Origin of the sequence: Nitrosomonas sp. Nm51 (genome assembly GCF_900111165.1) — a bacterium.
GTDB lineage: Bacteria > Pseudomonadota > Gammaproteobacteria > Burkholderiales > Nitrosomonadaceae > Nitrosomonas.
Map to the genome: position 1 here is coordinate 1 of NZ_FOGH01000007.1, position 95,413 is coordinate 95,413.

The 95,413-nt window shown below is 49.8% G+C and carries 63 protein-coding genes, 2 tRNA genes and 2 pseudogenes; 46 read left to right on the plus strand and 21 right to left on the minus strand.

Annotated features, from left to right (window positions below):
- Positions 1 to 135: pseudogene (locus BMY60_RS16160) on the plus strand (IS630 family transposase); the annotation flags it as partial.
- A 365-nt stretch (positions 136 to 500) separates the two neighbouring features.
- Here BMY60_RS16160 and BMY60_RS04220 read toward each other — a convergent pair.
- The 3 genes from BMY60_RS04220 to gltX form a co-directional block, all read right to left on the minus strand.
- Positions 501 to 576 (minus strand) — tRNA-Glu (locus BMY60_RS04220).
- Between the two features lie 33 nt (positions 577 to 609).
- Positions 610 to 685 (minus strand) — tRNA-Ala (locus BMY60_RS04225).
- A 47-nt stretch (positions 686 to 732) separates the two neighbouring features.
- A complete protein-coding gene (gene gltX / locus BMY60_RS04230; protein WP_090331498.1) occupies positions 733 to 2,136 on the minus strand; it encodes a glutamate--tRNA ligase in 1,404 nt (467 codons plus the stop codon).
- 147 nt (positions 2,137 to 2,283) lie between these two features.
- On the opposite strand from gltX, the gene BMY60_RS04235 reads away from it, so the two are divergent.
- From BMY60_RS04235 to BMY60_RS04250, 4 genes are all read left to right on the plus strand, one after another.
- Positions 2,284 to 3,132, plus strand: a complete 849-nt coding sequence (locus BMY60_RS04235; protein ID WP_256250681.1) for a S1 family peptidase — start codon at positions 2,284 to 2,286, stop codon at positions 3,130 to 3,132.
- A gap of 211 nt (positions 3,133 to 3,343) precedes the next feature.
- Positions 3,344 to 7,942, plus strand: coding sequence for a glutamate synthase large subunit (gltB, locus tag BMY60_RS04240; RefSeq protein ID WP_090331500.1), 4,599 nt, complete (start codon positions 3,344 to 3,346; stop codon positions 7,940 to 7,942).
- Between the two features lie 51 nt (positions 7,943 to 7,993).
- Positions 7,994 to 9,478, plus strand: coding sequence for a glutamate synthase subunit beta (locus BMY60_RS04245; RefSeq protein WP_090331503.1), 1,485 nt, complete (start codon positions 7,994 to 7,996; stop codon positions 9,476 to 9,478).
- Between the two features lie 108 nt (positions 9,479 to 9,586).
- Positions 9,587 to 10,168 carry an Hsp20/alpha crystallin family protein gene (locus BMY60_RS04250; protein ID WP_090331504.1) on the plus strand — a complete coding sequence of 194 codons (582 nt, stop codon included), beginning with the start codon at positions 9,587 to 9,589 and terminating at the stop codon, positions 10,166 to 10,168.
- A gap of 100 nt (positions 10,169 to 10,268) precedes the next feature.
- Here the strand turns inward: BMY60_RS04250 and BMY60_RS04255 are convergent, their stop codons facing one another.
- Positions 10,269 to 10,703, minus strand: coding sequence for a universal stress protein (locus tag BMY60_RS04255; RefSeq protein ID WP_177166576.1), 435 nt, complete (start codon positions 10,701 to 10,703; stop codon positions 10,269 to 10,271).
- Positions 10,704 to 11,099: 396 nt separating this feature from the next.
- Between BMY60_RS04255 and BMY60_RS04260 the strand changes: the two genes are divergently transcribed.
- Together BMY60_RS04260 and BMY60_RS04265 are read left to right on the plus strand one after the other, a co-directional pair.
- A complete protein-coding gene (locus BMY60_RS04260) occupies positions 11,100 to 11,771 on the plus strand; it encodes a response regulator transcription factor (RefSeq protein WP_090331508.1) in 672 nt (223 codons plus the stop codon).
- A gap of 362 nt (positions 11,772 to 12,133) precedes the next feature.
- Positions 12,134 to 12,790, plus strand: a complete 657-nt coding sequence (locus BMY60_RS04265; RefSeq protein ID WP_090331619.1) for a response regulator transcription factor — start codon at positions 12,134 to 12,136, stop codon at positions 12,788 to 12,790.
- Between the two features lie 36 nt (positions 12,791 to 12,826).
- Here BMY60_RS04265 and BMY60_RS04270 read toward each other — a convergent pair whose 3' ends face one another.
- The 5 genes from BMY60_RS04270 to BMY60_RS04290 are packed head-to-tail and all read right to left on the minus strand — an operon-like array spanning position 12,827 to position 16,576.
- Entirely contained in the window at positions 12,827 to 13,756 is a 930-nt protein-coding gene (locus tag BMY60_RS04270) for a metal ABC transporter permease (protein ID WP_090331510.1), read from the minus strand.
- 7 nt (positions 13,757 to 13,763) lie between these two features.
- Positions 13,764 to 14,549, minus strand: a complete 786-nt coding sequence (locus tag BMY60_RS04275; RefSeq protein WP_090331512.1) for a metal ABC transporter ATP-binding protein — start codon at positions 14,547 to 14,549, stop codon at positions 13,764 to 13,766.
- Positions 14,550 to 14,557: 8 nt separating this feature from the next.
- Positions 14,558 to 15,526: a metal ABC transporter substrate-binding protein gene (locus tag BMY60_RS04280; RefSeq protein WP_090331514.1), complete on the minus strand. Its 969-nt coding sequence runs from the start codon at positions 15,524 to 15,526 to the stop codon at positions 14,558 to 14,560.
- A gap of 9 nt (positions 15,527 to 15,535) precedes the next feature.
- Positions 15,536 to 16,069 (minus strand): urease accessory protein UreE, encoded by a 534-nt coding sequence (gene ureE / locus BMY60_RS04285; protein WP_090331516.1) that lies wholly within the window; start codon positions 16,067 to 16,069, stop codon positions 15,536 to 15,538.
- Positions 16,070 to 16,126: 57 nt separating this feature from the next.
- The gene (locus tag BMY60_RS04290; protein WP_090331518.1) at positions 16,127 to 16,576 is read right to left on the minus strand and encodes a universal stress protein; all 450 of its coding nucleotides are present in this window, start codon (positions 16,574 to 16,576) and stop codon (positions 16,127 to 16,129) included.
- Positions 16,577 to 17,599: 1,023 nt separating this feature from the next.
- Here BMY60_RS04290 and BMY60_RS04300 point away from each other — a divergent pair.
- From BMY60_RS04300 to BMY60_RS04350, 10 genes are all read left to right on the plus strand, one after another.
- Positions 17,600 to 19,075, plus strand: a complete 1,476-nt coding sequence (locus BMY60_RS04300) for a hypothetical protein (RefSeq protein WP_256250682.1) — start codon at positions 17,600 to 17,602, stop codon at positions 19,073 to 19,075.
- 160 nt (positions 19,076 to 19,235) lie between these two features.
- Positions 19,236 to 20,219 carry an urease accessory protein UreD gene (locus BMY60_RS04305; protein ID WP_090331522.1) on the plus strand — a complete coding sequence of 328 codons (984 nt, stop codon included), beginning with the start codon at positions 19,236 to 19,238 and terminating at the stop codon, positions 20,217 to 20,219.
- Positions 20,220 to 20,300: 81 nt separating this feature from the next.
- On the plus strand, positions 20,301 to 20,603 hold the full coding sequence (ureA, locus tag BMY60_RS04310) for an urease subunit gamma (protein WP_090331524.1): 303 nt from the start codon (positions 20,301 to 20,303) through the stop codon (positions 20,601 to 20,603).
- Positions 20,604 to 20,623: 20 nt separating this feature from the next.
- Positions 20,624 to 20,953: an urease subunit beta gene (locus BMY60_RS04315; RefSeq protein ID WP_090331526.1), complete on the plus strand. Its 330-nt coding sequence runs from the start codon at positions 20,624 to 20,626 to the stop codon at positions 20,951 to 20,953.
- 35 nt (positions 20,954 to 20,988) lie between these two features.
- Positions 20,989 to 22,695 (plus strand): urease subunit alpha, encoded by a 1,707-nt coding sequence (gene ureC, locus BMY60_RS04320; RefSeq protein ID WP_090331528.1) that lies wholly within the window; start codon positions 20,989 to 20,991, stop codon positions 22,693 to 22,695.
- 299 nt (positions 22,696 to 22,994) lie between these two features.
- The gene (locus tag BMY60_RS04330; RefSeq protein WP_090331531.1) at positions 22,995 to 23,684 is read left to right on the plus strand and encodes an urease accessory protein UreF; all 690 of its coding nucleotides are present in this window, start codon (positions 22,995 to 22,997) and stop codon (positions 23,682 to 23,684) included.
- A 26-nt stretch (positions 23,685 to 23,710) separates the two neighbouring features.
- Complete coding sequence (gene ureG, locus BMY60_RS04335; RefSeq protein ID WP_090331533.1) at positions 23,711 to 24,340, plus strand: urease accessory protein UreG; 630 nt, start codon at positions 23,711 to 23,713, stop codon at positions 24,338 to 24,340.
- 116 nt (positions 24,341 to 24,456) lie between these two features.
- Positions 24,457 to 25,440, plus strand: coding sequence for an urea transporter (gene yut, locus BMY60_RS04340; protein ID WP_090331535.1), 984 nt, complete (start codon positions 24,457 to 24,459; stop codon positions 25,438 to 25,440).
- Positions 25,441 to 25,463: 23 nt separating this feature from the next.
- Positions 25,464 to 26,225, plus strand: a complete 762-nt coding sequence (locus BMY60_RS04345) for a carbonic anhydrase (protein WP_090331537.1) — start codon at positions 25,464 to 25,466, stop codon at positions 26,223 to 26,225.
- A 65-nt stretch (positions 26,226 to 26,290) separates the two neighbouring features.
- On the plus strand, positions 26,291 to 29,005 hold the full coding sequence (locus BMY60_RS04350; RefSeq protein WP_218141618.1) for a TonB-dependent receptor domain-containing protein: 2,715 nt from the start codon (positions 26,291 to 26,293) through the stop codon (positions 29,003 to 29,005).
- A 234-nt stretch (positions 29,006 to 29,239) separates the two neighbouring features.
- Here the strand turns inward: BMY60_RS04350 and BMY60_RS04355 are convergent, their stop codons facing one another.
- Entirely contained in the window at positions 29,240 to 29,749 is a 510-nt protein-coding gene (locus tag BMY60_RS04355; RefSeq protein ID WP_090331539.1) for a PH domain-containing protein, read from the minus strand.
- Between the two features lie 352 nt (positions 29,750 to 30,101).
- Between BMY60_RS04355 and BMY60_RS04360 the strand changes: the two genes are divergently transcribed.
- Positions 30,102 to 31,091 (plus strand): hypothetical protein, encoded by a 990-nt coding sequence (locus BMY60_RS04360; RefSeq protein ID WP_090331542.1) that lies wholly within the window; start codon positions 30,102 to 30,104, stop codon positions 31,089 to 31,091.
- 53 nt (positions 31,092 to 31,144) lie between these two features.
- The gene (locus tag BMY60_RS04365) at positions 31,145 to 33,019 is read left to right on the plus strand and encodes a hypothetical protein (protein WP_090331544.1); all 1,875 of its coding nucleotides are present in this window, start codon (positions 31,145 to 31,147) and stop codon (positions 33,017 to 33,019) included.
- A 58-nt stretch (positions 33,020 to 33,077) separates the two neighbouring features.
- Here BMY60_RS04365 and BMY60_RS04370 read toward each other — a convergent pair whose 3' ends face one another.
- Together BMY60_RS04370 and BMY60_RS04375 are read right to left on the minus strand one after the other, a co-directional pair.
- On the minus strand, positions 33,078 to 34,115 hold the full coding sequence (locus tag BMY60_RS04370; RefSeq protein WP_090331546.1) for a methyltransferase: 1,038 nt from the start codon (positions 34,113 to 34,115) through the stop codon (positions 33,078 to 33,080).
- Between the two features lie 134 nt (positions 34,116 to 34,249).
- Positions 34,250 to 34,750 (minus strand): SRPBCC family protein, encoded by a 501-nt coding sequence (locus BMY60_RS04375; protein WP_090331548.1) that lies wholly within the window; start codon positions 34,748 to 34,750, stop codon positions 34,250 to 34,252.
- 353 nt (positions 34,751 to 35,103) lie between these two features.
- Between BMY60_RS04375 and BMY60_RS04380 the strand changes: the two genes are divergently transcribed.
- The 9 genes from BMY60_RS04380 to BMY60_RS04425 all read left to right on the plus strand — a co-directional run bounded on the left by BMY60_RS04380 (position 35,104) and on the right by BMY60_RS04425 (position 59,896).
- Positions 35,104 to 36,180, plus strand: a complete 1,077-nt coding sequence (locus tag BMY60_RS04380; protein ID WP_090331550.1) for an ADP-ribosylglycohydrolase family protein — start codon at positions 35,104 to 35,106, stop codon at positions 36,178 to 36,180.
- Between the two features lie 176 nt (positions 36,181 to 36,356).
- Positions 36,357 to 37,028: a class II aldolase/adducin family protein gene (locus BMY60_RS04385; RefSeq protein ID WP_090331552.1), complete on the plus strand. Its 672-nt coding sequence runs from the start codon at positions 36,357 to 36,359 to the stop codon at positions 37,026 to 37,028.
- 99 nt (positions 37,029 to 37,127) lie between these two features.
- On the plus strand, positions 37,128 to 38,237 hold the full coding sequence (mtnA, locus tag BMY60_RS04390; protein ID WP_256250683.1) for an S-methyl-5-thioribose-1-phosphate isomerase: 1,110 nt from the start codon (positions 37,128 to 37,130) through the stop codon (positions 38,235 to 38,237).
- Positions 38,234 to 41,143, plus strand: a complete 2,910-nt coding sequence (locus tag BMY60_RS04395; protein WP_090331554.1) for a sensor domain-containing protein — start codon at positions 38,234 to 38,236, stop codon at positions 41,141 to 41,143. Before mtnA ends, BMY60_RS04395 begins: the two co-directional genes overlap by 4 nt.
- An 844-nt stretch (positions 41,144 to 41,987) precedes the next feature.
- Positions 41,988 to 42,782, plus strand: a complete 795-nt coding sequence (locus BMY60_RS04405; RefSeq protein WP_090331557.1) for a hypothetical protein — start codon at positions 41,988 to 41,990, stop codon at positions 42,780 to 42,782.
- Between the two features lie 688 nt (positions 42,783 to 43,470).
- Complete coding sequence (locus BMY60_RS04410) at positions 43,471 to 48,039, plus strand: Ig-like domain-containing protein (protein ID WP_090331559.1); 4,569 nt, start codon at positions 43,471 to 43,473, stop codon at positions 48,037 to 48,039.
- A 41-nt stretch (positions 48,040 to 48,080) separates the two neighbouring features.
- Positions 48,081 to 48,734, plus strand: coding sequence for a PEP-CTERM sorting domain-containing protein (locus tag BMY60_RS04415; protein ID WP_143057350.1), 654 nt, complete (start codon positions 48,081 to 48,083; stop codon positions 48,732 to 48,734).
- Positions 48,735 to 48,858: 124 nt separating this feature from the next.
- Positions 48,859 to 58,440, plus strand: a complete 9,582-nt coding sequence (locus BMY60_RS04420; RefSeq protein ID WP_090331563.1) for a Calx-beta domain-containing protein — start codon at positions 48,859 to 48,861, stop codon at positions 58,438 to 58,440.
- 169 nt (positions 58,441 to 58,609) lie between these two features.
- Positions 58,610 to 59,896, plus strand: coding sequence for a hypothetical protein (locus BMY60_RS04425; protein ID WP_143057351.1), 1,287 nt, complete (start codon positions 58,610 to 58,612; stop codon positions 59,894 to 59,896).
- A 111-nt stretch (positions 59,897 to 60,007) separates the two neighbouring features.
- Here the strand turns inward: BMY60_RS04425 and BMY60_RS04430 are convergent, their stop codons facing one another.
- The 4 genes from BMY60_RS04430 to purL form a co-directional block, all read right to left on the minus strand.
- Positions 60,008 to 61,090: a PD40 domain-containing protein gene (locus BMY60_RS04430; protein ID WP_090331566.1), complete on the minus strand. Its 1,083-nt coding sequence runs from the start codon at positions 61,088 to 61,090 to the stop codon at positions 60,008 to 60,010.
- A 78-nt stretch (positions 61,091 to 61,168) separates the two neighbouring features.
- Complete coding sequence (locus tag BMY60_RS04435; RefSeq protein ID WP_177166577.1) at positions 61,169 to 63,148, minus strand: M1 family metallopeptidase; 1,980 nt, start codon at positions 63,146 to 63,148, stop codon at positions 61,169 to 61,171.
- A gap of 211 nt (positions 63,149 to 63,359) precedes the next feature.
- Positions 63,360 to 64,589 carry a ChaN family lipoprotein gene (locus tag BMY60_RS04440; RefSeq protein ID WP_090331623.1) on the minus strand — a complete coding sequence of 410 codons (1,230 nt, stop codon included), beginning with the start codon at positions 64,587 to 64,589 and terminating at the stop codon, positions 63,360 to 63,362.
- Between the two features lie 66 nt (positions 64,590 to 64,655).
- Positions 64,656 to 68,687: a phosphoribosylformylglycinamidine synthase gene (gene purL / locus BMY60_RS04445; RefSeq protein WP_090331570.1), complete on the minus strand. Its 4,032-nt coding sequence runs from the start codon at positions 68,685 to 68,687 to the stop codon at positions 64,656 to 64,658.
- A gap of 74 nt (positions 68,688 to 68,761) precedes the next feature.
- Here purL and BMY60_RS04450 point away from each other — a divergent pair, with 74 nt between their 5' ends.
- Positions 68,762 to 70,282, plus strand: a complete 1,521-nt coding sequence (locus BMY60_RS04450) for an NAD(P)H-hydrate dehydratase (protein ID WP_371264187.1) — start codon at positions 68,762 to 68,764, stop codon at positions 70,280 to 70,282.
- Between the two features lie 162 nt (positions 70,283 to 70,444).
- On the opposite strand, the gene BMY60_RS04455 is transcribed toward BMY60_RS04450, so the two are convergent.
- Positions 70,445 to 71,194 (minus strand): DUF4114 domain-containing protein, encoded by a 750-nt coding sequence (locus tag BMY60_RS04455; RefSeq protein WP_177166578.1) that lies wholly within the window; start codon positions 71,192 to 71,194, stop codon positions 70,445 to 70,447.
- Positions 71,195 to 72,012: 818 nt separating this feature from the next.
- Between BMY60_RS04455 and BMY60_RS04460 the strand changes: the two genes are divergently transcribed.
- From BMY60_RS04460 to BMY60_RS04485, 6 genes are all read left to right on the plus strand, one after another.
- Positions 72,013 to 73,017: a hypothetical protein gene (locus tag BMY60_RS04460; protein WP_090331576.1), complete on the plus strand. Its 1,005-nt coding sequence runs from the start codon at positions 72,013 to 72,015 to the stop codon at positions 73,015 to 73,017.
- A 134-nt stretch (positions 73,018 to 73,151) separates the two neighbouring features.
- Positions 73,152 to 74,081, plus strand: a complete 930-nt coding sequence (gene glyQ / locus BMY60_RS04465; protein WP_090331578.1) for a glycine--tRNA ligase subunit alpha — start codon at positions 73,152 to 73,154, stop codon at positions 74,079 to 74,081.
- Between the two features lie 5 nt (positions 74,082 to 74,086).
- A complete protein-coding gene (gene glyS, locus BMY60_RS04470; protein ID WP_256250684.1) occupies positions 74,087 to 76,216 on the plus strand; it encodes a glycine--tRNA ligase subunit beta in 2,130 nt (709 codons plus the stop codon).
- Position 76,217: 1 nt separating this feature from the next.
- On the plus strand, positions 76,218 to 76,757 hold the full coding sequence (gmhB, locus tag BMY60_RS04475) for a D-glycero-beta-D-manno-heptose 1,7-bisphosphate 7-phosphatase (protein ID WP_090331582.1): 540 nt from the start codon (positions 76,218 to 76,220) through the stop codon (positions 76,755 to 76,757).
- 2 nt (positions 76,758 to 76,759) lie between these two features.
- Positions 76,760 to 77,518, plus strand: coding sequence for a lysophospholipid acyltransferase family protein (locus BMY60_RS04480; RefSeq protein WP_090331627.1), 759 nt, complete (start codon positions 76,760 to 76,762; stop codon positions 77,516 to 77,518).
- Positions 77,519 to 77,520: 2 nt separating this feature from the next.
- Complete coding sequence (locus BMY60_RS04485) at positions 77,521 to 78,207, plus strand: M48 family metallopeptidase (protein WP_090331584.1); 687 nt, start codon at positions 77,521 to 77,523, stop codon at positions 78,205 to 78,207.
- Positions 78,208 to 78,373: 166 nt separating this feature from the next.
- Here BMY60_RS04485 and BMY60_RS04490 read toward each other — a convergent pair whose 3' ends face one another.
- Positions 78,374 to 79,735: a bifunctional diguanylate cyclase/phosphodiesterase gene (locus tag BMY60_RS04490; RefSeq protein ID WP_177166579.1), complete on the minus strand. Its 1,362-nt coding sequence runs from the start codon at positions 79,733 to 79,735 to the stop codon at positions 78,374 to 78,376.
- Positions 79,677 to 81,011 carry a cyclic di-GMP phosphodiesterase gene (locus BMY60_RS04495; RefSeq protein WP_090331588.1) on the minus strand — a complete coding sequence of 445 codons (1,335 nt, stop codon included), beginning with the start codon at positions 81,009 to 81,011 and terminating at the stop codon, positions 79,677 to 79,679. The genes BMY60_RS04490 and BMY60_RS04495 overlap by 59 nt, the downstream gene beginning before the upstream one ends.
- Positions 81,012 to 81,914: 903 nt before the next feature.
- Here BMY60_RS04495 and BMY60_RS04505 point away from each other — a divergent pair.
- The 10 genes from BMY60_RS04505 to BMY60_RS04555 all read left to right on the plus strand — a co-directional run bounded on the left by BMY60_RS04505 (position 81,915) and on the right by BMY60_RS04555 (position 94,084).
- On the plus strand, positions 81,915 to 82,898 hold the full coding sequence (locus tag BMY60_RS04505; protein ID WP_090331593.1) for an AAA family ATPase: 984 nt from the start codon (positions 81,915 to 81,917) through the stop codon (positions 82,896 to 82,898).
- Positions 82,895 to 83,809, plus strand: a complete 915-nt coding sequence (locus tag BMY60_RS04510) for a DUF58 domain-containing protein (RefSeq protein WP_090331595.1) — start codon at positions 82,895 to 82,897, stop codon at positions 83,807 to 83,809. The genes BMY60_RS04505 and BMY60_RS04510 overlap by 4 nt, the downstream gene beginning before the upstream one ends.
- Complete coding sequence (locus BMY60_RS04515) at positions 83,806 to 84,261, plus strand: DUF4381 domain-containing protein (protein ID WP_090331596.1); 456 nt, start codon at positions 83,806 to 83,808, stop codon at positions 84,259 to 84,261. Before BMY60_RS04510 ends, BMY60_RS04515 begins: the two co-directional genes overlap by 4 nt.
- A gap of 3 nt (positions 84,262 to 84,264) precedes the next feature.
- The gene (locus BMY60_RS04520) at positions 84,265 to 85,257 is read left to right on the plus strand and encodes a vWA domain-containing protein (protein ID WP_090331597.1); all 993 of its coding nucleotides are present in this window, start codon (positions 84,265 to 84,267) and stop codon (positions 85,255 to 85,257) included.
- Positions 85,258 to 85,274: 17 nt separating this feature from the next.
- The gene (locus tag BMY60_RS04525) at positions 85,275 to 87,071 is read left to right on the plus strand and encodes a VWA domain-containing protein (RefSeq protein WP_177166580.1); all 1,797 of its coding nucleotides are present in this window, start codon (positions 85,275 to 85,277) and stop codon (positions 87,069 to 87,071) included.
- Complete coding sequence (locus BMY60_RS04530) at positions 87,068 to 88,828, plus strand: BatD family protein (RefSeq protein WP_090331601.1); 1,761 nt, start codon at positions 87,068 to 87,070, stop codon at positions 88,826 to 88,828. The genes BMY60_RS04525 and BMY60_RS04530 overlap by 4 nt, the downstream gene beginning before the upstream one ends.
- A 160-nt stretch (positions 88,829 to 88,988) precedes the next feature.
- Positions 88,989 to 89,453: a hypothetical protein gene (locus tag BMY60_RS04535; RefSeq protein ID WP_090331603.1), complete on the plus strand. Its 465-nt coding sequence runs from the start codon at positions 88,989 to 88,991 to the stop codon at positions 89,451 to 89,453.
- Positions 89,454 to 89,773: 320 nt separating this feature from the next.
- Positions 89,774 to 90,061: a type I restriction enzyme subunit R domain-containing protein gene (locus BMY60_RS04545; RefSeq protein ID WP_090331607.1), complete on the plus strand. Its 288-nt coding sequence runs from the start codon at positions 89,774 to 89,776 to the stop codon at positions 90,059 to 90,061.
- 80 nt (positions 90,062 to 90,141) lie between these two features.
- Positions 90,142 to 90,957 carry a Hachiman antiphage defense system protein HamA gene (locus tag BMY60_RS04550; protein ID WP_090331609.1) on the plus strand — a complete coding sequence of 272 codons (816 nt, stop codon included), beginning with the start codon at positions 90,142 to 90,144 and terminating at the stop codon, positions 90,955 to 90,957.
- Entirely contained in the window at positions 90,947 to 94,084 is a 3,138-nt protein-coding gene (locus BMY60_RS04555) for a DEAD/DEAH box helicase (RefSeq protein ID WP_090331611.1), read from the plus strand. Before BMY60_RS04550 ends, BMY60_RS04555 begins: the two co-directional genes overlap by 11 nt.
- A gap of 20 nt (positions 94,085 to 94,104) precedes the next feature.
- On the opposite strand, the gene BMY60_RS16165 is transcribed toward BMY60_RS04555, so the two are convergent.
- Positions 94,105 to 94,233: a hypothetical protein gene (locus BMY60_RS16165; RefSeq protein WP_256250685.1), complete on the minus strand. Its 129-nt coding sequence runs from the start codon at positions 94,231 to 94,233 to the stop codon at positions 94,105 to 94,107.
- 41 nt (positions 94,234 to 94,274) lie between these two features.
- A pseudogene (locus BMY60_RS04565) lies at positions 94,275 to 94,496 on the minus strand (transposase domain-containing protein); the annotation flags it as partial.
- Between the two features lie 170 nt (positions 94,497 to 94,666).
- On the opposite strand from BMY60_RS04565, the gene istA reads away from it, so the two are divergent.
- The coding region (istA, locus tag BMY60_RS04575) for an IS21 family transposase (RefSeq protein ID WP_143057353.1) at positions 94,667 to 95,413 on the plus strand (747 nt) is incomplete at its 3' end.

Genomic DNA, 95,413 nt, shown 5'->3' on the forward strand with positions numbered 1-95,413 from the left:
GCGCGGACGTTTTTGAGGCATATTCGTGTTTCCTCCAAGGCCGAATTGCGGGAACGGATACTTAAAGGAATCGAGGAAATTAATTCTACTCCTGTTGTTTACCGCTGGAAGAAATTCAATCTCGAAATCGTTTAATTTGTAAATAATTTAATGAATCGAAATACTAGCTTCTTGATCGGGTTGTCGATGCAGAATCGCCGCTAGTGGCTAAAGCACTCGAAAAACGACAGACCTACAAAGTCAGAAGCTTATCATCGAGGAAAAAATTAACAATTGCGGTCGTCCAATCAGACACTATGACGAAATGTATCGAACCTCGTTACAATTCCTTCAAGAACCCCATAAAATCTGGTCCTTAGGAAGATTTGAAGACAAGCGAGCGGTGCTAAAACTGACCTTTTCCGACCGTCTGATTTATGTCCGAAATCAAGGATATCGAACCCATGATTTATCATTGCCTTTCAAGATGTTAGGCAACGATTTTGACCGGAATATAAGAATGGCGTCCCCAAGGGGATTCGAACCCCTGTTACCGCCGTGAAAGGGCGATGTCCTAGGCCTCTAGACGATGGGGACCTAGTGAATATTAGCGCTAGCTTTTAAAGAAACTGGTGGAGATAAGCGGGATCGAACCGCTGACCTCTTGCATGCCATGCAAGCGCTCTCCCAGCTGAGCTATACCCCCTGATCAAAGGAACAAGGATTATACTGAGGCGCGCTATCAAAGTAAAGTCATTCCGAATCCAGAAACTTATCCATCTGGGCGGTCATGCGCGCGAGTGTTTCATCGCGCCCCAGCAGTTCAAGCACGGCGTCGATGGATGGTGTATGCACTTCTCCGGTAACCATCACGCGCAGCGGCATGGCGACTTTCGGAAACTTGACGCCTTGTGCTTTTACGGTGTCCTTGATTGCCTGATGAATTGATTCCCTGTCCCAGTTTTCCAGCTGAATCAGCTTCTTCAATAGATCCGACAATACCGTTCTGCTTTCCAGGGTGTAAAATTGCTGCCGCAATTCTTCGGCAGGTTCAAGTGGCCGGAAAAAGAACACGGCGGCGTCTGCCAGTTCTTCTACGGTGTTGACTCTTTCTTTCAGCAGATCAACCACTTTTGTCAAGTCCGGGCCTTGATCCAGATTGCAATCGTCTCTTGACAGAAAAGGTCTGGCCAGCTCGGTCAGACGGCTGTTGTCGGTTTTTTTCAAGTATTGCTGATTGAGCCAGTGCAGTTTTTCGGGGTTGAATTTGGCCGGGGAACGGTTGATTGATCCTAAATCAAACCATTCAACCAGCTGCTCCCGGTTGAAAATTTCTTCGTCGCCGTGAGACCATCCCAGCCTTGCCAGATAGTTGACCAAAGCTTCCGGCAAATAACCGTCTTCACGGTATTGCGTTACCGACACCGCACCGTGCCGCTTGGACAGCCGTTCGCCGTTTGCACCCAGTATCATGGGTACATGCGCGTAATCCGGTAACGGTGCGTTAAGCGCCTTCAGAATATTGATTTGCCGGGGTGTGTTATTGACATGGTCGTCACCCCGGATCACGTGCGTGATATTCATATCCAGATCGTCCAGTACCACGCTGAAATTATAGGTGGGAATGCCGTCGCTTCTGATCAGCACCAGATCGTCCAGTTCCTGATTGGCAACGGTGATTTTGCCTTTAATCAGGTCGCTAAACGTCACGTAACCCGACGGCGGGTTTTTAAAACGGATAACCGGCTTGATGTCTGCAGGCGGCGTTAGTTTGGAATCGCGCCAGCGTCCGTCGTATCTGGGTTTCAAACCGGCTGCAAGCTGCTGCTGGCGCATTGCTTCCAATTCTTCCTTGCTGGCATAACAATAATACGCCTGATCATTCTCCAGTAATTGCTGTGCAACCTCCTGATACCGTTGCAGACGTTCCATCTGATAAAACGGCCCTTCGTCATAGTCCAGGCCTAGCCAGTCCATGCCGTCGTGAATGGCTTGAATCGACGCCTTGGTTGAACGTTCAAGGTCGGTATCCTCTATGCGCAGCACAAACTGGCCGCCGTGTTTGCGTGCGTAAGCCCATGAAAACAGCGCAGTGCGCGCGCCACCGATATGAAGATAACCGGTCGGGCTGGGTGCGAATCGGGTTCGTACGGTCATAAGTCAATTAGCAATTCAGTAATAATGTGATAATGTGCCGCGATACTGTTATTTGTCTTGAGGTCATCCATAACGCATCTTGCAATCTGGATAGTACAGTTTCAGGCACCATTCGTTAGTAGTTATTTGATTCTCGGATTTTGTGTAATGACTGAAATACAGTCCTTTTTAATTATGATTAAATTATCGTTGATCTTTTTTTTCCGGCAACTGTTAATGCACGGTAACCGGAGAACATTGTGCATTCTTGTCGCGTTCAGCCTGTGCATTTTATCATCTGTTGGCAACACGCAATTGGAAGAAACCATCACCAGAATCAAACCCGCCATTGTCGGCATCGGAACGTATCAAAAAATGAATTCTCCCCCCATCACTTTTAGGGGTACAGGTTTTGTTGTTGGCGATGGCCTGCACGTTGTCACCAATGCGCATGTGATCCCCGAAGCGCTGGACTTGGAGAAAATGGAAAAACATGTTGTCATTACCGGACAGGACAATAAACCCGAGCTCCGGGATGCTGCCATTGTTTCCTTAGACAGAGCGCATGATATCGCTTTGCTGAAAATCAGCGGCGCTGCCATGCCTGTGATGCGGTTCGGCGAATCGGAGACCGTCAGAGAAGGAAAAAAAATGGCTTATACCGGTTTTCCAATAGGGATGGTGCTCGGTTTTTATCCTGTTACGCATCAGGCAATTATCTCCTCCATTACGCCAATTATCAGGCCTGCGCACAACACAGCACAGCTGGATGCAAAATTGATCAGACAACTGCAATCCCCTTTCCTGGTGTTTCAGCTCGACGGCGTTGCCTATCCGGGTAACAGCGGCAGTCCGTTGTACGATCCAGACACCGGATTGGTTTATGGCATTATCAATATGGTGTACGTCAAAGGCAGCAAAGAAGCTGCGTTATCCGCGCCCAGCGGGATCAGCTATGCAATACCCGGAAAATATATTGCGGATTTACTTAAACGGTCCAATGTTCCGGTTCAATAAAAGTCCGTACAATCGTTGATAATCCGGAGGAAGACAATATCGGCTAAACATCTGAATACCGAATGCTGTGCATGGCCTGCATAACTATGCGAGGCGCAGTCAACCAGGGGTGTCGTCAAAAAATGTCCATTGCTGTGAAAAAAGCGGATAATGTTTACACATAGAAGTTGACGCGGCACAGTGTGATTCACAAAATAGAAGGGATGCGAATATGACACTCTCCAGTATTCCTTGTAAACAGGGCCTATATGAGCCCGTTTTTGAACATGACGGCTGCGGTATTGGTTTTGTCGTCAATATCAAAGGTAAAGCGTCTCATCAAATCGTTGAGCAGGCATTGACGGTTTTGCAAAACCTTGATCATCGCGGCGCTTGTGGTTGTGAAGAAAATACCGGCGACGGGGCCGGTGTTCTGCTGCAGATTCCGCATGCACATCTGCAGCGGGCCTGCGAAGGACTCGGTTTTCAGCTGCCCGGACCGGGGCAGTACGGTGTCGGCATGGTTTTTTTGCCGCCTGACAGAGAGCAGCGCCACCACTGTGAAAAACGGCTGGAAGCTATCGTGCGCCAGCAAGGGCTGTTGCTACTCGGCTGGCGCAGCGTGCCCACCGACAACTTTCATCTGGGTGCTGCCGCCAGGTCATGCGAACCGTTCATACGCCAGATTTTCATAGGCCGGCATGCCGGACTGCAAGACGACCGGACGTTTGAACGCAGGCTTTACGTAATCCGCCGCCTGGCCGAGAACACAATCCGTTACGGGAATATTGACGGCGGACATTATTTTTACCTGCCTAGCCTGTCCAGCCGTACAATCGTCTATAAAGGCATGTTAACCCCGCGGCAGGTCGTCACTTTTTATCCTGATTTATCCGATGCCGCTGTCGAATCGGCGCTGGGCCTGGTGCATTCGCGCTTCAGCACCAATACATTTCCGAGCTGGGAGCGCGCACACCCGTACCGCAGCATGATTCATAACGGTGAATTTAACACGCTGCGCGGCAACGAAAACTGGATGCGCGCCCGCGAGGCCATGCTGAATTCCGAAATGTTCGGTAATGACCTGTCCAGACTGTTTCCGGTGATTCAGCAGGATGGCAGTGATTCGGCCAAGTTCGATAATTGTCTTGAGTTTCTTGTATTGAGCGGTTATGCCTTGCCGCACGCGATGATGATGATGATTCCGGAACCGTGGGAGAATCATCCCGGCATGCGTGCGGAAAAGCGCGCCTTTTATGCGTATCACAGCTGCCTGATGGAGCCATGGGACGGCCCGGCATCCATCGCCTTTACCGATGGAATCGGTGTGGGCGCCATGCTCGACCGCAACGGTCTGCGGCCGTCACGGTACTACGTTACTACTGACGACCTGGTCATTATGGCGTCCGAAGTGGGTGTGCTCGATGTGCCGCCGGAAAGGATTCTGGAAAAGCGGCGGCTGCAACCGGGCCGCATGTTCTGGGTCGATACGCAGGAGCAGCGGATTGTCAGCGACGACGAATTGAAACTGAAAATCGCCACGGCGCAACCCTACCGCAAATGGCTGGACGAGAATCTGCTGCATATCGACGATTTGCCAACTAATGCCGGACAAACGCTCCTGAACGATCATCGTGCGACGTTGCAGCGGCAACTGGCTTTTGGTTACAGTTTTGAAGATTTGCGCCTGATCATTGGCCCGATGGCAACAAACGGCGTTTCGCCTATTGGTTCAATGGGGACGGATACGCCGCTGGCCGTGCTGTCCGATCGACCCCAGCTGTTGTACAACTATTTTAAACAGCTTTTTGCCCAGGTCACCAACCCGCCTATCGATCCGATTCGTGAGGCATTGATTACCGCTACCACGCTTACCCTGGGTTGCGAAGGTGATTTACTGCGGCCGGGGGCGGAAAATTGCCGCAGGCTCAGGCTCCAGACGCCAATCCTGAAAAATGCGGATGTGGAAAAATTACGCCAGCTCAACCGGCCAGGAATGATCAGCGCAACCCTGCCAATCCGATTCAGGGCGGCCGGCGGCAAGGAGGCGCTAGAGCATGCCCTGGACACACTGTTTGACGCTGCAGACCGGGCTATTGCCGACGGCGCAACCATTCTGATTCTGTCAGACAGGCAAATTGACAGTGATTATGCACCGATCCCGGCTTTGCTGGCTTCCGCAGCGCTGCACCATCATTTGATCCGTGCGGGAGCGCGCACACGGGTCGGCCTGGTGCTTGAATCCGGCGAGCCGCGTGAAGTGCATCATTTCTGCCTGTTACTGGGCTATGGTGTACAGGCGATCAATCCCTACATGGCGTATGAATCCCTAAACGATATGATTCTAGAGGACATGCTGCCCGGCATTCAGTATCGCGAGGCGGTAAAACAATACAATCAGGCTGCAGTGAAAGGTATTGTAAAAGTGATGTCAAAAATGGGTATTTCGACTGTTCAGTCCTATTGCGGCGCACAGATTTTTGAGGCAGTCGGGCTGAACCGGGAATTCGTTGACCGGTATTTTACCTGGACAGTTTCGCGTGTTGGCGGTATCGGTCTGGCCGAAATTGCCCGGGAAGCGGTGCGACAGCATGCAAGAGCTTTTCCGAAACCGGCTGCAGACCGCTTTACGCTGGATGTTTACGGCCAGTACCAGTACCGCAAGGATGGTGAACTGCATCTGTTCAATCCCAAAACCATACACCTGCTGCAAAAAGCTTGCCGCAACGGTGATTATGCAACGTTCAAAGCATACAGCGCGCTTATCGATGATCAGTCGCAACGGCTGGCAACATTGCGCGGCCTGCTGGAACTAAAATATGCCGACAGTCCAATTCCAGTCGAAGCGGTGGAACCGGTGGAAAGTATTGTCAGGCGCTTTAAAAGCGGGGCGATGTCTTACGGCTCTATCAGTCAGGAAGCACATGAGGCGCTGGCCATTGCAATGAATCGCATCGGTGGCAAAAGCAATACCGGAGAAGGCGGAGAAGATCCGGCCCGTTATATTCCCGATGCGAACGGCGATTCACGTAACAGCGCCATTAAGCAGGTTGCTTCGGCGCGTTTCGGCGTTACCAGCTATTACCTGACCCAGGCTAAGGAATTGCAGATCAAGATGGCCCAGGGCGCCAAGCCCGGCGAAGGCGGCGAACTGCCGGGCCGCAAGGCGTATCCGTGGATTGCAAGGGTGCGGTACTCGACGCCGGGTGTCGGGTTGATCTCGCCGCCGCCGCATCATGATATCTATTCGATTGAAGATCTGGCGCAGCTGATTCACGACCTGAAAAACGCCAACCATCACGCCCGCATCAGCGTCAAGCTGGTATCGGAAGCAGGTGTCGGCACCATTGCCGCCGGCGTGGCCAAAGGGCATGCGGACGTGGTATTGATCAGCGGACATGACGGCGGCACCGGTGCTTCACCGCTGACCAGCATCAAACACGCCGGCTTGCCGTGGGAACTCGGGCTGGCGGAAACACATCAGACATTATTATTGAATAACCTGCGCAGCCGTATTGCGGTGGAAGCCGATGGTCAGTTAAAAACCGGGCGCGATGTGGTGATCGCCGCGTTACTGGGCGCTGAAGAATTCGGTTTTGCCACCACCGCTCTGGTCGCTATGGGATGTATTATGATGCGGGTCTGTCATCTGGATACTTGCCCGGTCGGCGTGGCAACGCAGAATCCTGCATTACGCAGGAATTTTACCGGCAGCCCGGATCATGCCGTCAATTTTATGCGTTTCATCGCCCAGGAAATGCGTGAATTAATGGCGCAAATGGGTTTTCGCACGGTCAATGAAATGATCGGCTGTACCGATCGACTGAAAGCCAGGCAGGCGATTGATCATTGGAAGGCTAAGGGGCTGGATCTTTCGCAGATACTGTATCAACCGCAGGTTGGGCCTGAGGTGGGGCGTTACTGCCAGATACCGCAGGACCATGGACTCGAAAACGCGCTCGATAATCTGGCGCTGCTGGATCTGGCTGAGCCGGCATTGGAACGATGTGAAAAGGTTAAGGCCGGTCTGGCCATCCGCAATACCAACCGTGTGGTCGGCACCATGCTGGGCAGCGAAATCACACGGCGATTTGGCCCGGACGGCTTGCCGGAAGACACGATCCATTTTCGTTTTCAAGGTTCCGCCGGCCAGAGTTTTGGCGCATTTATACCGCCGGGCCTGACGCTGGAGCTGGAAGGGGACGCCAACGACTATGTTGGCAAGGGGCTGTCCGGCGGCAAACTGATTCTGTACCCGCCGCAACAATCAACGTTTGTACCAGAGCAAAATATCATAGTCGGTAATGTGGCGTTTTACGGCGCTACGGGCGGAGAAGCCTACATTCGCGGTACGGCAGGCGAACGGTTTTGCGTACGCAACAGTGGCGCGCATGTCGTCATTGAAGGGGTCGGTGATCACGGTTGCGAATATATGACCAATGGCCGTGTGGTTGTGCTCGGTTCTACCGGGCGTAACTTCGCTGCTGGCATGTCGGGTGGAATCGCGTACGTTTATGACGAACACGATGCATTCTGCAGTCTGTGCAATCCCGAAACGGTTGCGCTGGAGGCGCTGGACGGCGAAGATATTGACACAGTCAAACGCATGATCGCTCAGCATGCCGCTGCGACCCGCAGTGAACACGCAGAAAAAATTCTGGCGGCGTGGAATGCCAAGGTGCACAAATTTATCAAGGTCATGCCGAAAGACTACCGGCGTATGCTGGACGCGATTGAACGCGCAGAAAATGAAGGAATGACTGGAGAAAAAGCGGTTATGGCGGCCTTTGAGGAGAACAGGAATGATCTGGCGCGTATCAGCGGAAATTAGCATGCGCCGAAACTACGCCAATGCTGCTCAACGGCAGGAGGTGACAGTAACATGGGCAAACCAACCGGATTTATAGAATATCAGCGCGAGCTGCCTGAAAGCCGCTCGCCACTGGAACGGGTGCGCGACTGGCGCGAATTTCATACACATCTTTCAGCGCAGAAACTCAAAACACAGGCCGGCCGCTGCATGGACTGCGGTGTGCCGTTTTGCCATACAGGCACCCTGATCAGCGGTATGGCTTCCGGCTGTCCGATCAACAATTTGATTCCGGAATGGAATGATCTGGTATATCGCGGCTTATGGAAACAGGCGCTGGAGCGCCTGCATAAAACAAATAATTTTCCTGAATTTACCGGCCGTGTGTGCCCAGCCCCCTGCGAGGGTTCATGTGTGCTGGGCATCATCGATCCGCCGGTTGCCATCAAAACTATCGAACAGGCGATTGCTGACAAAGGTTTTGAAGAAGGCTGGATAGTCCCGGAGCCCCCGCCGCAACGCAGCGGAAAGAAAGTGGCTGTTGTCGGCTCAGGCCCGGCAGGGCTGGCATGCGCTGCACAGTTGAACCGCGCCGGTCATCAGGTAACGGTTTATGAACGTGCCGACCGCGTCGGTGGATTGCTCATGTACGGTATTCCCAATATGAAACTCGACAAGGCGATTGTGCAAAGACGCGTCGATCTATTGGCCCGTGAAGGCGTGCTTTTTGTGACCAACACCGACATTGGCAAAGGACTTGCGGCTACCGCACTGCGGGAAAAATTTGATGCTGTCGTGCTTTGCTGTGGTGCGACCCGGCCGCGCGACCTGCCCATCGAAGGACGCAATCTCGAAGGCGTTCACTTCGCAATCGAATTTCTGCATGCCAATACCAGGCATTTGCTGGACAATAATTTCAGCAGCAATACGGTAATTTCGGCTAAAGACAAACATGTGATTGTTATCGGCGGCGGCGATACAGGCACCGACTGTGTTGGAACGGCGATGCGCCACCAATGTAAAAGCCTTGCCCAGTTTGAAATCATGGCGCGGCCGCCGGGTGCGCGGCAGCCAGATAATCCCTGGCCTGAATGGCCGAAGGTCTACAAGCTTGACTACGGGCAGGAAGAAGCTGCAGCCCGTTTTGGAGACGATCCGCGTGCGTATTTGATAATGACCGAGCAGTTTTCTGGAAATGACAATGGCCATGTCAGAGCCCTGCATACTGTCAATGTCGAATGGATTCAGGACGGGAATGGCCGTTTTTCGCCCAAAAAAATTCCGGGAAGCGATAGAGAATGGCCGGCCGATCTGGTGTTGTTAGCGATGGGGTTCCTTGGCCCGGAGGATGTCATTCTCGACCAGCTGGCTGTTGAGCGCGATGGGCGTTCTAACGCGAAAGCTGAGGAAGGAAAATATGCGACCAATATCGCCGGTGTTTTCGCTGCCGGTGATATGCGCCGGGGCCAGAGCCTGGTTGTCTGGGCGATTCATGAAGGACGTGGTGCGGCACGTGAATGCGACCGCTATCTGATGGGAACGACCGCACTGCCCTGAAATTGTTTGCCGGGTACCGCCATATTGAAAAAAAATCCGGAATCCCTATTTTCCAATAGAGAGTCTTAAAGATGCGTTTAATCAATGTGATTAAGAGGAGGATTTGACATGGATTTACATAAACTTTATCCCTGGAACTGGTTCAAGCATGAAGAACCTGAAGAAGCTAAACATGAGGCTATTCAGGTTAAACCGGACAACCAGTCATTATCGCCGGTTTCGCAAGTCAACAATCTGAATCAGCTGCACAGGGAAATTGATCGCTTGTTTGATGATGCCTTTCGTGGTTTTGGTTTGCCTGACCGTTCGCGATCAGAATTTCTGAACCGGCTTTTTTCAGATGATTTGACGCCGGCTTTCAGAGCCAGTATTAATATCGCCAGCGATGATAAGCAATATACCATTACGCTTGAAGCGCCCGGATTGTCGCAGGATGACCTGTCGATTGAATTAAAAGACCGGGTGTTGGTAATCAAAGGAACCAAACAGGACGAGCAGGAAGATAAAGACAGGCATTACTACCGCAAAGAATGCCGTTATGGTGCATTTGAGCGCGTGCTTGCGGTACCGGATGATGCGAATACCGACGGTATTCAGGCCAGCATGGATAAAGGGCTACTGACTATTAACGTCCCGCGCACGGAAACCGGCAAATCGGACGTTAAGAAAATTTCTATCAAAAGCGCATAGCACATGGCGACACCCCCTAAGCGATTGATTGAAAAATTACCGGCCAGCCATCGTACTTTGACAGGTGTCGATGGTTGGCCGGTTACAGAGGAATAATAAACTATTGACGCCTCAGATTTTGAGGCGGACGCACCAGTAATATTGATGCATCAACATGCGTGATAAGCTGTTCTGCAACAGAGCCTAAAAAGAATCGCTTCAGTCCCCTGCGATTGGCCGTTCCGACCACAACCAGATCGGCATCCCGGTCTGCAACCGCATCGGCAATGGTTTCAATAATGCCAATTAAGCCGAAACCGGATTTAGAGACCAGCAGCTGCGTTTTTACATTTGATATGGTGACAGCGGATCTGGCCTGATCAATAATATCCTGGCCCTTTTTTTTGTCGCCTTCCAGGTCGCCGCCCATGGTGAGGACGATTGCATGAACGATACATAGTTCCGCATTGTATGTTTTTGCTATATTCTCTGCTTCAACCAGAGCCTGTTGAGCGGTTTCGCTGCCATCAACTGCAACAACAATCTTGTTATACACGGAAAACTCCTTGGCCTGTTGCTCCATATAGGATGCAAGTTATGTGCTCATAATACTTAAAAAGCTGTGTGGTGTCATGTCTTAATGTTTCCATACACTGGTAAGCTCACTGGAACCGGCAATAACACATGACGGCACTCCTCGGCATAGCGAAAACCATGGCATAGATTGCCGAATCTGGCTTCTCGCCTGAAAATGAGTGTATTATTAGCAATGAACGCGTTGCGGCCTGGTGTTATCTTTTTTCATTGAATGGCGATATTTCACAGATAGATATGTATGTATGAGCAACAATGGGACAAGCATGGAATATATGCAATAGCGTGTGCGTACAAGACTAATTCCCTTAAGTGTAGAGCAGCACAGTGTCGTGTCAGTTAATACGAATGCTTTAGTATGTCTGGTCCAAAAACACAAATAATGCTGGTAGACGATCATGCCATGATGCGCCATGGCATCACATTGCTTGTCAACATGGAGCCCGATATGGAGGTGTGCGCTGAGGCTGGTGATGGTACCGAGGCCTTGACCCTGCTTAAAAAAAATGGACGAGTGGATATTGTTTTGCTTGATATAACACTCAAGACCGTTCCAGGTTTCGAGGTCATTAAGAGCATGCACCTTCTGCTGCCTGCATTACCTGTACTCTTTGTCTCCATGCATGATGAAGATGCGTATGCTGAACGGGCCTTACAGGTTGGCGGGCGCGGTTATGTTTCAAAACAGGAACCGGGTGCAGTGCTGATAACCGCGATACGTGAGGTGTTAAAAGGCAATATTTATCTGAGTAAAAAAATGCATGCCAAACTGCTGAGGAAAATTTCAGCCGGATATTCGGAACCCGAGCAGTTGATTAACACGCTAACCCTCAGTGAATTTGAAGTTTTTCATTTGATTGGAACTGGACATAGCAGCCAGGAAATCGCCAGATTACTCAACCGGAGTGTTAAGACAATTGAAACACATCGCTTTAATATTCGCACTAAATTGAATCTGAAAGATGGTGCTGATTTGATACGTTACGCGACGCAGTGGAATCTGGACGAACTCAGAAAATCAATGTCTTGACAATATAAGATGCCGTCATTGAATTCGGTGCATCTATCCGATATACGCATTTTTGTGTCAGAAAACTAAGTGCGTAATTGTCATCCCGTCAGCTTCTTTTGTTGTTCATCCGAAAAATCAAAGAATGTATTTTACTGCTGAAATAATCACGCCATTCTTTACTGTACAGCAGATAAAAACACCATACAATCGCGTACAATTGAATCACTTTATCATGCAAATTAAACGCACATAAAACAGCAATGTGATTTGACAAATTTCTGGATGCAGGGTTCGTTGTCCGGGTCAGGCATGCAGATTTCTGACGACTGAGTACTAAGCTTCGCCTCTAATATATAATAGATTGATAACGAATGATTAATATGCCAACTTCAAAAGCACAGGTTATGCTGGTGGATGGTCATGCTATGATGCGGCAAAGTATCGCGATACTTGTCAATCTTGAGTCAGATATGGAAGTATGCGCCGAAGCTAAAGATGGTCGTGAAGCGGTAGCAGCATTGAATCATAACAGTCATGTCGATATCGTGCTGTTAGCCGTAACATTCAGGACAATTTCTGGGTTTGAAATCATAAAGGATATACAGTCCCTGAATCCCGTGTTGCCCGTACTTTTTGTTTCCATGAACGACGAAGAAATTTATGCTGAACGGGCCTTGCAGGCAGGTGCCCGTGGTTATGTCATGAAGCAGGAATCCGGCGAGGTGCTGATCAGCGCCATTCGTGAAGTACTCGGTGGCAATATTTTTCTCAGCAAGAAGATGTACACCAAACTACTGAATAAAGTAACAATTAAACGTTATGATACAGAACAGCTGATCAATACGCTAACCCCGTGTGAATTTGAAGTAATGAATCTGATCGGGGAAGGGTGCAGCAGCCAGAAAATTGCCCAGCTGCTTGGCCGCAGCGTTAAAACAATCGAGACGCATCGTTTTAATATTCGAATTAAATTGAATTTAAAAGACAGAACCGACTTGATACGTTATGCCACGCGCTGGGTCAGCGGACAACAATAGAACCCTTAGCCTGTTTTCGGCTTGTTTTCGGGTTATTCAATGCGTATCAATTTTTTTGGTATTTTCTGCATGGTCATGATTGTGAAGCTTGCTGTCAAGCGGATGTGAATGAATCAGATTGCCATGCCGGTGAAAATTGGCCTGCAAGGCGATTTTTTCCCGGATATGTCTGATTAAAACAGCAAAACAAAATATCATGGCGCCAAACAATACAATCGTTGCACCCGAGGAAACATTAAAAAAATAGCTCAAAAACATACCGCCGGCTCCGATCATAACGCCTATTGCGACAGAAAATAGCTGCATCATACTGAACCGGTCTGTCAGCATGCGTGCTGTCATTGCCGGCATAATTAAAGCAGCCGCGATCATCGTTACACCAACAATGTTCATTGCAACAATGACGGATAATGTGAGCAACAAGGAAAAAAGTAATTGCAGCGCCCCGGTTCTAATGCCGAAAACCTGCGCTGCTTCCTGATCAAATGTGGCAAAAAGCAGCGGCCTGTATGAAAAGAATATGATGATTATTGTAGCCGCAGTAACCAGTCCGATAATCATCAAATCGTTGTCTGTTATTCCCAGAATATTGCCGAATAATGCTGCCTCGAGGCTTTTGTTTAGATTGCGCTGCTGGCTGATGATCGCCACGCCGAGCGCAAAAATGGCGGTAGTAACAATACCGATAGCTGCATCTGATTTGATCTTTCTGTTTTTTGTCAGCTGGTTGATCATTAATGCCGCAAACAGACCCATAACGCCGGCGCCAATATAAAAATTGAAATTGAGTACGAAGCCGACCACCGCGCCGCCAAACGCGGCGTGAGACAAGCCGTGGCCGACGTAACTCATGCCGCGCAGCACAACATGCACCCCAACCAATCCACATAAAGCGCCAACCAAAACAGCAGCTATCAGGCCATGCCGGAAAAATTCGTAATACAACGGTTCGAGAAAAAGTTGCATTGATGCGTTACATTGTGTGATTGAATTTTAGTGGCGTGCTGTTGGCGATTAGATGATAGTCTCCGTGCTTGATGATGATAATGTCGCTGCCATAGGTTTTGGTGAGAATATCGTTGGTAAAAATATCACGCGGCCGGCCTTCCGCGACGATACCGTTGTTAAAACAAATCACCCGGGGCAAATGAGAGGCAACTGCATTTAAATCATGCGTTGTCAATATGATGGTCATGCCTTGGTTGCTGATATCGCCCAGCAGATGGAGAACTTCATGCTGCGTTTTGATATCCACACCGGAAGTTGGTTCATCAAGTACTAAAAGCTTAGGGTTATTGATCAAAGCGCGCGCTAGAAACGCGCGCTGGCGTTGTCCGCCGGACGTATGCGCAATATGCTGGCGCAGGCAGTTATAAATTCCCAGTTTCGCGGCCAGGTCCTCAACACGCGCACGCTCCGCTTTGCTTTGCCATGGCAACAAGCGCCTGCCGGGATAGAGCCCCATCATAATGACATCTTCCACGGTAACCGGAAAGCTCCAGTCAACGCTTTCCAGTTGTGGAATATAACCGATTTTTTTGTTACGGACTTGTTCGACCGGTTGGCCATTCAATAAGACCCGGCCACAAAATACCGTTTGCGCGCCCAGAATCGTTTTAAGCAAGGTTGTTTTTCCGCATCCGGTTGGACCGACTATACCGACAAACTGACCCGATTCTATTTGAAGCGATAAACGCGTAAAAACGACATTATTCTCATAACTCGTTGTGACATTGATCAATTGAATGGCAGGGGGCATCCTGCAGATTAATCAAGCAGGTTACCGGCATCTACATGACTTGCGCAGGCGCTGTCGCCGCCTAACGCCTCAGTCATGATTTCGATGTTGTTGACCATCATGCCGATAAATGAATGGTTGGGTTTTTCCGGTAATTCATCGTCCGACAGTTCGTCTACAAACCTGGCGCCCGATTCACGGGCGATCTGTTCCATAATTTTGCTGGGAAAAACCTCTGACCCGAAAATTGCCGGAATTTTTTCACGTTTGATCTGTTCGATGATATGCACAATATCGCGTGGGCCGGGTTCGGTGAAACTTGCAGGCTGTATTGCCGCGATAACTTCCATTCCGTAGCGGGGCGCGAAATAGGCGAACGAATCATGATAGGTCACCAGCTTGCGGCTGTTTTTTGGAATGGTGTTGACACACGCAAAGATAGCCTGGTCAAGCTGTGTCAACTTGGCTATGTAGGTTGATGCATTTGCTGCATAAATATCGGCATGCCGGGGATCATGTTCAGCCAAGCGGTCACGGATGATCTCCACATATCGTATTGTCAGCGCAATATTCGGCCAAAGGTGGGGATTGGGGTTGCCATGTTCTTTGGGAAAACTGAAATCATACTGCCATTCTTCCTCGGGCAGCGTTTCGTTCGCCAGGCGTATAATCGGTGTACCGGGTTTTTTTACTTTTTCGGCCAGTTTAATTGTTGGCACTTCGAGACTCATGCCGTTAACGAAAATAATATCTGCATGCGCCAACGTTTTTGCATCAGTCGGTACAGGTTCAAATGTATGCGAATCCATTCCATTTGGAACAATGCCGGAAACTGTAACCAGTGGACCGCCAATATTTTCTACAATATTGGTTATCGGCGGTACGGTCGTCGCAATACGCAGTATCTTTTCAGTTTTTTCAGCATGCGCCAGGCTTGAAGTCAGTACGAGTGCCGCAAAAAATATAAATATTGTGTCCGCTAACGACAGCTTTTTCATGTGAATATATTAGTGTTTTTCAGTTGCGCGGTGTATCTTCTGCCGCGCGGGGATCGGCGCCAGCGGTTCGTGTGTATGACTATGACTGTGGCCATGATGATGTTCGCCGTGATGGTGGTGGCCCGAACTGTAAGCGCCGGATTCCGGTTCGAATTGTGCTGATTCTTCAACGACTGTCGCACCGAGGCCTTCCAGCATTTCTTTCAGCACACTATCCTGATAGATTCGCAAAAATCCATCCGCCACCTGGGTGACGGTATGCCGATTACCAAGATGAAAAGCGCAGCGCAGCAGGTCAAGCGCACAATTACATGTGATGCGATACGTGGGCTCCTCGGCGGATATGATTTCAACAACCTTGCCATCCTCACTGCTGAGCAGGTCGTGATTATTTAAAACCGTGCCCCGTTGCGTAAAAATGGCCACTTCCTCGCCCGAATCCAGTGTGGTTCGCAAGCGGCTGTTCACACGTAACTCATAAGGCAGGACCAGGCGCGCATAGACTGAATCAGCGTGCGAAACTTTCGTATTTAATATGAGCATTGTTATTCCTTATTCGATTCCTTAAATACGTTTATTTACGTTTACTTGCTCTTGCTGTCATTCTGCTGTTTTGGGAATGACCAGAACCGGAACTGTCGCCATTCTAAGAACTTTCTGAACGGTGCTGCCGATAAATAAACTGCCCAGCGCACCTCTGCCCTGACCGGTCATAACAATCATATCAATCGCATCGTCTTTTGCATATGTGCAAATTTCAGATGCAACATCTTCGTCACATACTACGACATCAGTTTTTATGTTTGTACCGGTAAAAAATTGATTGGCAATGGATTCGAGTTTTTCTTTTGTTTGTTCCAGAACCTTCTCCCGGTACTCCTGAATAACGCCCGGGTCCGGCATTTGTTTCAACAGATCGGGCGGGACATCACCCATTTGCAGAATACTTAAAAGTGTAATCTGATTTTCCTTCATTTTTGCTGCATAGGTCAGGGCAGCAAACGACACATCGGAGAAATCTGTAGTAACCAATACCTTTTTAGATTCCATCTCAGGCAAACCTCTTCAATTAATTGAAAATGCAGATCGTTCAAACATCGTTGCTCGCTGTTATCGTTGTTCGGGATTTCTGACGGCAGCGATGTTTAATGCAAAACGCCCCCCACGCCGGTTACCCGTAATTTCTTTTGTCACTAGACCGCAGTCATTCAAGTTACCGGCAAGCAGATCATTGCTACGATGGTCTGCTGCCAAGAAGGCTATTGAGGGCCGTTCTCAATTAGTGGACTGTTTTTGCCGGTATCCATTTTCCATTTGGGGTCTCGGCAAGCCGGAGTACGCATGGTGTATAGCCGATCCAGCTCTGCACAAACAAACGATCCCGGCGTCATCTCAGGAGCAACCGAAGCAATTCACTCATCGGGAACACCCCTAGTAGACTTCAACTCGCATAAAACTGTCAATACTTTCTGAACACACACATGCAGCCGGAAAATCAGATTTTTGATCTTTCGAGTTTCCGGTATGCGGATATTTCAACTTAACTATCTGTAGTTGGCAATCACCGGCGCAAATTTCTAATGGTTTTTCTTAGATAAAAATAAAAATTCCCCTGATAAAAAAATAAAAGTCCCCCCGAGTTGAAAACAAAACATTCCCTATTGGTAGAAGATCGCCAGCCAGCTTACTATCTATCAGGGTTGCGATCTGTATCCGTTTTCCGGAGAAATTTGCAAAAAATATATAAACGCGGGGTGTTAACAATCAATGAATTATTTCCGGTGTCCCTGAAATTATTCACTCGCGCTGGTGTGACGTCTGTTTCGTTTTATGAAACGGGTAACTGAACTGAAATGATGTATGATACGAAAATCGAAATGAAGAAATGCGCAAAGCTCAACTGCTCCTTTTGCTTGATCAAATCCGCAATCCAGGCAGAAAAACAATCGATTTAAAATTGATGAATGCTTCAAAGCTTTAAAAGTTTTTCCGGCAGAATTTAGCATTCTGTTTTTATTAAAATAATAAATAGGCCGCATGTCATTTGTCGTCAAAAAAGTGGGAGATACGTGAATGAAGTTTTATTTCGCAAGGATGCATTGTAGGCCCGGCATCATCACAGGCAGGCCAGAAAGCGGGCCTTTGTATCGTTACCCAAACGATAAACCGTGGAAATTTCTGCTGTGTTTGTTTTTTGCAATAACCATGGCGCTGGCCGGCACAATTATTGCGGCCGATGCACGCGCGGACTTTCTTGATGGCGGCGAACTCGAAGCCAGTCCAGGTCATGATGAAACAGGCGGTGTCGGCAATAGGGAAGAACTGGACTGGTGGCTCCGGGGCAATAACTTCCAGGCCAACCATGCCAAAATCGGCGATGTAAAAGTCGGGTTTGATAAATTCAAATTTCGAATGGAGTATGATGAGTATCGATGGTTAACCATCGGCGCAGGTTACCGGGGTTCAGGTGTATGGGCGCAGAATGAGCAGAACAATTACCGGGACCGCTACAGCAATGACAATGCCCGTATCTATGTAAATGGACAGATTCATCGGTTTATCAAGTTTGAGTTTAATACCGAATGCTTCTGGTGTAACAACACGGCTAAAGGCGATGATCCAAAAATTCTTTTCACAGTGCTGGATGCCGTCGGCAAGTTCGAATATAACCGCTATTTCAATGTCTGGGGTGGCCGCATGCTGGTTCCGACAGAGCGTGGAGAACTGAGCGGCCCTTACTTTCAGGCAACGCACGATCCGTTTAAAACTCCATTCTTTCCGAGTGATTTCAGTACTAATTTTGGCGCGGGTGGAGCTGGACGGTACGGCCGTGATGACGGCGGAACATTCTGGGGAAGTTTTGAACCCGGTTTTCTCCCCGGTACATTGAGCTATGCGGGCGGTGTTTTCAGGGGGCTGTCATCAAAAAATGACCTGGGGCCCAATCAGGGCGACGATGTAAAGTGGGCCGGCCGTGTCACCTATAATTTTTTAAATCCCGAAAATAATCCTGGCTACTATACCAGCAGCACGTATTACGGAACCGCCGGCGATATACTCGCTGTGGCATTTGGTTTTGCATACCAGAAAAATGGTGCCGGATCCCTTGCAAGCCGCAGCGATTTTCTCGGTCTGGTAACCGATGTTCTGTTTGAAAAGGTATTGCCGGAAAACCTTGGCGTATTCACCGTCAACGGCGAATATAAACATTTCTATGCGGATTACGACAGCAGGGCGTTTGCAGATCCGGATTGTTTTTGTATTTTTGACGGACAATCCTGGACGGTAACCGGACTGTATTTGTTTCCCACTAAAATAGGAATCGGCCAGTTCCAGCCGTACGGCAGATATACCAGCGTGCAGCCGGATAACAGCAGCAACCGGGAAGAAGTTGAAGGCGGCGTGAACTATATTATTGATGGTTTTAATGCCCGTATTTCGGCGTACTATCAATACGGCGACTTATTTACGAAAGGCTTGAATTATGCGCCTGACGCTTTTGGAGAAAAAGTCAATGTATTTAAATTGTCGTTTCAGATACAGATTTAACAGACTGTTGAAATACGGTTTCAAGTTAGACCGGAGGCAAAGTTTACGTAAGATAGTAAACAGATCACACTCATCTTGCTTAAAAACAGGGATGGGAGAAATTTCATCCGGTTTTTTTGGACAGAAACTGACTTGACTGAAACAAAAAACACATAAAAAAATGTCTATTCTTCCCTATACACAAAAAAATGCAAAAGCAGATGCCTCAATTTCATCAATAGGAAATATCAACAATCGTAAGAAGCTGCCAGGAACCAGTCAGTCGGAACCGGCGGTTCAGACGCAAAATGAATCTGCATTGCCGGCTTCAGAGATAAAACCGGATGCGAGCATTTCACTGACGTTCGATAAACAAGCAGGGAAGTGCCGCCTGGCGTCGCGCCGGCATTTTGGGCAGTTGTATGTGCAAAAACCTTTTTATCCTGAAGGGCCGGACGTGTGTCATGTAGTGCTGGTTCATCCGCCCGGAGGGGTGGTCGGAGGCGACAGGCTGGAAATTGCCAGCCATGTCGGCGCAGATGCCAGTGTGCAAATAACGACACCGGGCGCGGCAAAGTGGTATAAGTCCAACGGCCGTATCTCTTTTCAGAACGTGGCGATTGACGTAAAAACCGGTGCAACGATGGAATGGTTGCCGCAGGAGACGATATTTTTTGACGACGCGCAAGTAGAGCTTGCTCAAAGCATCAATCTGGAAAAGGATTCAATCTATATCGGTTGTGAGATTTTTTGCCTTGGCCGCACCGCTTTTGGCGAATCGTTCAATTCCGGGCGAATCAGGCAGAAAGTAACCATTCAACGCGAAAATCAATTAATCTGGTATGAGCAGCTCAATCTGCATGGTGGCAGCAAGGCGATGCGCAGTCCGCTCATTATGGCAGATAAAACGGTTTGCGCGACACTGCTGGCTGCGAGCAATTCGTTACACGCCGGCGATTTAATTAACGCACTGCGCAGTCAGGCGGCCGACATCGATAACGGCGACGGGATGCTGGGTGTCTCGCAGGTAAAATCAGTGATCGTGGCGCGTTATCTGGGCAACTCAAGTGAAGTTGCGCGTGCGGTGATGTTAAAACTCTGGGATGTGCTGCGGCCTGCGTTACTGGGGCGCGCAGCACAAGTCCCGCGCATGTGGAATACATAGTAAAACGATAGCGGCAGGTGGGTAATCACAGTATTTGTTACAGGAAAGCTTTTTTAATTATTTGTTACTGAGGAGAAAACCATGGATCTAACCCCAAGAGAAAAAGATAAACTTCAGATATTTACTGCAGGATTGCTTGCAGAAAGACGCAAGGCGCGCGGGGTCAAGCTCAATTATCCCGAAGCGATCGCACTGATTACCTGTTCGGTGCTGGAAGGCGCGCGCGATGGGCGCACAGTCGCCGAACTCATGTCGGAGGGTGCGCGCGTTTTAACCCGCGCGGACGTCATGGAGGGCGTTCCTGAAATGATTCACGACATTCAGGTTGAAGCAACTTTCCCGGATGGTACTAAACTGGTCACCGTTCACAACCCGATTGCTTAATATTCTAAGGAGATACACGCATGATTCCAGGAGAGACAATCATTGAAGCGGGTAACATTCAATTAAACGTTGGCCGCAAAACAAAAACAATCAAGGTGCGCAATGCCGGGGACAGGCCGGTGCAGGTCGGGTCACATTTCCATTTTTATGAAGTCAATTCAGCACTCAGTTTCGAACGAGAAGAAGCATATGGTATGCGGCTTAATATTATGGCAGGTACGGCAATTCGTTTTGAGCCGGGTCAGGAGCGTACGGTTGAGCTGGTCAACCTTGCCGGAAGCAAAATAGTGTATGGCTTTAACCAGAAAGTGATGGGGTCATTGACTCAGAAAGGTCATAGACTTGCATAATCATAGCCAGTTTTTTTATTCGAAGGAGATTAAACATGAGTTTTGAAATTTCTCGACAGGCTTATGCAGAAATGATGGGGCCGACAACTGGTGACCGCATCCGCCTGGCCGATACCGAATTATTCATTGAAATTGAAAACGATTTCACTACATACGGTGAAGAGGTCAAATTTGGTGGCGGCAAGGTCATTCGTGACGGCATGGGACAGTCACAACGTGCTCATGAGAATGTCATGGATACCGTAATCACGAATGCGACAATTATAGATTATTGGGGAATTATCAAAGCCGATATCGGCATTAAAAACGGAAAAATAGCGAATATTGGCAAAGCAGGTAACCCCGATATCCAGTCAGGGGTAACTATGGCGATAGGGGCTGCTACCGAAGCAATTGCGGGTGAAGGCATGATTGTTACGGCTGGTGCTTTAGATGTCCACATACATTTCATCTGCCCGCAACAAGAAGAAGACGCCATGATGAACGGAATTACCACCATGCTGGGTGGCGGCACCGGACCTGCGGCAGGGACGAACGCAACCACCTGTACGCCTGGGCCATGGCATATTCAATCCATGCTGCGCGCTTCTGACGGCATGGTCATGAATACCGGTTTCTTCGGAAAAGGCAATGTCAGCGTACCGAAGCCAAACGAAGAACAGGTGCTTGCCGGCGCATGCGGATTAAAGTTGCATGAGGACTGGGGTACGACTTACGGCGCAATTGATAATTGCCTGTCTGTCGCCGATAAAATGGACGTGCAGGTCGCCATTCATACCGATACGATTAATGAGGGCGGTTATCTCGAAAATACGATTAGCGCTTTCAAAGATAGAACGATTCATACTTTCCATACCGAAGGCGCGGGTGGCGGACACGCGCCGGACATTATGAAAGTGGTGGAACTTGAAAATGTATTGCCGTCATCGACCAATCCGACACGCCCTTATACCCGCAATACACTGGATGAGCATCTGGATATGCTGATGGTATGCCACCATTTGCATGCAAATATTCCTGAAGACGTGGCATTTGCCGAGTCGCGGATTCGTAAGGAAACAATCGCGGCAGAGGATATTTTGCATGATATCGGCGCCATTTCCATGATGGCCTCCGATTCTCAAGCCATGGGACGTATCGGTGAAGTTGTTACACGCACCTGGCAAACCGCGCACAAAATGAAAGTACAGCGCGGTGCACTCAAGGAAGATTCAGCAAGAAATGATAATTTCAGAGTCAAACGGTATATTGCCAAATACACGATCAACCCGGCGATATGCCATGGTATTTCGCATGCGGTAGGGTCGATTGAAGTCGGCAAATATGCTGACCTTGTTATCTGGAGACCCGCACATTTCGGTGTCAAGCCTTCAGTGATTCTGAAGGGCGGTATGATTGCAGCCGCGCTCATGGGTGATCCAAACGCATCAATTCCAACGCCGCAGCCTGTGCATTACCGGTATATGTTTGGCGCCTATGGGTCTGCGCTTAAAAACACCTGCTATACCTTTGTTTCAGAAGCTTCCCTGGCAGCAGGCCTGGTTGAACAGCTAAAGGCCGACAAGCCGCTGATAGCTGTCAAAAATACGCGCGGTTTGCGCAAGAAAGATATGATTCATAACGATGCGACACCTAAAATGGAAATTGATCCAGAAACATATGAAGTACGCGCTGACGGGGAGCTATTGACGTGCGAACCGGCGGAAACGCTGCCGATGGCGCAGCGTTACTTTTTATTCTAAAACAATTCCACGATGTTTTTCGGTAAAAGAAGGATTTCCAACTCTTTCTTTTACTGGATTCTGATTCGTGGCAATAGTTTTATTTTATCCGGGATTCTGGATAAATAAGTTTGAAGGAACAGATACCAAATGCGTTGCGAAGCCAAAAACAGGCGCCAGGCAGCAACGCATGCCATTGTTCACATACCGGGGAACTACAGGTAATCACGCAAATTGTGGCTGGTTGCTGGTTAGAAATTTCAAACCCGGCAATGACTGTTTGATAATCATCCAAACGCATATTAATACGTAAACAAAAAATGATAGGTGAAAGACAACCCGCTGAATTGCTCAGTTTGATGCACCTGGCAAGCCCATCGTTGCCGATTGGCGCTTATACTTACTCACAAGGACTGGAAGCGGCGATAGAGACCGGTCAAATCGCAAACGAAGAATCTGCGCGCGCCTGGATTAAAGAATCTTTATCCGTCGTTGCTGATTTTGAAGCGCCTGTTTTCTGGCGTCTGTTGCACGCATTTGCAAACAAGAATGAAGCGGCGGTTTCACACTGGACGCAATTGTTTCTTGCAGCCCGCGACACGCAAGAATTCCGGGCTGAGACTATACAGATGGGGTATTCACTTAGCAGGCTGGTATTTGATTTGAACATTGCAGACGAATCACTGCAATCAATGATGGCGCGGCAGACGGAAGTTCCCCTGCCGACAGCGTTTGCCTGTGCGGCTGTGGCATTGAAGCTGTCACATGAAGCCGCTCTATTAGGCCTGTTATTTTCGATCGTAGAAAATCAGGTGCTCGTATGCGTTAAATCCATACCGCTTGGGCAAGTTTCAGGCCAACGCCTGCTGTTGTCGCTGCATTCGGAAATAGAAATGGCGGCTGAGCAGGTAAAGCGGCTCGAGGATGATGCGCTTTCCAACTGGGCGCCCGGTTTGTCGATATTGTCGATGATGCACGAAGTACAATACAGTCGAATTTATCGGTCCTGAAACAATAATCTGGAATATTGAATAGCATGGAAAATAAATCTAATCCGCTCCGTGTCGGTATCGGTGGACCGGTTGGTTCCGGCAAAACCGCACTATGCGAGATATTAAGCAAGAAAATGCGCGGCAACTATGAAATGGCGGTTATTACAAACGATATTTATACCAAGGAAGATCTTGAGATCCTGCTGCGCGCAGAAGCGCTGCCCGCGGAACGGTTGATTGGCGTTGAAACCGGTGGCTGTCCGCATACTGCAATCAGAGAGGATGCGTCGATTAATCTCGAAGCAATCTCCCGTATCACCCGGGAGATTCCCAACCTGGATCTGGTGCTGGTTGAATCTGGCGGCGATAACCTGGCGTCTACGTTCAGTCCTGAATTATCTGATCTGACCATTTATGTCATTGACGTTGCCGCTGGAGAAAAAATACCCAGAAAGGGTGGGCCAGGCATTACACGTTCCGCACTGCTGGTTATAAATAAAATTGATCTTGCCCCGTATGTTGGCGCGGATCTGGATGTAATGGCGCGCGATGCCAAGCGGATGCGCGGTGACCGGCCATTCGTTTTTACCAATATGCGTACCGGCCAGGGTGTACAGGAAATTATTGATTTTATTGTCAAGCAGGGTCTTTTGGAAGAGGTAAAAGCACATTAATTTCCAGTGCGCTGCTGTTGAAAAATCCTTATCAATAGTGGCTTTAAACGCAGATTCCTGGGTATTGGCTTTGGTTCAAAAAATTTTTAGTCGAGAAATAATCCGGAGATAAAAAAATGCAATGGGCAGTGAAAGTAGACATGGCTTTGCCACGTCCAATCCGAGTAATATTACGGGGTGTGGGTCAAGTGTTTTTTTGTGGCAACGCTGTTACAGGCCTGGTTTTTTTAGTTGCGCTTTACATCGGTGGCATAACTGCAGGACTGGCGGCCACTGTTGGCGTGGTAACCAGTACCGTTACGGCATATTTGCTCGGCTTCTCGGAAGATGATATTGACGCCGGACTTTATGGATTTAATGGCACCCTGGTCGGCCCATGCTTGTTTTTGTTCCTTGAAAATACGCCTTTGTTATGGGTATACGTCGTATTTGCTTCCATTTTATCAAGCGTAGTTCTCGCGGCTTTGATCAGAATTCTGACACCCTACAAAATACCGGCCTCGACATCGCCTTTCGTTCTGACCTGCTGGATGTTCATGGTTGCAATCTACTCATTTGACAGCCTCTCGCCCAGCGCTGTTCTGCCGCCACCAGGCGTGCCCGAAGCGATTGCAAGCACTGATTTGCCTGTCACGGCCTGGCTTGCGTCCATGACGGATGAAACGGCTGAGCTCTGGTATGTGGCGCTGACCAAAGGAGTTGCAGAGGTCATGTTTGCGGACAATGTGCTGGTTGGTATTTTATTTTTGACCGGTATCGCGATCACGTCTTGGCGTGGCGCTTTTATGGCGCTTTGCGGAACATTTGTAGGGGTGCTGGTGCCCGTATTACTCGGGGCGGGTCAAAGCTTGATAGAAATGGGATTATACGCGTTTAATCCGGTGCTGACCATGATGGCGATTGGCTGGGTTTTTCTCAAACCTTCAGCAGGAACAGCTGTTCTGGCTTTGCTGGCCGGTATTCTGACTGTCATTTGCCAAGCGGGCCTGGCTAACTTTTTGGCGCCAATCGGTTTGCCCACGTTGACTTTTCCATTCGTACTGACGATGTGGATGTTTTTGTTCGCTGCATCTGTATCAAAACACTGGTCATCGGAATAATTCATAAAGTATCAGGAATTCAAATGCAAAGAAAAAATCTGAATGTTGAAAAGCAACAAAAAGCGCGGCAAAGGCGCTGGCTACTTAAAATGACAACGGCATCCCTGCTTGGCATGGGCCTGCCGGTTTCGGGGACAGTAAACGCAATATCCGGCATGGTTAAAATGCCGCCTATACCCGAGAATGTATTAAGTCCGGAAGCAGCCCTCGAGCGTCTAATGAAAGGAAATGAACGCTATGTAACAAATCGCTCAACACCCTTGAATTTTAAAGATGAGCGTTTGGATTTAGTTAGAGGGCAAAATCCCTTTGCGTGTATTCTGAGTTGCTCGGACTCCCGGGTGAGTCCGGAATTCTGTTTTGATGAACAGCGTGGGGACTTGTTTGTTGCCCGTGTTGCCGGTAACTATATTACAACAGATTTTATTGCCACCCTTGAATACGCTGCAGCAATTTTGCATGTTCCGTTGATCATGGTTCTGGGTCATGAAAACTGCGGAGCCATCAAAGCGGCGATTGATGCAACCGATAATTACGAACAGTTTCCAGGGCATATACAGACAATTGCTACAGCATTAACGCCGGCGGTCAGATCTGTACGCAAAACTCCGGATTATGTCGCCAATGACCGATATTTTGACATTGTTAAAAAAAATGTTGTTCTTAATGTTGAAGAATTAAGGAAACAGCCGCCGATTCTAAGCCGGATGGTCGATGATAAAAAACTTAAGATCGTCGGTGGTGTTTATCATTTAAAAACCGGTAAGGTTGAATTGATTTCCTAACCTGTAAATTTATGGCCGGAAAATCAGTGCGTATTGGCAATTATTTACCAACTGCAGGAGTATAAGTGTCTACCCGTTACGTTTTTACAAAGCATTTTGTGCTTTTGTCGCTAACTGGGCTGGTTTTGCTGGGTGTTTTCGTTACGCTGTCATCCACTGCCCTTTTGCAAATTTCTTTCAATACTTATTTCAACAGGGACTGGAACGAGGGATTTCTGCATCCATTAACGGGATGGGATCATATTGTCGTCATGGTGGCTGTCGGTATCTGGGCGGCGCAGCTACGCGGTCAGGCACTGTGGATACTGCCGGTTGTATTTGTCAGTGTCATGAGTCTTGGCGGCCTGGCCGGTGCGGCCAGCTATATTATTCCGGGCGCGGAAGCGATGATTCTTTTATCGTGCTTCACGATCAGTGCATTGATCGTGCGTGGAATACGATTCAGTGCACCAGTCAATGTGATCATTATTTCACTGTTTGCTTTTTTTCACGGCTACGTCCACGGACAGGAAATCTCCGCATCCGCCAGTCTGGCCTCATACACAGCCGGTTTTGTGTCCGCCACGTTATTGTTACATGGTGCAGGCATTCTGATTTCATGGTTGACCGTACTGGCGATTACTTTTTTTATCAGCACCAGTATTAATGCCCAGGAAAAAGGCCTGTCCGCTTATGCAGATACCGCAAAACCCGGTTCACAAATCAACAAACTGGCGCATGCCGTACTGGAGGAAGTACGCGTTACCGGACGCGCGGATGAACTGACCGGCATCGCCGACAGCGCTTCACAAGGCAAGGTGGGGCAGGATCAGATCAGATACCGGCCGATGATCCGTCCCGGTGAAGTGCTCGAAACGGTGCCCGGTCTGATTGCAACGCAACACAGCGGCGAAGGCAAGGCAAATCAGTTTTTTTTGCGTGGTTTCAATCTGGATCACGGTACCGATTTTCTGACCCGGATTGAAGGCGTGCCGGTCAATCAACTATCCCATTCGCATGGTCAGGGGTGGACCGACACCAATTTTTTGATTCCCGAGCTTATTGAATCGATTGATTTCAGGAAAGGGAACTATTTTGCCGACACGGGCGATTTTTCCAGCGCCGGATCGGCCAATATCCGCTATTTCAACCGTTTGCCCGAGAACCTGTTCAGATTCACCGGCGGCAGTTTTGACTACTACCGGGGGCTGGCGGCCGGGTCGCATCGACTATTGAAAGGCGATGTCTTGTATGCCGGAGAAATCGTGCACAATGACGGCCCCTGGACCGTCGGAAACAACTATCTGAAATTCAACGGTCTGCTTCGATACAGCCGCGAATACGGCAATCACAGCTGGCGTATCACAGCCATGGCGACGCAATCCGACTGGCGGGCGACCGATCAGATTCCAAGACGCGCGCTTAACCAGGGTTCCGTCGGCCGGTTCGATGCGCTGGATCCGACCGATGGCGGAAACAGCCAGCGCTATGGTCTGACAGGTGAATGGCGCATGCAGGGGGAAAACAGCATCACGTCCGTCATGGCGTATGGTATTTATTCCAAGTTGAATCTGTATTCAAACTTTTCTTTTTTTCTGGATGACAATGAGACGACCAATCCGGCAGGCTGCGCCAGGCTGCGCGGATTGCTGCCTGGAAACCGGGTTTCTTCCGGGTTGTTTCGAACCTGTGGCGATCAATTCGGACAGCCGGATGACCGTTGGACGACCGGCTTTGCTGGCAGTCACACGCTGTTTCACAAGATTGGCGCATTCGATGCCGAAACGACGCTGGGCATACAGGTACGTAACGATAACATTCAAAATGCCCTGACAAAAACCCATGCGCAAAAAACGGTCGGCATTACTCGTCAGGATACCGTCTGGGTTACCAGTGTCAGTCCCTATCTTGAAAACAAAATCCACTGGCAGAAATGGTTGCGTACCAGTCTGGGCGTGCGCTTCGACGGTTTTCGTTTTGCAGTCAACAATAGCAATATCCAGAAAAACAATGGCACGCGTTACGATGGTCTGGTCAGTCCGAAATTAAGCATCGTATTTGGCCCCTGGGCGGATACCGAGCTGTATCTAAACGGCGGCCTCGGTTTTCACAGCAACGACGCACGCGGAATCAATACCCGGATCGATCCGGCAAGCGGTGACGCCGTCAGCCGCGCCGATCCGCTTGCGCGCACATACAGTGCTGAAACAGGCATCCGTTCAACCTGGGTACAGGGATTGCAAAGCACGCTGACTGTCTGGTGGATGGATCTCGAGTCCGAACTGGTTTTTGTGGGGGACGCAGGCACTACCGAAGCAAGCCGGCCGAGCCGGCGCTACGGACTCGAATTCGCCAACTATTATCAGCCGGTGCACTGGCTGACATTTGACGCCGATTTCAGTTTTTCGCGTGCGCATTTTCGCGGCGCACTGGCCGGTGAGGGCGATCATGTTCCCAACGCCGTGGAAACGGTCATTGCAGCAGGCGCAACATTTCACGATGTGTTTGGCGGGTTCTATGGCGGACCCCGGTTGCGCTACCTTGGGCCGCGCGCGCTGAATGAAGACAATACCAGACGGTCAGACAGTACAATATTGCTGTCAGCGATGCTGGGGTATGAGATCAGCAAGTCACTGCGCATCCAGGCCGAAGTATTCAACATTCTGAACCGCAAGGATGATGCAATCACGTATTTTTATACGTCACGCCTGCCGGGAGAGTCCATCGCGGGTATGGATGACTTTCACTTTCATCCCGTCGAGCCGGTGAGCTTCCGGGTGGGGTTTGTCATCAATTATTAGCCGGTGAAAGCCATAAGGAGCCGCGAATAAATAAGTGTTACAGTTATTTATGAACGACTCCTAAGGAAATTGCCGCAGATTTATTCCGATGTTCGGCAAAATATTTCTTCTTGAATACCGGCCATTTCCGGATGCCATGCTGAAACCAGCGGCGAAGACCGATGGTGGTGCGGCCGTTTTCAGCTAGAGATCAAGGGCTGCGGCATTGTGAAAAACCCGTCCGGATTTTTGCGTTTATGGTTGCGCGTCACGATTGGTTGATTTTTTTGCTTTTTTCTTTCTGGTGCTGGTGTTGGACTGTTTGGCGGCGGCATGCGGCCGGTTTTGTCTGCCGGTATCTGGCTGTGCTTTACCGCCCAGTCTCCTGATAAATGCCTGTTTGTCGGCAGGTGAGACAAGAATTGCTTTGTCCGTGCCGTATTTTATTTCCAGACGGTCTAATGACAGTGCCGGGCTGGCGCCTGCACTCCGGGTTTCCTGTACAGAAATAATCGATTGAATCGGAATAATCCATGAAAACGGCCCGCTCATTATTTTAAGATTTTCGTCATCGACGATATACCGTGTGGATAACAGTATCCATAATGGAAAACCCGCGCCGGCTATCAACGTGACAGCCGCCAGAATGGCATTGAACGTGCCGCCGACTTCCAGCATCACAGATGCGCCCATCAGACATGCAATTATTGAGAACGCCAGCAGGAATAATAACGATCTGTCAATTTTGGATTTAAACGCGCTCATAAAAAAATAGAAAATCGGTGTTTGCAGTATTTACATTGGGAAGTGTCGCCATGTGTTGTAGCAAATTACGCATAACACATGGCGATACCGCCTGGGAAAAAGATAACGCCACGCTGCGCCATCGGCTGACATTATTATGTCACATCTGAAATTGCGAGAGATGTATTTGTTGATAATACTGTACTCAATTTTGCTTGCAGTTTGTTGTAAATGCTGGTTACATAGCAATTGTCAGCTGTGCAATTCTCCAACTGAAGAGGATAGCTGTTTTATTATAGAAGCACTTACATTCACTGCTAGCCGTTGAAGCTTCCTGGTCTGCCGGCCGGGCATTTAATCTGGAGGTGAAATCATGCAACCCATTGGCGCTAATGCGCAGCTTCTTTCCAATGATGTGCTGGCAAAATGGCTGATTGAAGATTTTCCGTTTCGCATACAGCTTTCATCCATTTTTCCGTTTCTTTCCGTTTCAGGTCATTCGCTGCGTTATGCCACAACGGGCCCCTTGATTCCGGGTGCGGCCATCGGTCAGAACGACACGATACCGGAAGATACCAAACAGCCGGCCGATCCAAATCGCGTGCACCGGTTTGCCGAAATCGCCACCCATTTCCGGGTGAGTTATAAAGCACAGGATATTTTTTCATCCAATGTGAATGATCAGGTTGCCGTTCAAATGGCGCTTGCTGTCAGAGAATTGCTATACAGGTTCTGGATACTGTTTGAACGGGGCGATACGTCAACAAATCCGGAAGAATTTGACGGATTGCTGCGGCTGGTCAATCCTGACAACACAATTGACCTGCAGGGACGTGCGCTTACACTCGAAGATCTGGACAGTGCCAAGGAATTGGTGCGCGCCAATGACGGGCGCTGTATTGTGATATTCACAAGCAGCATTGGCAAGCGCGCCATCAATGCATCCCATTACGTGAGGGGACTCAGGCCCGCCAGTGAAGAAATGGAATTTACCTGCCCGGATGGCACGACAAAATTTGAGCATGTGCTTAAATTCGACGGCGCACCAGTGTATATCAATGATCTGAATCAGATTTTTGAATGCAGTCATAACCAGGTTGGCGCTGCTATACCACCGGAGAGAGTCCTTGCGCTCAATGGTACGGAACCGCCGCTGGCAACAAATATCTGGTTCTTTTCGCTGGGACCGGGCAGCCTGCATGGGATAAAGCCTGAAAAAGCACAAAGCATCATTACGCGTTCAACGATTCTGGCCGACGCTTCCACACTGGTCTATCATTTAGCGATGCCTGTCGGCATCGCACTGGGCAGTTCAGCCGCACTGTCTGTAATCAGACATGCAACCATTCCGGGTTGCAGGTAGCTCTGTCGGCGGCTGAAAAAGCAATTCACGGTTACAACGTAAAATGAATCGTTATGACTAAAAACAGAGATGAACGGCACCGTTCCGGAACGGACGTCGACACGCCGCATTCTTTGGAGAACCCCCTGGATATTTCTCCTGAGGCACGGGAATTGCTGCAAACGGCAAACACCCCGCTGGAATTCAGGAAAGAAGTTCAGGTAACTGAATGGCCCGTCACAGCACATGCGATGGAAAAAGAGCATTGGACCATTTTTCCCGGAACGCAAGAAACGTCAATTGATTCGGCAACATTAGAAACCCCAGCAGAACCCGAATGGCAGGAATCTGACGAATTTCCGCATGATGCCTGGCCGTTGCCGGAAGCTGACCGCATGGACGAAACAGAATGGGAATCACCGTCCGGTGATGTTCATGTTGCAACATCGGAAATCAGTTATCTGTCAGACATAACGCTGAATATGACCGGTGTTGCGCACATGACGTCAGGCTTGCAAAATCTGGCCGGCATCCCGATCGGCGGCCTGGTCAGCGCCAGCTATTCGGCATTCTGGCTGCCGCCTGGTAATGGCATGCTATATACCGATATCGATGATTACGGCAGAACGGTTGTACGCAACAAATGTGAAATGACTGTTTTCTTTCAAATCGAAATCCTGAAAGACGGTAAAGTCCATCTGCCGAGGACCCGGTTCAGTGATTTCAGACCGGAACTGAAGCTCTTTAAAGGCGCCAGTCTTCGCATGCATATATCGGCAAGAAGCATTAAAGGCTTGCCGGGAAAACTGATCATCGAATGGCAACGAAATGGCAGGCCCGTCAAATTCGTCAATATCAAGAAACCCGGTCAGCAGGCTCAAGAAAAGGATCAATTCGAAGTCACCGCGAAAGATAAAGAAGACCTGGAAGCGAAGATCAAAAAAATAGAGAAAGAAGGCTGGGTATTTCTGGTACCGCCACCGCAACCGTTGCCCAAACATCCCGCGACAATTCAGGAAATGCTTGTCGGTACTATCAAGCTTATTCCCGACAACGACCCACAGAACCCCTGCGAAGACAGCGACAGGCTGAGCGTAATCTGGAGCGCAGCCGAAAAATCCGGCAGTTTTTCCCACAAAGGCCCTCGTTCCTTTTATGCCGGAAGCAATTTGATACAGATAGCGGAGAAGCCCAGGGATTACACGCGCGAAGGAACGCGGTATAAAATTTTTGATCTGGAGCTTTACTGGGCTGTCAAAAATCTACTCAATTGCTGCAAGACCTCGCATCCCTATGCGGTGATCCAATTTGCCTGGGCCAGGGCGCTGATTAAGCAACAAGGCAAATTCAGAAAACAAGTGCTCGGTCATGACTGGACGCTGGACATTCTGGATTCGGAAAAAAGCCTGGCCCGCAACGGAAACGCATACGACCCCAGGTTTACCAACAATCCCCGGAATACGCGGCCGCAAACAAAACCCGACATCAGGCCCGGTAAAACACCCGGTTCCAAGCCGGCCATTGTGCAACAGGACTCTCCGGGTATTTCCTTCAGTCATTTCTTTGGCGAAAGGGGCGACGACAATAAATTCATTCCAGGGCTTTCAGGCAGGGGCGGATGCGTCATTATAGATTTTATCGCGTTTCTCGTTTGCGACAATCCGGCATTCCAGCAGGGCAACCCTGCCGAAAACTATAAACGCGCCAAAGTTGAGAAAAGGATACAGTACAGGATTGTTTACAGCTTCAAAGGAAATGCCCAGGCGCCGAATGTCGTCCCGCAAATCATTCGCGTAAAGGAGATCAAGTGTAAAACGTTTGGATATTATTTGAAAAAATCCAGAGTACTGCGACAAGCGTACAGCAGACCACCGGAAAGCCTGCTGGAAGAAGATGAAAAATACAAAAAAGAAAACGAAAAGGTTACGTTCAAAGGCTGTTTTGGTTGATAAGGTGCACTAGCGCCTGTTATTTGACGATCCGATATCGCCCATTCTATTCGGTGCGCTAAGGTCTAACCCCAGTAACGATACTGTGATAGCCAAACGCTTTATGAATCTGAATGTCTTGAAAACCGATTTCATCCAGCATCGTTGTCAATTCTCCGCCGGAATATTGTTTTCCCTCTGTCCAACCCATCATAACCATGCTGAAGGCGGCCGCAGTAAACGGGCCGGTTTTATCGTCATCATAGAGCATTTCATGAATCACAATCCTTCCGCCGGGCTCAAGGCTGGTGAAGCTTTTAGCCGTTAAAAAGTGGCACTTATCGGGCATCCAGTCATGGTACATGTTTGAGAAGAAATGAAGGTCAGCTGCCGGCCAGTGATCCTGCCAGATGTTGGCCGCATGCGTTTTGACGCGATCCTGTACGCCAAACCGGACAATATACTCTTCCGCCACTTCGCAGACCGGTGAAAAATCCAGCAGCAACGCTTGCTTCAGATTCGGCAGTTTCAATACCGCGCCGATCGAATGCGCGCCGGACCCTCCCCCGATATCGAGCATAACGCGGTGTCCGGAAAAATCCAGCAGCGTCGGCCAAACCAGCGCCGACGTGATGCTGATACTGTGCATACCCGCTGTAAACCGGCGCAACAACGCCGCCTGTTCTTCATGCGTTTTAAAAATATCGCCACCGCCGTATGCCTGGGGAGCGTCGGCGAGAACGGCTTTTTCCAGACCCGCAATCGTGGAAACCTGATAATTATCAATCATCATGTCCCAAAAAAACCCGAAGTAATTCGGACTTTCCTCAAGCAGATACGTTTCGGTAACCGGTGTCAGGCTGTAACGTTCTTTATTCAGTGACAGAAAACCCAGCGAAGTTGCTGTTGTCAGGATCGCTTCGGCCGGACGTTGTTTAAGATTAAGCGTTTCGCAGATTTCCGGCAATGTGCGCGCTTTTTCAGCAAGAGTAGAAAAAATTTTGAGACGATGCGCCAGAAGCAGCGCCGGATAACCGTATATTGCAAAAACCACATCCCACAGTGGCCGATCATCCACCCCAGGTAATTGAAGACCGGAAGTTTTTTCTTGCGCCATCACTTTTCCTTTTTACTGATACATCTGATAATTAAGAGACCTGTTACCGATAGCATGCAAAGCCCCCTCACAACACATAACCTTGTCTGTTTATCGATTTATGCCACTGATAGAATCTCAATTAAAATTAATTTTTAACCGGATTTTAGTTTCTCGATCTCAACCAGCCGTTTGATATTCTGAACCGTTCTGCCAACGCCATCCTTGATGGTCGCGCGTATCAGCCCTTCCAATGGGCGCATAATCGCCAGCAATTCAAGCAGCTCAAATGTAAACGTCAACTTTGTTGCATTCTCAGTATCTATAGCTTGCAATTCATAGGAGCAACGGTATGGATCGGATACGCCGACAAATGTTAACCGTTCACCTGCGGCAAATTCGGATATTTTAAAGCGGGATTCTGAGCGGTGCCCCTGGTCGACACGTACTTGCCGTCCGATTGTGCCCGGTTGTACGGGACCGGGTGTAATTTGTTCGAGTTCCTTGACTTCGGGCGACCATTTAGGATAATTCTGAAATAGATTTTCCCCTATATATTGAAACAGTTCGCCGGTCGAGCACTTCACAACGACGGATGCGCTGCCAATGACAGGTTCAGTTGAACCCAGATTCAGCATGGAACCTAAATTGAACATTTTAACTTATCCTTTTTTCGGGATATTATCCGGCTTCACAATGAAAATTCAATGTATTTATTAATACCATCTGCTTTTGCGGAATACATGCGTATCCGCCATACCCGCCATGGCTGTTTTTTACCGGCATGTGCTTAAACAATAACCGAAACGCGCATGTACTTCAACCGGGGGCATTTTAATCTATTTGCACTGCCGTTTAAGCGGCACAAGTAAAAGTGGATACACGTACGTGTGACATGCGGGTGCATTACCTGTAATATCAGCCGGTTCCTGGATTGTTAAGTTAAATCACAGATGAATGGCGGTATCGGATACGTTGCTGTTCATACATAAAATATCGGAGTCAGTTCATGCCGGACGAGAATTTTATGGATCGGGCCAAAGGCGCGGTCATGGGTGCATTTATCGGTGACGCGCTGGCCTTGGGGCCGCACTGGTACTATAGCCTCGATGCGCTTCACCGGGATTACGGTAATTGGATCGGCGGCTATACGGATCCCAGGCCCGGGCGTTATCATGACGGCATGAAAGCCGGTCAGCTGTCACAGGCCGGCTTTATCCTGCATCTGATGATTCACTCGCTCATTAAATGCAACGGCTATGACAAGGCCGATTTTTGTCAACGCATGGATGAAACGCTGTTTCCGCTACTGGATGGCACGCCTGTGAGTGGCCCTGGGAAATATACCAGTCAGTCGATCCGTGAAGTCTGGCGGCAACGTACACAGCAGAATCTGCCCTGGGAACAGACCGGCAGTCATGCGGACACCACGGAAGCCATAGAGCGCACGCTTGCCATAGCCGTACGCTATGCGCTTCAGCCCGGGCAGCTTGCCGCGGCTGTTACCGAAAACACCCTGCTTACGCAGTCCGATGAAACCGTTGTATCGATGACCGTTGCATACGGTGCAGTGCTGGCTTTATTGATCCAGGGACACATGCTGGATGCAGAATTGTCGGGCAAGCTGATGACACTGGTTAAAAACGGCGAATTGCCCTTTCATGTGGTAACGCGTGATAATCTGCAGAATCCGCAGCCCGGCGATCCCGATCCACCCCGTGCCGGCCGTTTTGCGTCACCGGATGCGCTGCTTACGCCTTCCTATATGGCAATGGCGGCGGCGGACCCCGAAATTCGCATCGAACCGGCATGGAAGGTTTCTATCGTTTACGGCATGCCCTGCGCCATCTATCACCAGTTGCCGGCTGCCTATTATCTTGCGGCCCGTTTCCATGACGATTTCGAATCTGCCGTGCTGCACGCGGTTAACGGCGGCGGACAAAACCAGGCACGCGCCATTCTGACCGGTGCGCTGACAGGCGCCCAGACCGGCTTATCCAATATTCCCAAGCGCTTCGTTCATGAACTGGAGCAATCGGCCATTTTGTTGAAACTGGCCACCGATCTGGCCGCGGATATCGCGTAATGTTATTTGTGCCGATGCCATATTAAAATTACCTGTTTGAAAACGTTGAATCTTTTGTCTGATACAATAACTGCCGTCTGCTTTCCCGAATCAGACGATGTTGCCGGTACAGCCAAAAGTGAAAAACCACATGCCCCGTATTGACCGGTCATACATAAGACAGTATCTGACGCGACATGAAAGACAATACAGAAATAAAACAATATTACCCTATCTGTGAGGAAATCATTACGGCCGCACGGCGTCTGCATCAAAAAAACATGCTTGCAGCAGCCGATGGCAATATCTCCTGCCGTGTGACCGGAAATAAAGTATTAATCACGCCCTCGGGTGTGTCTAAAGCGTTCATGACGCCCGAAGAAATGGCGCTGGTCAGCCTGGATAACAAAACCTTGCAGGGAAAACCTTCATCAGAAAAAATAATGCACCTGGAAGTTTACAGGCTGTGCCCAGAGGCAAAAGCGGTTGTCCACGCGCACCCGCCTACCGCAATTGCCTGGACTGTCGCCCGGCCTGAGTTGGCTTTTTTGCCATCACACGCCGTTAGCGAAGTTATTCTCGCTTGCGGCGATATTCCCTTTGTTCCATATGCGCGTCCCGGAACACAGGCCATGGGCGATAATTTGAAACAGTTTCTGCCGCAGCACAGGGCGCTGATTTTATCGCGGCACGGTGCGCTGACCTGGGGAGAAAGCCTTGATGAAGCCTGGATGGGAATGGAACGCATTGAGCACTCCTCGGAAATATTATGGAAAGCGCATGTACTGGGAGGATTGACTTTTCTGCCTGACGAAGAAGTGCTGGCGCTTAAAGCCATACGGCAGCGTATCGGCGACCGGTTGCTGTAACTGTATTGCCTAGGAAAAGACAATATCTATGATGAATACGATGGCGATTACAATCGTTTAAGACAAATATTTTTTGTCGTTACCGGGAGAATCAGAGACGTGACACAACTGGAGTCGTTAGCGCTTCGTTTTACCCATACGCCACAACAAACCGCATTATGGATTCTGGACCAGACCTTGCTGCCGTTAAAGGAAGAATGGGTACGCCTGACAACGGTCGGCGAAACCATTGAAGCCATCAAAACACTGAAAGTCCGCGGCGCGCCTTTGATTGGTGTGGCGGCCGCGCTCAGCCTGGGGCAGTCGGCAATCAAAGGAACAAGTCTGAGTCAACTGGAAGAAGAAGCCAATGCGCTGTATGCAGCCCGTCCGACGGCAGTGAATCTGATGCTGTGCATGAACCGGATGACCGCCGGCATTCAATCAAAACAAACCCCCGAAGCGCTGTTGACTATTGCGGTTGAATTATTCAATGAAGATGCCGGGCTCTGCGAGAATATCGCCGCAAACGGCGCTGGATTAATTCAAAATGGCGACAGCGTACTTACGCATTGCAACACCGGCGGTCTGGCAACGGCAGGCATTGGCACCGCACTCGGTGTTATCAGGAAATGCCGTCAACAGGGCAAGCAGATACATGTATACGTGGATGAAACGCGACCGTTGCTGCAGGGCGCCCGATTAACCACATGGGAATTAAAAAAACTGGATATTCCATACACGTTAATAACCGACAGCACGGCCGGGTACCTGATGCAACTGGGCAAGGCGCAAAAAATCATCGTCGGCTGCGACCGGATCGCGGCAAACGGCGACGTTGCAAATAAAATCGGCACCTATGCACTGGCCGTTCTGGCGCAATACCACAATATACCCTTTTATGTTGCCGGTCCCTATACCACCATGGACGTGCACTGCGCGCACGGCAGTCAAATTCCGGTCGAACAACGCAAGGCGGATGAAGTATCCGGCGTTTCGGGTGTGTTCGGTCAAATATCATGGGCCGCCGAGGATTCGCAAGTTTTCAATCCAGCATTCGATGTAACGCCGGCAAAGCTGGTGTCCCGCTGGATACTTGATTGCGGAGTCTTTAGCAAAACGGACTTTCAACAGGGCAGGGTTAAGCAATATATGCAGCAACTGGCGGAAAATTCATTCTGCATTGAATCAAACGTAAAATTTGTCCAGCAATCCCGGAAAGTTAAATGAAAAACAAAGATCCGGAAAAATCACCGGCGGCCACATTCGAATCCGGCCAAGAGTCTGCGCCAAAGGCAACCCAAACGATACCCATTGACCTGATTTCCGGAATGGAAACAATTCTGGACCAGAACAACACCTATATATTTATCAAGGATACTGCGGGGCGCTATATTTTTGTGAACCGGGCTGTGAAGGAACTTTTCAATAAGCCGCTCGAGGAGATCATCGGCTATGATGACAGTCAGTTTTTCGACCTGGGACTTTCAAATGAATTGATGCTGAATGACCGCCATGTTATGGAACACGGCGAAACCATAGAACGAGAAGAAAAGAATATCGTCAAATCGACCGGTGAAGAAAAAATTTACTGGACGGTCAAAAAACCCGTGCGCAATGAACAAAGGCGGATTGTTGGCATGTGCGGCATCTCTACTGACATCACCGCACGAAAACGCGCTGAAATTGCACTGTGCAAACTGAACAAAAGACTCGATTTTCTTCTATCTTCATCGCCTGCAATCATCTATACATGCAAAGCCTCCCCACCCTATACGCCGACATTCATCAGCGATAATCTCACCAAAATTCTTGGCTATACAGTGGAGGAATTTCTCGATACGCCGGATTTCTGGGCGGAACACATTCATCCGCAAGACCGCGACCGCGTGCAGGCCGATTTACATTATATGTTTACCAACGGTAAACATATTCATGAATACCGGTTTCAGCACCACAACGGCGACTGGCTGTGGATGAGAGGTGAACTGTACACGGTAACATGCCCGGAAGGCGATACTGTGGAGTTGATCGGTTACTTCATCGAAATCACCGACCGCAAAGAAAAAGAACATGCACTGACCGAATCCCACCATTTGCTTAAAACGGTTATCGATACCGCACCGGTACGCATTTTCTGGAAGGATACTGAATCCCGGTTTCTGGGCTGCAATCGCGCTTTTGCCGATGATGCCGGAGAAACCGGCCCTGAGAAAATTATTGGCAAAAAAGACTGCCAGTTGAACTGGAAAGCGCAGGCCAAGCGCAATTACGAAGATGATCAAAAGGTTATCAATACCGGCATTGCCAGGCTTGACTGTGAAGAATCGCGGACCGCGCCTGATGGAAAGACTATCTGGTTGCGAACATCCAAAGCGCCGTTGCGCAATGTTAACAACGAAATAATCGGTGTGCTCGGCATTTATCAGGATATTACCAAACAAAAAGAAAACGAAGATTACATGATGCTTGCCACTACCATCTATCAATTAAGTAGTGAAGCCATCATGGTAACCGATGAAAATAACAGGATCATGGCGATCAATCCCGCTTTCACGCGCATAACCGGCTATGCGTTGGCCGATGTGGCCGGTAAAGATCCCAGAATCTTTCAATCCGGGAAGCAAAGCAAATCTTTTTACAGGAAAATGTGGCAGAAACTCCTGCAGGAAGATCATTGGCAGGGTGAAATATGGGACCGCCATAAAAACGGAAATATTCATGCGAAATGGTTAAATATCAGCGTTATCCGTAATGCCGATAACAGCATATATTGTTATGTGGCGCAGTTTTCGGATATTACCGAGAAAAAGCGGCAGGATGAACTGCTCTATAAACAGGCAAACTACGACCCGCTCACCGGTTTGCCTAATCGGAACTTGTTCAAGGATCAGCTTAACAGAGAAATCAGAAAATCGCATCGCAATGGACGGACGCTGGCATTATTGTTTCTCGATCTGGATCGTTTCAAGGATATCAATGACACACTCGGTCATGATAAAGGAGACAAGCTGCTCGAGGAGGTTGCCCTGCGTCTTCTGTCCTGCGTGCGTAAAACAGACACCGTTGCGCGCATGGGCGGCGATGAGTTTGCCATTATCCTGCCGGAGATAGATAAAAAAGCACGCATTGAAACGATTGCCGGGAATATTATTCACAAACTGAGCACGCCGTTTAAACTTGAGAAGAAGCATGCCGGTCATGATATTTCAACCAGTATCGGCATTGTGGTCTATCCAGACGACGGCACCGACATGAAGTCCTTAATGAAGCACGCGGATCAGGCGATGTATGCGGCAAAATTGGCGGGGCGCAACCGTTTTAACTACTTTACAAGCGCCATGCAGCAGGCCGCGTATGAAAAAATGGTGCTCACGCATGATTTGCGGCAGGCGTTGGACCGTAATGAATTGCAAGTCTATTACCAGCCCATACTTGACCTGAAAAACGGCCTGATTTGTAAAGCGGAGGCGTTGTTGCGCTGGATTCATCCGCAGCGCGGCATGATCGGCCCGCAAATCTTTATTCCTCTGGCAGAGGAAAGCGGGCTGATCAAGCAAATCGGGGAAATGGTATTTAATAAAACAATCGCCAGTATCAAACAATGGCAAAGCCGGTTTGGCTATCTTCTGCAAGTCAGCATCAATATGTCTTCCACGCAACTGAGCCTGTTGAAAAAGAATCAATGGTCGGATTATCTGGCCCGGCAGGGATTGCCGGGCCATTGTATTAACGTTGAGATTACAGAAGGCCTGCTGTTAAAAGACACGCCTGTTGTAAAGCGGCGGTTAATGGAGTTTCTTGACGCTGGAATAGAAGTGTCCATCGACGATTTCGGCACCGGCTTTTCCTCGCTTTCCTATCTCAAAAAATTCGATATTGACTACCTCAAAATAGACCAGTCCTTCACGAAGCATTTAACCGACAACGACACCGACCATGCCCTGGTTGACGCCATTGTTGTAATGGCGCACAAACTGGATATCAAGACGATAGCGGAAGGGGTGGAAACGGAAACGCAGCGGGATATGCTCGTTGCTATCGGCTGCGATTATGAACAAGGCTTCCGGTATTCGCCCGCCGTTACTGCGGAAGCACTTGCCGGGTTGCTTCAACAACAGCAGGATCAGGCATGAAAAATTATGAATGTTGCCGAACATGTCGCACCGCGCAGCCAATCGTGTCTGTGTCGGAATTTTTTACATTTTATTGTGAACGTAAAAACGGTGCCGGACGTGGCTGTTCCTGTATTTACTTGAGGGTGTTAACAACTAACGAGTGTTGCTGCCGGTGTTAGAGCATGCGTCCTGCGTACAGTGTCACACTCATCTGCTTCATCTGCCGCATTTACTTCGAAGAAATCCCGTCAAAACAAAGGTAAAACCGGATCTTTATCCAAAATAAACAAGTACGTTACACCTGTTTTAACCGCCTGTTAGTAATGTCGGAATATTTAACACTTCAAATGTGTCTGTAAATTCTTTCGTATCGCGTAAAAAGAATTATACATATTAGTCAATAAATTATATTTTATGGCATGGAAATTGCATGATATTTTTGTTAACAATGGTCCGAAACTTGAACTTGCATAGAGGCGTTGCTTTATGAATGGCATACAAAAAACAGTCGAATGGTTTTTGGATTCATATTGCTATTGCTCGCTAGCGCCACCTGGGCCAAGCCTGTTAACGTAATTACGCGCATCGGTATTCATTTCCACTCCGTGCCAATTGTGGCTTTTAAAGCCAGGCTTGAAAAAGCATTGAGCGGCGTAATACCGGTTTTCCGGAGTCAGAAGTCTTTAAACGGCTGTATCAATGCAGCCCGTTTTTGCACAAGGCAGGAAAAATACGTAAGAAATCCTGGTTAACATTAATGGCAACACCATAACGATAAACAGATTGATTCAAGCGCCTCGGGTTTCGCACGCAACCGCACGTACAACAAATTCAAAAACATTTTGTCAGGAAGGAGCATGCAGTGGCGCATATCGAGACCGATTTAAATGATTATGTTGAATCGCTCTATCGAACAAAGAATTTCGAACAGGCTTTTGTCGTTTTTGAAACTTACGCGCTTAAATTTGGGCTGAGCGGCGTATTTTATATTTACGTTCCCCGTTTTCCCATGGATTCTGGCTCGGCAAGCAAACCGGCATTGCATGTTTCACAACACCTGAGTCCGGCGTGTATTAGTCACCTGCTTGACACCGGCTTTGGTCAGCCTGATCCATCGTTTAATTCGTCATTGAACGATGCAATGGATGCTATGGAATGGCAAATAAAAAATTGTGAAGATTGCGGGAGAACAACGAATCGCATTGCTGCGAGTGAATCAAAACATGGCAATGCCGCCAGCGGCATTGCCATGCGGCTCATGTCCAGCGAAAAGGGGGTTGCCATGGCCGGTTTCGTTCGCTGTCATTCCGGGCTGGACGGTGCGCTTAACACGCTTAACAATAAAATCGTCGACAAACTGGTCCTCAGCGCAAAGCTGTTTCACAGCATGGTCATATCAAATCTATGCCATATCGGCCATGTTCTCAGACCTGTGCTCAGCGTGCTCAATGATACCGAAAGATGTTTTCTTCAGAAGCTCGCGCAAGGCAAGTCTCTGACCCAGATATCGCACGAACTCGGCAAAAGCGAAAAATATCTTGACCGCGTGATGTTGAGAATACGGCAGAAACTGTCGGGTGTAAGCGCGGACGAACCACCAAAAATCAACCGCAATCAGGTGTTATATTACGCCGGGTTGCTTAATTTCTTCGACTGATACTCTTTCAATTTGATATTGCCGTGTTCAGTGAGCTTGTCAGTGACCATGGAAAGGCGTGTCTTGCAGGTAATAGCATTCTATTTCCAAAAGGCATAACGCAGTCCATGGGCGTTGACAAGCTCACCCACAGGGCGTTACCGTGGTGTCCTGCAACCGCGTTGCAGTACTTGAAAAGGGAACAGCCCTTCCCTGTGTACTGCGCCTTGTTGCATAACACCACGGTAGCGCTGTACCCGGCAATATCAAGTTGAAAGAGTACTGGTTTTTACAGAGATCGGTAATAAATCCAGGCAAGCCCTTTCCCACTTTTCCCGCTTTTTCCCGCCGCATCATTTGATGTTGCCCCGCCATTGCTGGTAACCATGCTGTTGGCACAGCAAATCATAGAAAACCGGTTCAAACCGGCTGTCATTTGAAATTCACCAGCCGACGCGCTGTGCGCTGTGTCGACTTATCCATTTGCTGCGTTACACGATAAACCGGCCAACCGGAAATACTAACCTGTTATCCCATCTCTGACAAGATAGTAAATTCCATCTTACCAAACGCACTTATTTGGATTTAAATGTCCCCCAAACTCAATCGATTGCAATGGTTGGTCTCAATTACATAATAAGTGAGTGAGAACACCCCCTAGTGCTTCAGAACTTTTTATTTTGTTAACAAAAAATATAAGGATCGTCAGATGCTGCAACACAAACCCAATACTGAAAATGCACAAAAACTGTTAATTATCGACGCAGACGTTTTGGATGCTGAAATACTGCTCAAAGACCGCAAACCGGGTTATCAGGTTATCCGGCTCGATCCAGCATCGGAACCCGTCACGCAGCTGACCGATGCCATTCATCAACATGCGCCGGTGCAGGAAATCGTTCTGGTCGCGCACGCCATCCCCGGACAGATCCATTTTTCCGGCGGTTTAATCGGTTCGACGCAGCTTGAACGGCACCAACAGCAGCTGCAGGCATGGCGCAAGTCATTGTCACATGACGCCAAACTTTGTGTGTATGCGTGCGAGCTGGCGGCTGGTGAGGAAGGAACTAACTTTATCAATTTATTGAGCGATCTTACTGGTGCTGAAGTTGCTGCGTCGAGTTTGCCGGTAGGCAAAACAGAAACATCCTGGAATTGGGATTTGGATTGTTTGACCAAATTTTTTGAAGTTCCAATTCCATTCAGCAGGAATTCCGTTGAAACGTATCGGTATACGCTTGCACCCGAGATCAGCATTGCCGGAACAAGCGCTATTGAGGACGGCTTCCTAGAATTTGTCGTGACATTATCGGAAGCATCTTTAGGTGAAGTCCGAATACCTTACCGGACACTGGAAGACGCTGGTACAGCGCTGGGAAACTTCAACGATTTCGATGAAGTTACTAACACACTGGTGATTCCGGCAGGGCAAACGAGTGGGACGATTTTTATCAATACGAGAGCCGACAATTTTGATGAGGCTGACGAAAGCGTCATTCTTGAATTGTTCGATCCGGAAAATGCAGTGTTTCCGAATGGTGCGGGGAATTTGCGCGCAACCGGCGTGATTTTGGACAATGACGGCAGCGGTAACGACCGTGCGTTATTCGTCAGTCAGGTGAAGATGGTCGAAGGAGATAACGGCTCACAGCAGGCTGTCTTTGATGTGCAATTATCCGAGCCTTCAAGCAACGCAATTACGCTGAATTATACGACTTCTGACGGTTCGGCGCTGGCCGGGCAGGATTATCAGGCGCAAACAGGCAGCGTGACATTCAATCCCGGTGAAACGCTGAAAAGCGTGGCGGTGCCGATCATTGGCGACACGATTGCGGAAGCCAATGAATTTTTTAATCTGGTGGTCACGCCAACGGTAGCAATTGCCAATGGTGTGGATGGCGCGGTAGGCACGGCAATCATCCAGGACGATGACACCAGCACAACAATGCCGGAGATCAGCATTGCCGGAACAAGCGCTATTGAGGACGGCTTCCTAGAATTTGTCGTGACATTATCGGAAGCATCTTTAGGTGAAGTCCGAATACCTTACCGGACACTGGAAGACGCTGGTACAGCGCTGGGAAACTTCAACGATTTCGATGAAGTTACTAACACACTGGTGATTCCGGCAGGGCAAACGAGTGGGACGATTTTTATCAATACGAGAGCTGATAATTTTGATGAAGCGGACGAGAGTGTAGTGCTTGAGCTGTTCGAGCCCGTAAATGGGGTGTTCCCTGACGGCGTTGAAACATTGCAGGCTACCGGCATCATTTTGGATAACGATGGAACCGGTAACAACTTGGGTCTATTCGTCGGCAATGCCCAAATCGTCGAAGGTGAAAATAACTTCACGCGAGAAGTCGCTGTTCCGATTCATCTTTCCCGACCTTCTGATCAAACCCTGACATTCCAATACCAGACTGCGGACGATACAGCCATAGCCGGTTCGGACTATACCGCCCAGTCGGGTACGGTGACTTTCCTGCCGGGCGAAACATTGACTGCGGTGCATATCCCTGTGATTGGTGATGATATTACAGAAAATAGTGAAACATTCACTTTGACTGTTACACCGACAGCAGCGATTGCGAATGGTTCGGATGGGGGGACGGGGACGGTAACTATCATTGACGGCAACGAGTCTGGCCCAAATAATCCGCCGGTAGCGCAAGACGATGCGTTTGCAACAGACGAAGACACCAGTGTGTCCGGTAATGTGCTGGTTGACAACGGCAACGGCGCGGATTCCGATCCGGATGGCGACACGCTCAGCGTCAGCAGCACCGGTGTGATTGCCACCGCGCTGGGCGCAAGTGTGACGGTCAACGCGGATGGCACATTTGATTATGATCCGAACGGCCAGTTTGAGTCGCTGGACGACACGGAATCGACTACAGACTCATTTGCTTACACCTTGTCCGATGGCAATGGCGGCACCGACACGGCAACGGTTTCAATAACGATCAACGGCGTAAATGATGCGCCGGTCGCACAGCCCGACAGCGTCAGCACCGATGAGGACACAATCCTGAACGGCAACGTCCTGAACGATAACGGCAATGGCGCGGACAGTGATGTTGAAGGTGACGTATTATCGGTGACCGCTGAAAACATCACAACTGCGGCAGGTGCACTGGTGACCCTGAATGCAGACGGTACGTTCAGTTATGACCCGAACGGTCAGTTTGAAGCCCTGAATGACGGAAAGTCTGCTGTCGATTCGTTTACATACACACTGTCCGATGGCGACCTGACCGACACTGAAACCGTTACGGTAACGGTCAATGGCATCACCGATGTGCCGGTGAATAATCCACCGGTAGCGCAGGACGATACGTTTGCAACAGACGAAGATACCAATGTGGCGGGTAATCTGCTGGCCGACAACGGCAGCGGTGCGGATTCCGATCCGGATGGCGACACGCTCAGCGTCAGCAGCACCGGCGTGATTGCCACCGCGCTGAGCGCAAGTGTGACGGTCAACGCGGACGGCACATTTGATTATGATCCGAACGGCCAGTTTGAGTCGCTGGACGACACGGAATCGACTACAGACTCATTTGCTTACACCTTGTCCGATGGCAATGGCGGCACCGACACGGCAACGGTTTCAATAACGATCAACGGCGTAAATGATGCGCCGGTGGCACAGGCCGACAGCGTCAGTACCGATGAGGATACAGTACTAAACGGCAACGTCCTGAACGATAACGGCAATGGTGCGGACAGTGATATTGAAGGTGACGCGTTATCGGTAACCGCTGAAAACATCACGACTGCGGCAGGCGCGCTGGTGGCGCTAAATGCAGACGGTACATTCAGTTATGATCCGAACGGTCAATTTGAAGCCCTGAACAACGGAGAGTTTGCCACCGATTCGTTTACATACACGCTGTCTGACGGTGATTTGACCGACACTGAAACCGTTACGGTAACGGTCAATGGCGTCCCGGCGGAGAATAATCCGCCGGTCGCGCAAGACGATGCGTTTGCAACAGACGAAGATAGCAATGTGGCGGGTAATCTGCTGGCCGACAACGGCAGCGGTGCGGATTCCGATCCGGATGGCGACACACTGAGTGTCAGCAGCGCCGGTGTGATTGCCACCGCGTTGGGCGCAAGTGTGACGGTCAACGCGGACGGTACATTTGACTATGATCCAAACGGCCAGTTTGAGACGCTGGACGACACGGAATCGGCTACGGATACATTTGATTACACCTTGTCCGACGGCAATGGCGGCACGGACGCAGCGACGGTCTCGATAACGGTGAATGGTGTGAATGATGCGCCGGTGGCACAGGCCGACAGCGTCAGTACCGATGAGGATACAGTACTAAACGGCAACGTCCTGAACGATAACGGCAATGGTGCGGACAGTGATATTGAAGGTGACGCGTTATCGGTAACCGCTGAAAACATCACGACTGCGGCAGGCGCGCTGGTGGTGCTAAATGCAGACGGTACATTCAGTTATGATCCGAACGGTCTGTTTGAAGCCCTGAATGACGGGGAGTCTGCCATCGATTCGTTTGCATACACGCTGTCCGATGGTGATTTGACCGATATGGCAACTGTTGAGGTTGAGGTAAAAGGTGTTGATGATATTGAACCACCAGTTGTTGTTACAATCGGCGATGCGCCACTGCGCGTTTCCCGATCCAATCCGGATGTGTGGAAAGATGCCTGGACAGTTGAGGCGGTCAGCATTAGCCATAAAGCCGATCTTGAGGATATTGCGGAGATCTGGAGCGGTGTAACGCTGAATGGCCGCAACGCCGGTGTGTTGAACGGTGGCGATCTCTTTGGCGGCGATCTGGGTGTCAGCGGCCAGTCGCTGGTTTCCAGCACCATACGCCAGGAAATCGACGGGACGGAAGCGCTGCGGTTCGACCTGGATCAGGCGGCAATCAGAGTCACTATCGATTTGTCCCGTCTTGACGGCAGTACCGCGAACGGTCATTTCGATGCAGGTAGACTGCAGCTGCTGGATAGCGCCGGTGCAGTCGTGGACGAACTGGTTTTCAGTGCCGATGCAGCTTCGCATGAAAAACAGATTGCCCTGGATTACAGCGCCGGTTTTTCTTCGGTTGTGCTGACTGCAGGCAGTTACAATGGCGCTGATTTCGTTTTCGGCGGCCTGTCCGATGCAGCCGGGCAGTATCTGAGCGGCCCGCAGGATTTGGGCAACGGCACCTGGAATGCCAGCGACTATCTGGTGGATGCCGTCGAATTTGAATTCGGCGAAATAACGCTTGTGGGCGCAATAGTTTGATGTACGTATCAATTTAAATGACGAACTAAAGGACAATAACAATGAATAGCATTCGACAACTAACCCTATTGATGTTTCTGATTATTTTTCCGCTGTCGGCCAGCGCGGTCATGCTGGAACAGGCGCCGCTGGATGGCGGGGGCGGCAGCCTGAGCGTCGGCCCGTCCGGCATACAAATTGCCACCGACGACTTTCAATTTGCAAATACCGTACTGCTGACCAATATCCGCTGGTGGGGCAGCTACGATCCGGTTGCGCCCGTGACTGAATCACTTACCGTGCGGCTTTTTGCAGATGACGGTTCAGGCAATCCCGAGACCAATGCCTTTTTTGAAACAACGTTTGCCGGCAATGGCGATAGCAGCGGCGGCCTCACCGATCTGTTCGGTGGCACCGTGTTTCAATACGACCTCGGCGTTAATCAGCTGCTGCAGGGCGGCGCTGATTATTACCTGTCTGTATTCAACAATGACGGCGCTCAGGACTGGTATTGGCTGGAAAGCGCGGCAGGCAACAATACCGGCTGGAGCCGGGCTGCGGACGGCGATGCCTGGAACTTTGATGCCGCCACACTCAACATGTCATTTCAGTTGACTGCCGGTGTTATACCGGAACCGGCAACCTTGTTGTTGATGACTCTGCCCATGCTGTGGCTTGCTGTTTCGGTCAGGAGAAGATCGCGCAGTTTGCCATAGAACGCGCTTTCACCGCTGCATACAGGCCCCGATTATCAGATCAATTCTGCTAATTCGGGGCCTTTCTAATTGTTTGGATTCAGGATGTAAAAAAATAAATTGATTCTATTCATAAGGTGCCGGCATGTTTCAAGACAAAAGAGATAACGGAAACGCACAAAAATTATTGTTTATCGATGCAGCTATCCAGGATCAGGCAACCCTGTTAAAAGCAGTACGATCTGAGTATCGAATCACCAAACTCAAGTCAGATTGTGATCCTGTTATCCAGATCACAAACACGCTTGCAGGCAACGGCTTTGTGCAGGAAATCATCTTGGTTGCACATGCGCGGTCCGGCCAGATCGTATTTTCAAATTATGAATTAGATTCAAACGAGTTGAGCAAACGCTCAAAAGAATTTGAGGCATGGCAAAAAAGTTTTATCAGTAATCAGACAAAAATTTTTGTTTATGCATGTGAACTGGCTCGAGGTGAAGTTGGCAGGGACTTTATTCAGCAACTAAAAAACCTGACAGGCGCAGAAATTGCGGCTTCAAGTCTAACGATTGGCCAGTGGGATGGAAAACAAAACTGGAACCTCGATTTTTTGACGAAGCCATTTGAAGTTTTGATGCCCTTCAGTGGTGGAACAATTGAATACCCACATTGTTTCGCCCCTGTTGTATCGGTTACAGGTAATTCCGAGCTTGAAGGAGACGATGAAACGGGTAGTAGTCAGTTTCTAACTTTCGATATTAATATATCAGAACCTTCAACGAGCGATATTCAATTGGGCTGGCTGGCCAGAGATGACAGAACAAATAGCACAGAAATGGATTATATCGGCTCTGACCAGCTAGTGATTCCTGCCGGAGAAGCTTCCGCATCTATTTTACTAGAAATTTATGGCGACACTATTATTGAGCCTGATGAACGTGTTGTTTTTGAAGTATTTAATTTGAGTGGTGCAGAATTTGAAAGCGGTGCTCAACGATTGACGACAACAGTATTTATACTAGACGATGATAGCGGTTATCGAGATCCTTCATTATTTGTAAACGATATCGAGCTTGTCGAAGGCGATAACGATACCCAGAATGCTGTTTTCACAGTGCAACTGTCGCGCCCAAAGACTTTTGATCTAACGTTTGATTACCAGACAGCCGATGGTTCTGCCACAGCAGGATCGGACTATACCGCCACCAGCGGTTCACTGATTTTCCCTGCCGGGCAAACTGAAGCTGAAATAACAGTGCCGGTAATTGGAGACACCCTGCTTGAAGCGGAAGAAAGTTTCAATTTAGTTGTCAGAGCGCAAGGGATATCACAATTTTTTATTGATAATGGTGATTCTCCGGCGGTTGGAACGGCGCATATCATAACCGATGATGCAGCGGGAATTGCTTCGCAACCGATTGTATCGATACGTGACAGCCGTATTACCGAAATTCAATTTGGTCTGCATATGATGGAGTTCGAGATAATTTTATCCGAGCCATCAAGCGGCGAAGTGTCCATGGGTTGGCAAAGTTTGCCTGGAACAGCCAAAATTAACGACCTGGGCATATTCGGTGCTTTAGGCTTTCCAGCAGGTACTGTAACCTTTTCACCGGGACAGACAACTGCGTTTGTCAACTTTGTGATTCCCGGAGATCCCGACATAGAAGATGAAATTGATGAAAGCCTGTTACTTGAACTGTTTAATCCCAAAGGTGCGGAATTTGCCGGGGGTGTAGACCGGTTACTTGCGACAGGCACCATCTTAAGCACGGATAATTTACCGGAATTACGCACTGTTTTTATCAATGATGCAGAACTGGTTGAGGGAGACAGCGGCAGTCAAAATGCAGTTTTCAAAGTATTACTTTCGCGGCCCGCTGCAACTGATTTGACGTTTGATTACCAGACTGTCGACGGTTCGGCCACGGCTGGATCGGACTATACGGCCGCAAATGGCGCGTTGACATTTGCAGCAGGGCAAACCGAAGCAGTTGTCAACGTAGCTGTTACAGGTGATACGTTGTCCGAAACTACGGAAAGTTTTACGCTATTGGTGCGTCCACAAGCAGGGTCAGACTCTGTACTTGCTGGCGGACTGACGGTTTTCTCAGCACAAGCCTTAATCGTTGAGGACGACAATACTGCCACCACATTGCCAGTACTTTCCATTCGTGACACTGAAGACACTGAAAAAACATCTTTTTTCGGTCCTGGTGGGTTTCTTAAATTTGAGGTTGTTCTGTCACAACCGGCAACGAATGAAATATCGCTCAGTTGGCATGCTTTACCGGGCACAATCGATGTGTCCGACATAGAGCCGTCCAATTCGAGTGAGTTTCCTGCGGGAAACCTTGTCATTCCTGCAGGAAATACCACGGCCTTTATCGATCTGCGTATTACAGGCGATTTCGATTTTGAGCCAGATGAAAGTGTGTTGCTCGAGTTATATGATCTCACCGGCGCCGAATTTGCCGGCGGCACCGATCGACTGACTGCTACAGGGATTATCTTGAATGATGATGGCGATGTGGCTCAATCACGTACCGTATTCATCAAAAATGTAGAGCAGATCGAAGGTAGCAACGCGAGTAGTCTGACATTTACTGTTAAGCTTTCACGCCCGGCTTCAACTGATCTGGCATTCGACTATCAAACTGCTGACGGTACAGCAATAGCAGGTGTTGATTACACAGCCGTTAACGGGATTTTGACCATTCCCCCAGGCCAAACCGAAGCAGCCATCCAGGTTCCGGTGAGTGATGATTTCGATCTTGAATCAGATGAAACATTTGACTTGACCCTTACCCCGCAGGGCGGTGGCGATACTGTAACCGCAACCGCTACAATTATTTCCAATGACACTGAGTCCATACTGAATAGAGAGCTTGTCGTCAATGGCGGCGCGGAAACAGGAGATACTTCAGGCTGGGTTAGCACGGGTATCGATGCTGTACCGACAACACCGAGTTCAGAAGAATTCGGTGATTTTGCTTTTACCGGCGGTGCGGGCACGGCTGTACAGACACTATTTCAGTCGGTTGACGTAAGCAACGGCGCCAGTCAGATCGATACCGGACACATACAATCCAATTTCAGTATTTATCTGCAAAGTATTACGAACAATATCGTTACTGATCTTGCCAGCGTTGACGTAACGTTTGTTAACAATTCAGGAGAAACGCTGGATTCTTTCTCGTTGGTTGATGATGAGAACATTTTTACCGTTGGCATTGGTGAAAGTAATCCAATAAAACAATGGAAATTGTTTTCAGATGTCAGAGCTGTTCCTGCCGGTACACGGTCGATCGAAATACTGTTGACGGCAGACCGAAACGGCGGTATTTCCTCCGATGGTTTTATCGATCAGGTTTCATTGCAACTCGGCGAGGCGCTTGTTTCAACCGGCGAAGATGCATACGCCACCATCAATGGCTTACCGCTCGTTGTCGATACTGCGACGGGTGTGCTGAATAATGACGCTGGGAATGTCGGGAATACCTTGACGGCTACAGTTGTCGACGCACCAAGTCACGGCAGCTTGAATCTCAATACCGACGGTTCGTTTTCTTACGCCCCGGATGCTGGCTTTACCGGTACCGATACGTTTACCTATCGTGCTTCTGATGGTGTTGGTTTGAGTACGCCCACCCAGGTTGACATTACGGTTTCACCCATTTCAGTTAGTAGCCCTAGTGTTTCAGAAGGAAATACAGGAACGCAGCAGGCCGTGTTTTCTATTCAACTAGAACAGCCATTGTCAACTAATTTGATTTTGAATTACCAGACGATCGATGGCACAGCCATAGCCGGTGAGGATTATGTTGCCGCTGGCGATAGTGTAACAATTCCAGCGGGCCAAACCGAAACGACGATACAAATCGCAATTAATGGCGACACTGATCTGGAAACAGAAGAAACCTTTACCTTGGCTATTACGCCGCAAGGCGGTGCAGAAACTTTCAATGCGGCAGCAACTATTATTGCCGATGATGTCCAACAACCACCCGTTGCTGAGCTGGATGCCTACAGTGTTGCCAATGGCGCAACATTAACCGTCAACGTAATTGATGGTGTTCTGACCAATGATACGGATGCCGAAGGTGATGCTTTAACGGCTGCAGTGGTTGATGAGCCGAGCCAGGGTGTTTTGAATCTGAATGCGGACGGCTCATTTACCTATACGCCTAACGCTGGTTTTGCCGGCACCGATACGTTCACCTATCGCGCATTTGACGGAACAGACTTTAGTGTACCCGCTACAGTATCCATTACTGTGGATCTACCCGTGATATTCGCGATTACCGGTGAACTCATCGTGCCAGACAGCTTGAATCCAGGTGGAACCGGCACGAGTCAGCTGATTTATGAAAACAATTCGTCTACGGCAATACCCGGTACACTGGTTTTTGCTCAGGCGATAGGCGGCGGTTTATTGGCCGACTCGCTCACCGGGGATTATTCGGACGGTATTTTTCTGCTCGGGCTTGGCGATGGTGAAGGTGCGATTCAGGTAGCTGAAACCGGTGCGCTTAGCTTTTCTACTAAAATGGCCGATGCACCGAATGGTTCCATGACGGTGTCGGCTGCCGTTGCCGATCCAAGCCAGACGATTGATTGGGCAGCACTTGAGACTCAACTCAAGCCTGAATCAATGTCCGATGCACTATGGCATCGTATTTACACCAATTTCCAGTCTGAAGTGGGTGCCAATACAGGCGAATTTATTGCCACACTGGCGGAAAACGGCCAATACTTATCTTCACTTGGTGTCCGAAGCGACAGCGCTGCAGCAGCATTGAGTTTTGAATTGGAACAGGCCGGTGATTTTGGCTCGCTAGTTGAACGCGAAACGGATGGTACAGCAGGCCGTGGCTGGGCTTTTCTGGGTGATTTGCGGCTCGATATCGATACGGATGGAAACGCCACCCTGCTTGGTTCAACGTTATTAGGCACACTGTTCACGCTGAATGCCGAAGAATCGGCTTATTACACCGTGTCTTCGTCCGTAGGGCAGACGGTCAGTCTGAGTGGCAATGTACTTAGTGGCGTAGCGCCAACCCGCCCGATATTCAGTATGAATATCAACGGATCGTATACCACTGGCGGTGATTTTGACGGGCAATTGATGCGTACGGCTGATGGATTTAAGCTTGAAAATGCACATGGCGATGCGCTGCTGTTCGACCATTCGGGCACATTCGTGAAAGCCATCACCGTCAACGGACTGGAAACAATAGCAGCTTACGACACCGCAGGACGAATCACCAGTTTTACCGGGCCAAATGGTAATATATTGACGATCAACCATGATGCTGCCGGCAACGCCATATCGATAACCGATACCAACGGCCAGACAATGACGCTCGGTTATAGCGCAGATGGCGATAAACTGGTTGTTGCAACCGGTGCTGCTGGTACCGCGAATTTTAGTTATGACGGCAACGACCTGAGTCAAGCGATAGCCGCAGGCGGCCCGAATATTGATTTTACCTACGACAGTGCGGGACGACTTACATCGGTGTCCGTAGCAGGCGGTATTGAACAAACTACCTTCAGTTATGATTCACTCGGTGGATACACCGTAACCGACGGCGCAGGCCGTACAGCGCATATCAGTCTCGCACCCGGCGGGCAAGTTGCTGTAATTACCGATAGCGAAGCGGCATCCGCATCATTGCAATACAGCTCACAGGGTAAATTGGTCGGTATCGAGTTTCCGGATGGAACAACCGCTGCACTGTCCGTTGACGACCTGGGCCGTCCGACAGCACTCGCCGATGCCAACGGGGCGACACTGGCTTATGCCTACCATGACAATTTTAACGTGCCTGTTAGCTTTACTGATGCCAATGGTGCAACACGCGCATTTTCTTATAACGATCAGGGTGAAATGGTACAAGCAGCCTGGGCGGATGGCACGCATCTGGATTTCGGTTATGACGCCAATGGCCAGATTACGGATTTTTCCAACCGGCGTGGTGAAAGTGTAACCTATGATTACGACGCACGCGGACGGCTCACGGCTGAATCTGCGGGCACTTCCGGCGCGGTGAGTTACACTTACGATGCAGCAGGAAATTTGTTGACGGCGACGACAAACGAAGGCACTACCGCGCTGACATACGATGCGGCAAACCGGGTTACCCAAATCGAATACCCCAACGGTCGTTCGCTGAGTTATACCTACGATGCTGCTGGCAACCGCACGTCGATGACCGATCAGGACGGCAACGCGCAGTTCTATCAGTACGATGCCGCAGGGCGGCTGATTAATCTCAGCAACAATGATGGCAGTCTGGTCAGCTACACCTATGATGCAGCAGGTAACCTGATGCGTGAAGACAACGGCAACGGTACGGCAACCACGTACAGTTATGATGCGACTGGCCGGTTATTGGAAATCTTCAATCTTGACGCCGTTGGTAATGAAAATTCCCGTATTGTCTACAGTTACGATACCGCAGGACAGCGCACCGGCATGGAAACCGCCGACGGCGCGTGGACATACGGTTACGATGCTGTCGGGCAGCTCACCTCGGCTCATTTCACATCAACACGCGCTGGATTGGCGGATAAACAGATCGAATATGCGTATGACGCAGCCGGCAACCGCATCAGTAAAACGGAAGACGGTGTAACCACACACTACACCACCAATGCACTGAATCAATATGTCACCGCAGGTGGTGCAACGCTGTCGTACGACGCGGACGGTAATTTAATTACCAAAACCGATTCGAACGGTAGCTGGAATTACATCTACGATCTTGAAAACCGCTTGACTTCGGTGACTACGCCAACCGGCGATGTAACGCAATATGAATACGATGTCTTCGGTAACCGCTCAGCAGTGATTGAAAACGGTGTGCGTACTGAATTTCTCATCGATCCGTTCGGATTAGGTAACGTCATTGACGAATATGCCGCAGACGGCTCACTGATAGCATCCTATGCACATGGACTGGGGCTGGCTGGCCGCATTGCGGGCGATGGTTCGACCGCGTATTACGACATTGACGGGGTGGGTTCGGTGATCGGCATCACCGACGGCTCAGGGAATGAAGTCAACCGCTATGGCTATACCCCGTTTGGCAATGAATTGTTCGAGAGTGAAATCATCGCGAACAGTTTTGAGTTCAATGGTGCGTTGGGTGTGTCGGAAGATGCGAACAATCTGAATTATATGCGTGCGCGGTTTTATGATAGCGACATGGGACGGTTTTTGTCTGAGGATCCGTTGTGGACGGGGGGTGAAAGAGCCAATTTATATCGGTTTGGCATTAATGATCCCGTTGAAAATTTAGATCCACTGGGGCTTTTTTCGTTGCGAAAAATTGTCGATGGAATTGGAAAGATTGGAGAAGGAACTCTGTATGCTGTGTCAAGCATACCGCTGCCAATAGCGGGAACATATTTAGCGATAAAACTTGCACCAACCACAATAAAAAATGCAATCACCTTCAGTCAACATGCATACAAATTTGGACCAGGCGCAGCTGTAGTAGCTTTACCAACAGAAGCGGCAACTACTGTGGGAGGCGTTGGCCAACTTTACGTTGCTGCATCTTTTTACAACGATCCGCTTGGTTTTGTACTTAAGAATCTTCCTGGGTTTAAGAGTATTGTTGAAGGTATTCTTGATATAGAAAATGGGCTCGGTATCATCGATGATGAAATACATGCTATTGCTCTGGATCTGCTTGCAAAATCAGCTGGCGATCCTCATCTTAATACTTTCGACGGCTTTAAATACGATTTCCAAGCCGCCGGAGAATTTACGCTGGTACACGGTATTGATTCCGGTCTGGAAATTCAGGTACGTCAGGAGCCGTGGGGAAATAGTAATTTAGTCTCCGTCAATACCGCCGTGGCAATGCAGGTTGGCGACGATGTGGTGGGCATCTACCGGGGACAACCCAATCCGGTCAATATCAACGGTGAGTTCGTTGCAATTACCGATGGAGAGACGGTGTCAGTCGGTGACGGCTCGATTTATCGGCAAGGCAATACTTATGTGGTAACCAACGCACAAGGCGATGGTTTCTGGGCGCGAGTCGGCTCGTTTATCAATGTGGCGCCGTTCCTGAGTACGGAGCGACAAGGTGAAATTGCAGGCCTGCTTGGCAATGCTGATGGCGATAAAACCAACGACATCGCACTTGCCGATGGCACCGTATTGACTGGCCCGCTGACGAAGCAAGACCTATACGGCCCATTTGCGGACTCCTGGCGTGTGACGCCGGAAACCTCGCTGTTCGTGTATGGAGACGGCGAATCCACCGAGACGTTTACAATCCCGAATTTTCCGTTGCGCACGATTTCGGTTAACGACCTTGATCCTGCAGTACGCGCAGCCGCCGAAGAAGCGGTACGCAATGTCGGACTGACCGAAGGCACGATCGAATTCGAAAATGCGGTGTTGGATGTGGCGCTTACCGGTGAAATTGAATTCGCGCAAGCCGCATTGGAACTGTTGCAAATCTTCGACCCGTCCACCGGCCTTGCTTTGACTGTAGGTGAGCAAGCGCAACTGAACGAAGGCGACAATTTCAGCCGCCAGATCAGCTTTACCGATGACGTGGACAGCGGTGATGCTGATAGAACATACAGCATCGATTGGGGTGATGGATCGGCGATTGAAAGTGGAGTTCTTACAAGCGATATCCAGCTTTTTGATATGACACATCAATTTGTTGATGGTGATGCGAGTTACACAGTGAGTGTGACGGTAGAAGATGGCAGTGACGATATCGCAACGCAGCAGTTTACGGTTAATGTGGACAATGTTGCACCAATCATTGCCCTGTCAGGCGCTGCTAAGATCAATGCCGGTGACAACTACACATTGAATCTCGGTGATATCATCGATCCGGGTGATGACACGGTTACCAGCTTTATTGTCAATTGGGGCGATGGCAGTTCAGATATCTTCAATTCTGCCGGAGATGTTTCACATATCTACTCAGCAGCGGGCAGCAATACTATCAGTGTCGATCTGGTTGATGAAGATGGCACCCATGCTAATGCTGGAAGTCTCGCTGTAACAGTTGATTCATCGTCTCAAGCTGAAACCATAAGTATAGGCGATGCACCACTGCGCATTTCTCGCTCCGACCCCGACGCTTGGGAGAAAGCCTGGGAAAATGATACGGTCAGCATCAGCCATAAAGCCAATTATCTGGATACAGCTGAGTCCTGGAGCAATGTAATTCTAGATGGCCGTAATTCGGGCGCATTGAGTGGTGGCGATATTTTCGGTGGTGATTTGGGTGTAAGCGGACAAACCTCGATTTCCAGCACGATCCGTCAGGAAATCGACGGCACGGAAGCGCTACGGTTCGATCTTGATCAGGTTGCAACCCGTGTCACCATTGATCTGTCACGCCTGGAAGGCGATTCTACCTTGGGAAGCTTTGATGCAGGCCGGTTACAGTTGCTGGATGGTTCCGGTTTTGTCTTAGATGAACTAACATTTAATGCCGATGCGTTTTCTAGTGATCAGCAAATCACACTTGATCATGCTGCCGGTTTTTCTTCCGTTGTGCTGACTTCAGGTGTATACAACGACGCTGACTTCGTTTTCGGCGGCCTGTCCGATGCAGCCGGGCAGTATCTGAGCGGCCCGCAGGATTTGGGCAACGGCACATGGAATGCCAGCGACTATCTGGTGGATGCCGTCGAATTTGAATTTGGCGAAATAACGCTTGTGGGAATAGCCGGTTAACTGGCATGGTTTGGAGCAACCCGTTACGCATGTGGATTAGTGATGTTACGGAATTAAATTGATACAAACCGGGTTTTTAATTCTTTCAGCAACGATCTGCTTTTAAGGAGAAACTAAATTGGCAACCGATGAAACACTCGATAATTATCCCGATCTGACAGCCGATCAGATGGCCAATGCTGTATTACTAACTTTCTCACCTACTCTTGTTGAGTTTGCCACTCCTGAATGGGACAACACAGCTGTTGCTTCAGGAATAGGACCAATACCATTGCAACACCTTTATAAGATTGAAGCGACAGAAGGTGCAACCTATGACATTTTTGCCAATAGTTTTGAGGAACCTGCGCTGATTGTGTATGACAATCAGGGCAACGCAATATTCGTCAATGACGATTCCGATGATCCGGTTCCAGTCCCTACGGAAAATAATCCTGATAAACGGCCATCGGAATTGGATGAGATATCCGATTGGGTGGCACCTTATACTGGGGTATTTTTTGTTGCCCCTGGTTGGCAGCAAGGAAGTGTTACTGACTTTGTTTATTCACTTAACATTCAGGAAGACATCGACACCGTCACATCAAACAACACGGATGGTGATACACCTTCTTCAGCACAAATTCATCTGGCCACTTACGGCGTCACGATTCAGCAAGCCAGAGATTTTATTCTGTCGCATGTCGACCAACCGGCGACGATTTTCAATGCTGCAAAACAATTTGGTGTGACGACGCAGATGCTCAGCGAGATTACCGGTTTTTCTACCGATGTCATTGACAGTTTCTTTGCTTCGTTTGGCATGAATACCGATGCGTTGAACGGCGTTATTGCCCCTGATATCCCAAGTGGTCATAAACTGCTGCCGGAAAATCTGGCCTCGTTAAGTCATCTGGTCGTGTTCAATACCAATTCAGGGATATTGTCTACCGATTCATTGAGAGAGAATAATTTCCGAGGTGTGTATGAGCCGGATTATTTTGACGTGTTCGATCCAAATAATTATCAGGGTTCATCGGACGGTGTGTTTACTGCTGAAGAATTGGGCGTTGCTCATCTGTCAAATCTGCCGGCAACAACAGAAACCCTGGAGTCGTTGATTTACGGTACAATGGTCAATGCATTTCGGGCTATTGGCGAATCAGAGATTATTCAGATTGCTTCATATTTTCGTTCCCATCCCGATCTAATCGATAATCCAGATACATCTGAATTTGCCGCGTTAATGAACGACGTTTTTAGCGATAGGCCAGCAGATCCTATTTACAGGGATGATACCCAACTGGCTCAGGCTGTGTATCAAGCTACCAATGTTCTGATCGATGATGTTATACGAAATGACTTTGAAGATATTTTAATTATGTCATTGATTGATGTAACCGCTGCATCTATGCTGGAACTAATCTCAAATGGCAGAGCCGATATATTTTTTGATAGTGGCGGCGTGTTCTTGTGAGTTGTCGGACAATAAAATGCAGCCGGTGCAAAGCGGGCAGAAACCTGTGGTGGCGCGGCGGAACCGGTTTTGTCGTGCGCCGGGTTTGTTGGCCGGTATTTGATGTTGGATTTACTGCTGCAACGGTTTGTCGTCTGTAACCGGTTTTGTTTTGCTGTTGTTCAGCAGATTCGGCGGCGGGCCGATCGGTTCGAAATCCCGCAACAGCGGAACATCGTTTTTGTTGACCCAGCGGATGTTCATATCGTAACTGCCGTGCGGTCCCCAGCTGCCGGTGAATTTCTTGCCATCCGGCGTAAACGTCCAGCACATATCCTCGCCGCCCGTGTTGATGGTATCGCCGAGGTTTACCGGTTGCTGCCATTCTCCATTTTCATCCTGATGCGCAATCCATTCATCATGCCCGCCCCGCGAACCCAGGTCCGGCCGCATGCTGGTGATGATTAAGCTTTTGCCGTCTTTCGACAGTCCGGTCCAGTGCATATGGTCGCGGTATGGAGAATTGATTTTCGGCCCCAGACTTTCAGGCGCCTGCCATACGCCGTCCTTTTTTTCAACTTTCCAGATATCGCTGTCCTGTGTTACGCCCGGTTGATGGTAGCTGTAGTAAATCAGACTGTCGGAGGCAATGATCGGGCAGTGTTCTTCCCCGGTCGGGGTATTGATATTCGGCAATTCCGGCACATCGTTCCAGTTTCTGGCGGATTGCCAGACGCCATCGACTTTCTGAACGACGTAGAGATCGCCGGACAGCATGTTGCCCGGCTCGTATCGCGTGAAATAGATGACATTGCCGTCGTCGGAAAAACTCGGCTCCAGTTCCCAGGCGGCTGTGTTAATGTTCGGCCCCACGGCCGGGTCAATGTCCGGCCCCAGATGAACCGGCGGCTGCCAGGCGTCATGTTCGTAGCGAGATATCCAGATGTCGAAGTTGTACGGATTGCCGGGCGACTCGATGCTGCCTTCGCGGGTTGAAACAAAAATGGCCGTTTTGCCATCCGTACTGTAGGTAATCTCGAGTTCCGCGCCGGGCGAATTGATCGGCTCGCCCATGCTTTGGGTTACACGCGGTGTTTCTGTAGTTCCGCCATCGTCTGACCCGTGCATACCCGGCATTGCATAGGAAAGGTTGCAGGTCAGGATGAACGTAAGCGTTACGGAACAAAGTCTGGGTATGCGCAGTGTCGCTTTCATACGCTGATCTCGCTTTCAAAAAATTTTTACTGCCACCATGGCAAGGATAGGCTGATGACGCCGGTTTGGCAATAGCCTTCATTCAATCATAAATTTTTGCATTCGAACAGGCCAGACGCCTCTTTCCACTGCCTGGCGTCCATCAAACACGAGATAACTCTGCCGCCCGTAATGCGGCAGTGGCCGGATGAGGGATTCAAGTGAAGCGCTGTCTTGTGCGGAAATAATAGCCAGTGATGTGCCTTCCGGGCTGGTCAGGGTCCAGGTCTGCGCGGTTCCTTTTGCGTTAATTTCATCGGGTTTTGCCGGCAGGTCACGCGCATCGAGCCAGGCATCAACTTCATGATGCAGGCCGATGACCAGAGTGGGTGCGCCGGTAACAGGCCGGCCGGCGGGCAAAATCTGCGGGGTGCGGCGTTGCAGTTTTTCGGCCAGAATTGTGGCGGTTTGCCGTGTTTCATCATCGCTCGATAATAAAACAGTTGTTGTGGTTGGATTGATCATGATTTCGCGCAGGATCGGTGGCGCCTCACCGGGTGCGAGCAGGCGGAAAAGGCGCATGTCCGGATCGAGGATGGCGGACTGCGCTTTGCCGTCAAGGTCAAGTGTAAATGTCTGTTCCGTGTGCCGCAGATTGAGCAGGTGTATTTCTTCGCCCGAATCGGTCTGGATGGCTACCGGCACGCGCAGTTGATATGCCGGCTCGGATTGCTGCAGTGTGATATGCAGGCGGTAACCCGAACCGCTCTGCTCCTGCATGGCTTCGGTTACAGTCAGACTTGGGGCGCCGGTGCGGGTCAGCCACTGATCGAAAAAAAACGCCAGATCGCGGGCTGAAATGATTTCAAATGCGGTCTGCAAGTGGCTCCATGAGGTGACTTTGAAACGCTGCATGCTCCAGATGCCCTGAATCGAACGGTTAAACATGTCCTCACCGATCAAGTCGCGCAGCATGAAAAAAAGCATCGCAGCCTTGTGATAGCCGACGATTTTTGAGGCGCCGTGCCTGCGTGAGGTGAATGCCGTTAACGGCGCGTCCTGGCCGGGCTCCAGCGCGGCAAAATCACGCAGCCAGCCAAGCCGCATTTCGCGGGCGGCTTCATCGCTTTCCTGTTCCTTGTAGGTGTAATCCGCCATGAAGGTGGTCAGTCCTTCCGACCAGTTGCCGTTTTCATAGTCGGGATAGACCGCATTGCCCCACCAGTTGTGTAGTACTTCATGACCGAGAGAAGTGTCTTTGATGAAAGGCAGCCGCAGCACGTTGATGCCGAGATAAGTCAGCGTCGGCATGCCGAAACCGGTCGGTGTCGGGCTGGAGACGATACTGAACCCGGTAAAAGGATAAGCCCCAATCCATGATTCGTATAATTCGAAATAGCGTTTGACGGCTGCCAGATAGTCGCGTGCCAGTTGACCGATCTGAGGATGAAAGTAGGTGCGCAGCTGGATTGGCCTGCCTGTGACGCCCGTGTAGTGATCCGATTCAATTTCATACGGACCGGCCATTAAATCAATACCTTTTGCGGCATGATCGAATTCGAAGCGCGCCCGGTAACCGGCATCGTCATCCTGCTCGTCGATCAGGCGCCCCGCCGCCAGTCCGCGCTGGCCTGGGGGCAGTTTTATCTGTACGCTATAATGGATCAGCCCGTTGGCGACGCGCGGATACCAGTTTGATGCGTCCGGCAGGAATGTGCCAGCCTCACCGCTCACGGCAATCGGTCTTCCAAGTGTCTGTTCATGATCGAGTGTTTCATCAAGCGGGTGCAGCTGGCCGCGCCAGTGAATTTCGATTTGATGCGGACGCAATATGGCATAGGGAATTTGCCAGTAATGCGACCGGCCGGAATCGGTTTGCGGTGCAAACGGCATTTCGTCAATGAATGCCTGAGTGACTTCGAACCGGCTGTCAAGTATCAGGGTGTGATCGCGGGTTTTATTGAACGTGATAACGCTTTTGCCCGTTAACATGCGGGTTGCAGGGTCGATACTTACCTCAATGTCGTAACTGATGGTGCCTTCATGACCGATGTCACTGCCCGGAATCGGTGCAGCCATAACAGTTTCGGCAAAATAAGGCAACACAAAAACTGAAAATAAAAGTAACAGGCGAATTGTTTGAATGTTTATCATGGCTTAGAAAAATTGTTGCGGTGCATGCGTGGGTTAACTTGTAGAACACAAGACTTGATCCGGCAGATGTATGATTGGACTGTTTCGCGCCGTAACCGGATGCATCATTGCACATAACACATGACGACCCCCCTAATTAACGCGCAGTCAATGGCGGAAATTTGGCGATGACTTCCGTTTCTCTGTTGTTGCGTTTGATTTTGAGCGGCAGCCAGGTGCCCGGCGCATGCCGTCTGACGATATTGATGACATCATCGGTCGTCTTCAGCGTCACGCCCGCCATTTCCAGGATGACATCGGCGTCTTCCAGGCCGGAAGCCTCAGCAATACTGCCTTTTTCAACCTGCAGCACCAGGGCGCCGCCGCGCGCCATTTCGAAACGGATGCCAAGACGTTGATGTTTCGGTTCTTCAAATGGATCTGAAATATGCGGCAACACGCCAAAAACCGCATCGGCGACACCTGCCACGAGCTGTTTGCAGGATTTGTTGGTATCCCAGGGCAGCAGCGACACGATATCGGTGACGCCAAGATCATGTAACTGATGCGGCACGCCGTAACCATGCACGACATGACCCGAGCCCATAATACCGACCACCAGCGGTTTTCCGTTTTTATCCGAATTGTTCAAAACCTGATGCAATGCTTGCGCCATGGCGCGGTCCCATAATTGCTGACCGGCATAGAAACGCTTGAAATCTGGATCGTCATAATTGATCTGTCCGTCTTTTTTATTTTTGCGATCGTGCTGTTTGTAAATCGGCATCAGAAAATCGAGGTACGCCTGACTGGGATCTGCAGGGCGCGTTACTCCCTCGCGTTCTTCAACCGGCACACCGTGAAGTCCTTTTTCGGAAACCATGCGGCGCAGGCGCCGTTCGATATTCAATGCAACCATCGGAATATGATTCATACGCGCAAAATGAAACAGCGGCAGATAAAGTGCCGGGTCGGTATTCCAGACCTTGTCCCATTCGGATGCCGCAAGAAATTCTTTCTCGCTCAGTTCGCCTGCAATCCATTGATCCAGCACAGGCTGAATGCGGCGCGGAAACATTTCGAAACCGATGACCATGTCCGGCCGCAATGCATGCATTGCCGCCAGCATCTGCAGTTGCCAGCGGTGATGGTCCGCATTGACGTGCGTTTCGCCCAGCAGTACCACTGAATTCTTAACCGCCTGATCAATGACATCGGCATAAGCTGTTGTACCGCCGCCCGGAATAATCCAGCTGCCGAGCGGTATGCAATTTGACCGGGCGGGTTTGTTTCCGGGTTTGATGCCGGTTGCTGTTAAGTTCGGCGTTTCGGCCAGGGCAGTGGTGATCGTGTAACCAAAAAATGCCAGCACTGCCAGCGCGGTCATTTTTCTTGTTAGTATCGCATTTCTTATTAATATCATATTGCTTTTCATCATTAATATGTCCGCTTGTTATCCTGCCCATTTTCGGGCATTTCTAAAAAGACGAATCCAGGGGGCGTCTTCGCGGGTACGCGTGCGCCGTTCTGAATCGTTTGGTTTGGGCGGGTACCATGAGTGTTGTGCAATGCGAAAGACGCGCTCCGGATGCGGCATGAGTATGTTAAAACGTCCGTCCTGACTTGTCATGCCGGTAATGCCGCGCGGCGAACCGTTCGGATTGCCGGGATAATCTTCCGTGACTTTGCCAAAGTTATCAATATATCGCAAAGTCACCAGCGCCTCGCTGTTCGCCTCGTTGCGGCCATCAAAGTCTGCGCGGCCCTCGCCATGCGCTACGGCAACCGGCATACGGCTGCCCGCCATGCCCTCAAATAATATCGATGGACCTGCCTGTATTTCTACCATGACAAAACGCGCTTCGAATTGTTCCGAATGGTTGCGCACAAAACGCGGCCAGTGTTCTGCGCCTGGAATAATTCTGCGCAGGTGGCTCATCATCTGGCAGCCGTTACACACACCAAGCGCGAATGTGTCCGTGCGCTGGAAAAACGTCACAAATGTTTCACGCGCCCGGCCATTAAATAAAATCGATTTCGCCCATCCTTCTCCGGCGCCCGGCACATCGCCGTAAGAAAAACCGCCGCATGCCGCCAGTCCTTTGAATGCATCTAGTGAAACGCTGCCCGAGATAATGTCGCTCATATGTACGTCGGTAGCCGTGAATCCCGCACGGTCGAATGCGGCTGCCATTTCCATATGCCCGTTAACACCCTGTTCGCGTAAAATGGCTACGGTGGGGCGGGTTCGAATGCGACGGACATAGGGTGCGGCGATATTGTCTTCGGGGTCAAAGCTGAGTTCAACATGCAAACCCGGGTCATCGCTGTTCAAAATACGGTCGTATTCCTGTTGCGCACAGTCCGGGTGATCGCGCAATTTTTGCATGTGATAAGTTGTTTCCGACCATGCGCGTTGCAGTTCGATGCGTTTTTCCGCCAGCACGGGCCGGTTGTTGCGCATCAGGCGCAATTCATCCACGGTATTAGGGGCGCCGATGACAAAACTCATGTCCCGCAGGCCGGCTTCAGCCAGTGTGTTCATGACGAATGCGTGTTTTCCGCTGCGGATTTGTATCACGGCGCCAAGTTCTTCATTGAACAAAACAGCGAACAGGTGTTCGGTGAATCGCCCGCTTAAATGGCCGCTGCGCATCTCGGCGCCGTCGATATCGCTTGATAGCGGATCAAAGCAGAGCTGGTCCAGATTGGCGGTGATGCCTGTATGGCCGGCAAAAGCCATTTCACAAAGCGTGACGAACAAACCGCCATCCGAGCGGTCGTGATAGGCCAGTACCGCATCTGCTTTATTAAGTAGCTGGATAACGGTAAAAAATGCCTTAAGCTTATCGGCCCCGGATTGTCCGTCAATATCCGGCGCAACATGGCCGACCTGTTTATAAACCTGCGCCAGCGCCGACCCGCCCAGGCGGTTTTTACCCTGCCCGAGATCAATCAGAATCAGTTCGGTTTCGCCGCAGTCGGTGCGCAACTGAGGCGTTAACGTGCGGCGTACATCGCCGGCCCGGGAAAAAGCGGATATGATCAGCGACAGCGGCGCGGTTACGGCTTTGTCAGCCGGCTTTCCGGTTTGCGCATCCGCTGCCTCCCAAGTCGTTTTCATCGACATTGAATCCTTGCCCACCGGTATGCTGATGCCAAGTTGCGGGCATAATTCCATGCTGACCGCATGTACCGCGTCATACAATCCGGCGTCTTCTCCCGGGTGACCGGCCGCGGCCATCCAGTTCGCAGACAGCCTGATGTCACTGAGTTGCTGAATCGAGGCTGCGGCGATGTTGGTAACAGCTTCGCCTACCGCCATGCGCGCAGCCGCGGCAGGATCGATCAGTGCCAACGGCGTGCGTTCGCCGATTGCGAACGCTTCACCAAAGTAAGTCTGATATCCCATCATGGTGACAGCTACATCGGCGACCGGTATCTGCCAGGGGCCTACCATCTGATCGCGCGCCGACATGCCGCCGACGGTGCGGTCGCCGATACTGATGAGAAATGTCTTGTCTGCGACTGACGGCAGCCGCAAAACCCGGTAGGCTGCTTCTTCCAAATCGAGTGGATGGGTATGAAACGCGGTCGGCGACTGAATTCGATGCGTAACATTCCGCGTCATTCCGGGCGGCTTGCCGAGTAATACCGGCAACGCCATGTCGACCGGTGTGGTTGTGGAAGCATGCCGTTCGTCGACTACAACAAGCTGCGTTTCTTCGGTTGCCACGCCGACCACCGAAAAAGGACAGCGCTCGCGTTCGCAGATTTCCTGAAACAATGCGAGCGAGTCAGGATGGATGGCAAGCACGTAGCGTTCCTGTGCCTCATTGCTCCAGATCTGCATCGGCGACATACCCGATTCCTCGACGGGCACGGCGCGCAAATCGAAACGTGCGCCGCGTCCGGCGTCATGTACCAGTTCCGGAAAAGCATTTGACAAGCCGCCGGCGCCGACATCATGAATAAATAAAATAGGATTTTCAATGCCAGAGCGTTCCAGTTGCCAGCAGCGGTCGATTACTTCCTGGGCGCGGCGTTGCATTTCGGGGTTGCCGCGCTGCACCGAATCGTAATCCAGCGCCTCGGTGTTCGTGCCGGCACCCATACTTGACGCTGCACCGCCGCCGAGACCGATCAACATGCCGGGACCGCCCAATTGAATCAGCAAAGAGCCGGGTGGAAATTTTTCTTTGCGGATGTGTTTTGCCGAAATTTGCCCGATGCCGCCCGCGAGCATGATGGGTTTATGATAACCGCGCATTTCGCCGGCGATATTCTCCTCGAAGGTGCGAAAATAGCCGGCCAGATTCGGGCGGCCGAATTCATTGTTAAATGCCGCTCCGCCGACCGGTCCGTCAAGCATGATCTGCAAGGCCGAAGCGATGCGCGCCGGTTTGCCGTACACGGTTTTTTGGTCGGTATCCAAAAATTCCCAGGGCTGGATAAAATCCGGAATATTCAAATTGGATACCGAAAACCCGGTCAGCCCCGCTTTCGGTTTGGCTCCGCGGCCGGTTGCGCCTTCATCACGTATTTCACCGCCCACGCCCGTCGCCGCACCCGGAAACGGGGAAATCGCGGTTGGATGATTGTGCGTTTCCACTTTCATCAACAGGTGCGTCTGTTCCTGCCTGTACGTATAGTGATGGTTTTTCCCCGGATAAAACCGTGCTATTTCCGCGCCTTCGATAATGCTTGCATTGTCTGTATAAGCGACCAGCGTGTTCTGTGGATTCTGCTGATGAGTATGACGGATCATCGAAAACAGCGACTGTTTTCGCTTTTTGCCGTCTATAATCCAGTCGGCATTAAAGATTTTGTGGCGGCAGTGCTCCGAATTTGCCTGTGCGAACATCATCAGTTCGACATCGGTCGGGTTGCGTCCGGCCTGTTGAAAATGACGCATGAGATATTCAATCTCATCTGGCGATAGCGCCAGCCCCATTTCGGTATTGGCCGATTCGAGCGCCTGTAATCCGTTGGATTGGATGTCGATGATATAAAGCGGCTGCGGTGCAAGATGATGAAATAATTGTTCCGCTTCATCAAAAGACTGCAAAACAGCTTCTGTCATGCGGTCATGCAACAATACCTGAAGTGATTGCTGCTGCTCGAAAGAAAGGGGACGGTTTGCTTGTATGAAATAGGCAATGCCGCGTTCGATACGTTCTACGTTCTCCAGTCCGCAATGATGCGCGATATCGGTTGCCTTGCTCGACCAGGGTGAAATTGTGCCAGGGCGGGGAACGACGAGCGCAAATGCCGATGTCGTGGCTGCGGTATGCTGCGGCTGGCAGCTGTTGAGCAGTTGTTCAAGCAGGACCGTTTCGGTTTTGGTTAATGCGCGGCTGACTGCACAGAAATACCAATTTTCAGCATAAATATGAGAAACTTGTATGTCCAGTGCGTTGAATGCGCAAACCAGCTTTTCCAGCCTGAATGAAGACAACGCATGACCGCCACAAAATCGAAGCATCGGAAAATATTACCTTGATCAAAAATGCCATTTTACACGAGAAATAATTCTTTCCATTGATAAAGGCAGTCCAAATGATGAGCATAATCGACCCGGTGTACCTGACCGAAGAAATACGCAAAATAGAACAGATGGTATTTGCGCAACCTAACCCGCCGGATTTGATGGAAAAAGCAGGGCGCGCGACTGCGGAGATTGCAACAAAGCATTGCGCGCTGAACTGTGACAGCCGTATTCTTGTGTTGGCCGGACCGGGGAACAATGGCGGTGACGCTTTTGTTGCGGCGCGTTATCTGAAACATTGCGGATATTTTGTATCGGTTGTGTTTAACGGCGAACCTGAACGCCAGCCACAGGATGCCGGAAAAGCCAGGCAGGCATGGCTGGATAGTCAGGGAGAAATTCAACCGGAGATGCCGGAAACTGCAGACAACCAGAAATGGGATTTGATTATTGACGGTATTTTCGGTGTTGGTCTGCGGCAGGACCGCCCGGTAGCAGGCCAATATCTGAACTGGATTCAAGCCGTCAATGCCATGCAAGTACCTGTACTTGCAATCGATATTCCGTCCGGACTCGGCAGTGATGACGGCGGCGTTTATGGCGCCGTCATCACTGCTGCCGTTACCGTTACGTTCATCGCGCCCAAGCCCGGTATTTTGACCCGTGACGGTCCGCAGTGCTGCGGCAGACTTTTTGTCTGCGATCTTGAACTTGATCCGGCGGCCCTGCTGCCGGCCAATGCATGGATGATCAACCGGAAACTGGCGGATATTTTGTTGCCGCCTCCGCGTAAAGCCAACAGCCATAAAGGCAGTTTTGGCGGCGTCGGAATACTGGGAGGCAACAAAGGCATGATCGGCGCAGCTATCCTGGCAGGCCGGGCGGCATTGCATGCTGGCGCCGGACGCGTCTATCTGGGTATGCTGGCAGCACCGTCGCCTGATATCGACATGGTGCATCCTGAACTGATGATGCGCGCGCCATCGGAATTGTTCGATCTGGACACGATAGACTGTCTGGTTGTCGGGCCGGGCATGGGTATGAATGAAATCGCCTACGGCTGGCTGGAGCACGCGCTTGACAGCGATTATCCTTTGGTGCTGGATGCCGATGCGCTGAACCATATCGCCTTTCACAGCGAACTGGCCAGAAAGCTCGGGCAACGTGAGTCGCCCGCCGTTCTGACGCCGCATCCGGCAGAAGCGGCGCGGCTTTTGGATACTGATGCCTCTGTGATACAAGACGACCGCTTGCATGCTGTTATGCGTTTGTCAGAACAGCTGGATTGCCAGGTGTTGCTAAAAGGCGCGGGGAGTATCTGTGCCAGACCGGACGGAACATGTTTTTTCAATACCAGCGGCAATCCCGGTTTGAGCAGCGCAGGGACAGGCGACGTGCTCTCGGGTATTATCGGCGCACTGATTGTGCAAGGCCAATCACCGGAGGATGCGTTACTTTTGGCTGTTTACCTGCATGGCGCTGCAGCAGATGAATTGCTGAAACAGAATAACGGGCCGGTGGGAATGACGGCGTCGGAAGTCATTACTGCTGCACGCTATTTGCTGAACGACTGGATATATAGGAAAAACTAATCGTATAACACGCGGATGGGCATGTGAATGGGTGGCCGTTTTGAAGAAGACTGCCCCCTGTTGCAGGCGCCAGTCTCGTCAGTCGCGCTGGAAGTTGTTACGCTGTCTGTAATCGGTTTTGGACAGGCGGCAACAGCAACAGGTTACTATGTTAATTCCTGCTTAACAGTTTTTCTCGTAGCGTCGAGCCATAAAACCAATTAAACCGATGCCGAGTAATGCCAGCATCGATGGTTCGGGTATCGGATTAACGGATTCCGTCATCAAAACAAAATCATTATAGTCTGTGTCGCCGCCGTTATACTGGTCTTCCCATGCCATGATATATTCGTTTGTGCTCCAAATACCCGGAAGCGTTGAAGGAAGACCAATTGTATCTGTCCCTGCTCCCCGGTAAGCGACCATGTGATCAACGCCATCGGCATTCAGGTCTGTATTGCTGTAAAAAATATTTGTTCCGGTATCTAAAAAGTAGCCGAAAGCATTATCTGCAAAATCAACGCCGGTATCCGCAAAGTTGATGTTCACAGAGCCATCATTTCCGAAAGACAACAGTTTTTGCGCGCCGGGACCGTCTAACGCTGAAAACAAAGTTACCTGTTTGGATGGATCGCTGGCATCGTAAATACCCACGGTGTTTGTATTTGCGTTACCAGCAAGTTCAATAATGAGTTGAGAGAAAGAACCGCCGCTTCCGGATATCTGCCACTTTTCGTCTTGTTGAATTTGGTCGGTATTGACATTTGTGCTGCTGACATTGCCGATGGGTGCCAGGGTGATATCATTTAAAATGCCTTGCAGTGACGCGCCGCCGTCGCCAAACGTAACCGTTGCATTAGCCGATCCGGCGATTGCCAGACCCAGCGTGGCGGCCAGCGTTGTTTTTAAAATCATTTTGGATTGTTTTTTCATTATTATTCTCCTTTGAGACTGTTTTTCTTGAAATCTTATGTAAAAAATACCGGGCCAGGTGTTATCTAAAATTTGCTGCCGATTTACACATGCCCGGATTGTTTGCGCTACGCTCATACAGCAGCTGTCATATAAAGCTGTGCAATCTTAATCAGGGCATAAGCTGATATCTTTTATGGGTAGCCATCTTAACGATTCAGAATTTTTGAGCTACTGGACCAAAGTACGAATACGTATGAGACAAAAAAGCAACCAATACAGTTGGTTAAAATTGGGTGTTTCATGTATGATCAGCTGAAAGCGGCCGGTTCCGGCTGGCCGTCCAGGATTTGAATGAAATGCGCAGGCGGTATTTGTCAATTTTTTTCACTGAAACTAGCTGCTGTTTGCCTGGGCGGCTGTTCAATTTAATCCGCTGTCATTACAGAAAAATTGACGTGCGATTAAATTTTGGAGCGATTGATAAAACGGACGGGTTGTGCGTCGTCGGCATAGCTTGTGCTATGACTCATCCTCCCGCCTTGCATTGCATCCCGCCAGACGCGCCCAATTGTCACACTTATTTATTCGCGGCTCCTAGGCAGCTGTAGCGTTAATGGCGTACAAGCGTGGTTGCTGTATAAGGCAAGCCAATGTACCAACGTACAGTATGTGGCTCAGAGGGTGCCGGATAAGATGACAGCCCCCGATACTATTATTGGTTCGAGTAGGTGGATAGAATGGTCTCGTTGTTGTTGCTGCGATTGCCGTGCTAAAAAAACGGGTTTTTTTTGAGCGCGATGTTGATTAATGTCTTTAAATGTGCGGTGTGATACATCATGAAAGAGAGGCGTAACTATTACAGATCGCTTTATGCGCAGCCTGACGCACCGCTTACGGTTATTCAGGTGAATTATCATATGTTGATGCTGAAACTCAGGGTGCGCCAGGATCATGATTATGTTGAACTGCAGGCGGATTTTTTAAAAACGGCCATGGCGGTGCTGAACGATCCTTTGAAACGCGCGGTTTATGACCGTCAGCTGCAAAGACGCTATCCTATGAAAATGTTAAGTCTCGGATCCTTTGCGTCCGGTATCGTCGACAGTATGACGGACAGCGCCATGACCCAAACAAACCGGCGCAATTATTACCGTGTTCTCCAGATACAGCCGGATGCGCCTGCGGAAATTATTACCGGCAGCTATCAGGCGCTGCTGCACTATCCTTACCAGAACGTCGACTTGCTGAAGGAAGCGCACGCGGTCCTTGCAAATCCTGCAGCGCGTTTGCGTTATGATGCGTATCTGGCCGGCAAATGGCGGTATTCCGAAAAAACACTGATGCCGGTCAATAAAATGAAACATGGCGGCCATCCGGATGGTATCGGTCATTCGGTGCCGTCAGCAGCAGACGACTCGAAAAAGGCATTATCTTTTTGCATGTTTTGCCATACGGCATATGCAAAACAAACCGGCCCGTACCAGCAGCACGCATGCCTGGAATGCGGCAGCCCATTGCCGGTAACCGCCGAGGCGTCATTTGAACAAAAACACCGCACAAACATACGTATCAATATGCACGGAAAATTTGAATATTATCTGTTCTGGCCCGATATGCCCAGCAAAGGCATAATCCAGGATTTATCGCCACGCGGTACGCGGTTTTTTGCTGAAACGCCGCTCAATTTACATGACGTTATCAAAATTGATGCGCCGAATTTTCGAGCGGTTGCAGAAGTGATCCACCAGCGCAGGATACAACCCTTCGTATCTGTTGGCGCATGCTTCCTTACCGTTAAATTTGAACAGGAGCGCGGCAGTTTTCTGGCCGTAGATATCTGACCCGGTAAATGGCGCGTTTGCCGAATAAATCACGTTCAATCCCTGCGCTTTCTTCGCGCTTTACGCAAAACCCTGTAAAATTCGGCTATTCGAATTATTATTGACTGCTATTGACAGCCGCTGAAAGCTTTTTCATGAGTAAACATACTTTCCAGGAAATTATTTTTACCCTGCAACAATACTGGTCCGGACAGGGCTGCGCCATTTTGCAACCCTGCGATATGGAGGTTGGCGCGGGCACCAGCCATACCGCGACATTTTTGCGCGCCCTCGGCCCCGAACCGTGGAAAGCAGCGTATGTGCAGCCTTCCCGCCGACCCAAGGACGGCCGGTACGGTGATAATCCCAATCGGCTGCAACATTATTACCAGTTTCAGGTGGTGTATAAACCCGCGCCCGGGAATATTTTGGATTTGTATTTCGGTTCTCTGCGGGAACTTGGACTCGATTTGCGGCAAAACGATGTGCGGCTGGTCGAAGACGACTGGGAAAACCCGACGCTCGGCGCATGGGGCCTGGGCTGGGAGGCGTGGTTAAATGGAATGGAAGTGACCCAGTTTACCTATTTCCAGCAGGTTGGAGGAATCAATTGCAAGCCGACCACCGGCGAAATCACCTATGGCCTGGAGCGTCTTGCCATGTATCTTCAGGGTGTGGAAAATGTGTTCGATCTTGTCTGGACGGAAGGTCTGAAATACTATGATGTTTACCATCAAAATGAAGTGGAACAGTCTGTATATAATTTCGAGCAAAGCGATCCGGAATTTTTGTTTCAAGCGTTCACCAGCCATGAAACCCAGGCGCAACGCCTGATTGAAGGCAAGCTGGCGTTGCCGGGCTACGAGCAAGTGCTGAAAGCCGCGCATATTTTCAATCTGCTGGATGCCCGTGGTTCAATTTCAGTGACTGAGCGCGCTGCCTATATCGGTCGCATTCGCGCTTTGTCGCGCAGTGTCGCGCAGGCCTATTATGCCAGCCGTGAACAGCTCGATCCGCCATTTCCGCTGGCGCCGCGCGCGTGGGTGGCGCAAATGCCCAAATCAAACTATCCGCATAGTCAGTAAACAGCATGAACAGCACGATGACGCAAAACTTACTGATTGAATTGCTGGTAGAAGAATTGCCTCCCAAATCACTTGAAGATCTGGCAATCAATTTTGCTGATTTGATTGCGGCAAGCTTGCGGGATCATGGTCTGATTTCGGAATACTCCAATAATGGAGGCGTAAAAATCTATGCCACCCCCAGGCGTCTGGCTGTCTGGATTGCTAATGTTGCGTCACAGGCGGCAGATAAATCCGTTTCACAGAAACTTATGCCGGTTAAAGTCGGGCTCGATGAAAATAACCAGCCTACGCCGCCGTTACTGAAAAAACTGGCCGGTTTGGGTGCAGATGCGTCAGCCGTTGCGCAGCTCAAGCGTATTTATGAAGGCAAAACGGAAACACTGTTTTTGGATACTGTTGCCACCGGTACGAAGTTGACCGATGGCCTGCAAATTGCGCTTGGCGAAGCTATAAGCCGATTACCGATACCTAAGATAATGACTTATCAGCTTGCAAACGGCTGGGAAAGTGTCAATTTTGTACGTCCGGCGCATACGCTGGTTGCGCTGCATGGCGACGAAATCATACCGGTGCGGATACTGGGTCTGGATTCGGGACGCGAGACGCTGGGGCATCGCTTTGAAGCGAATCGTTTAACCATTCAGTTGCAAAGCGCTGACAGCTATGCACAGCAACTGCTGGAAGAAGGCGCCGTTATCGCCGGTTTTGATGACCGTCGCGCCGAAATCAGTCGTCAGTTGAGCGCTGCGGCTGACCGGGCGGGACTGACATTAATTCAGGACGATGCATTGCTCAATGAAGTTGCAGCACTGGTTGAGCTGCCCAATGTGCTGATCGGGCAGTTTGACCCGGAATTTCTTGATGTACCGCAGGAATGCCTGATCTTGACAATGAAAGCCAATCAGAAATATTTTCCCCTGATGGATGCCAAAGGAAAACTGGCGAATAAGTTTTTACTGGTTTCGAATATACGGCCTGCCGATCCGACGCTTGTCGTAACCGGCAATGAGCGCGTCGTGCGCTCGCGTCTTGCCGATGCCAAGTTTTTCTACGATCAGGACCGCAAGAAAACGCTGGAATCCAGACTGCCCGGGCTTGATCATGTGGTCTATCACAATAAGCTCGGCACCCAGGGGGAACGGATTCAGCGGGTGCGCGTCATCGCCCGGTCTATCGCCTTGTTGCTTGGCGGTGAAACATTGGCTGACGAAGCAGGCAAGGCAGCGTTATTGTCCAAAACGGATCTGTTGACCGAAATGGTTGGCGAGTTTCCCGAACTGCAGGGGATTATGGGATATTATTACGCGCTCAATGACGGGTACGGCGAATCCATCGCGCAAGCTGTTGCAGACCACTACAAGCCGCGTTTTTCCGGCGATACATTGCCGCGTAATACTGCCGGGATTTGTGTCGCGCTTGCAGACAAGCTTGAAACGCTAACCGGTTTGTTCAGTGTCGGACAAATTCCAACAGGTGATAAAGATCCGTTTGCATTGCGCCGGCATGCGCTGGGCACGATACGTATTCTGATTGAAAAAGAATTGCCGGTATCGCTGGACTTTCTGCTCAAGGAAGCCCGGTTGGCGTTTGATGACCAATATCCTGAGACGGCACTGTCGCCATTGCAGTTTATTTACGATCGTCTGGCAGGTCTGTTGCGCGAACAGGGGCATTCCGTACAGGCAATCGATGCCGTGTTATGTCAATCGCCGAAGGTGTTAAAAGATATTCCCAAACGGCTTGAAGCGGTGCGCGAATTCGAAAAATTACCCGAGGCTGCCAGTCTCGCGGCCGCAAACAAACGCGTACATAATATTCTGGAAAAAAGCGCGCAGACCGAAGCAGTCAACAACACGCAGATTAACACCGGTTTGCTTAAAGAGCCGGCGGAAATCGCATTGTACGATGCGTTGATGCAGGTCAAGCCGCAAGCGGACAGCGCGTTTGAATCCGGCGAATATACCCGGTCGCTGCAATCGCTTGCGGCACTCAAAGAGCCGGTTGATGCGTTTTTCGATCATGTCATGGTCAATACGGATGACGCAGGTCTGCGTACCAATCGTTTGTGTCTGCTCGAACTGATGCATCAGGCGATGAACCGGGTGGCCGATCTATCCAGGCTGGCGGGTTGATATGAAACTGGTAATTCTCGATCATAACGGTGTCATTAATCAGAGCAGCGATACCTTCATCAAGACACCTGATGAGTGGGAGCCTATTCCCGGCAGCATCGAGGCAATCGCGCGACTGACGCAGTCGGGTTACCGGATTGTCACCGCTACCAATCAATCCGGGATTGGGCGCGGACTGCTGGATATGGTCACATTTAATGCGATTAATGACAAAATGTACAAAGTGGTCGCGCAGGCGGGCGGACATATCGATTCTATTTTTTTCTGTCCGCATACCAGTGCTGACAAATGCCGTTGCCGCAAGCCGAAAACAGGTATGTTCGAAGAAATCATGCAGCGTTATGGAACCGATTTGAAAAACACACCGACGATTGGAGACGCCATGCGTGATTTGGTGGCCGCCGAGGCCGTTGGGGCGCTGCCGATTTTAGTATTGACCGGCAAAGGGAAAGTCACCCAGGAACAGGGTGCCCTGCCGCCGCGCACGCAGGTATATGACGATCTCGCTGCAGCGGTAAACGCCATTGTTGGTTACGCGTGATGCTGGCGTTTCTGCGTTCTGCCTGTTACATGCTGCTGCTTGTCATAATCACCCCGCCTTATGCGATTTTCACACTGGCATGTTTTCCGCTGCCTCCGCATGCGCGCTATCGCGTCACTTCTACCTGGACGCATATGATTCTGTTTTTGCTGCATTATATCTGCGGCTTGCGCTATCGTTTGCTGGGCGCGGAGAATATTCCAAAAACACCGAGTATCGTGTTATCCAAACATCAGTCCGCCTGGGAAACGCTGGCTTTCCAGAAAATTTTTCCACCACAGGTGTGGGTATTGAAAAAAGAATTATTAAGCATTCCGTTTTTTGGCTGGGGGCTGGCCATGACCAATCCCATCGCAATCGACCGCAGTGCCGGCAGAAGCGCGCTTGATCAGGTTGTCGAACAGGGGCAGGATCGATTGAAAAACGGTTTCTGGGTGGTAATCTTTCCGGAGGGCACCCGGATACCGCCCGGTAAAAAAGGCAGTTATCGTATCGGTGGTGCATGGCTGGCCACCCATACCAATACGCAGGTAGTACCGGTGGCGCATAACGCCGGAGAATTCTGGGCCAGAAATGCGTTTGTCAAAAAACCCGGCACAATTACCGTCAGTATCGGCAAGCCGATCGATCCAGCGGGTATGGAATCCAATGAACTGAACGCGAAGGTGGAAGAATGGATTGAAACGGAAGTGGCGCGCATCAGCCAGCGGCTGCCCGCAACGGGCAATAGCGCCATGCGTACGGATCGTAACAGCGGGTAAGCATGCTGCGTCAAATTTGTCTGGCCGGCGAAATTATTGATTACCGGATAAAGCGTACCGGTCGCAAATCGGTTGGACTGAGAATCAGTCATCAGGGCTTGCATGTCAATGCGCCGTATGATCTTTCGAATATCCAAATAGACGCGATCGTTCAAGGTAAAACGGACTGGATACTAAAAAAACTGGCTATCTGGCGGGATAAAATGTCACAGGATCCTGCCGGATTATTGCCGGACAAGACTGTATTTCCTTTACTGGGCAATTTATGGAAGCCAGGAATAACTGCGGACGGCAGGTTTCGAATGATGCCCGCCGATTCCACTGAAAAGGTGCTGTCTGACCATTACTTGTCATCCGGCGTTTTCCGGGAATGGGTTATAGCCTGGTATCGGCAGCACGCTCTTGCCTGTTACGGCGAGCGCATTGCACAGTATGCGCATCAATTGAACGTGCCTATGCCGCCATTCAGACTCTCACAGGCCAGAACTCGCTGGGGCAGTTGTAACAGCGCCGGCATTATCCGTCTAAACGTGCGTCTTATACAATTGCCGCTGCATTTGGTCGATTATGTCGTCGCCCATGAGCTATGTCATTTGTTCGAAATGAATCATTCGAAGGCGTTCTGGAAGCGGGTCGCCGTCATTTATCCGGATTTTCAACAAGCGCGCAGAGAATTGCGCAAATATTAGGAGGTGTTGTCATGCGTTATAGTCTTCACGCATCAAATTTCGGCAGCTGCACTCTGTATTTTTACATTTAACAATGTGATGAAAGACTGTTAAAAAATTCAAGTTATGTGAGCATCCTGTTTTTATCGCATGGTAGATTTTTTCTCGCGCAATAGGCTTGACGGGTTTAACGGAACACGGCATCTTCATCTGCTTTGAGTCTCAAGCCAAATTTGATTAATTCAGGCATCGCCATGCCGTTGCCTACGAAAAAACCCTGAACAGCATCGCAGCGCAGTGTCCGTAGATGCCGATAGGTAGTCAGATTCTCGACTCCCTCGGCGATGATATCCAAATTGAGTTGATGGCCAATGCTGATCATTGAACTGACAATGCGCTCATGTGCAGGGCGGCTCAGCATATCCGTAACAAAGGTTTTGTCGATTTTGATTTCGTCCAGCGGCAGCAGCAAAAGCCGTTCCATAGACGAATAGCCTGTGCCAAAATCGTCCATTGCAAGCCTGAACCCGATATTTTTCAGGGCATGTAACGTTTCCAGTGAATTGGATTGATCTTCCATGATGGCCGTCTCTGTCAATTCAATCATAATCTCGCCGGGCGGTATGTTCCAGATATTTACTGCCTGTTCGATCAATTCGACCAGTTCAGCGTCATTTAAATCGCCAGCGGATAAGTTGATCGAAACACCCGTATCCAGACCCGTTTTACGATATTCCTGACACTGTCTTAACGCAGTGTTGAAAACCCACAGTGTCAGCTTGGTCATCAGTTCAGTGCCCTCGGCCGCGTGAATAAGTTTGTCCGGCGGAATAAATCCACGGCTTGGATGATTCCAGCGCAATAATGCCTCAGCTGATCTGATCTTCCCTGTATCAATCCACAGCTGTGGCTGATAAACCAACTGCAGTTCGCCGGTGTCGATTGCACGGTCGAGTTCCGACCAAATATCCATGCTGGAAAGTAATGAATCTTTTTCATTTTCGTCGTATAAACGAATGGATTCTCTGCTGCGCTTCGCATGGTGCAGTGCCGTACTGGCGTTGCTCATGAGCGTTCTTAAATCGTCCTTCTGGCTAGTATTCAGCGCTACGCCAATACGTGGCAGCAGGCTAACACGTCGATGGTTGAAACGGTGTGTCTGTGTGAAAACGCGCATGATTTTATGTGCTGCCAGGATCGCATGATTTGTGGTGAGCAGATCAGACAGCAGACAACAGATTTGATGACGCCCACTTGGACCGGCAATATCCGCAGCGTTCAATGCATCGTGTGTTTGCTGAATCAGTTTGCCGAGAATTTCATCGACTTCGGTGTATCCCAGGATGCCGTCAAGATCTGGCAGGCCTTCCAGATTAATGATTATCACTGCGCTATGCCGGTGCGCACTGTTTGCATCCAGCAATATTCTGGATGCTGTTTGCAAAAAATTCTGATAACTTTGAATCGGCATTGCTACATTGACGGTTGCGTCATAGATAATGGCTGGTGGCGTCAATACCATAAGCACCAGACGGCAAGTCCCGCTCAATGGTGTAAGGTATACCGTCCGGGCCGGGTTTCATCAGTCTTAGATCCCGGGTTTCAGGCATTTTATAGGGCTGTTTATTGGCGTCCAGTATTACCATGACAGCAGGCAGGGATCTTTTGGAGCGGCTGTGTGACAATATAACCGCGACTTCGCCCGTGTTAAGTTCCACCAGGCTGCCGACAGGGAAAAAACCGAGGCAGTGCGTAAACTGCTCAACCAGAGTGGCGTTTAATCCATAGCGGGCCAGTGCTTTAAGCTGATTAAAAACCTGTGATGCGCTGTTTGACGGTATGTTGGCTTGGGATTTTAAGAGTTCCAGATAATTGTCCACGATTGCCGCCATGCGTGCATAGGTATTTAACTGATTGGCGCTGAGTCCCCGCGGATACCCGCGTCCATCTTCACGTTCATGATGTTGCGCGACAATTTCATATACGGACGCGGGAATGTTGCTTGACTGCTTGATCATTTGTTCACCGAGCAGCACATGTTCTTTCGATAAATTCATCCCGGCAGTGTCCGGTGTGTTTTGATTGCCGGCGATCTTTTCGCGTAGCCGTAGTTTGCCAATGTCCATTAACATGCCGCCCAATCCCAGCAATGACAGTTCATTGCGCGGGAGTCCGAGATGCCTGCCAAAGGCCATCAGCAGAATGGAATGTTTTACAGCGTCATCATAGAGTGCCTCGCCGGACGACTTGAGTTGCACAAGTAACAGCATTGCATCCGGATTTCTTACAATACTGTCCCGCAATGCATATACTGTGTTTTGCGCGCCGCTCACTTCAAGATATTGATTGCGTTCAAAATCGATAGTGATTTCTTTTATGGCATCGTGCGCAATTTGCTGTACTTGGGTGGCAACCGGAAGTTCCTCTTCAACTGTAGATATATCATCGTAAATCTGGCTGCCATGAAAGGGTGTTTTTTCAACAACGGCTCTGGGTGTCTGGCGGATTTCCCGGGTTTTTTTGGTGGTTTCAGGAATTGTTGTATTATTCAATGCATTTAGGCTGGTCTCGCTTGTTTCGTTGGACAGTACATGATTGAATTTGCCCAGATGATATTTCCGGACAATATGCGATTCGCATCTGGCAATATCGACATAAACATACTTGCAGTGTTGTTCCAACTCTAATATATCTTCCATGTCGGCAATCAGAATGCCTTGAATCGAATACGGCGTCTCCAGCCAGGGACGATCGAGCTGGCTGACATACATGCCGAATTTCAGATCCTGTACTTTTATTTTGTAAGTTGAATGACTGGCTTGCATGTCAACACCAGTAAAGAAACTGTTTTATCGAAGAACGTTTTTTCATGTGAACTTTGTTTGTAGGTATGTATTGTTTGCCGGATGTTAAGTACGTATTGCCAACTGTGCTATGTATTTAATTTTTAGTTTTAGATAGTTAGTTGGCTTTTTTTATTGATTTAAATCGGTGGTCGCTGGCATTTTTCCGTCAAATCCGTTCTGAATTTTTGCTATCGGTAATATACGCTTAATCTAAACACGGCAAACCAAAGATGGATCCAGGGGCCTATAAATCTGTTTTATACACCGATTTATTTCAGAATCAGCCACCGAAAAGCGCTGTAAAGTCGTCATATTTCCCTTGCTTAATTTTCTTGGTATTCTTTTTATATGATATTGCCAGTCACAGTCCGTTGAAAAGGGATGTTTCCTTTTCAAGTCCTGCAGCATGGCCGCAGGACACCACGGATTTCCGGTGTTTGCGATTATGTTGGGGGCTGTTCCAGGTCGGTTTTCAATGCTGCGATACCGCTTGACCATGTATGACTGTTAGGCTGAAGTGAACATATAAATTCGTAACGATATTGTGCGTTTCTCCACTTCTGGTAGACTTTTTATCCGAAAAACCTCGGTTGGTGTTGTTCGATATATGCAGCATGGTTTGTATTAAAAATTGTATTGGACAAACGCGCGGAAAAACGTAATGGAACGCGACTAATGTATAGCGCGTGATTACCGCGTATTGCTGTGCTGTCGAAGCAGACAACAGTGTTGTGTGCTGCAATGCGTGGTTTGTTGTCCAAATGTTGAATATTGTGAACACCTTTCTAATTATGTTATTGTTTTTTTATGAAACGCTCGACCCAAATATTGAATTTAAATGCATTTGCATTACGTTATCGAAAACTGTAAGCACGCATTAACATGACTCCTGATACTATTCACAGGGAAGCGCTGACGCAGCTTCGCCATGAACTCGAACAGCAGATTGTCGGGCAGCAGACACTGGTGCAACGTTTGTTACTGGCGTTATTATGCGACGGTCATTTGCTGCTGGAAGGCGCGCCCGGACTGGCCAAAACACGCGCGATCAAATCGCTGGCGAGCGGTCTTGAGGCTGATTTTCACCGTATTCAGTTTACGCCTGATTTGTTGCCCGCCGATTTGACTGGCAGCGATGTTTATCATCCCGAAACCGGAAGTTTTTCTTTCAACCAGGGGCCGCTGTTTCATAATGTAATTCTTGCTGATGAAATTAACCGCGCACCCGCCAAGGTTCAATCCGCCTTGCTCGAAGCGATGGAGGAACGGCAGATTACTGTCGGCGCGGCCAGCTATCCGTTGCCGCCTTTGTTTCTGGTGATGGCCACGCAGAACCCGATTGAACAGGAGGGTACCTATCCGCTGCCGGAAGCGCAGCTCGACCGTTTTTTGCTGCATGTGCGCATCGACTATCCGGATAAAAACGCCAGCCGGAAAATTCTGCAGCTGGTGCGGCATGAAGCACGCTGTGCGTTGAATCAGGAAGTTTCACATGAACTGCGGAAAGTAACGCAGGAACAGGTGTTCGCAGCACGGCGTGAAATTATGCAGCTGCATCTGGCCGATGCAGTGGAAGCGTATATTGTGGAAATCATCGAAACAACGCGTAATCCCGGACAATACGGACAGGAGTTGTCCAGTTGGATACGCTGGGGTGCGAGTCCGCGCGGTGCGATTGCTATTGAGCGTGCGGCGCGTACCACGGCCTGGCTGGCCGAACGGGATTTTGTGACGCCCGAGGATGTGCAAAAAGTCACGCCGGATGCGCTGCGCCACAGAATCTTGCTGAATTACGAGGCGGAAGCCGAAGGCATTACCACACAACAATGTATTGATCAGATAATTGCCAGCGTACCGGCGCCATGAGCGAGGGGACTGCGCTGGAATTAAATACGCTGATCCGCTTGCGTGCAACGGCGCGGAGTCTGGAGCTCGGTGCGCGCAGGCGCGCTTTGTCCGCACAGGCGGGTGGTTACCTGTCTGTCTATCATGGCCGGGGCATGGAATTTGATGAAGTGCGCGCATACCAGGCCGGTGATGATGTGCGTACCATAGACTGGCGTGTGACAGCCCGGCGCGGGCGTGTGCATACCAAACTGTTTCGTGAAGAACGCGAGCGCCCGGTCCTGTTTCTTGTCGATCTGCATCCGGGTATGTATTTCGGCAGTCGCGTGCAATATAAATCTGTGCTTGCGGGCCGGTTAAGTGCAGTGTTGGGTTGGGCTGCGGTAAGTGCGGGTGACCGGGTCGGCGGCATAGTTCAGGCGGCGGGCCGGCACCGTGAAATCTATCCGGCCGCACACGAAGCCGGTTTGTTACCGATGCTGCAAGCGATGGTGCAATTGCAGCCCACCGGGCCGGGCGAGTTGGTGAACGGGCGTCTGGACGGCGCGCTTGCCCGGATGGCGCGTATTGCACTTCCTGGCAGTATGATTGTGATCTTCAGTGATTTCAGGGAACTTGGAAATAACGCTGAAAAATATCTGAGCGCTCTGGCGCGGCATAATGACGTGATCAGCGCATTGCTTTACGATCCACTGGAAGCGGCGCCGCCACCGGCGGGATTGTATCGCCTCGGCGTCAACCAGCAGCGCGTTACAGCCGACACCAGCCGTGCATCTGTTATCGAACAGTGGCAGGCGCAGTTTAAGTTGCATCGTGAAAAAATCCGCGGCATTTGTACGCGTCACGCCGCCCACTTTATGGAAATCGCCACGACAGACCGTATGGTACCTGCATTGCGTTCGGGTTTGGCCCGGCATAAAAAAAACCGATGATGGAAGATCCGCTCGCTGCCCTGCGCCCACTGCATGTACCGCCGCCTGTCAGCTGGTGGCCGCCTGCGCCGGGCTGGTGGATTGTTGTGTTGCTGATAGCAGTATGCATTATTTTGATTTACCGATATAGAAAACAGCGCGCCGCGCAGCGTGCGGCACTCAATGAGCTGAAATGGCTGGCCAATAACCAGAACTCGGTTGATCAGCCTGTTGCCCGGCTGAATCAATTGCTGAAGCGGTATGCATTGACCTGCTGGCCTGCAAAAAAAGTTGCGGCGCTAACCGGCCAATCATGGCTTGATTTTCTCGATACCAGCGGTGGCAAAGGACGGTTTTCCAGTGGTCCCGGCCGCCTGCTATTAGCCGGTCCGTATCGGGAAGCGGGCACCGATCTGGACGAACTGATCGATCTGGCGCGTCAGTGGATCAAAACCAACATGCCCAAAAAATGACCGATGTTTGAGTTTGCATGGCCCTGGATGTTTTTTTGTCTGCTGTTGCCCTGGTTATTCAGGCGTTTTTTGCCGCCTGCCACAACAGTCAGTCATGGCGTTTTATTTGCACCGTTTATCGACTTTGTTCCGGAAGGTCTGGCGCAAACCAGCCGCCAGTCGATACGTTCGCCGCGTGTGTGGGGTTTGCTCATATGCTGGTTGCTGCTGATCACCGCCGCAGCAAGGCCGCAATGGGTTGGTGAGGAAACCGAACTGCCTGAAACCGGACGCGATCTGATCCTGGCGATCGATGTCTCCGGGAGTATGGAGATTGCTGATATGGATGACGGCCGCGCCAACCGCTTGGATGTTGTCAAGCAGGTGGCGGGCGATTTCATCCGCCGCCGTGAAGGCGACCGTATCGGGTTGATTCTGTTTGGCAGTGAAGCATATTTGCAGACGCCGCTGACGTTTGATCACGCGACCGTGGCAAATATGTTGCAGGATACCGTGATCGGCATTGCAGGGCGTGAAACGGCGATCGGTGACGCGATCGGGATGGCGCTGAAGCATGTGGGACATTTGAAGCATTCGCGGCAAACTACCGAAGAGGCGGTGCTGGTGCTGCTTACCGATGGCGCCAGCAACGCCGGGCATGTGCAGCCGCGCAAGGCCGCCGAGCTTGCCGCACAGCAGGGGTTGCGTATCTATACCATTGGTGTTGGCGGCGAGGCGCGCGAGATGCAAAGTTTTTTCGGTATGCGCACGATAAATCCGGCATCAGACCTGGATGAGGAAACGTTGCGGACGGTTGCCGGTTTGACGGGCGGGCAATATTTCCGCGCAACTGACCGGGACACGCTGCAGGATATTTACCGCCAGCTGGATCGTCTGGAGCCTGCGCTGGACGGCAGCCGTATCGTCCGCCCTACGGCTGAACTTTTTATCTGGCCGCTGGGTCTTGGCCTGATAGTGAGTTTTCTGCTCGTGCAGTACTGGTGGCGGGCAGGATAATGAACCCTGTTGAATTTATGAGCGAATTTCATTTCTTACGTCCGTTATGGTTTCTGGCGCTAATACCAGCCATATGGCTGCTGGTATTGCTCTGGCGCAAACAATCGGCGGGTGACGCCTGGCGCGCGGTGTTCGACCAACAGCTGTTGTCTGGTTTGTGGCTGGAAAAACCCGGCCGGTCAGCGCGTTTGCCATTGCTGATGCTTACAGTGGGCTGGATGCTGGCCGTTTGCGCGCTTGCCGGCCCGGTATGGGAACGTCAGCCTGAGCCTGTCTGGCATGCACAACAATCGCGGATGGTGATTCTCGATTTGTCACCATCAATGAATGCCCGCGATCTGGCGCCCTCGCGTCTTGAGCGCGCACGTTTCAAAATCATGGATATCCTTGATCGCTCCAGGGAAGGGCGCACCGGAATGGTCGTATTCGCAGGCGAGCCGCATATCGTCACGCCGTTAACCGAAGATACCGGAACCATTCAGAATCTGGTTACGGCATTGCATACGGATATCATGCCTGTGAGCGGTGATTATGCAGCGCCTGCATTGCGGATGGCGATGGAGTTGCTGGATCTTAAAGGCATTCGCACGGGCGAATTGCTGTTGATTACCGACGGTTTTGAAGATCCGGCTGCCGCCTTGACACAGGCAAGGGAAATACGTGCGCACGGACACACGCTGTCCGTGCTGGGTATCGGCACCGAACTGGGCGGCGCGATCATGCGTGACGGCATTACCGAAGTAATTCGCTTTGATCCGGCGCCGCTTCAGGAGCTGGCGCGCGCCGGTGGCGGTGCCTTCAGCAGGTTGACGACCGATGACGGGGATTTGAACCGTCTGCTGCCGGAAGTCTCCGCCTCCGGCGGTTTTGAACAGATATCAGGCAGCGCTGGCGGTATCGAGCGCTGGGTAGAACAGGGCGTCTGGCTGTTGCCTGTGATTGTATTGCTGGCCGCTGTAGCTTTTCGGCGCGGCTGGTTGCTGGGATGCGCCGTATTTTTCATAACGCCGCCGCCTGTCCATGCTTTCGGCTGGCAGGATTTATGGTTGCGCGCCGATCAGCAAGCATACAGGTATTTGCAACAGGACGATCCGCAAACTGCCGCGCAGCAGTTTCGCAATCCGGACTGGCGCGGCATGGCGCTGTATGAGGCAGGGGACTATGAAGCTGCGGCGCAGGCGTTTGCCGAGTCGAATGATCCTGCCGCGCGCTATAACCGGGGCAATGCGTTAGCGCGTGCGGGCGAGATTGAGCAGGCGATAGAAGCCTATCGCGCAGTATTGCAGGAAAATCCCGCGCATGATGATGCCAGAGCCAATCTCGAACTGCTGGAAGACCTGTTGCAGGACCAGCAACAAGACGGTGAATCGCAGCAGCAACATGATGAAGAAAATCAGCACGGGAATGGTGAAGATGAGCAGAAAGATAATGCGGAACGCAATGAGGAGAATGGTTCGAAGGGCGATTCGGAACAAAGCGACATGATGCAGACAGAAGACGAAGCGCAAAACGGCAAAAACGGCACTAATGGTGATAATGACGATCAACGTGCTGATGACGAGCAGTACGGATCGCAATTAAGCGATGCACCGCAACCGGATCACGACGATCAGCATCCGGATGCGCAACAGGATGAACAACAGGACGCGCAGCTGAATGCGTCAACTCCTGATGATGCTTCCGACGCGCATGACATGCTGCCAAGCGAGGAGGACCTGGCGCTGGAACAGTGGTTGCGGCAGATTCCCGAAGATCCGTCCGGTCTGTTGCGCCGTAAATTCATGTTGGAACATCATCAGCGAAAACAAAGATGAGTCATAAACGCTATTGTATTTTCTCCGTCATGTTTTTGTTCTGCCTGTTGCTGACGCCTGCGCAGGTTGTTGCGGCGCTGACCGCGCAACTGGACCGCGAACGCATTACCGAAGGCGAGACCGTGCGGCTGACCATCGAAGCAGACGGTCAGACATCTGCGATGCCCGATACACGTGCGCTGGAGCAGGATTTTGAAATCGCCGGCACCATGAGCGGCAGCCGTGTTCATATTATTAACGGCGAACTGGATACCCGCACCACATGGACAATTTCGCTGATACCCCGGCGCAGCGGCAATTTGACTGTTCCGCCGTTGCGCATTAACGATGCATACACGCCTGAACTGACGCTGCAGGTGGCAGAAGCGTATGCCGATACGGAGCCCGATACAGCCGCGCCGGTTTTTCTGGAAACGGAAGTCGATAAAACCGACCCTTACGTACAGGGGATGGTGCGCTATACCCAACGGGTGTTTCTTGCCGTCAATCTGGTGCAGGGCAGTTTGAGCGAGCCGGAACATGAAAATATGCTGACGCGCAAGCTCGGTGAAGACCGTGAATATGTAACCCGACGTCATGACAGGGATTACACGGTGATCGAGCGTGAATTTGTGCTTTTTCCGCAGACCAGTGGCAGTCTGGTGATACCTGCACCGGTTCTGAATGCGCAGATACCGGAAATTTCCAGACGGCAGGACCCTTTTTTTGACCGTTTTTTTTCCAACACCCGTCCGGTCCGGTTGCGCGGTGACGCGATCACATTGAATGTGCGCCCGCGTCCTGGCCAGGGCCAGTCGTCTTACTGGCTGCCGGCCGAATCCGTCGAGCTGTATGAAACCTGGCAGCCTGAAGATGCCACAATCGATCTCGGTGAACCGGTTACGCGCAGCATTACCATTAAAGCGCTGGGTGTCCCCGGAGAACAATTGCCCGAGCTGAAACTTCCGGACCCGGCTGGTTTTAAACTTTATCCCGACCGCGGGCAAGCGAGCACGCACAATCTGCCGCATACGGTGCAGGGCGAAAAAACACTGCGTCTGGCGTACATGCCCATACAACCCGGCAAGCATACGTTGCCCGAATTTACCTTGCAGTGGTGGAATACCACCACCGACAGTGCGCAAACGGTCACGCTGCCGGCGCGCACCATTGAAGTATTGCCGGCTGGACCACAGCAGCAGTCTGCTGCAGGTTTGCCGGATACCGGCAATACGGCCGATCATTCAAAACGGCAAACCATAGATCAGACAACCGGCAGCCAATTGTTTACGGCTGACCGCTCGAGCCGTGTCGCCAGCGGCGCCGGTTGGTTCTGGGCGGCGTTGTTGTTTGCAGCGCTATGGTTGATCACACTCGGCCTGTTCTGGCGAATGCGCCGTATGCAGCGTATGCCGCTTCAACCGGATGGCGCGGAAAAACCGCCTTTTGAAGAATCCGAAAATGCGAGACAGTCCAGAAAACGGTTTCTCGCCGCCTGCCAGGACAACAATCCGCAGCAGGCGCGTCATTACCTGCTCAAATGGGCCGCATGCCACTGGCCCGACTCTCCTCTCAGAGGACTTGACGAGCTTGCATCGCGTCTGAACGATCCGGCCATCGATGCAGTGTTAACGCAACTGGACCGGGTTTTGTATCAGGATAATCAGGAAAACTGGGACGGGCGGGAACTGGCGAAGCTGGTTTCGGAATTGTCAAAAACTGGTCATGCGTCAGAGAATAATAGTAGCAGCAGTGCTTTGCCTGGGCTGTATTCCTGAAAAAGACTGATGTGGATCTAACACGGTTTGTTAAAATGAAGGTTAAATTGACCAAACGCTATAAAACTTAAGGAGATATGATGAGGTTTGCCATAATAGATGTCATTGTTGACGTAATAGTTTGCGTCATTTCGGATGTCTAATTCTAGTTAGCAGTCAAATGAACATTCTTACCTTCATCCAAAGCGAATATGTCTCTCTGATCGCGGGCGGCCTGGGCGGTGTCACCACAGCTTGGATCACTCAGAAAGTCCTGAACAAGCGTGGCGTTTTCACCTATTTCGTGAACCACAACCGAATGGGCCTTACGGTTGAGGATCCGACTTTCGGAAAACTTACAGCGCTCTGGAACGGCACAGAAATTCCCAATCTGTACTTGTCAAATATTGATCTGATCAACGAGAGCTTGATCGACTATGAAAACGTTGTTGTAAAGGCCTATACAAGCGACACGAAGCTGTTGTCGGAGCAGACGCAGATTGTTGATAGCCCTTATTCACTTGAATGGACTGACAAGTATCGGCAGCAGCTGTACGTAGCAGACGGCGCACAGCCAGCGGAAAATCAGTGGGCCCTATACAACGGCCAGCGCGAGTATCTAGTCCCTGTCATGAACCGAGGGTAGACGGTACGAATCTCATTTTTAAACTCTGCTCATGGAGCTGATGCGCCATCCATCTGGCTTTCGATTCTCAGAAAAGGTGTGAAGCTAAAATTTCAAGTTCCTCGGCCGCTCGTCGCTGGTGTGCCAAGGCACAAAGCTGCTATAGCTGGAGTTCTCGTTGGGTTAGTGCTTCTGACAGCTCTGATGATTGGATTCCCAAATCCATGGTTGGTTGGCCTTGTTGGGTTTTCGTATGGCCTTGTGGCACAGATTCCAGGTGCTTACGCCATCAAATCATGGCGGAAAATCTACGGTGCGATTGGAGAGTGAGTTGACTGTCTTTGGGTGTTGATAAAAGCCAGCAAGAAAAGATCGTTGATGAGTTTAATGATGGCACTTCCGAACTTAAGTTCATCATCGTGACCGCAAAACTGCTTACAGGTTTTGATGCGCCTATTTTGCAAACTATGTATTTGGACAAATCCATAAAAGATCACACCTTGCTGCAAGCGATTTGCCGTGCGGTTTCCAGGATGGCAGAACACAACCGGAGGCGAGCGCGAGGTGCAGAAATCTCTGCGCAAAACATTATTGAAATACAAACTGCATACGGATCAGGCGCTGTTTGATCAGGCATATGCTTATATTCGGGAATATTATTGATGCCTACTGGTTAAAACAAATAACACGGACAGGTTAACTATTAAGCATGCCATGGACCAATGATCATCTTGCTTGGCTTCGCAACACTGGTCAAGTAATCGCTATATCAACGGGTGAGAATGTTCCTGTTTATGAGTTTGCTTATGATGTCGCCAGTGAAGAGGTTATGTCTCACTGGGCAAGGCATTTCAGAAATCATTATTGCGCTGATGCTGAAATAGAAATACTCAAGCCTGAAGGGATGACAAAAACAGATTATTTGCTAAATCTAAAGTTCCCGCATAAAACTAAAAGCCCAGGACCAAGTATCCGTGCAGGAGATTTTGCTGAAATATTGGTAGCTGATTATTTAACGTTTCTTCACGATTACTATGTTCCAAGAACTCGCTACGACCGGAAAATAATTGGCAACGAGTCGTCCAAGGGGTCAGATGTTTTGGGCTTTAAGCAGAATAACCCAAACCCTTCTAGTCAAGACGAATTAATAATTTATGAGGTTAAGGCTCGTCTTTCTGAGAACAATACTAGTAATACTTTGCAAACCGCAATTGATGACAGTTCAAAGGATGAAGCTAGACTTGCAGAATCATTAAACGGAGCAAAGCAAAGGCTATACGATCAGAAAGATTTTACTGGAATGGGTATTATTTCAAGATTCCAACAAAATGTTGACCACCCATATAAAACAAAATTTGGAGCGGCAGCGGTTCTAACTGATAGCTCATGTTGCTTGGAAACTTTAGCTGAAGCTTCTAGCCAGGAACATTCATGTAGAGCACAGTTAGAAATGATTGTGATAAGAGGCCCAGTACTGATGTCTTTAGTACACAGCCTATACCAGAGGGCTGCAAATGAAGCTTGAAGCGTCCTCAAAGAAAGTGCTGGCAATTGCAAAATCGAAGGCAAAGATGTATGAATTTGCTATTGATGAAGCATCTCATATAGCGCTACCTGTCGACCCGCGCAAGCTATTGATTACGACTATTGGCATATTGGGCGACCTGTCTGCTATCGAAGCTCGTGAAGAACAACAGGTTGAAGAAGCTGATGAACATGAAGAGTTAAAGTCTGAGCTTATATCCGTTGGGCAATACTTTGATGCTTTGATTCAGTCTCATCTGGCTGATGAGATGACTATTTATTTAAAGGCTATAGGTTCGGCGGCCTACTATCTAGCGAATATGCCTGGCAGTTCCATCGTTCTAGCCAAAAGCTTACCCTATAATACAGACCTACTCACTGACACTAATCTTGAGGGAATTTTGATATGGATATTAAAGTCTGACTTCGATGAAGATTGGTATCGCGTAGAAAAAACCTATTTAACTCAAGCTATAGATGATGTCGGCTATGCCACTCGAAGGTTCTTTAGCTTAAGCGATAATGCTGGGAACTTTAAGCAGGCAATACAGGCTTTAAGGCATGAAGTTTACGAAAAAGGTTCTGATAGAGAGCTTTTATTTGTTGATATTATTTCTTCTATCTTGCTAAGAAAAATCGAAAACTCCTCAATAAATTGTTTGCCGAAATATACACAAATCACCTTAGAGCAATGGGTGAATGTAATTACTAAGCCGAATTTTGTCCAAGAGTTTTGGCCTGCACAGAGATTGTTGGGTGAGCAAGGGGTTTTATCTGGTTTATCCGCCGTTGTGCAAATGCCCACGAGCGCGGGAAAGACAAAATCGACAGAATTAATAATTCGAAGCTCGTTTTTGTCAGGGCGTTCTGACGTTGCCGTAATTGTAGCGCCATTTAGAGCCTTATGCAGGGAGATTACCGCTACATTTGAGCAAGCGTTCGGAGGTGAAGATGTAAATATCAATGAATTGCAAGATGTTCTGGATATTTCTGATAGTGACGACGATCTCATCATGTTTTTAACCGGACAAGCCGCTCAGGATGGAATAACGACCAAGTCTATAGTCGTTACCACACCCGAGAAACTTGTTTATCTTCTGAGGCATGAACCTGCTTTAGCTGACTCAATTGGCTTGCTTATTTTTGATGAAGGGCATCAGTTTGACACTGGAAGGAGAGGTGTCACCTATGAGCTATTAATGGCCTACCTCAAGTCCCGTGCAGGTGATGATGTTCAGAAGGTTTTGATCTCCGCTGTAATGGCTAACGCAAATTCTATTGGTGAATGGCTTAATGGAGAGGCTGGTATTGAGATTCAAGGAGCCGGGTGTTTACCAACAGTAAGAAGTACAGCCTTCGCAAGCTGGCAAACTGCAATGGGGCAACTCCAATATATTGATCAAGACCGTGAGGCAGATAGAGATTTTTTCGTTCCTAGGGTGATTGAGCAAATAAACCTCGGAACGAGAGGTCGAGAGAGGAACGCTCGGCTGTTTCCCGCCAAAAACGATAACCCCAGCGTCGCAGCTTATTTAGGGGTCAAATTATGCCATCAAGGGCCTGTTGCTATCTTCTGCGGTGTAAAGAGTACTGTTACGTCAATATGCGAGCTTTTAGTTGATTACTACGATAGAGGGCTTACTTTACCACCACCGAGCACTTCTAGTGATCAAAGCGAATTGGACAAAATTGCGTACCTTTCCAGTTTGCATTTTGGGGATGAGTTTATCTTCACACGCTCGATTTCACTTGGAATATTGCCGCATAGTTCCAACATTCCCAATGGTATCCGTGTTTCTGTAGAGTGGGCAATGGAATCCAATAAGTCAGTGTTGGTAGTGTGTACTTCCACTCTTGCCCAGGGCGTGAATCTTCCAATTAGGTACTTAGTTGTTTCAAGCACATTTCAAGCCGGACAAGAAATCACCACACGTGACTTCCACAATCTAATTGGTCGTGCAGGCAGGGCTGGATACCATACCGAAGGGAGTGTCATTTTTGCAGATACAGATGTTTTTGATAAGCGCAATAATTTTCGTGAAAGTTGGCGATGGCAAAGAGCGATGCACTTGCTCGATTTTACTAATGCGGAGGACTGCGCTAGTAGCCTACTGGACTTGATCTCGCCTTTTGATTTTGGAGAACTTAATGTTGATGTTATCCAGTTCATCACAGACCCAAGCGGCTATAGACAAAGCTGTATAGACGCAGGGAATCAAAACGCTATTGATATCAGTTCGCTACTGGATCAGATGGATTATAAAGAAGCTTTAATCGAAGCAATAGAAAGCTATTTTTTGTCCTATTTGAAAGACAATCCAGGTGTGCCTCAAACGTTCTTTGATGAGTTGGCCCAAGGAACATTGGCTTACTTTTTGTCAGACGACGATCAGAAACAACAGCTACGGGCGGCATTTTCACTTATCGCGAGTAGAGTTCTTTCTGTGCCCGAAGAAAAAAGACCATTCTTTGGAAAATCGTTGCTGGGGTTGAAAAACCTATTCTTTATCGAAAATTGGCTTGATGAAAATTGGGACGAAATAGCACACGCTCAAAGCTCGGATGAACTTCTTGTGATTTGCTGGCCATTGCTATCTCAGCTCAACAACAACAAGATGTTTCTCAAAATAAAGCCTGAAAACGTTATATTAAAGTTCGCAAAATTATGGATTTCAGGAAGTAGCTACGCTGATCTGCTTGGTCACTTGGATCAATCAGGTGCTTATTATCAAGCAGGGTCGCAGCAAAGAACTATTAAAACGGACCATGTAGTAGACTTGGCTGACGGTGCGCTTTCTTTTGATTCCATGTTATATGTCGGAGCGATAGCTGATGTGGCCGAGGGTAAAGGATTGGGCGATGATGTATTGGAGCTTCTTAGGAGTTTGCAAACACGCCTAAAAATTGGGCTGTCAAATAACCTTGAAATGTGGCTCTACTCTCGCGGCTACGTGGATAGAGAGGTCTGTAAAAAGCTTGCTCTTGCCCTTCATGGCGAGGGTGTTGATTTTGATGCTTTCGACTTTGGTATCTTAGACATGCATAAGCAGTTGGTGAGTTCGTGTTTAGCCGATTTTCCGACTTATTTTAGTAGAAACAGACAAGACCAGGAAGAAGGTGCAGGCTAAACGCTCATTCATTAGCTGTATTAGCCCAGATTATTTTTATCGCGTCCGTCGGGGTTAGACACTGGTGTTTTCACGCCATTTATATTTCGAACATGGTAGTTCTGATAGTTACCATGTTCAATTTCTTTAACAAACTTAGTACGCGTCATATCGTTTCCGTTGTAATTGTGTAAGCGTCCGGCACGACCATCTATAATTTTTCTTGTTTTAATGCTTCGATAAATTCCGGCGTTAACGGTAACAACTCATCAATACGGCTATTAGGCCAGGTTGGAAGTTTTGTGAGGATATCTTTGAGCCACGCGGCCGGGTCAAGACCGTTGAGTTGTGCGGTGCCGAGCAGGGTTTGAATGGCGGCAGCACGTTGACCGGCACGCTCAGATCCGACAAAGAGCCAGATGATATGACCTATATACTAGTTGCGGCAAGATCGCACTATTTCTGTGGAGGTTACATCATGACTACTGCATTATTTCATAACGCTTATATTGGGCTAGATGTGTTGACACCGGTCGAAAATTGACCAGGTAATTCACGTATCCTGCCTAAATTTTAAGCAGGAGAAATTAAGAGGTGATTACCATGGTTATGTATGCAAAGATACGTCGGATGTTTTACCGTGAACATTTGTCGATTAATGAGATTCAACGGCGCACAAGTCTGTCGCGGAACACAATAAAAAAGTGGTTGAAAGCGCCAAGTGACAGCACGGTGAAATATCACAGAGCGAAGAAGCCCGGCAAGCTGACACCGTTTGAATCTCGATTGTTATTGGCGCTGGAAGCGGATGCTCGCCGCCCCAGGAAAGACCGGCGCACTGCCAGGATGCTGTTCCAGGAAATCAGAAAGGATGGCTATGTTGGCGGTTATACAATTGTTTGTGACTTTGTTCGCAACTGGCGCAATCAAGGCGGGCAGGGTAAAACGGCGTATGTACCGCTGAAGTTTACGTTGGGTGAAGCCTTTCAGTTTGACTGGAGTGAAGAATGGCTGGTGATCGGTGGCACCCACCGTAAAGTGTTGGCTGCACATACCAAACTATGTGCCAGTCGTGCCTTCATGTTGTCGGGCTATCCGTCACAAAGTCACGAAATGCTGTTCGATGCGCATACCCGTGCATTTACAGCTTTTGGCGGCGTGCCGCAACGCGGCATTTACGACAACATGAAGACGGCTGTGGACAAGGTGTCCAAAGGTAACGGGCGTGTGGTAAATACGCGCTTCTTCGCGATGACGGCACATTACCTGTTCGATCCTGATTTCTGCAATGTAGCTTCCGGCTGGGAGAAAGGTGTCGTCGAGAAGAATGTCCAGGATATGCGCCGCCGC

Excerpts from the sequence above, each read along its gene's own strand:
- BMY60_RS04510 (WP_090331595.1), top strand. The coding sequence starts at position 82,895 with ATGAGCGAGGGGACTGCGCTGGAATTAAATACGCTGATCCGCTTGCGT.
- yut (WP_090331535.1), top strand. The coding sequence starts at position 24,457 with ATGCAATGGGCAGTGAAAGTAGACATGGCTTTGCCACGTCCAATCCGA.
- BMY60_RS04365 (WP_090331544.1), top strand. The coding sequence starts at position 31,145 with ATGACTAAAAACAGAGATGAACGGCACCGTTCCGGAACGGACGTCGAC.
- glyQ (WP_090331578.1), top strand. The coding sequence starts at position 73,152 with ATGAGTAAACATACTTTCCAGGAAATTATTTTTACCCTGCAACAATAC.
- BMY60_RS04395 (WP_090331554.1), top strand. The coding sequence starts at position 38,234 with ATGAAAAACAAAGATCCGGAAAAATCACCGGCGGCCACATTCGAATCC.
- BMY60_RS04535 (WP_090331603.1), top strand. The coding sequence starts at position 88,989 with ATGAACATTCTTACCTTCATCCAAAGCGAATATGTCTCTCTGATCGCG.
- BMY60_RS04515 (WP_090331596.1), top strand. The coding sequence starts at position 83,806 with ATGATGGAAGATCCGCTCGCTGCCCTGCGCCCACTGCATGTACCGCCG.
- BMY60_RS04505 (WP_090331593.1), top strand. The coding sequence starts at position 81,915 with ATGACTCCTGATACTATTCACAGGGAAGCGCTGACGCAGCTTCGCCAT.
- ureA (WP_090331524.1), top strand. The coding sequence starts at position 20,301 with ATGGATCTAACCCCAAGAGAAAAAGATAAACTTCAGATATTTACTGCA.
- BMY60_RS04280 (WP_090331514.1), bottom strand. The coding sequence starts at position 15,526 with ATGAAAAAGCTGTCGTTAGCGGACACAATATTTATATTTTTTGCGGCA.
- BMY60_RS04385 (WP_090331552.1), top strand. The coding sequence starts at position 36,357 with ATGAAAGACAATACAGAAATAAAACAATATTACCCTATCTGTGAGGAA.
- BMY60_RS04305 (WP_090331522.1), top strand. The coding sequence starts at position 19,236 with ATGTCTATTCTTCCCTATACACAAAAAAATGCAAAAGCAGATGCCTCA.
- ureC (WP_090331528.1), top strand. The coding sequence starts at position 20,989 with ATGAGTTTTGAAATTTCTCGACAGGCTTATGCAGAAATGATGGGGCCG.
- BMY60_RS04260 (WP_090331508.1), top strand. The coding sequence starts at position 11,100 with ATGTCTGGTCCAAAAACACAAATAATGCTGGTAGACGATCATGCCATG.
- BMY60_RS04370 (WP_090331546.1), bottom strand. The coding sequence starts at position 34,115 with ATGGCGCAAGAAAAAACTTCCGGTCTTCAATTACCTGGGGTGGATGAT.
- BMY60_RS04250 (WP_090331504.1), top strand. The coding sequence starts at position 9,587 with ATGGATTTACATAAACTTTATCCCTGGAACTGGTTCAAGCATGAAGAA.
- BMY60_RS04520 (WP_090331597.1), top strand. The coding sequence starts at position 84,265 with ATGTTTGAGTTTGCATGGCCCTGGATGTTTTTTTGTCTGCTGTTGCCC.
- gmhB (WP_090331582.1), top strand. The coding sequence starts at position 76,218 with ATGAAACTGGTAATTCTCGATCATAACGGTGTCATTAATCAGAGCAGC.
- BMY60_RS04495 (WP_090331588.1), bottom strand. The coding sequence starts at position 81,011 with ATGCAAGCCAGTCATTCAACTTACAAAATAAAAGTACAGGATCTGAAA.
- BMY60_RS04300 (WP_256250682.1), top strand. The coding sequence starts at position 17,600 with ATGAAGTTTTATTTCGCAAGGATGCATTGTAGGCCCGGCATCATCACA.
- gltB (WP_090331500.1), top strand. The coding sequence starts at position 3,344 with ATGACACTCTCCAGTATTCCTTGTAAACAGGGCCTATATGAGCCCGTT.
- BMY60_RS04450 (WP_371264187.1), top strand. The coding sequence starts at position 68,762 with ATGATGAGCATAATCGACCCGGTGTACCTGACCGAAGAAATACGCAAA.
- BMY60_RS04345 (WP_090331537.1), top strand. The coding sequence starts at position 25,464 with ATGCAAAGAAAAAATCTGAATGTTGAAAAGCAACAAAAAGCGCGGCAA.
- BMY60_RS04430 (WP_090331566.1), bottom strand. The coding sequence starts at position 61,090 with ATGAAAGCGACACTGCGCATACCCAGACTTTGTTCCGTAACGCTTACG.
- BMY60_RS04380 (WP_090331550.1), top strand. The coding sequence starts at position 35,104 with ATGCCGGACGAGAATTTTATGGATCGGGCCAAAGGCGCGGTCATGGGT.
- BMY60_RS04235 (WP_256250681.1), top strand. The coding sequence starts at position 2,284 with ATGACTGAAATACAGTCCTTTTTAATTATGATTAAATTATCGTTGATC.
- BMY60_RS04530 (WP_090331601.1), top strand. The coding sequence starts at position 87,068 with ATGAGTCATAAACGCTATTGTATTTTCTCCGTCATGTTTTTGTTCTGC.
- BMY60_RS04245 (WP_090331503.1), top strand. The coding sequence starts at position 7,994 with ATGGGCAAACCAACCGGATTTATAGAATATCAGCGCGAGCTGCCTGAA.
- BMY60_RS04375 (WP_090331548.1), bottom strand. The coding sequence starts at position 34,750 with ATGTTCAATTTAGGTTCCATGCTGAATCTGGGTTCAACTGAACCTGTC.
- BMY60_RS04290 (WP_090331518.1), bottom strand. The coding sequence starts at position 16,576 with ATGGAATCTAAAAAGGTATTGGTTACTACAGATTTCTCCGATGTGTCG.
- BMY60_RS04460 (WP_090331576.1), top strand. The coding sequence starts at position 72,013 with ATGAAAGAGAGGCGTAACTATTACAGATCGCTTTATGCGCAGCCTGAC.
- BMY60_RS04355 (WP_090331539.1), bottom strand. The coding sequence starts at position 29,749 with ATGAGCGCGTTTAAATCCAAAATTGACAGATCGTTATTATTCCTGCTG.
- BMY60_RS04555 (WP_090331611.1), top strand. The coding sequence starts at position 90,947 with ATGAAGCTTGAAGCGTCCTCAAAGAAAGTGCTGGCAATTGCAAAATCG.
- BMY60_RS04525 (WP_177166580.1), top strand. The coding sequence starts at position 85,275 with ATGAGCGAATTTCATTTCTTACGTCCGTTATGGTTTCTGGCGCTAATA.
- BMY60_RS04330 (WP_090331531.1), top strand. The coding sequence starts at position 22,995 with ATGATAGGTGAAAGACAACCCGCTGAATTGCTCAGTTTGATGCACCTG.
- BMY60_RS04440 (WP_090331623.1), bottom strand. The coding sequence starts at position 64,589 with ATGACCGCGCTGGCAGTGCTGGCATTTTTTGGTTACACGATCACCACT.
- BMY60_RS04485 (WP_090331584.1), top strand. The coding sequence starts at position 77,521 with ATGCTGCGTCAAATTTGTCTGGCCGGCGAAATTATTGATTACCGGATA.
- gltX (WP_090331498.1), bottom strand. The coding sequence starts at position 2,136 with ATGACCGTACGAACCCGATTCGCACCCAGCCCGACCGGTTATCTTCAT.
- BMY60_RS04270 (WP_090331510.1), bottom strand. The coding sequence starts at position 13,756 with ATGCAACTTTTTCTCGAACCGTTGTATTACGAATTTTTCCGGCATGGC.
- ureE (WP_090331516.1), bottom strand. The coding sequence starts at position 16,069 with ATGCTCATATTAAATACGAAAGTTTCGCACGCTGATTCAGTCTATGCG.
- BMY60_RS04315 (WP_090331526.1), top strand. The coding sequence starts at position 20,624 with ATGATTCCAGGAGAGACAATCATTGAAGCGGGTAACATTCAATTAAAC.
- BMY60_RS04425 (WP_143057351.1), top strand. The coding sequence starts at position 58,610 with ATGGCCAATGCTGTATTACTAACTTTCTCACCTACTCTTGTTGAGTTT.
- BMY60_RS04410 (WP_090331559.1), top strand. The coding sequence starts at position 43,471 with ATGCTGCAACACAAACCCAATACTGAAAATGCACAAAAACTGTTAATT.
- purL (WP_090331570.1), bottom strand. The coding sequence starts at position 68,687 with ATGCTTCGATTTTGTGGCGGTCATGCGTTGTCTTCATTCAGGCTGGAA.
- BMY60_RS04360 (WP_090331542.1), top strand. The coding sequence starts at position 30,102 with ATGCAACCCATTGGCGCTAATGCGCAGCTTCTTTCCAATGATGTGCTG.
- BMY60_RS04415 (WP_143057350.1), top strand. The coding sequence starts at position 48,081 with ATGAATAGCATTCGACAACTAACCCTATTGATGTTTCTGATTATTTTT.
- BMY60_RS04265 (WP_090331619.1), top strand. The coding sequence starts at position 12,134 with ATGCCAACTTCAAAAGCACAGGTTATGCTGGTGGATGGTCATGCTATG.
- BMY60_RS04420 (WP_090331563.1), top strand. The coding sequence starts at position 48,859 with ATGTTTCAAGACAAAAGAGATAACGGAAACGCACAAAAATTATTGTTT.
- ureG (WP_090331533.1), top strand. The coding sequence starts at position 23,711 with ATGGAAAATAAATCTAATCCGCTCCGTGTCGGTATCGGTGGACCGGTT.
- glyS (WP_256250684.1), top strand. The coding sequence starts at position 74,087 with ATGAACAGCACGATGACGCAAAACTTACTGATTGAATTGCTGGTAGAA.
- BMY60_RS04455 (WP_177166578.1), bottom strand. The coding sequence starts at position 71,194 with ATGAAAAAACAATCCAAAATGATTTTAAAAACAACGCTGGCCGCCACG.
- BMY60_RS16165 (WP_256250685.1), bottom strand. The coding sequence starts at position 94,233 with ATGACGCGTACTAAGTTTGTTAAAGAAATTGAACATGGTAACTATCAG.
- BMY60_RS04435 (WP_177166577.1), bottom strand. The coding sequence starts at position 63,148 with ATGGCTGCACCGATTCCGGGCAGTGACATCGGTCATGAAGGCACCATC.
- BMY60_RS04550 (WP_090331609.1), top strand. The coding sequence starts at position 90,142 with ATGCCATGGACCAATGATCATCTTGCTTGGCTTCGCAACACTGGTCAA.
- BMY60_RS04275 (WP_090331512.1), bottom strand. The coding sequence starts at position 14,549 with ATGCCCCCTGCCATTCAATTGATCAATGTCACAACGAGTTATGAGAAT.